This window comes from Aeromonas sp. L_1B5_3 (assembly GCF_963866575.1).
GTDB classification, from domain to species: Bacteria; Pseudomonadota; Gammaproteobacteria; order Enterobacterales; family Aeromonadaceae; genus Aeromonas; species Aeromonas jandaei.
On record NZ_CAWMDN010000123.1, the window covers coordinates 1 to 103,927 of the forward strand.

General features: G+C 58.8%; 106 protein-coding genes. 32 read left to right on the forward strand and 74 right to left on the reverse strand.

Annotated features, from left to right (window positions below):
- Positions 1 to 46: 46 nt before the first annotated feature.
- Positions 47 to 1,339 (reverse strand): phosphoribosylamine--glycine ligase, encoded by a 1,293-nt coding sequence (gene purD, locus AACR93_RS14620; RefSeq protein ID WP_043851138.1) that lies wholly within the window; start codon positions 1,337 to 1,339, stop codon positions 47 to 49.
- A gap of 109 nt (positions 1,340 to 1,448) precedes the next feature.
- A complete protein-coding gene (purH, locus tag AACR93_RS14625) occupies positions 1,449 to 3,041 on the reverse strand; it encodes a bifunctional phosphoribosylaminoimidazolecarboxamide formyltransferase/IMP cyclohydrolase (protein ID WP_043851139.1) in 1,593 nt (530 codons plus the stop codon).
- A gap of 421 nt (positions 3,042 to 3,462) precedes the next feature.
- Between purH and zntR the strand changes: the two genes are divergently transcribed.
- Entirely contained in the window at positions 3,463 to 3,915 is a 453-nt protein-coding gene (gene zntR, locus AACR93_RS14630) for a Zn(2+)-responsive transcriptional regulator (protein ID WP_041209144.1), read from the forward strand.
- 170 nt (positions 3,916 to 4,085) lie between these two features.
- Positions 4,086 to 4,325 (forward strand): alternative ribosome-rescue factor A, encoded by a 240-nt coding sequence (locus AACR93_RS14635; RefSeq protein ID WP_041209143.1) that lies wholly within the window; start codon positions 4,086 to 4,088, stop codon positions 4,323 to 4,325.
- A gap of 117 nt (positions 4,326 to 4,442) precedes the next feature.
- On the opposite strand, the gene hemW is transcribed toward AACR93_RS14635, so the two are convergent.
- The gene (hemW, locus tag AACR93_RS14640; RefSeq protein ID WP_043851140.1) at positions 4,443 to 5,588 is read right to left on the reverse strand and encodes a radical SAM family heme chaperone HemW; all 1,146 of its coding nucleotides are present in this window, start codon (positions 5,586 to 5,588) and stop codon (positions 4,443 to 4,445) included.
- A gap of 74 nt (positions 5,589 to 5,662) precedes the next feature.
- Complete coding sequence (gene rdgB / locus AACR93_RS14645) at positions 5,663 to 6,256, reverse strand: RdgB/HAM1 family non-canonical purine NTP pyrophosphatase (RefSeq protein WP_043851141.1); 594 nt, start codon at positions 6,254 to 6,256, stop codon at positions 5,663 to 5,665.
- A 235-nt stretch (positions 6,257 to 6,491) separates the two neighbouring features.
- Here rdgB and AACR93_RS14650 point away from each other — a divergent pair, with 235 nt between their 5' ends.
- From AACR93_RS14650 to AACR93_RS14660, 3 genes are all read left to right on the forward strand, one after another.
- Entirely contained in the window at positions 6,492 to 7,655 is a 1,164-nt protein-coding gene (locus AACR93_RS14650; protein ID WP_043851142.1) for a multidrug effflux MFS transporter, read from the forward strand.
- Positions 7,656 to 7,734: 79 nt separating this feature from the next.
- Positions 7,735 to 8,796 (forward strand): oxidoreductase, encoded by a 1,062-nt coding sequence (locus tag AACR93_RS14655; protein WP_043851143.1) that lies wholly within the window; start codon positions 7,735 to 7,737, stop codon positions 8,794 to 8,796.
- A 308-nt stretch (positions 8,797 to 9,104) separates the two neighbouring features.
- On the forward strand, positions 9,105 to 9,353 hold the full coding sequence (locus AACR93_RS14660) for a hypothetical protein (protein ID WP_043851144.1): 249 nt from the start codon (positions 9,105 to 9,107) through the stop codon (positions 9,351 to 9,353).
- A 62-nt stretch (positions 9,354 to 9,415) separates the two neighbouring features.
- Here the strand turns inward: AACR93_RS14660 and rimJ are convergent, their stop codons facing one another.
- Positions 9,416 to 9,967, reverse strand: coding sequence for a ribosomal protein S5-alanine N-acetyltransferase (gene rimJ / locus AACR93_RS14665; RefSeq protein WP_043851145.1), 552 nt, complete (start codon positions 9,965 to 9,967; stop codon positions 9,416 to 9,418).
- Positions 9,967 to 10,521, reverse strand: coding sequence for a GNAT family N-acetyltransferase (locus tag AACR93_RS14670; protein ID WP_043851146.1), 555 nt, complete (start codon positions 10,519 to 10,521; stop codon positions 9,967 to 9,969). The genes rimJ and AACR93_RS14670 overlap by 1 nt, the downstream gene beginning before the upstream one ends.
- Before the next feature lie 351 nt (positions 10,522 to 10,872).
- On the opposite strand from AACR93_RS14670, the gene AACR93_RS14675 reads away from it, so the two are divergent.
- Complete coding sequence (locus AACR93_RS14675) at positions 10,873 to 12,645, forward strand: M4 family metallopeptidase (RefSeq protein ID WP_042030666.1); 1,773 nt, start codon at positions 10,873 to 10,875, stop codon at positions 12,643 to 12,645.
- Positions 12,646 to 12,675: 30 nt separating this feature from the next.
- Here the strand turns inward: AACR93_RS14675 and AACR93_RS14680 are convergent, their stop codons facing one another.
- Positions 12,676 to 13,569, reverse strand: coding sequence for a LysR family transcriptional regulator (locus tag AACR93_RS14680; protein ID WP_041209135.1), 894 nt, complete (start codon positions 13,567 to 13,569; stop codon positions 12,676 to 12,678).
- A gap of 92 nt (positions 13,570 to 13,661) precedes the next feature.
- On the opposite strand from AACR93_RS14680, the gene mdtH reads away from it, so the two are divergent.
- From mdtH to AACR93_RS14695, 3 genes are all read left to right on the forward strand, one after another.
- A complete protein-coding gene (mdtH, locus tag AACR93_RS14685) occupies positions 13,662 to 14,858 on the forward strand; it encodes a multidrug efflux MFS transporter MdtH (RefSeq protein ID WP_043851147.1) in 1,197 nt (398 codons plus the stop codon).
- Between the two features lie 128 nt (positions 14,859 to 14,986).
- Entirely contained in the window at positions 14,987 to 15,913 is a 927-nt protein-coding gene (locus AACR93_RS14690) for a bifunctional helix-turn-helix transcriptional regulator/GNAT family N-acetyltransferase (protein ID WP_082044124.1), read from the forward strand.
- Positions 15,910 to 16,371 carry an acyltransferase gene (locus tag AACR93_RS14695; RefSeq protein ID WP_043851148.1) on the forward strand — a complete coding sequence of 154 codons (462 nt, stop codon included), beginning with the start codon at positions 15,910 to 15,912 and terminating at the stop codon, positions 16,369 to 16,371. The genes AACR93_RS14690 and AACR93_RS14695 overlap by 4 nt, the downstream gene beginning before the upstream one ends.
- Before the next feature lie 95 nt (positions 16,372 to 16,466).
- Here the strand turns inward: AACR93_RS14695 and prfC are convergent, their stop codons facing one another.
- The 4 genes from prfC to AACR93_RS14715 all read right to left on the reverse strand — a co-directional run bounded on the left by prfC (position 16,467) and on the right by AACR93_RS14715 (position 23,449).
- Positions 16,467 to 18,056: a peptide chain release factor 3 gene (gene prfC / locus AACR93_RS14700; protein WP_156152975.1), complete on the reverse strand. Its 1,590-nt coding sequence runs from the start codon at positions 18,054 to 18,056 to the stop codon at positions 16,467 to 16,469.
- Positions 18,057 to 18,336: 280 nt separating this feature from the next.
- On the reverse strand, positions 18,337 to 20,211 hold the full coding sequence (locus AACR93_RS14705; protein ID WP_043851150.1) for a tetratricopeptide repeat-containing diguanylate cyclase: 1,875 nt from the start codon (positions 20,209 to 20,211) through the stop codon (positions 18,337 to 18,339).
- A gap of 159 nt (positions 20,212 to 20,370) precedes the next feature.
- Positions 20,371 to 21,825: an ATPase RavA stimulator ViaA gene (gene viaA, locus AACR93_RS14710; protein ID WP_043851151.1), complete on the reverse strand. Its 1,455-nt coding sequence runs from the start codon at positions 21,823 to 21,825 to the stop codon at positions 20,371 to 20,373.
- Between the two features lie 10 nt (positions 21,826 to 21,835).
- A complete protein-coding gene (locus tag AACR93_RS14715; RefSeq protein ID WP_043851152.1) occupies positions 21,836 to 23,449 on the reverse strand; it encodes an ATPase RavA domain-containing protein in 1,614 nt (537 codons plus the stop codon).
- 235 nt (positions 23,450 to 23,684) lie between these two features.
- Here AACR93_RS14715 and AACR93_RS14720 point away from each other — a divergent pair, with 235 nt between their 5' ends.
- The 3 genes from AACR93_RS14720 (at position 23,685) to AACR93_RS14730 (ending at position 26,714) form a co-directional block, all read left to right on the forward strand.
- Positions 23,685 to 24,116 (forward strand): DNA polymerase III subunit psi, encoded by a 432-nt coding sequence (locus tag AACR93_RS14720; RefSeq protein ID WP_043851153.1) that lies wholly within the window; start codon positions 23,685 to 23,687, stop codon positions 24,114 to 24,116.
- A gap of 52 nt (positions 24,117 to 24,168) precedes the next feature.
- Positions 24,169 to 24,618, forward strand: a complete 450-nt coding sequence (gene rimI / locus AACR93_RS14725; protein ID WP_043851154.1) for a ribosomal protein S18-alanine N-acetyltransferase — start codon at positions 24,169 to 24,171, stop codon at positions 24,616 to 24,618.
- 305 nt (positions 24,619 to 24,923) lie between these two features.
- On the forward strand, positions 24,924 to 26,714 hold the full coding sequence (locus tag AACR93_RS14730; RefSeq protein ID WP_043851155.1) for an AMP-dependent synthetase/ligase: 1,791 nt from the start codon (positions 24,924 to 24,926) through the stop codon (positions 26,712 to 26,714).
- Between the two features lie 63 nt (positions 26,715 to 26,777).
- Here the strand turns inward: AACR93_RS14730 and gshA are convergent, their stop codons facing one another.
- The 4 genes from gshA to AACR93_RS14750 form a co-directional block, all read right to left on the reverse strand.
- The gene (gene gshA, locus AACR93_RS14735) at positions 26,778 to 28,376 is read right to left on the reverse strand and encodes a glutamate--cysteine ligase (protein ID WP_043851156.1); all 1,599 of its coding nucleotides are present in this window, start codon (positions 28,374 to 28,376) and stop codon (positions 26,778 to 26,780) included.
- A 61-nt stretch (positions 28,377 to 28,437) separates the two neighbouring features.
- Positions 28,438 to 31,251, reverse strand: coding sequence for a M16 family metallopeptidase (locus tag AACR93_RS14740; RefSeq protein WP_043851157.1), 2,814 nt, complete (start codon positions 31,249 to 31,251; stop codon positions 28,438 to 28,440).
- Positions 31,252 to 31,277: 26 nt separating this feature from the next.
- Positions 31,278 to 31,715 carry a YqaA family protein gene (locus tag AACR93_RS14745; protein ID WP_033112967.1) on the reverse strand — a complete coding sequence of 146 codons (438 nt, stop codon included), beginning with the start codon at positions 31,713 to 31,715 and terminating at the stop codon, positions 31,278 to 31,280.
- Complete coding sequence (locus tag AACR93_RS14750; RefSeq protein ID WP_052497079.1) at positions 31,712 to 32,686, reverse strand: NADP-dependent oxidoreductase; 975 nt, start codon at positions 32,684 to 32,686, stop codon at positions 31,712 to 31,714. Before AACR93_RS14750 ends, AACR93_RS14745 begins: the two co-directional genes overlap by 4 nt.
- Positions 32,687 to 32,742: 56 nt before the next feature.
- On the opposite strand from AACR93_RS14750, the gene AACR93_RS14755 reads away from it, so the two are divergent.
- Complete coding sequence (locus tag AACR93_RS14755; RefSeq protein ID WP_162516863.1) at positions 32,743 to 32,910, forward strand: hypothetical protein; 168 nt, start codon at positions 32,743 to 32,745, stop codon at positions 32,908 to 32,910.
- Between the two features lie 49 nt (positions 32,911 to 32,959).
- Here the strand turns inward: AACR93_RS14755 and AACR93_RS14760 are convergent, their stop codons facing one another.
- Positions 32,960 to 33,961, reverse strand: a complete 1,002-nt coding sequence (locus tag AACR93_RS14760; RefSeq protein WP_043851159.1) for a hypothetical protein — start codon at positions 33,959 to 33,961, stop codon at positions 32,960 to 32,962.
- 257 nt (positions 33,962 to 34,218) lie between these two features.
- Here AACR93_RS14760 and AACR93_RS14765 point away from each other — a divergent pair, with 257 nt between their 5' ends.
- Positions 34,219 to 34,515, forward strand: a complete 297-nt coding sequence (locus AACR93_RS14765; RefSeq protein ID WP_043851195.1) for a hypothetical protein — start codon at positions 34,219 to 34,221, stop codon at positions 34,513 to 34,515.
- A gap of 41 nt (positions 34,516 to 34,556) precedes the next feature.
- Here AACR93_RS14765 and AACR93_RS14770 read toward each other — a convergent pair whose 3' ends face one another.
- The 4 genes from AACR93_RS14770 to rpsF all read right to left on the reverse strand — a co-directional run bounded on the left by AACR93_RS14770 (position 34,557) and on the right by rpsF (position 36,545).
- The gene (locus AACR93_RS14770) at positions 34,557 to 35,297 is read right to left on the reverse strand and encodes a ferredoxin--NADP reductase (RefSeq protein WP_043851160.1); all 741 of its coding nucleotides are present in this window, start codon (positions 35,295 to 35,297) and stop codon (positions 34,557 to 34,559) included.
- A 101-nt stretch (positions 35,298 to 35,398) separates the two neighbouring features.
- A complete protein-coding gene (gene rplI / locus AACR93_RS14775; protein WP_005340490.1) occupies positions 35,399 to 35,845 on the reverse strand; it encodes a 50S ribosomal protein L9 in 447 nt (148 codons plus the stop codon).
- 52 nt (positions 35,846 to 35,897) lie between these two features.
- A complete protein-coding gene (rpsR, locus tag AACR93_RS14780) occupies positions 35,898 to 36,128 on the reverse strand; it encodes a 30S ribosomal protein S18 (protein WP_005308890.1) in 231 nt (76 codons plus the stop codon).
- Positions 36,129 to 36,158: 30 nt separating this feature from the next.
- Positions 36,159 to 36,545 (reverse strand): 30S ribosomal protein S6, encoded by a 387-nt coding sequence (gene rpsF, locus AACR93_RS14785; RefSeq protein WP_005308887.1) that lies wholly within the window; start codon positions 36,543 to 36,545, stop codon positions 36,159 to 36,161.
- Positions 36,546 to 36,782: 237 nt separating this feature from the next.
- Between rpsF and AACR93_RS14790 the strand changes: the two genes are divergently transcribed.
- From AACR93_RS14790 to AACR93_RS14800, 3 genes are all read left to right on the forward strand, one after another.
- Positions 36,783 to 38,006 carry an Nramp family divalent metal transporter gene (locus AACR93_RS14790; RefSeq protein WP_043851161.1) on the forward strand — a complete coding sequence of 408 codons (1,224 nt, stop codon included), beginning with the start codon at positions 36,783 to 36,785 and terminating at the stop codon, positions 38,004 to 38,006.
- A 108-nt stretch (positions 38,007 to 38,114) separates the two neighbouring features.
- Positions 38,115 to 38,972 carry a hypothetical protein gene (locus AACR93_RS14795; RefSeq protein ID WP_043851162.1) on the forward strand — a complete coding sequence of 286 codons (858 nt, stop codon included), beginning with the start codon at positions 38,115 to 38,117 and terminating at the stop codon, positions 38,970 to 38,972.
- 100 nt (positions 38,973 to 39,072) lie between these two features.
- Complete coding sequence (locus AACR93_RS14800; protein WP_052497081.1) at positions 39,073 to 39,519, forward strand: PACE efflux transporter; 447 nt, start codon at positions 39,073 to 39,075, stop codon at positions 39,517 to 39,519.
- A 121-nt stretch (positions 39,520 to 39,640) separates the two neighbouring features.
- Here the strand turns inward: AACR93_RS14800 and hupA are convergent, their stop codons facing one another.
- The gene (gene hupA, locus AACR93_RS14805) at positions 39,641 to 39,913 is read right to left on the reverse strand and encodes a nucleoid-associated protein HU-alpha (RefSeq protein WP_005340484.1); all 273 of its coding nucleotides are present in this window, start codon (positions 39,911 to 39,913) and stop codon (positions 39,641 to 39,643) included.
- Between the two features lie 330 nt (positions 39,914 to 40,243).
- Between hupA and AACR93_RS14810 the strand changes: the two genes are divergently transcribed.
- Both AACR93_RS14810 and AACR93_RS14815 read left to right on the forward strand, forming a co-directional pair.
- A complete protein-coding gene (locus AACR93_RS14810; protein WP_033112959.1) occupies positions 40,244 to 40,726 on the forward strand; it encodes an Rsd/AlgQ family anti-sigma factor in 483 nt (160 codons plus the stop codon).
- Positions 40,727 to 40,827: 101 nt separating this feature from the next.
- Positions 40,828 to 41,208 (forward strand): PilZ domain-containing protein, encoded by a 381-nt coding sequence (locus AACR93_RS14815; protein ID WP_033112958.1) that lies wholly within the window; start codon positions 40,828 to 40,830, stop codon positions 41,206 to 41,208.
- Positions 41,209 to 41,306: 98 nt separating this feature from the next.
- Here the strand turns inward: AACR93_RS14815 and radA are convergent, their stop codons facing one another.
- Positions 41,307 to 42,674 carry a DNA repair protein RadA gene (radA, locus tag AACR93_RS14820; RefSeq protein WP_041209114.1) on the reverse strand — a complete coding sequence of 456 codons (1,368 nt, stop codon included), beginning with the start codon at positions 42,672 to 42,674 and terminating at the stop codon, positions 41,307 to 41,309.
- A 100-nt stretch (positions 42,675 to 42,774) separates the two neighbouring features.
- On the opposite strand from radA, the gene AACR93_RS14825 reads away from it, so the two are divergent.
- A complete protein-coding gene (locus AACR93_RS14825; protein ID WP_043851163.1) occupies positions 42,775 to 45,156 on the forward strand; it encodes a PilZ domain-containing protein in 2,382 nt (793 codons plus the stop codon).
- A 45-nt stretch (positions 45,157 to 45,201) separates the two neighbouring features.
- On the opposite strand, the gene AACR93_RS14830 is transcribed toward AACR93_RS14825, so the two are convergent.
- Positions 45,202 to 46,107 (reverse strand): alpha/beta fold hydrolase, encoded by a 906-nt coding sequence (locus AACR93_RS14830; protein ID WP_043851164.1) that lies wholly within the window; start codon positions 46,105 to 46,107, stop codon positions 45,202 to 45,204.
- A 28-nt stretch (positions 46,108 to 46,135) separates the two neighbouring features.
- Entirely contained in the window at positions 46,136 to 47,146 is a 1,011-nt protein-coding gene (serB, locus tag AACR93_RS14835) for a phosphoserine phosphatase SerB (RefSeq protein WP_043851165.1), read from the reverse strand.
- A gap of 120 nt (positions 47,147 to 47,266) precedes the next feature.
- Here serB and AACR93_RS14840 point away from each other — a divergent pair, with 120 nt between their 5' ends.
- A complete protein-coding gene (locus AACR93_RS14840) occupies positions 47,267 to 47,887 on the forward strand; it encodes a YtjB family periplasmic protein (RefSeq protein ID WP_043851166.1) in 621 nt (206 codons plus the stop codon).
- A 67-nt stretch (positions 47,888 to 47,954) separates the two neighbouring features.
- Here AACR93_RS14840 and deoD read toward each other — a convergent pair whose 3' ends face one another.
- The 7 genes from deoD to AACR93_RS14875 all read right to left on the reverse strand — a co-directional run bounded on the left by deoD (position 47,955) and on the right by AACR93_RS14875 (position 55,145).
- Positions 47,955 to 48,671: a purine-nucleoside phosphorylase gene (deoD, locus tag AACR93_RS14845; RefSeq protein ID WP_005340471.1), complete on the reverse strand. Its 717-nt coding sequence runs from the start codon at positions 48,669 to 48,671 to the stop codon at positions 47,955 to 47,957.
- Positions 48,672 to 48,751: 80 nt separating this feature from the next.
- Positions 48,752 to 49,960 (reverse strand): phosphopentomutase, encoded by a 1,209-nt coding sequence (locus AACR93_RS14850; protein ID WP_043851167.1) that lies wholly within the window; start codon positions 49,958 to 49,960, stop codon positions 48,752 to 48,754.
- 14 nt (positions 49,961 to 49,974) lie between these two features.
- Entirely contained in the window at positions 49,975 to 51,306 is a 1,332-nt protein-coding gene (deoA, locus tag AACR93_RS14855) for a thymidine phosphorylase (protein ID WP_019445563.1), read from the reverse strand.
- Positions 51,307 to 51,415: 109 nt separating this feature from the next.
- A complete protein-coding gene (deoC, locus tag AACR93_RS14860; RefSeq protein WP_033112950.1) occupies positions 51,416 to 52,189 on the reverse strand; it encodes a deoxyribose-phosphate aldolase in 774 nt (257 codons plus the stop codon).
- 389 nt (positions 52,190 to 52,578) lie between these two features.
- A complete protein-coding gene (locus AACR93_RS14865; RefSeq protein ID WP_005340467.1) occupies positions 52,579 to 52,749 on the reverse strand; it encodes a XapX domain-containing protein in 171 nt (56 codons plus the stop codon).
- A gap of 125 nt (positions 52,750 to 52,874) precedes the next feature.
- Positions 52,875 to 54,149: a NupC/NupG family nucleoside CNT transporter gene (locus AACR93_RS14870; protein WP_033112949.1), complete on the reverse strand. Its 1,275-nt coding sequence runs from the start codon at positions 54,147 to 54,149 to the stop codon at positions 52,875 to 52,877.
- 216 nt (positions 54,150 to 54,365) lie between these two features.
- Complete coding sequence (locus AACR93_RS14875; protein WP_043851168.1) at positions 54,366 to 55,145, reverse strand: TatD family hydrolase; 780 nt, start codon at positions 55,143 to 55,145, stop codon at positions 54,366 to 54,368.
- A 41-nt stretch (positions 55,146 to 55,186) separates the two neighbouring features.
- Here AACR93_RS14875 and AACR93_RS14880 point away from each other — a divergent pair, with 41 nt between their 5' ends.
- A complete protein-coding gene (locus tag AACR93_RS14880; protein WP_042030717.1) occupies positions 55,187 to 55,813 on the forward strand; it encodes a type II secretion system protein in 627 nt (208 codons plus the stop codon).
- Here the strand turns inward: AACR93_RS14880 and AACR93_RS14885 are convergent.
- The 5 genes from AACR93_RS14885 to AACR93_RS14905 all read right to left on the reverse strand — a co-directional run bounded on the left by AACR93_RS14885 (position 55,782) and on the right by AACR93_RS14905 (position 59,262).
- Entirely contained in the window at positions 55,782 to 55,961 is a 180-nt protein-coding gene (locus AACR93_RS14885) for a DUF5363 family protein (RefSeq protein WP_082044125.1), read from the reverse strand. The genes AACR93_RS14880 and AACR93_RS14885 overlap by 32 nt on opposite strands.
- Positions 55,962 to 56,110: 149 nt before the next feature.
- Positions 56,111 to 56,620: an S-ribosylhomocysteine lyase gene (gene luxS, locus AACR93_RS14890; RefSeq protein ID WP_033112946.1), complete on the reverse strand. Its 510-nt coding sequence runs from the start codon at positions 56,618 to 56,620 to the stop codon at positions 56,111 to 56,113.
- Between the two features lie 18 nt (positions 56,621 to 56,638).
- On the reverse strand, positions 56,639 to 57,292 hold the full coding sequence (locus AACR93_RS14895; protein ID WP_043851169.1) for a transglycosylase SLT domain-containing protein: 654 nt from the start codon (positions 57,290 to 57,292) through the stop codon (positions 56,639 to 56,641).
- Entirely contained in the window at positions 57,292 to 57,630 is a 339-nt protein-coding gene (gene glnB, locus AACR93_RS14900) for a nitrogen regulatory protein P-II (protein ID WP_005308848.1), read from the reverse strand. The genes AACR93_RS14895 and glnB overlap by 1 nt, the downstream gene beginning before the upstream one ends.
- A 9-nt stretch (positions 57,631 to 57,639) precedes the next feature.
- A complete protein-coding gene (locus AACR93_RS14905) occupies positions 57,640 to 59,262 on the reverse strand; it encodes an NAD+ synthase (protein WP_043851170.1) in 1,623 nt (540 codons plus the stop codon).
- 147 nt (positions 59,263 to 59,409) lie between these two features.
- On the opposite strand from AACR93_RS14905, the gene AACR93_RS14910 reads away from it, so the two are divergent.
- A complete protein-coding gene (locus AACR93_RS14910; protein WP_043851171.1) occupies positions 59,410 to 59,907 on the forward strand; it encodes a GspH/FimT family pseudopilin in 498 nt (165 codons plus the stop codon).
- A 21-nt stretch (positions 59,908 to 59,928) separates the two neighbouring features.
- Here AACR93_RS14910 and tapY2 read toward each other — a convergent pair whose 3' ends face one another.
- From tapY2 to murJ, 13 genes are all read right to left on the reverse strand, one after another.
- Positions 59,929 to 60,192, reverse strand: a complete 264-nt coding sequence (gene tapY2, locus AACR93_RS14915) for a type IVa secretion system protein TapY2 (RefSeq protein ID WP_269319552.1) — start codon at positions 60,190 to 60,192, stop codon at positions 59,929 to 59,931.
- An 8-nt stretch (positions 60,193 to 60,200) separates the two neighbouring features.
- Positions 60,201 to 62,057 (reverse strand): pilus assembly protein, encoded by a 1,857-nt coding sequence (locus AACR93_RS14920; RefSeq protein WP_231556953.1) that lies wholly within the window; start codon positions 62,055 to 62,057, stop codon positions 60,201 to 60,203.
- Between the two features lie 123 nt (positions 62,058 to 62,180).
- Positions 62,181 to 63,806, reverse strand: coding sequence for a hypothetical protein (locus tag AACR93_RS14925; RefSeq protein ID WP_231556954.1), 1,626 nt, complete (start codon positions 63,804 to 63,806; stop codon positions 62,181 to 62,183).
- Between the two features lie 11 nt (positions 63,807 to 63,817).
- Positions 63,818 to 64,240: a pilus assembly PilX family protein gene (locus AACR93_RS14930; RefSeq protein WP_043851172.1), complete on the reverse strand. Its 423-nt coding sequence runs from the start codon at positions 64,238 to 64,240 to the stop codon at positions 63,818 to 63,820.
- Positions 64,237 to 65,235, reverse strand: a complete 999-nt coding sequence (locus tag AACR93_RS14935) for a PilW family protein (RefSeq protein ID WP_082044126.1) — start codon at positions 65,233 to 65,235, stop codon at positions 64,237 to 64,239. The genes AACR93_RS14930 and AACR93_RS14935 overlap by 4 nt, the downstream gene beginning before the upstream one ends.
- Positions 65,232 to 65,801, reverse strand: coding sequence for a type IV pilus modification protein PilV (gene pilV, locus AACR93_RS14940; protein WP_042030728.1), 570 nt, complete (start codon positions 65,799 to 65,801; stop codon positions 65,232 to 65,234). Before pilV ends, AACR93_RS14935 begins: the two co-directional genes overlap by 4 nt.
- 3 nt (positions 65,802 to 65,804) lie before the next feature.
- Positions 65,805 to 66,212, reverse strand: a complete 408-nt coding sequence (tppA, locus tag AACR93_RS14945) for a type IVa pilus pseudopilin TppA (protein WP_033114080.1) — start codon at positions 66,210 to 66,212, stop codon at positions 65,805 to 65,807.
- Positions 66,213 to 66,322: 110 nt separating this feature from the next.
- Positions 66,323 to 67,258, reverse strand: a complete 936-nt coding sequence (gene ispH, locus AACR93_RS14950) for a 4-hydroxy-3-methylbut-2-enyl diphosphate reductase (protein ID WP_043851173.1) — start codon at positions 67,256 to 67,258, stop codon at positions 66,323 to 66,325.
- Entirely contained in the window at positions 67,258 to 67,710 is a 453-nt protein-coding gene (fkpB, locus tag AACR93_RS14955) for an FKBP-type peptidyl-prolyl cis-trans isomerase (RefSeq protein ID WP_042030732.1), read from the reverse strand. The genes ispH and fkpB overlap by 1 nt, the downstream gene beginning before the upstream one ends.
- A complete protein-coding gene (gene lspA / locus AACR93_RS14960; RefSeq protein ID WP_043851174.1) occupies positions 67,707 to 68,204 on the reverse strand; it encodes a signal peptidase II in 498 nt (165 codons plus the stop codon). Before lspA ends, fkpB begins: the two co-directional genes overlap by 4 nt.
- Positions 68,204 to 71,065, reverse strand: a complete 2,862-nt coding sequence (ileS, locus tag AACR93_RS14965) for an isoleucine--tRNA ligase (RefSeq protein WP_043851175.1) — start codon at positions 71,063 to 71,065, stop codon at positions 68,204 to 68,206. The genes lspA and ileS overlap by 1 nt, the downstream gene beginning before the upstream one ends.
- A complete protein-coding gene (gene ribF / locus AACR93_RS14970; protein WP_043851176.1) occupies positions 71,065 to 72,039 on the reverse strand; it encodes a bifunctional riboflavin kinase/FAD synthetase in 975 nt (324 codons plus the stop codon). Before ribF ends, ileS begins: the two co-directional genes overlap by 1 nt.
- A 141-nt stretch (positions 72,040 to 72,180) precedes the next feature.
- Positions 72,181 to 73,746, reverse strand: a complete 1,566-nt coding sequence (gene murJ, locus AACR93_RS14975) for a murein biosynthesis integral membrane protein MurJ (protein ID WP_043851177.1) — start codon at positions 73,744 to 73,746, stop codon at positions 72,181 to 72,183.
- A gap of 191 nt (positions 73,747 to 73,937) precedes the next feature.
- On the opposite strand from murJ, the gene rpsT reads away from it, so the two are divergent.
- The gene (gene rpsT, locus AACR93_RS14980; protein ID WP_005308808.1) at positions 73,938 to 74,201 is read left to right on the forward strand and encodes a 30S ribosomal protein S20; all 264 of its coding nucleotides are present in this window, start codon (positions 73,938 to 73,940) and stop codon (positions 74,199 to 74,201) included.
- Between the two features lie 48 nt (positions 74,202 to 74,249).
- Here the strand turns inward: rpsT and AACR93_RS14985 are convergent, their stop codons facing one another.
- The 8 genes from AACR93_RS14985 to rppH form a co-directional block, all read right to left on the reverse strand.
- The gene (locus AACR93_RS14985) at positions 74,250 to 74,552 is read right to left on the reverse strand and encodes an ArsR/SmtB family transcription factor (RefSeq protein ID WP_033114073.1); all 303 of its coding nucleotides are present in this window, start codon (positions 74,550 to 74,552) and stop codon (positions 74,250 to 74,252) included.
- A gap of 51 nt (positions 74,553 to 74,603) precedes the next feature.
- Positions 74,604 to 75,536 carry a transcriptional activator NhaR gene (gene nhaR, locus AACR93_RS14990; RefSeq protein ID WP_043851178.1) on the reverse strand — a complete coding sequence of 311 codons (933 nt, stop codon included), beginning with the start codon at positions 75,534 to 75,536 and terminating at the stop codon, positions 74,604 to 74,606.
- Positions 75,523 to 75,930, reverse strand: coding sequence for a hypothetical protein (locus tag AACR93_RS14995; RefSeq protein WP_043851179.1), 408 nt, complete (start codon positions 75,928 to 75,930; stop codon positions 75,523 to 75,525). Before AACR93_RS14995 ends, nhaR begins: the two co-directional genes overlap by 14 nt.
- On the reverse strand, positions 75,927 to 77,117 hold the full coding sequence (gene nhaA / locus AACR93_RS15000) for a Na+/H+ antiporter NhaA (RefSeq protein WP_033114070.1): 1,191 nt from the start codon (positions 77,115 to 77,117) through the stop codon (positions 75,927 to 75,929). Before nhaA ends, AACR93_RS14995 begins: the two co-directional genes overlap by 4 nt.
- Before the next feature lie 225 nt (positions 77,118 to 77,342).
- The gene (gene thyA / locus AACR93_RS15005) at positions 77,343 to 78,137 is read right to left on the reverse strand and encodes a thymidylate synthase (protein ID WP_041209091.1); all 795 of its coding nucleotides are present in this window, start codon (positions 78,135 to 78,137) and stop codon (positions 77,343 to 77,345) included.
- Positions 78,134 to 78,961: a prolipoprotein diacylglyceryl transferase gene (gene lgt, locus AACR93_RS15010; protein ID WP_033114068.1), complete on the reverse strand. Its 828-nt coding sequence runs from the start codon at positions 78,959 to 78,961 to the stop codon at positions 78,134 to 78,136. The genes thyA and lgt overlap by 4 nt, the downstream gene beginning before the upstream one ends.
- Before the next feature lie 71 nt (positions 78,962 to 79,032).
- Positions 79,033 to 81,309, reverse strand: a complete 2,277-nt coding sequence (ptsP, locus tag AACR93_RS15015; protein ID WP_043851180.1) for a phosphoenolpyruvate--protein phosphotransferase — start codon at positions 81,307 to 81,309, stop codon at positions 79,033 to 79,035.
- Between the two features lie 14 nt (positions 81,310 to 81,323).
- The gene (rppH, locus tag AACR93_RS15020; RefSeq protein ID WP_033114066.1) at positions 81,324 to 81,854 is read right to left on the reverse strand and encodes an RNA pyrophosphohydrolase; all 531 of its coding nucleotides are present in this window, start codon (positions 81,852 to 81,854) and stop codon (positions 81,324 to 81,326) included.
- Positions 81,855 to 82,586: 732 nt separating this feature from the next.
- Between rppH and mutH the strand changes: the two genes are divergently transcribed.
- Together mutH and AACR93_RS15030 are read left to right on the forward strand one after the other, a co-directional pair.
- On the forward strand, positions 82,587 to 83,261 hold the full coding sequence (gene mutH, locus AACR93_RS15025; protein WP_043851181.1) for a DNA mismatch repair endonuclease MutH: 675 nt from the start codon (positions 82,587 to 82,589) through the stop codon (positions 83,259 to 83,261).
- Positions 83,262 to 83,341: 80 nt separating this feature from the next.
- Complete coding sequence (locus AACR93_RS15030) at positions 83,342 to 83,665, forward strand: isoamylase early set domain-containing protein (RefSeq protein WP_043851182.1); 324 nt, start codon at positions 83,342 to 83,344, stop codon at positions 83,663 to 83,665.
- Positions 83,666 to 83,773: 108 nt separating this feature from the next.
- Here AACR93_RS15030 and rplS read toward each other — a convergent pair whose 3' ends face one another.
- The 5 genes from rplS to ffh form a co-directional block, all read right to left on the reverse strand.
- Positions 83,774 to 84,121 (reverse strand): 50S ribosomal protein L19, encoded by a 348-nt coding sequence (rplS, locus tag AACR93_RS15035; protein ID WP_005308701.1) that lies wholly within the window; start codon positions 84,119 to 84,121, stop codon positions 83,774 to 83,776.
- 32 nt (positions 84,122 to 84,153) lie between these two features.
- Positions 84,154 to 84,903, reverse strand: coding sequence for a tRNA (guanosine(37)-N1)-methyltransferase TrmD (trmD, locus tag AACR93_RS15040; protein WP_005308699.1), 750 nt, complete (start codon positions 84,901 to 84,903; stop codon positions 84,154 to 84,156).
- Positions 84,904 to 84,937: 34 nt separating this feature from the next.
- Positions 84,938 to 85,459 (reverse strand): ribosome maturation factor RimM, encoded by a 522-nt coding sequence (rimM, locus tag AACR93_RS15045; protein ID WP_033114063.1) that lies wholly within the window; start codon positions 85,457 to 85,459, stop codon positions 84,938 to 84,940.
- Between the two features lie 24 nt (positions 85,460 to 85,483).
- Positions 85,484 to 85,732, reverse strand: coding sequence for a 30S ribosomal protein S16 (gene rpsP, locus AACR93_RS15050; protein ID WP_033114062.1), 249 nt, complete (start codon positions 85,730 to 85,732; stop codon positions 85,484 to 85,486).
- 183 nt (positions 85,733 to 85,915) lie between these two features.
- Complete coding sequence (gene ffh, locus AACR93_RS15055; RefSeq protein WP_043851183.1) at positions 85,916 to 87,292, reverse strand: signal recognition particle protein; 1,377 nt, start codon at positions 87,290 to 87,292, stop codon at positions 85,916 to 85,918.
- Positions 87,293 to 87,495: 203 nt separating this feature from the next.
- Between ffh and AACR93_RS15060 the strand changes: the two genes are divergently transcribed.
- Together AACR93_RS15060 and AACR93_RS15065 are read left to right on the forward strand one after the other, a co-directional pair.
- Positions 87,496 to 88,284 carry a cytochrome C assembly family protein gene (locus tag AACR93_RS15060; RefSeq protein WP_033114091.1) on the forward strand — a complete coding sequence of 263 codons (789 nt, stop codon included), beginning with the start codon at positions 87,496 to 87,498 and terminating at the stop codon, positions 88,282 to 88,284.
- Positions 88,285 to 88,318: 34 nt separating this feature from the next.
- The gene (locus AACR93_RS15065) at positions 88,319 to 89,599 is read left to right on the forward strand and encodes an HlyC/CorC family transporter (protein ID WP_043851184.1); all 1,281 of its coding nucleotides are present in this window, start codon (positions 88,319 to 88,321) and stop codon (positions 89,597 to 89,599) included.
- Between the two features lie 40 nt (positions 89,600 to 89,639).
- On the opposite strand, the gene AACR93_RS15070 is transcribed toward AACR93_RS15065, so the two are convergent.
- On the reverse strand, positions 89,640 to 90,110 hold the full coding sequence (locus tag AACR93_RS15070; protein ID WP_033114060.1) for an Rrf2 family transcriptional regulator: 471 nt from the start codon (positions 90,108 to 90,110) through the stop codon (positions 89,640 to 89,642).
- A gap of 113 nt (positions 90,111 to 90,223) precedes the next feature.
- Here AACR93_RS15070 and hmpA point away from each other — a divergent pair, with 113 nt between their 5' ends.
- Positions 90,224 to 91,417 (forward strand): NO-inducible flavohemoprotein, encoded by a 1,194-nt coding sequence (gene hmpA / locus AACR93_RS15075; RefSeq protein WP_043851185.1) that lies wholly within the window; start codon positions 90,224 to 90,226, stop codon positions 91,415 to 91,417.
- A 98-nt stretch (positions 91,418 to 91,515) separates the two neighbouring features.
- Here the strand turns inward: hmpA and AACR93_RS15080 are convergent, their stop codons facing one another.
- From AACR93_RS15080 to AACR93_RS15105, 6 genes are all read right to left on the reverse strand, one after another.
- The gene (locus AACR93_RS15080; protein WP_043851198.1) at positions 91,516 to 92,124 is read right to left on the reverse strand and encodes a tetratricopeptide repeat protein; all 609 of its coding nucleotides are present in this window, start codon (positions 92,122 to 92,124) and stop codon (positions 91,516 to 91,518) included.
- Between the two features lie 410 nt (positions 92,125 to 92,534).
- On the reverse strand, positions 92,535 to 93,470 hold the full coding sequence (gene mdh, locus AACR93_RS15085) for a malate dehydrogenase (protein WP_042030754.1): 936 nt from the start codon (positions 93,468 to 93,470) through the stop codon (positions 92,535 to 92,537).
- 220 nt (positions 93,471 to 93,690) lie between these two features.
- Complete coding sequence (gene artM, locus AACR93_RS15090) at positions 93,691 to 94,353, reverse strand: arginine ABC transporter permease ArtM (RefSeq protein ID WP_042030756.1); 663 nt, start codon at positions 94,351 to 94,353, stop codon at positions 93,691 to 93,693.
- 3 nt (positions 94,354 to 94,356) lie between these two features.
- Entirely contained in the window at positions 94,357 to 95,007 is a 651-nt protein-coding gene (artQ, locus tag AACR93_RS15095; RefSeq protein WP_043851186.1) for an arginine ABC transporter permease ArtQ, read from the reverse strand.
- 3 nt (positions 95,008 to 95,010) lie between these two features.
- A complete protein-coding gene (locus tag AACR93_RS15100) occupies positions 95,011 to 95,748 on the reverse strand; it encodes a transporter substrate-binding domain-containing protein (protein WP_043851187.1) in 738 nt (245 codons plus the stop codon).
- 24 nt (positions 95,749 to 95,772) lie between these two features.
- Positions 95,773 to 96,513: an ATP-binding cassette domain-containing protein gene (locus AACR93_RS15105; protein ID WP_043851188.1), complete on the reverse strand. Its 741-nt coding sequence runs from the start codon at positions 96,511 to 96,513 to the stop codon at positions 95,773 to 95,775.
- Between the two features lie 203 nt (positions 96,514 to 96,716).
- Here AACR93_RS15105 and argR point away from each other — a divergent pair, with 203 nt between their 5' ends.
- Complete coding sequence (gene argR, locus AACR93_RS15110) at positions 96,717 to 97,187, forward strand: transcriptional regulator ArgR (protein ID WP_005340378.1); 471 nt, start codon at positions 96,717 to 96,719, stop codon at positions 97,185 to 97,187.
- A gap of 318 nt (positions 97,188 to 97,505) precedes the next feature.
- Here argR and AACR93_RS15115 read toward each other — a convergent pair whose 3' ends face one another.
- The 5 genes from AACR93_RS15115 to glnK form a co-directional block, all read right to left on the reverse strand.
- Positions 97,506 to 98,411, reverse strand: coding sequence for a Dyp-type peroxidase (locus tag AACR93_RS15115; protein WP_043851189.1), 906 nt, complete (start codon positions 98,409 to 98,411; stop codon positions 97,506 to 97,508).
- 103 nt (positions 98,412 to 98,514) lie between these two features.
- Complete coding sequence (locus AACR93_RS15120; protein WP_043851190.1) at positions 98,515 to 99,549, reverse strand: ABC transporter ATP-binding protein; 1,035 nt, start codon at positions 99,547 to 99,549, stop codon at positions 98,515 to 98,517.
- Positions 99,550 to 99,631: 82 nt separating this feature from the next.
- Entirely contained in the window at positions 99,632 to 101,257 is a 1,626-nt protein-coding gene (locus tag AACR93_RS15125) for an ABC transporter permease (protein WP_043851191.1), read from the reverse strand.
- 40 nt (positions 101,258 to 101,297) lie between these two features.
- The gene (locus AACR93_RS15130; RefSeq protein ID WP_143241803.1) at positions 101,298 to 102,305 is read right to left on the reverse strand and encodes a Fe(3+) ABC transporter substrate-binding protein; all 1,008 of its coding nucleotides are present in this window, start codon (positions 102,303 to 102,305) and stop codon (positions 101,298 to 101,300) included.
- Positions 102,306 to 102,498: 193 nt separating this feature from the next.
- Complete coding sequence (glnK, locus tag AACR93_RS15135; protein WP_033114048.1) at positions 102,499 to 102,837, reverse strand: P-II family nitrogen regulator; 339 nt, start codon at positions 102,835 to 102,837, stop codon at positions 102,499 to 102,501.
- A 201-nt stretch (positions 102,838 to 103,038) separates the two neighbouring features.
- Between glnK and arfB the strand changes: the two genes are divergently transcribed.
- Together arfB and AACR93_RS15145 are read left to right on the forward strand one after the other, a co-directional pair.
- Positions 103,039 to 103,455, forward strand: coding sequence for an alternative ribosome rescue aminoacyl-tRNA hydrolase ArfB (gene arfB / locus AACR93_RS15140; RefSeq protein WP_033114047.1), 417 nt, complete (start codon positions 103,039 to 103,041; stop codon positions 103,453 to 103,455).
- Between the two features lie 21 nt (positions 103,456 to 103,476).
- Positions 103,477 to 103,927: methylated-DNA--[protein]-cysteine S-methyltransferase (locus tag AACR93_RS15145; protein WP_043851193.1), on the forward strand; the 451-nt coding region annotated here is incomplete at its 3' end.

Here is a 103,927-nt window from a genome sequence, read left to right on the forward strand (position 1 = left end):
AAAAACCCCCGCCATTGGCGGGGCTTGTCACTGTGGGTATCGGCCATCAACCAGCCTGCTGTTCACGCTCGATGGCGCGCCAGCCGATGTCATTGCGATAGAAGACACCATCCCACTGGATCCGGGCAGCCAGCTGATAGGCGCGCTGCTGTGCTTCAGCCACAGTGTGGCCCAGCGCGGTGGCGCACAACACCCGGCCACCGGCGGTCACTACGGTATCGCCCTCAAGGCGGGTACCCGCGTGGAATACCTTCTCGCCGCTCGCCTCTTCCACCGGCAGGCCGCTGATGGCCTTGCCCTGCTGGTAGTCGCCGGGATAACCGCCAGCAGCCAGCACCACACCAATGGCTACGCGGGGGTCATAATTCGCTTCTACCTGATCCAGCTTGCCGGCACAGGCGGCCAGACAGAGTTCCACCAGATCGGAGCGCATCCGCAGCATGATGGGCTGGGTCTCGGGATCGCCGAAACGGCAGTTGAATTCGATCACCTTGGGATTGCCCTGACCGTCGATCATCAGGCCAGCGTAGAGGAAACCGGTGTAGACGTTGCCCTCGGCCGCCATGCCTCGCACGGTCGGCATAATCACCTGCTCCATCACCTTGCGGTGTACTTCATCAGTCACCACTGGCGCCGGCGAATAGGCGCCCATACCGCCGGTATTGAGACCGGTATCGCCATCCCCTACCCGCTTGTGATCCTGACTGGTCGCCATCGGCAGCACATGCTCGCCATCGACCATGACGATGAAGCTCGCCTCTTCTCCTTCCAAAAACTCCTCGATCACCACCCGAGCACCGGCGTCGCCAAAAGCATTGCCGGAGAGCATGTCGCGCACGGCCTCTTCGGCCTCGGTCAGGGTCATCGCTACGATCACCCCCTTGCCTGCGGCCAGACCATCGGCCTTGATGACGATGGGCGCCCCCTTCTCGCGTAGATAAGCCAGCGCTGGCTCAACCTCGGTGAAGTTCTGGTACTCGGCAGTCGGGATGGCGTGACGGGCTAGGAAATCCTTGGCAAAGGCCTTGGAGCCCTCCAGCTGGGCAGAAGCCGCGGTCGGACCGAAAATGGCCAGCCCCTCGGCACGGAAGGCATCGACCACCCCTTTCACCAGCGGCGCTTCCGGGCCAACGATGGTCAGACCGATGCGCTGCTCCTTGGCAAACGCCAGCAGAGCCGGGATATCGGTAGCAGCGATGGCCACGTTCTCGATGCTCCCTTCGTGCGCGGTGCCGGCATTGCCGGGGGCGACGAAGACCCGGGTCACCAGAGGGGATTGCTTGGCTTTCCAGGCCAGGGCGTGTTCGCGGCCACCATTGCCAATGATCAGTACTTTCATCGTATCGCTCGCTTCTATGTGGGTCACAGGCTTCCGCCAGAGGGAAGCCGGTCGCAATAGTCAGTGGAAAAGAGACAACAAAAGGGCCGCCCGTGGCGGCCCTGATCCATCAGTGACGGAAGTGACGCATGTTGGTGAATACCATGCACATGCCGTGCTCGTCGGCGGCGTCGATCACCTCCTGATCGCGCATCGAGCCACCCGGCTGGATCACGCAGGAGATACCGGCGGCGGCGGCGGCATCGATGCCGTCGCGGAACGGGAAGAAGGCATCGGATGCCATGACGGAGCCCGCCACGGTCAGCCCTTCATCTGCCGCCTTGATACCGGCAATCTTGGCCGAATAGACGCGGCTCATCTGGCCGGCGCCAACGCCGATGGTTTGGCCATCTTTGGCGTAGACGATGGCGTTGGATTTAACGAACTTGGCCACTTTCCAGCAAAACAGCAGATCTTGCAGCTCGGCCTCGGTCGGCTGGCGCTTGCTGACCACGGTCAGGTCACCAAGCGTCACCATGCCGAGATCCCGCTCCTGCACCAGCAGGCCGCCGTTGACGCGCTTGAGGTCAAACCCTTGCGCCGGAGCAGTCCACTGACCGCATTCAAGCAGACGCACGTTCTGCTTGGCGGCGACCGCAGCGCGGGCCTCCTGGCTGACAGTCGGGGCGATGATCACCTCAACAAACTGGCGGGCAACGATGGCAGCGGCAGTGGCGCCATCCAGCTCACGGTTGAAGGCGATGATGCCGCCAAAAGCAGAGGTGGGATCGGTTTGGTAAGCGCGATCGTAGGCACTCAGCAGGTCGTTACCGACGGCCACGCCGCAGGGATTGGCATGCTTGACGATGACGCAGGCCGGCTCATCGAACTCTTTGACGCACTCCAGCGCCGCATCGGTGTCGGCGATGTTGTTGTAGGAGAGCGCCTTGCCTTGCAGCTGAACCGCGCTGGAGACGGAACCCGGCGCGGCATGCTCTTCGGCGTAGAAAGCAGCAGCCTGATGACTGTTCTCGCCGTAGCGCATGTCCTGCTTCTTGATGAACTGGCTGTTGAAGGTGCGCGGGAAGCGGGACTCCTCGTCAGCTTCCTTGTTGTCACCGTAGGAAGGAACCATGGTGCCGAAGTAGTTGGCGATCATGCCGTCGTAGGCGGCGGTGTGCTCGAAGGCGGCGATGGCCAGATCGAAACGGGTTGCCAGTTTCAGGCTGTTACCGTTGGCATCCATTTCGCGAATAACGCGATCGTAGTCGGCGGCTTTGACGACGATGGCGACATCTTTGTGGTTTTTAGCCGCAGAGCGCACCATGGTCGGGCCGCCGATGTCGATGTTCTCGACCGCATCGGCCAAAGTGCAGCCCGCTTTGGCAACGGTAGCAGCAAAGGGGTAGAGGTTGACGACAACCATGTCGATGGGGGAGATAGCGTGCTGGGCCATGATGGCGTCATCCTGATCCCGACGGCCGAGAATGCCGCCATGAACCTTGGGATGCAGGGTCTTGACCCGGCCATCCATCATTTCAGGGAAACCCGTGTAGTCGGAGACCTCGGTCACCGGCAGACCCGCCTCGCCGAGCAACTTGGCAGTACCGCCAGTAGAGAGCAGGGCGACGCCGCGTTCGTTGAGTGCCTTGGCAAATTCCAGAATGCCGGTTTTGTCAGACACACTCAGCAGTGCACGGCGAATGGGTCGAGCTTGTTCCATCACACTATCGTCCTCAACATAACGGGGACCGTTCCATGGGAGGCGAGGCTCAACACAGAGAGTCCCCAAATAAATGGAAGTGGGGGGATTTCGCAAACCACTCTCGCCACAGGCCTGACAACGGCAAAAGTGCTTTAAGAAATGCCCGCTTGGTGCGGCGCTCTCTTATGGGCGCGTATTCTACACAAAAAATGTGACGGGTGGTGGATTTTTTAAATAGCAAAACCCTTGTGTGGCGCGGCGTTAAACGTTTGCCACTTGATTTTTGCCAAACGTTTGCCATTTAAGGGTTTTATGGCAAAAGAGCGGCCAAACCAACTTTTGTCTGCCCCTTTTATGCCCTTGGCTGGCAATCGTCCGGCAAAGGGGTGATAGTGGGTTCCGGTTTTGTTGAGTCGCATATCCAAGGGGAGAAAAGGGCATGTACCGGATCGGTGAACTGGCCAAGGCGTGCGGGGTCAAGGCAGATACCCTGCGTTTTTACGAGAAGAACGGGCTCATCTCGCCGGGGATCCGTAACGAATCCGGCTACCGTCTCTACAGTGAGCAGGACAAGCGACGGCTGGAGTTCATCATTCGCGCCAAGTCGGTGGGCTTCTCCCTTGCAGATATCGGCGAGCTGCTCGATCTCGATACCAACAAGGCCAAAGTCACCTGTCAGGAGGTAAAAGCGGTAGCTGACACCAAGCTGGCCCAAGTGGAGCAGAAGATCATCGAACTGACCCGCTTTCGCGACAACCTGCGCGAGCTCTCCAATATCTGCTGCGGCGGGCCGCGCTCGGCGGAGCACTGCGCCATTCTGGAGACTCTGGAGTCGGGAGCTCCCGCTCATCACGAGCATCATAACCACGATGAGCATGACCACGTTGGCTGACGGCACCAGCCCGCTCATTGCACCAGCGGCGATTTGGTGACAAACTCGCCGCGTTTTTAACCGGTGCCAGTGCATCCGGTTACCGGGCACTCATCTGAAGAGGCGCCAGCTGCGAAAACCGCCATCCAGACACAAGAGTCAACACAGCAAGAGCAAGAAGAGGAGCCATTATGGCCAAGATTCGGGTCGACCAACCCGCCCTCCCCCGTGAGGAAGATGCGCAAGGGGGCAACTATGCCCATCAGCGCGGCGAGATAAAGGATAACCATCTGCACGCCCTGCTCTCCGATCCGCTGTTTCGCAGCCGGGTCGAGCGCAACAAGAAGGGCAAGGGGAGTTACCAGCGCAAGGCCAAATTTGGCAAGCGGTGGGAGCCCGGCCAACAGCAGATGATCCGCGTCTGCTGCTGAGCGGGTTTCTACCGACCATAAACAATCAGGGCGCCAATGGCGCCCTGATTGTTTTGACAGAAGAAGCGATTTGGCAACGCCAACTCACCGCCTCAAAAGCGCGACTCAACAGGACGCTTACTCATCCATAAACAGTTCGAGCAGCACGTTGAGATAGCGATGACCGAGGGTGGTAAGCTGCCAGCTGTCGCCCAGATCGTCGATCAGCTCCTTGCTCTGGGCAATGGTCAGCACCGTCTCCACCCGCTCCAGTGGCAAGCCGGTATAGGCCTCGAACTCCGCCTTGGGGGCCGGTTCAAACAGGCGGAAGCGGTTCATAAAGTATTCGAGCGGTAGATCGTCTGCCGTCACCTGCCACTGCTCGTCCAGATAGGGGCGGCTCTTGTCCAGATACCCTTTCGGATGCTTCACCTTGGCAGTGCGCAGGATCTGCTGATCCGCGAGATCGGTCACTTTGCCGTGGGCACCGCAACCAATCCCCAGGTAGTCGCCAAAGCGCCAGTAGTTGAGGTTGTGACTGCACTGATAGCCCTCTTTGGCGTAAGCCGAGATCTCGTACTGGCGATAACCACTGGCGGTGAGCATGGCGTGGCCCTGTTCGTAGATGTCCCACAGGGTGTCATCTTCCGGCAGTGTGGGAGGTTTGGAGGCAAACGCCGTGTTCGGCTCTATGGTGAGCTGATACCAGGAGAGGTGCGGCGGCGCGCAGTCGATAGCCTGCTGCAGGTCATAAAGGGCGTCATCCAGACTCTGATCCGGCAGACCGTGCATCAGATCCAGATTGAAGGTGGGCAACTTGATGGCATGGGCCAGTGCAGCGGCTTTGCGCGCCTCTTCCGGGCCGTGAATGCGGCCGAGCCGGGTCAGCTTCTCCTGCTGGAAGCTCTGCACGCCGATGGAGATACGGTTGATGCCAGCGCGCTGGAAACCGGCGAACTTGTCCGCCTCCACCGTGCCTGGGTTGGCCTCCATGGTGATCTCGCAATCTGTAGTGAGCGGAATGCGGGCCCGTACCCCGTCCAGCAGGGTTTGCATCGCCTCGACCGTCAGCAGGCTGGGGGTGCCGCCGCCGATAAAGATCGAGGAGAGCGGTCGCCCCTGGGCCCACTTCAGATCCTGATCCAGATCCTCCAGCAGGGCGGCGACATATTCGAGGTGAGGCAACTCCCCTTTCTGGGCATGGGAGTTGAAGTCACAGTAAGGGCACTTCTGGACGCACCAGGGCACATGAATATAGAGAGAGAGCGGCGGCAGTTGCAGCATGGACGTTCCAATAAAACGGGGGCTCAAGGCCCCCATTGTAGATGACAATATGCGATGGGCGGTGGGGGCTTAACTCAGTGAGCCGCCAGCGCCGCTTTCAGTTTGGCCAGCGCCTGGGCACGGTGGCTCAGCTGGTTCTTCAGCTCGGCCTGCATCTGGGCCGCGGTGCAGTCGTGGTCCGGCACGAAGAAGACGGGGTCATAGCCAAAACCATGCTGACCGCGCTGCTCGTCGATGATCATCCCTTCCCAGCTTGCCTGACAGATGATGGGGGTGGGATCGTCGGCGTGGCGCATATAGACCAGCACACACCAGAAGCGGGCGCTCTTGAGATAATCGGGCGCACCTTTGAGCTCAGCCAGCAGCTTCTCGATATTGGCCTTGTCACCGGCACCCTGACCGGCAAAGCGGGCGGAGTAGACCCCGGGACGACCCTGCAGCAGATCCACTTCCAGACCGGAGTCATCGGCAACCGCGGGCAGGCCGGTGATGCGGGCGGCGTGGCGCGCCTTGATGATGGCGTTTTCAACGAAGGTGGTGCCGGTCTCGTCGGCATCGGAGACAGCAAACTCGCTCTGCGGGATCACCTGGATCTTCATGTCGGCCAGCATGGCGGCCAACTCCTTCACCTTTTTCTGGTTACCTGTTGCCAGGACAAGCTTGTTCATCGAGCACCTCCGCAAAAATAATCAGCGCATTCTATGCGGCGCAAGCGTTTAGTAAAAGCGCCAATTACAGCTGCTGCCATGGCTTGAGCGGGAGTTATCCCCCTTTCAATAGAGCGCTTTTTGATACATGTTTCCGCAGAGGAATAACCGAAGTGATTAAATACCATTTCTATTCATTACTTTGAGCCAGTAGACTCGCGCACCAATTCAATTCCGGCTGATAGAGAGGTGACAGATGCCATTGATTCTTTTACTCGTACTGCTGGTGCTGTTCAGCCCGTTGGCCATCGACATCTACCTGCCCGCCATTCCGCAGATGGCCGAACAGCTCGAGGCGGAAGTGACCCTGATGCAGGGCACCATCACCTGGTTCCTGTTCAGCATGGGGCTGGGACAACTGCTGGTCGGTCCGCTGGCCGACCGCTATGGCCGCAAACCGGTTGCTCTGGGCGGCGTGCTGCTCTACGGTCTGAGCGCGCTGGGGGCCGGTTTCGCCGCCAGCCTCGGCGAATTGATGCTGGCGCGAGTACTGCAGGGCTTTGGCGCCTGCGCCACCTCGGTCGCCGCCTTCTCGGTGGTACGTGACAGCTATGGCCCGAAAAAGAGCGGCCAGATGATCTCCTATCTCAATGGCGCCATCTGCTTTATCCCGGCCCTGGCCCCCCTGCTCGGTGGCTGGCTCACAGCCAAGGCGGGCTGGTCGGCCAACTTCTGGTTTATGGCCGGTTATGCGGTCATCGTCGGCAGCTGGCTGCTGTGGCGGATGCCGGAGACCCGCCCGGAGGAGACCCGCAGCGAAGGGGCCCTCATCAGCTGGTCGCGCTACAGCCCGGTACTACGCTCCCCCAGCTTCCTGTTCAACGCGGCGCTGTGCATGCTGGCGATGGCGGTGATCCTCGCCTACGTCACCGCTGCGCCGGTACAACTGATGGTGAAGCTGGGGCTGGATATGAGCGGCTTTAGCTACTGGTTTACCGCCAACGCTGCGCTCAACATTCTGGCCTGTTTCATGGCCCCGCGCTTTATTGCCAAAGTGGGGCCAAGACGCACCCTGCGTATCGGCCTGCTGGTACTGATGCTCTCGGCCATCGCCCTGACCCTCGCGATGCACATCGAACATCCGCTGGCAATGATGGGACCGGTATTCCTCTCCAGCATCGGCTTTGCCATGATCCTGGGTTCGGCCGCCGGGATGGCGCTGGCACCATTCGGCCACTGCGCCGGTACCGCCGCCGCCCTGCTCGGCCTGTTCCAGATGAGCGGCTCCGGTGCACTGGTTGGCCTGACCGGCGCCCTGATGCACGACCCGCTCAGCCAGCTGGCACTGCATATGTGGCTGCTGCTGCCACCGCTGGTGATGCTGATGACACGCCGCGGACGCCGCTTGTGTTTGCAATAAATCCTGTGCTCTGATGGGCACACTCAGGGGGCCATGGGCCCCCTTCTCATTTGTCACTCGACGTCAGCGGAGAACACTGATGAGCCACTCTCTCAACGCCGCCCTAGTGGGCTATGGCTTTGCAGGCAAGACCTTCCACGCCCCTTTCCTCTCCACCACCCCGGGCTTGTCCCTGAGTTGGGTGGTGAGCCGCGATGCCGCCAAGGTGCAGGCCGATCTGCCCGGCTGCCGGGTCGGTTCACTGGAAGAAGTGCTGAGCGATGAGACAGTCGATCTGGTGGTGATCGCAACCCCCAACGATACCCACGCTCCTCTGGCCCGTCAGGCGCTGCTGGCAGGCAAACATGTGGTGATCGACAAGCCGTTTGCACTGGATCTGGCCGAAGCGGCAGAACTGGTCGAGTTGGCCGAAAAGCAGCAGCGACTGCTCAGCATCTTCCACAACCGCCGTTGGGACGGGGATTTCCTTACCGTGCGCCGTTTGATTGCCGAGGGGATACTGGGGCAGATCGCCCAGTTCGAGTCGCACTTCGATCGCTATCGCCCCGAAGTGCGCCAGCGCTGGCGCGAAGCGGGTGGCCCGGGTTCCGGACTCTGGTTCGATCTCGGCCCCCATGTGCTGGATCAGGCGCTACAGCTGTTCGGCCAACCGGACTGGCTGCAGGCAGACCTTGCCGGACAGCGCCCCGGCGCCCTGGCTGATGACTACTTCCATGTGGTGCTGGGCTATGGTGAACGGTCTGGCGAGATGCGAGTGATCCTGCATGGCAGCTGTCTGGTATCGGCCACCATGCCCCGCTTTGTCATTCACGGCAGTCAGGGCTCGTTCGTCAAATTCGGTATGGATGTACAGGAAGATCAGCTCAAGCTGGGCAAGCGGCCACCTGCAGCGGATTGGGGGCTGGATAGCGAACCCGGTCAGCTCAGTCGTATCGTGGATGGCCAATTGCAGCAACAGAGCCTGACCGGCGAAGGGGGGGATTACGGCGCCTACTACCGCGGTGTCTGTGCCGCCATCAGAGGTGAGGGAGATAACCCGGTACCCGCCACGGAAGCGTTGGCGGTGATGGCACTGCTGGACCTTGCCCGCGAGAGCAACCGCTTGGGGCAACGGCTGAGCTGTCAGAAGCTGTCTGACTAACGCGGTATAGGTTGCCGCTCTGACAGATATGGATACCGTTTAAACTGCCAATCAACATCAATAACTTGGTGGTTTATTGTGCATCAACCGCAAATAAGCGGCATCTTGTATTGATATCAGTCGTTGCAGTGGCGCTTTTTATCCACTGCACGAAAAAATGTCATTGTGATATCCGTTTTCATCGGTAACCAATGGGGCTATATTGCGCCCGCCTGCCTGAGTCCCGGCCTCTTGTTTTATTCCGGGTCAAGGTGGGCGCAGTGATGGTTGTTTCGACCATCTCTCCATCTTTTTTTGAGGGAATGCACATGAACAAAGTACTGGTAGCCGGTATCCTGGGTCTGATGTTGACTGCTTGCGGTCAGAAAGAAGAGAAAGCTGCCGCTCCTGCTGCTGCTCCGGCCGCCGAAGTTGCTGCAACTGTAGAAAAAGCTGCTAGCGAAGCCACCTCTACCGTAGAGAAAGCTGCTTCCGAAGCGACTGCAACCGTAGAAAAAGCGGCTGACAAGGCTGCTACCAAGGTTGAAGCTGCAGTGAGCGATGCCAAGGCCAACTAAGCCTGCACCTCATTCGAAGGCGGGTCCGAAGGCAACTTCGGGCCCGTTTTTTTATCTGCCGCTCAAGGCGCCGGATTAATCAGCGAGGTGAGGATGTGATCCTCCCAGCGGCCATTGATCATCAGATACTCCCGCGCATACCCCTCCCGCTCGAATCCGAGTCGCTCCAGCAAGGCGCCGCTACGCAGGTTGGCGGGCATATAGCAGGCCATGATGCGATGCAGTCCCTGCTCGCGAAACAGATAGTCGATGGCGGCAGTCAGGATCTCCTGCATCAGCCCCTGCCCCTCATGCTGCCGGTCGATGGCATAGCCGAGGTGACACGCCTTGAAGATCCCCATCATTATGTTGCTGAAGTTGCAGGTGGCGATCACCCGCTCACCCGCCGGATCGAGTGCCACCAGATTGACGCCGGTACCGTTGAAAAACTGGCTGTAGCTATCCTGCAGCCGGTTATGCCAGTAAGAAAGGGTGTAGAAATGCTCGTCGCGCAGCGGCTCCCACGGGGTAAGGTGGTCGCGATTGCGCCGGTAAAAATCGAGGAGCATCGGGGCCTGATCGGGGGTCAGCAGCGTCAGGTGGGCCCGCGGGGTTTTGATATGGGGCAACGCCATCAGGAGTCTCTCTGCCCGAGCCATTCGTCGCGCAGCAGGCTGTAGTGAACATGATCCACGACCCGGGAACCCAGCCGCTCCGCGCGCCGGGTAATCCCCTCCTGCTGCATCCCGAGCCGCTCGCAGACGGCTCTGCTGGGCTCATTGTCGGTCGCGGCAGTGATCTCCACCTTCTCCATCCCCATCTCCTCAAAGGCGTGATGGATCAGCGCATGACAAGCCCGGGTAATGATGCCGTTGCCCTGCCAGCGCTCCGCCAGCCAGTAGCCGATGACCACCTTGCCCAGATCGTGATCGATGCTGTTGTAGCCAATGACCCCAACCACCTCCCCCTGATACTCGATGGCGGTGGTCAGCCCCTCGCCACGGGCAAACTTCTCGATGGCATGACGGATAAAAGTTGCGCTGTCGGCTGAACGCAAAATGAAAGGGGGCCAAGGCAGCCATTGGGAGAGGTACTCCCGGTTGTCATTGCAGAGGGCAAACAGCTCGCTCGCCATGTCTGGCTGCAAGAAGAGCAGCGCCAGCTCGTCATCCAACTGCCATGAAAACATGGGATTCTCCTTTTAAATCAGTCGCCAAAACATGGGGCAGCCCCAATGTAGCCAATCGCAACTTGGCACGCCAGCCACTTTTGCCGCCTCCTCATTTCCCCTCTTGGTACGAAGAGGCGGCAGCCCAGAACTATTTATCTCCCTCCAAAGAGGAGGGTGGCTCTCTGAAACCGGATAACTCTCTTTGAACGGCTCCTTTTGATGCCAAAAATGGGCCATTCAGCAGATCCTGCTACCCCTCTGTGCTGCGCTGTCACATCTGACAGGAGGCACTTTTTTCCCCCCGAACTAGCTTGAAAACGCCCGACCAAGGGTCGGTTCAACAACATCATCGATTTAAGGAAAGAAGAGATGAATAAAGTATTTCTGGCCGTGGCACTGGCCTGTTGGGGAGGTGCCGCCATGGCGGCACAAGAAGTCGAGATCAACGTTAACGCAAGCAGCGCCAGAGCAATGTCTGGGCTCAATGCCGGCTCCGGCACACTGCAGCTGGAAGATGGCGAGTTTCGTCAGGTACGGGTAGTCAAACTGCCCAACGGACAACAGCGGATCCGTTACGAGCAGACCTGGAACGGCATTCCGGTAATGGGCCAGGTCGTGGTGGCCGACAAGAGCCTGAGCGGCCAGCTGCAGCAGGCCACCGGGCGCATGCTGCGCCAGATTGATCAGGATGTGGCGAGCCCGGTCGCAACCCTCTCGCCACAGGATGCCGCCAGCAAGGCCAAGGCGGGCAGCAAGGGGAGCAACGAGCAGATCAAGCTTTACGTGATGCAGGACGAGAACGGTCTGGCCAGACTGGTCTATCAGGTCTCCTTCGTTGCGGAAGGTGACAAACCGAGCCGCCCCTTCGTCATCCTCGATGCCCAGAGCGGCGAGGAGCTCAAACGCTGGGAGGGGATCAACCACAAGGATGCCACCGGCCCGGGGGGCAACATCAAGACCGGCAAATACTTCTATGGCACCGACTTTGGCCCGCTCATCGTCGATGACAACTGCCGGATGACCAGCCCCAACGTCGATACCATCAACCTCAACCACGCCACCTCTGGCGGCACCATCCACCAGTTCACCTGCCCGGAGAACCGGGTCAAGGAGATCAACGGCGCCTACTCGCCGCTCAACGACGCCCACTACTTCGGCAACGTGGTATTCGACATGTACCGCAACTGGTACAACACGGCGCCATTGACCTTCAAGCTGAAGATGCGGGTTCACTACAGCAAGAATTACGAGAACGCCTTCTGGGATGGCAGCCAGATGACCTTCGGGGATGGGGCCACCACCTTCTACCCGCTGGTAAGCCTTGACGTGGCGGCCCACGAGGTGAGCCACGGCTTTACCGAACAGAACTCGGGGCTGGTCTACTCGGGTCAGTCCGGGGGGATCAACGAGGCCTTCTCCGACATGGCGGGGGAAGCGGCCGAGTTCTACATGAAGGGGAGCAACGACTGGCTGGTCGGGGCGCAGATCTTCAAGGGCAACGGCTCCCTGCGCTACTTCGAGGATCCGACCCGGGATGGCAAATCAATCGGACATGCCAGCGACTACTACGACGGCATCGACGTGCACCACAGCTCTGGGGTCTATAACCGCGCCTTCTACCTGCTGGCCAACAGCAGCGGCTGGAACACCCGCAAGGCGTTCGAGGTGTTCGTGCTGGCCAACCGCCTCTACTGGGGCGCCAATACCGACTACCAACAAGGGGCCTGCGGCGTCAGCCGGGCCACTGCCGATCTGGGCTACAACAAGGCCGATGTGGCACGGGCCTTCCAGACCGTCGGGGTCGATGCCAGCTGCGGTACGACGCCACCAAGCGACAACGAGCTGAAAAACGGCGTGCCGCTGAGCAATCTCTCCGCCAGCAAGGGGGGCAAGCTCAACTACACCCTGACCGTACCGGCGGGCACCAAGTCACTGCAGATCAACAGCAGCGGCGGCACCGGTGATGCCGACCTCTACGTCCGCTTTGGCTCTGCCCCCACCAGCAGCAGCTACGACTGCCGTCCCTACAAGGGCGGTAACAACGAAAGCTGCTCGTTCACCAATCCCAAGGCAGGTACCTGGTACGTCCAGCTCTCCGGCTTTGCTGCATTCAGTGGCGTGACCCTCAAGGCCAGCTACTGATCCTCTGGCGCGGGGAGTGCCCCGCGCCCTTTACTCCTTGCGCCACCGTTTGGCCAGTGACCGGGCCATGGCCAGTACCGTCTCTCTGGCGGGATTGGGCCGCTTGCCACCGCGCCAGGCCATCATGACGTCCCAGTGATCCTGAGGCAAATTGACCACATCGAGCTTGATCAGTCGTCCCATCTCCAGATCCCGCGCAATCGCCAGCTCCGGCATCAAGGTGATAAAGCCGTGCTCCAGCGCCAGTTCCCGCGCCGCACTGGCCGGTTGTATGCCGTGAATGGGGCTGGCAACTCGGCGGATCCGCCGCAACTGCTGAATGAAGGCATCACACCCCGGCCCCCACACCTGGGGGGCCAGCCGCTGATCGGCGATATCTTCCAACGTGAGGCCGTGGCAGCCTGCCAGGGGATGGAGCGGTGAGGCGATGGCGATGATGGGAGAGCAGCAGAGCAGCTCCATCTGCAGGCCGGAGACCGGCGGGCGTTTGAGCACAAAGCCGATATCCGCCTCCCCGGTCAGCAGCGCCTGCATGATGTCGCCCGAGTGATCCGTGGTGCAGCGGATCTCGAACGGCTCGTCCACCAGCTCCATCAACAGCGAGCCAAACACCACCGAGGTGAGCGAAGGAAGGCTGGAGAGACGGATACAGGGCAGTGCCGGTGCTCCCTGTAGTGCCAACCGTCCTTCACTCAGGGTGGCCAGCGCCGAGCGAGCGGCAGGGAGAAACTCCTCGCAGGCACGGGTCGGCGTCACACCGCGCCGATGACGCTGAAACAGCGGGGCACCGAGGCTCACCTCCAGCTGGGCAATCCGCTGGCTCACCAGTGGTTGTGACCAGCCGCGGATGGCTGCGGCCTGACTAAAACTGCCCAGCTCGGCCACATCCAGCAGCAGTTGCAGATCGTCCAGATCCATAGACATAAATAATCCTGATATGAAATATAGGTAGTTGTCGTCTACCACTATATCTAAACCCTCTCCAGAATGAAGTTATCTGTAAATGAGAGGGCGTTATGGTCGATAGGGCGAGGTTTTGGGGACGCTGGTTTCTGGCGCTGGATACCACACTGGTGATCCTGGGTTTCTTTGTGGTGATGCCAATGATCAGCCTGCGTTTCGTCGACCAGCTCGGCTGGGCCGCCGGTCTGGTAGGGCTGGCGCTCGGGCTGCGCCAGCTGACCCAGCAGGGGCTGGGAATTTTCGGCGGTTCGCTGGCCGACCGTTTCGGCGCCCGCCCGCTCATCGTCACCGGCATGCTGCTGCGGGCCATCGGCTTCGCTACGCTGGCCTGGGCCGACAGCGGCGCTATGCTGATCTTCTCCTGCTTCCTCTCCGGACTGGGCGGCTGCCTGTTTGACCCGCCCCGGGCCGCGCTGGTAATCAAGTTCACCCGTCCCCATGAACGGGGCCGTTTTATCTCCCTGCTGATGATGCTGGAGAGCGCAGGGGCCGTCACCGGCGCCCTGCTCGGCAGCTGGCTGCTGCGCTTTGACTTCACCTACGTCTGCCTGCTGGGTGCCGGGCTTTTCACGCTGGCGGCACTCTGCAACTGGACCCTGCTACCTGCCTATCGCCTCTCCATCAAGCCGACGCCGATGCGCCAGGGATTGGGCAAGGTGCTGGCGGATCGCGCCTTCTGCCGGCTGGTGCTGATCTTAAGCGGCTACTACATGCTCTGGGTACAGGTAATGCTGATCTTCCCCATTCTGGTCAAACAGCTATCCGGCAGCACCACCGCCGTGGGCTGGATGTACAGCCTGGAAACGGCGCTGTCACTGGCGCTGCTCTACCCCATCGCCCGTTTCAGCGAACGGCGCTATCGCCTCGAGAATCGCCTGCTGGCAGGCATTCTGATGATGACGGTGGGGATAGGTCTGGTCGCTTTCGTCAGCACCCTCTCCGGCCTCTTCGTGCTGCTGGCCTGCTTCTACCTCGGGATCATCATCTGCGAACCGGCCCGGGAGACCCTGATGACACGGCTGGCCAATCCGGCAGCCCGGGGCAGCTACATGGGTTTTAGCCGGCTCGGCCTCGCCGTCGGTGGCATGACCGGTTACGTGGGGGGTGGCTCGCTCTACGATTACGCGATGCAACAGGGCCAACCCGCCCTCCCCTGGCTGGTGCTGGGTACGGTGGGCGTGGCCACCATGCTGCTGCTTGCCCACTGCTTCTCCCGCCGTCCGGAACTGGCCGCCAGAGCCGCAGCCTGACGATCGTTACCCTGCGGCAGCCCCGGGGGCTGCCGCTATTGCTAGTCCGCCGGAACGATAAAAAAGTTGCGCATTACAACTTTTTGACTATTTTAGTTGTCAGGCACAACTAAACAGGAAATCCCGACATGGATCCCCGTCCCCTGCGCGCCCTGTCGCGCGATCTGGTTCGTGAACTTGGCATGCTCTCCCAGCACTGTGGCCAGCTGGCACTCACTCCCATCGAAGCACACCTGCTGATCGAGCTGGAGAGCGCACCGGCCACCAACCAGCAACTGGCCGAGAAACTGCGTATCGACAAATCCAATGCCAGCCGCCCGCTGGCCCGCCTGGCCGAACGCGACCTTATCAGCTGGCATCCCCACCCCTCCGATGGCCGCAGCAAGGAGGCCCGCCTCACAGCCGAAGGTCAGGCGATGCTGCTGACGCTGCATCGGGAGATGGATCACGCCATGGAGGAGATGCTGGCGCAGCTGAGCCAATCCGAGCGCGAACAGCTGTGGAGCGGCATGCTGCTCTACCGCAGCGCCCTCTCCCGCGCTCGCCGCCAGCAGGGCTACCATATTCGCCCTATCACAGAAGCAGACAATCCCCACATCGCGACCGTTATCCGCACCGTCTCGGCGGAGTACGGGCTCACCGCCGACAAGGGATATGGCGTCTCGGATCCCAATCTGGACAGGCTCTATCAAACCTATCAGGAGGAGGCGAGCCGCTACTGGGTCATCGAGGGGCCGGATGGTTCCATCCTCGGTGGCGGTGGCATAGCGCCGCTGGCTGGAGAAGAGGGAGTCTGCGAATTGCAGAAGATGTACTTCCTGCCCGCCCTGCGTGGTCTGGGTCTGGGCAAGCGGCTGGTGTTGCAGGCGCTGGACGAGGCGCGCGCCCTTGGCTATCGGCGCTGCTATCTGGAGACCACCGAAGTACTGCGCGAGGCGACCAGCCTCTACGAATCCCTCGGGTTTGAGCATCTGCCCGGCCCCCTTGGCTGCACCGGCCACGGGGATTGCGAAATCTGCATGCAGCTCGATCTGGAACAGAGAGGCGCATTATGAATGAGCCGACACGACACACCGTTGGCATTTGCGATGTCAGTTTCGGCGAGCGGGTGAAACTGGTTGAGCCCGTCAATCTCTACGGCTGTACTCTGGCGGACGATGTCTTTATCGGCCCCTTCGTGGAAGTGCAGGCCAACGTCACCATCGGCCGCGCAACCAGAGTCCAGTCGCACACCTTTATCTGCGAGCACGTCACCATAGGTGAAGGGTGCTTTATCGGTCACGGGGTGATGTTTGCCAACGATCTCTTCAAGCAGGGATCTCCCGATCCGGACTCGGCCCACTGGGGCCGAACCGTCATTGAGGATGAGGTCTGCATCGGTTCCAATGCCACCATTTTGCCGGTCCGCATCTGCCGGGGCGCCGTCATCGGTGCCGGAGCCGTGGTCACCCGGGATATAGAGATCCCCGGCACCTATGCCGGCAATCCGGCCCGTTTGCTGCGCACCTTTTGAGAGGCCACGCCAGACGACACCTTGGTACACCAATAAAAAGACCCCGCCGAAGCGGGGTCTTTTTTTATCGTGTCTGCCGGTCGGGCAAGCGCTTATCAGTGCTCGCGAGTCTGGCGGAACTCGACGTCCGGGTGACGCTCCTGGGCCAGGCGCAGGTTGACCATGGTCGGCGCGATGTAGGTGAGGTTGTCACCACCATCGAGGGCCAGGTTGACCTCGTTCTTGCGCTTGAACTCTTCGAACTTCTTGACGTCAGTCCCTTCCACCCAGCGGGCGGTGGAGACGTTGACCGCCTCGTAGATGGCCTCGACGTTGTACTCGCTCTTCAGACGAGAAACCACCACGTCGAACTGCAGCACACCGACCGCACCGACGATGAGATCGTTGCTGATCAGCGGACGGAACACCTGTACCGCGCCCTCTTCGGAGAGCTGGACCAGCCCCTTGAGCAGCTGCTTCTGCTTGAGCGGATCGCGCAGGCGGATGCGGCGGAACAGTTCCGGTGCAAAGTTCGGGATACCGGTGAACTTGAGATCTTCACCCTGAGTGAAGGTGTCGCCGATCTGGATGGTACCGTGGTTATGCAGACCTATGATGTCGCCGGCGAAAGCGTCTTCCGCCTGCTCACGGTCACCAGCCATAAAGGTCACGGCGTCGGAGATATTCACATCCTTGCCGATACGCACATGGCGCATCTTCATGCCCTTGCTGTAAGTGCCTGACACGATACGCATAAAGGCGATACGGTCGCGGTGTTTCGGATCCATGTTTGCCTGGATCTTGAACACGAAGCCGGAGAACTTCTCCTCGGTCGCCACCACTTCACGGCTCTCGGCCTTGCGCGGCATGGGCGCCGGCGCCCAGTCGGTCAGGCCATCCAGCATGTGGTCGACACCGAAGTTGCCAAGCGCAGTACCGAAGAAGACCGGGGTCATCTCGCCAGCGATAAAGGCATCGTGATCGAACTCGGGAGAGGCGCCCTGCACCAGCTCCAGCTCGTCACGCAGCTGCTGGGCCAGATCTTCGCCGACGGCGGCATCCAGATCCGGGTTGTTCAGCCCCTTGACCACCCGCTTCTCCTGGATGGTGTGGCCCTGACCGGTCTGATACAGATAGGTCTCATCCTTGTAGAGGTGGTAAACACCCTTGAAGGATTTGCCACAGCCGATGGGCCAGGTGATGGGGGCGCACATGATCTTCAGCTCGCGCTCCACCTCGTCCATCACTTCCATCGGATCGCGCACTTCGCGGTCCAGCTTGTTCATGAAGGTAAGGATGGGGGTATCACGCAGACGGGTCACTTCCATCAGCTTGCGAGTCCGGTCTTCAACACCCTTGGCGGCGTCGATGACCATCAGGCAGCAGTCGACCGCCGTCAGGGTACGGTAGGTATCTTCGGAGAAGTCCTCGTGACCCGGGGTGTCAAGCAGGTTGACCAGACAGTCGGCATAGGGGAACTGCATCACCGAGGTAGTAATGGAGATACCACGCTGCTTCTCCATCTCCATCCAGTCGGATTTGGCATGCTGGCCCGAGCCACGGCCCTTCACGGTACCGGCGCGCTGAATGGCCTGTCCGAACAGCAGGACTTTTTCAGTGATGGTGGTTTTACCCGCATCCGGGTGCGAAATGATCGCAAAAGTGCGTCTCTTGGAGACTTCACTCAGAAATTCAGCTGACATAATTCAACGTTCTTCTATTGGGCGGCGGCCTTGGCCACCGTGGGAGTAATTCCGGGATGCCGCATTGACTCACGGTCCGGCATGAATACGCAACGGGCCACTCGGGCAGACATAGGGTCTGTCGGTGGTGAGAGGAAGAGGGTTGCGTTACATGGGTCTTCTCGCCTGAGTCAAAGCAAAATTGCGCGACATTATACCCGCACGGGTGAAAAATACCCAGTCCGGCTTGGGGAATTCAGCAGCCGGATAATCCGCTCAGAGGATGGATGAGAATGCGGGCTAACTACTCTGCCCGCATCACCAGATTGCGTCCTGCCTGCTTGGCCCGATACATGGCGCCATCAGCACGCTTGATCAGGTCGCTCAATGTCTCGTCGAGGGAGCTCAACTCGGCACAACCGATACTGACATGGATGGCATGCCCTTCCGGTACGCCATCAACCTTCAGCAAAGAGATGTGATAACGGATCCGCTCCGCCACCTCGACAGCCTCATCAAGACCCGTGTCAGGCAGCAGCACCAGAAACTCCTCGCCACCGTTGCGTCCTATCCGATCGAGCGAGCGCAGCTGCCCTTCGGCACTGCTGGCGACCGCCACCAGCACGCTGTCGCCAACATGATGGCCCAGCTGGTCATTGACCTGTTTGAAGTGATCGATATCGAGCAGCAGCACGCTAAATGGCTTGCCACTGCTTCGCGACTGCTGAAAGGACTCCTCCCCCAGCTTCTGGATCTGGCGGCGGTTATGGATGCCGGTCAGTTCGTCGGTCATCGCCAGATGGTGCATCTTGCGGGAGCGGCGATACTGATAGAAGACAGCGATCCCCATCAGCACCAGCAGCAGCGAGACCACCAGATACTGCCAGTAGCGACGCTCGCGCAGTTGCTGGAGTTCGGCCTCCTGCAACAGCTGTTTGGTCTTGAGGGTCTGGTGGGCCAGCTCCTTGCGTGCCATGTCGAACTCGAAGCGCATCTGCAGGGTACGCTGTTCCATCAGCACCTTCTCGACCGCCGTGCGGGTTTTGACATAGAGCTTCAGATTGGCCAGCGCCTCTTTAATCTGCCCCTTCGACTCGAAGATCCGCGAACGCACCTCGTAGAGCCGGGTCAAAAAGCGCTGATTGTTCTCTTTGACGAAGATGGGCTCGGCTCTGGCAAGGCTGGCAAGCGCCTCGGATAGCTTGCCCTGCGTCTCCAGCACCATCCCCATCACCAGTCGCCAGTGCCCCTGGGTGACGCTGTCTATATCGCTACTACGGAGCAGAATCGCCTCGGCCTGCTGCAGCTTGGCCATGGCCTGATCGCCCTTGCCCTGATAGTGGAGGATGGTGGCCAGCTCAATCTGGCTCCAGGCTAGAAAGCCATCCTGCTGCTGTTTCCGGTAGAACTGCTCCGCCTGTTCCAGCAGCGGACGCGCCCGCGCATACTCCCCCATCTCGCTGTAGAGCACCCCCTGCTGGGAGATGATACTGATCTGGCGCTCCTCCTCCCCCTCTTTTTCGTACTCCTTCTCCAGCTCCTTGAAGTAGCCCTCTGCCCGCTCATAGAGCCCCATCCGGCGATAGGCATTGGCAATGTGACCCAACGTCTCCCGCGCCTTGCCATCCAGTCCCAGAGCTTCATAACCGCGGTGCGCCTCCATCAGCTCTTGCAGCCCTTCCGCCAGCTTGCCCTGATAGGCATACATGTCACCGCGCTGGCTGAGGATGTCCGCCTCCTGCAACCGATCCCCCAGATTGCGCGCCAGTTGCAGCGCCTGTTCGTAATCGGCCTTGGCCTGCTTCATATTGCCCAGCAGCTGCTGATGAAAGCCGCGGCAGGTGAGCAGGCCTGCCTCGGTGAGGCCATCCTTGCGCTCACGGGCTCGCAGCAGTGCCTTGTCGGCAAACTCCACCACCCGGCGATATTCGCCATCCCGCTCGGCTGGCATGGCCCAGCACTGGAGGCGCATGATGCGCCCCTGTATCTCGGGCGGGTAGACATCATAGTTGGCGGCAAGAGCGGCCACCCGCAGCCGGTAGATGCGCTCTGGGTGGCTCCCCTCCTCCAGCTGTTGCAGCTCTCGGGAGAGTTTTGGCTCGGCAAGCGGCTCTCTGGCAGCCCATACAGAGCTACTGCAAAGCGCGGTCAGCAAGAGCAGGGCGAGGAAACGTATCATGCGGGGTCACTTCTCCAGTCAGAGAACACAGCCATTGTGCAGCACATCATAACTGCTCATCCCACAACGTACAGCAACCACAGACAGGAACCAAACAACGCGCCATATCAATCAGCTAAAGGCAGCCTCAAGTGGATTATGACTTGGCAAGGCGACGGCTCAGTGCTGTTGCCAGCGGCGCAGCAAGCGGCCGCGCAGGCCGCAATCGAGCAGCCAGCTGTTGTCGAACACCCGCAGCAGCGCCTGCTTGGCGTGACGGGACATGGCCACCGCATGAAAACGGGTCTGGCGCTGACGATAGCGGTTCATCTGATCGAGCAGGGCGTGGGGCAAGCTCTGGGCGATAAAATCGGAGATGACCAGCACGTCCGCCTTGGCAAAGGCGGGATCATCGAGCTTGGCCAGTGCCTTCTCGAGGCAAGGCACCAGATCGGTACCGCCGTGAAAACTCATGGAGAGGAAGCGCTCCGCCTTCTCCAGTCCGGTATCGGCGGTGATCTCGAGGGTCGCCACCTCGGTGGAGAAGAGCATCAGATAGCAACCGCGCTTCTCGTCCATCGCCACCCGCAGCAGGGCCAGAAACAGCGCCTTGGCGCACTCTTCCGGATATCCGCCCATGGAACCGGAGGTATCGACGCAGACGATAAAGGGGCCGCGCTGTTGCAGCTGCTTGCCCCCCTGCTCCGGGGTGCGCAGCATAATACGCTGGCGCGGCAGGGTACCCCGCGATTGATAGCTAAGCAGGCGTCGCTCCAGATAGCGGCGGTAGAACTCCAGCTCCAGTTCGGGCAAGCCCAGCATCACCGCCTCGCTTGGCAGCAGCCGCATCAGGTCGCTCGCCTGATGAATGCCCACCAGATCGTCGGGCACATCGTCGCTGGGTGCCGGTTCCAGCTCCAGCACCTCGACCGGCGGCACCGGCTGCTCTTGCGCCCGCCGATCCCGCTCGCTGCGCCCGAGCAGACCGGCAATCTCCGCCAGCAGCGGCTCGCGCTGCAACATCCGGGCGTACTGCTTGACCAGCACCAGACTGCGCTTGTGCCAGCTCCCCTGCGCCAGATCCCACAGACCACCGGCGGAGATCTTGTTGGGGTCGAGGGCATCGGCCAGGGTACGGCTCGCCAGCAGCTGATCTTCAATCTCCTGACGCTGCTTCTCCCGCTCCGCCTCGGCTATCTGCTGCTGTAGCTGCAGCAGGCTACCCACCAGACTGGCGCGCCACTTGTCAATAAAGAGCTGGCACAACCCCTCGGTGGGGTGAGCCATCAGCTGGCGCACCAAGGATCGCGCCTCGCCGGCAAAGGGGCTGTACTGCTCCAGCGACTCCAGCAGGCTTGGCAGACGGCCAACCAGCTCGGTCATCGGCAGTTGTCGATGGGCCTGATAGAGCAGATACTCCTGCTCCAGCGCCACCGGCACCGGTTTGTGGCGGATCTCTTCGCCCAGCTGCTCGCCCCAGCTCTGCAGGCGCTTTTTCAGCAACTTGCCCTGCAGCGGGGAGCGCCTGATGAACTCGGAGATCTTGGGGGAAGCGGCCAGCAACAGCGCCACCTCGCCCGCCAGCTCCCCCTCGCCCATCAGCAGTCCCAGATCCAGCATGCCGATCTCAAGCATGATCTGCCCCTTAGCCGTCCAGTCGCGGTAACCGCTCGCGCCACTGCGCCAATTCACTGCGCAGCAGCTCGAGATCCCGTCCCAGCACGAAGAAGCTGTCTTCCACCTGCTGCAGCCAGCGCGAGGCGATAAAGAGGTGCTGCTGATGACGTTCAAACAGGCTGCGCTGCTGCTTGAGATCCTGCTGCACCTTGCCGGTCTGGCTCTGCAATTCGTCGAGCGCCTGCAACCAGGGCTCCAGCACCACCTCGGGAATGGCGCTGCGCTCCACCAGCACCAGCGGGATCTGCTGACGCTGGATATCGAGCACCTGCAGCCGCAGTTCGTCGTCGAGCACCAGTTCGTAGTGCCCCTCTTTCGGGTTGCCGAGCGGATGGCCGACCAGCGCCTCGCCGGTAGGGCGCCAGTGAGAGAGCAGAGTGCGATCAAACATCAGGGTATCAGTCAGCCGCTCGGGATCGCTGCCATCCAGCGGTGCTGGCGTGAGCAGATGGAAGTGCACCAGCTTGCCAAAGGGTCTGGCATTGGCGAGCGGGATCTCGATACCCCGGGCGCGGCGGCCAAACCACTGCTTGCGCTGCCGCGCCTTGCAGCTGAGGCGCTGGGCCACGCTCTGTTTGAGCTGCTTGAACTGGTCGCGCAGGGCCAGCAGCTGGCGGGTCATCACCAGTTGCTGATAGCCATAGAGGCGGGAGAACTCGGTCATCATCTCCAGCAGGGCGGTGCGGGACTCCTCGTCATGCCAGAGGCAATCCTTGAACAGCAGCAAATCGAGAGGGGCCACCTCGTCGCGACCATTGAAGAACGCGCTCGCCTTGATGAGCCGTACCGCCTTCTTCCAGCGCCGATCCGACACATAGCAGCGGTGCGCCAGCTGGCTGTCGAGCTGCTGACGCAGTTGATAGATAAGCTCGAAGCAGGCATCCGGCAGCCGTACCTGTTCAATCTCGCCCTGCCACTGTTCGTACTCGTCGCCGCGGATCTGCAACGAAGCTGGCAGGTTGTGGTGCGAGTGACCATCGCTGGCCAGCATCGCCTGAAAGTTGGACTTCTCCTGCACCCGATCCATCCAGATCCGCACCAGCATCCGGTCATAGAGCGCTTCCAGCCCGCTGTCCGGCGCTGGCAGCTCGTTGGAGGCGGTTACCAGCAGCCGCATCGGAATGGGGTGCTGGCTGTCGCCGTTGCGAAACTGCCGCTCGTTGATGGCGGTGAGCAGGGTGTTGAGGATGGCGGGGCCCGCCTTCCAGATCTCGTCGAGGAACACCACCTCGGCCTCGGGCAGGTAGCCGGCGGTGAGGCGCAGATATTTGCCATCCTCCTTCAGAGCCTGAATGGAGAGGGGGCCGAACACCTCCTCCGGCGTACTGAAGCGGGTCATCAGGTATTCGAAGTGGCGGGCCTCAAAGAACGCCAGCTTGAGGCGGCGGGCAATCAGGCTCTTGGCGATGCCGGGCGGGCCCAGCAGAAACACGCTCTCGCCACTGAGCGCTGCCAGCAAACCGAGGCGCAGGGCATCCTGCCGTTCATAGAGCCCCTCCCCCAGAGCGGCCAGCAGGCGAGGCAGGCGCTCCTGAATGGGAATGGCACGCGCAGAGTTCGTGGCTTGAGCTAAAGGCGACATAGAGACAATTCCAGGCTGGGATGATGATAAGCCCAAGGGGTGAGGGTCACCTGTTCGTCCTTGGGGTTTCTCTTGTTATGATATTTATCTGGTCTTATTTCGCCAGAATACCCGACTCTGGCAGGAAAAAAACCGGATAACCCCCGCAGAGGGCAGCAAAGGGTGCAGAGCAACCCGTTCGCGTGTACCCTGCCGGCACGATTTTCCCCAATGCAGCCAAGAGAGTGACTCACCCATGATAGACCCCGTACGTCAAAGCATGCTGGCCCGCATGGGCATTCAGAGCTGGCAGCTGCGTCGTCCGGCCATGCTGGGTGTCGCCCCTGCCGAAGAGGCTGAAGTAGCCAGTACGGAATCGCCGCAAGAGGCTATCCCACAGGCCCCTCGCCCTGCCGGCAAGCTCTGGCTGCTGGCTCAGGCACTGCCTGCCGCGACACTGATGGAGGATATCTGCCAGCTGCTCGCCATCAGAACCGATGAGGTCACGCTGCTGAGCACGCCCCCGGAGGCGCACTGGCTGCAACAAGAGCCGTCACCGCTGCTCTGGCTGACCGAGGCCGATTCCCGCTGGCCCGATGCCCTCGTCTGCCCGCTCGTCCCCGGCAGTGCCGAAAAGCGGGCACTGTGGCAACAGTTGCAGCCACATCTCGCCGCCCGGACAGCCTGACCCAATCCCATGCCCGTCGCTGCGGGCTTTGACGTTATCCCACGGAGCCACCATGCCTGAGTTTCGCCCCCTGCTCGAAGCCGACTTCGACCTCGTCTATCCCGTTGAACAGGCCGCCCACAAGGAGCCATGGAGTCAGGCCAACCTGCTCTCCTGCTTTGGCCCCCGCTACCTCAACACCCTGATGCTGGTCGATGGCAAGCCGGCGGGCTTCTATATCTCGGATCTGGTGGCGGGTGACAGCTCGCTGATGAACATCTGCGTCCACCCCGCTTTTCAGGGCAAGGGGCTGGGCCGGGCGCTGCTGCAACATTATCTCGCGCACAGCAAGCAGAGCGGGGCACAGGCCTGGTTCCTCGAGGTGCGCGCCGGTAACCAGACCGCCATCAATCTCTACGAGAGCGCCGGTTTTGCCGAGTATTGCCGCCGCGCCGACTACTACGGCACCGGCCAGGATCGGGAAGACGCTGTGTTGATGTCGCGCCTGTTCGACTTCAGCTGATCCCGGCAATCGCGCCCCACCGACATAGTGACTGAACGAGGAGGGAACCCAGCCCTCCTCTCACCTCCCCCCATTTCCCGCTCCCCTTCGCTTGCCCACTCCCCTTGCCTACCGAGCTTCTACCCCTAACGTCGGATCCGGTCTCAACCAAGCCGCTCGCACTGTGCAGAAGATGGGCTATTTGCCCTCTTTGTGATCCAGAACAAACGGCGAACACTTGTAAGCTGTAATATTGGAGTTTAAACTCTAGCCCGCTTTTTAGTGCCCTCGTGGGCGTACAACTGTAACGAAAGGATGTTTGATTGATGCCGAAGCTTCATCTGGTTCAATTGATGCGCGAGCGTATTGCCCGGCTTGGCAACAAGGCTGCCCTGCGCGTTCAGCAGGATGGTCAATGGCGTGCCATCGGCTGGCGCACTCTGGGTCAGGCCATGGACTACTGTGCCCAGGCCCTGATCCGCGCCGGACACCAGCCCACCGAAATGGTCGGCATCTATTCGCGCAACATGCCGGAGTGGACCCAGGCCGATCTCGGCATCCTCGCCGCGCGCGGCGTCAGCGTCCCCATCTACCCTACCAGCACCCTCGAGCAGCTGCGCTATATCGTGCGCGATGCCAACATCGGCCTGCTGTTTGTCGGCGAGCAGCCCCAGTTCGATCAGGCACTGCAACTGATTGAAAGCGGCGAGATCCGCCAGCTCGTCGCCCTCGACGGCAGCGTCAACCTGCGCGGCTGCCCGCAAGCGAGCCACTTTCAGGAGTTTCTGGTCTCCGGCAACCATCAGCCCAGCGAGCAGGAGCTGCGTGTACGGGAGAGCCAGTACCGGATGGACGATCTGCTGACCCTGATCTACACCTCCGGCACCACCGGCGAGCCCAAAGGGGTGATGCTCGATTTCGCCAACATCGCCGCCTGTTTCGAGATGCACAACAGCCGCCTCGATCTGAACGAGCAGGATGTGTCGCTCTGCATGCTGCCGCTCAGCCACGTGTTCGAGCGCGCCTGGAGCTACTACGTGCTCTATTGCGGCGCCGAGAACGTCTACATCCGCGATCCGCAGAAGGTGATGGATGTGATTGGCGACGTGCAGCCGACCGTGATGTGCGCCGTGCCGCGCCTCTACGAGAAGGCCTACGCCATGATCCAGGCCCGGGTTGCCCAAGCTCCGCGCCTGCGTCAGGCCCTGTTTGGCTGGGCCACCCGCGTTGGCAAGCAGATGGTCGCCACCCGTCAGGCTGGCAAGTCCGCCTCTCCCCTGCTCTACGGCCAGCTCTGGCTCGCCGAGCGGCTGGTGTTTCGCAAGCTGCGCGCCCGCTTTGGCGGTCGTACCCGCTTCCTGCCGGTAGCCGGTGCCCGTCTCGCCGACGATGTGAACCTCTTCTTCCAGGCGATGGGGCTCAACCTCAAGTACGGCTACGGCATGACCGAAACCACAGCCACCGTCTGCTGCTACGAAGATCAGCATTTCAAGCTGGGTTCCATCGGCACTGTGTTGAACGGTATCGAAGTGAAGCTGGGTGAGAACAACGAACTGCTGGTGCGCTCCCCCACCGTGATGCGCGGCTACTACAACAAGCCGGAAGCGACCGCCGAGGTGATGACCGAAGATGGCTTCCTGCGCACCGGTGATGCCGCCGAGCTCGACAGCGAAGGCAACATCTACTTCACCGAGCGCCTCAAGGAGCTGATGAAGACCTCCAACGGCAAGTACGTGGCGCCACAACTGGTCGAGGGAACCATCGGCAAAGATCGCTTCATCGAGCAGATCGCCATCGTCGCCGATGCTCGCCACTTCGTCTCGGCGCTGATCGTGCCCTGCTTCGAGTCGCTGGAGGAGTACGCTCGCTCCATCAACCTGCAGTACCAGTGCAAGACCGAACTGCTGCGCCACTCCCGGGTAGTGGAGTTCTTCGAATCACGCATCGCCGATCTGCAAAAAGAGCTGGCCAAGTTCGAGCAGGTGAAGAAGTTCACCCTGCTGCCGAGCGCCTTCTCCATGGAGCTGGGTGAACTCACCCCCACCATGAAGCTGCGCCGCAAGATCATCGAAGCCAAGTACCAGAGCGAAATCGAGGCGATGTATAACCACGTCTGATACCGCTCGGGTTTCCGGAAACAAAAAAGCCGCTCATCGAGCGGCTTTTTTATTGGTCTGCCGTCAGGCAGTGGTCTTGCTGGTCCCGAAGTAGTCGGCCAGGAAGTCGTCGAACGACACGCTGTCGCTGCGCTCGCGCTCCCGCTGCTTGGCCAGCGAATCCTTCGCCTCACCGGTAAAGTAGGACTCATCCCAGTACTGCAGCTCCCCAGCCAGCAGCTCCTCGCGATAACGGGTCGCCAGCTTGTCGCCGTAGCAGCCGTTGTCCTTGCCGCTCTCCAGCAGCTCCTTGAGCATGCGGGCGGAGTAGGTCAGCTCGGGGTTGAGCAGCTTCTCGCGATGCATCGCCAGCGTCTCGCGATAGCGGTTGCGGCCGCAACAGCGATCCAGCAGTTCGGCCACCTGAGCCAGCTCGTCGAACAGCTTGAGGCCGTACTCTTTGAGGCCAATAGCATTGCCCTGCTCATCTTCAAGCATCAGGCCGGGGCGACGCCCCTCCAGCACCACCTTGCTCTGGTTGCGGCGATTGCGGGCAATCTCCTCCTCGTTCAGCACCGGAGAGGGGCGCAGCAGACACCAGACCAGGAACAGGTCGAAGAAGCGGATTTGATCGGCGTCGATCCCCAGCGGCGTGAAGGGGTTGACGTCAACGGTACGCAGCTCGATGTACTCGATGCCGCGCTGCTCCAGCGCATCCGACGGCTTCTCGCCGCTACGCGGGGTGCGCTTGGGCCGGATCGGGGCATACAGCTCGTTCTCCAGCTGCAGCACGTTGTCGTTGAGCTGGCGATACTCCCCATTCACCTTGACCCCGATCTTGGCGAACTCGGGATCATGAGTATTGATGGCGCGGCGCAGACTGCTGACATAGGCCGGCAGATTGTCGTGGCTGATCTTGAGCCCCGCCTGGGAGCTGTTGGTATAGCCCAGATCGGAGAGACGCAGCGCGGTGGCGTAAGGCAGATAGAGGGTGCCCTTGCCAGTCTTCTCGAACGGCAGGTTGCTCTTGCGCCCTTTGAGGAAAGATTCGCAGATGGCCGGCGAGGCGCCGAACAGGTAGGGCACCAGCCAGCCGAAGCGGTAGACGTTGCGAATAAGCCCCATGTACTTGTCGGAGATAAAGCGCTGGCTGCAGCACCCTTCGCACACCAGATCCTGCCACTCGCTCCAGAAGCTGTCGGGCATGGAGAAGTTGAAGTGCACCCCGGCGATCACCTGCATCAGGCTGCCGTAGCGATTCTTCAACCCCTGCCGGTAGAGAGTCTTCATTTTGCCGATGTTGGAGCTGCCGTATTGGGCCAGCCGGATGCTCTCCTCACCGCCGACGAAGCAGGGCATGGAGAGCGGCCAGATCCGCTCGTCACCCAGATGACGCATCACATGGTGATGGATGTCACCCAGTTGCTCCATCAGGCTGTCGAGGGAGTCGGTAGCCGGGGTGATGAACTCCAGCAGGCTCTCCGAGTAGTCGGTGGTAATGTTGGGATGGGTCAGGGCCGAGCCCAGCGACCGGGGATGGTCACTCTGGGCGAGTCGGCCATCCGGCGTGATGCGCAGACATTCACGCTCGATCCCGCGCCGGATCCCCTTGAGAGCAGTCAATCGCTCGGGAGATCCCAGCGCAGTCAGCAACTCGGTGAGTGACAAGCTTGTTGTAGTCATATTCACGGCTCATGTGAGGCCGCCCCATCCGGGGCGGCTCTTGATTTTTATAAAGCGTCAGTTACGGCAACTGCAGCGGATAGATGGGAAGATGAAGCTCCTTCAGGGGTTTTTCAAGCTTTTGCTTGTCTCCCACCACCACGATCACCATGTCAGCCGGATTGAGCCAGCGGGCAGCACTCGCCTTGAGCGTCTCGGCCGACACCGTCTTGATCAGGTTGTTCTGGGCCTGCACATAGTCCGGTTTCAGGCCATACATCACCATCTGCAGCAGGAAGCCCGCCTTCTGGCCCAAGGTCTCGTAAGAGAGGGCATCCTGCTGGGAAACGGCGCTACGCATATAGGCCAGCTCGACCGGGGTCGGGCCGCTCTTGCGGTAGTTGTCCATCTCCTTGAGGAACTGGCGAATGGCATCTACGGTCGCATCGGTACGCACATTGGCGCCGGTGGCAAAGGTACCCACCTCGCGGTTGGCGGAGAAGCCGGAGCTGGCACCGTAGGTGTAGCCCTTGTCTTCGCGCAGGTTGAGGTTGATGCGGCTGTTGAAGTTGCCACCCAGATTGAAGTTCATCAGCCCGGCGGTGAAGTAGTCACCCGTGGTATCAAACGGCATGGCACGGCGGCCGATGCGGATCACCGACTGGGGCGCCCCCGGTTTGTCCACCAGATAGATGCCCGGCTTGGCCTGCTTGCCTTTGAGTTTGAGATCCCCCAGAGCCGGCGTCGCCCCTTTCCAGTCGCTCAGGAAGCCGAGCTGCTCTTCGATCAGCTTCTGGCTCACATCGCCCGCCACCACAACCTTGCCATTGGAGGGGTTGTAGTAGGCCTGATAGTAGTGCTTCACATCCGCCAGCGTCAGCTTGGCCACATCGGCAGGTACCCCGTCGGAGGGTTGGCCGAGGCGGTTGTTCTTGCCATAGACCAGCTCGCGGAATGCCTGTCCCGCCAGCCATTCAGGCTGCTGCTGGGCCTGTTGCATCCCCTGCAGCATTTGCGCCTTGACCCGCTCGAAGTCCGCCTCCCGCATACCGGGGCGCTCGAACACTTCGCGCACCAGCGCCAGCGTCTGTGGCAACTTGTCGGCCAGCGAGCTGATGGTGATCAGCGTGTTGTACTGGGCACTGGAGACATCGATGCTTGAGCCCAGCTTTTGCAGCTCGTCGCTGAGCTGCCCCTCGGTCAGGCGTACCGACCCCTGCCCCATCATGGCTGCGGTCAGATTGGCCAGCCCCAGCTGCCCCTTCTCCTCGGCCCGGATTCCGCCCGGCAGGGCGATCATGATGGAAACCGCCGGGATTTCGTCACTTCGGGTGCCGATGATCTCGATGTTCTTGTCGAGTTTGCCGTGCCAGATGGCGGGCACCTTGACGCTCACCGCATCGGCCGCCTTGGGCTGTACGCTGCGATCGAAACTGTCTTTTACCGGTCGCTCGGCCAGCGCCTGATCATGCTTGCTGTAGTCCGGCAGCTCGCGTTTGGCCGGAGTGAAATTCGGGGTAGCGACCTGCCACTCGGCCTTGCCTTTGGGCACCACGCTCAGCACCACCGCCGGCTTGTTGGCAATGAACTGGTCGTAAGCAGTTTTGACCTGCTCCGGCGTCACCTTGCCGATGGCGTCGAGGGTCTTGAAGACGTAGTTGGGATCCTGGGCAAACACCTGACCCATGGCGAGCTGGCTCACCTTGCCGGAGACGCTGTCGAGCCCCCAGATGGCCGAGGCGCGATAGCTGTTGATCGCCTTCTCCAGATCCTCCGGCTTGAGGCCGCGCTGGGCGAACTCGCCGATCACCTTGTCCACCTCCGCCTTGAGGGTCTTGAGGCTGCCATCCACCGCCGGGTTGGGGTAGGCGTAGACGGTCAGAGTGCAGGCCAGCTCTTCGCAGTAGTGCGAGGCACCCGCATCGATCGCCTTGCCGGTCTTGACCAGCGACTGGTAGAGCATGGAGCTGGCGGAGCCGCCGAGCACGTCGGCGAACATGTCGAGTGCCGGCTCCTGCGGATCACCCAGTGACACGGTCGGATAGCTTATATAGAGCAGCGGCAGGTGCACCTTGTCCTGCAGCGTCACGTAGCGGGTCTCGGGCAGGGTAACCGGTTTTGGCGTCGGCTCGGCCACTTCCGGGCCACGCGGGATGGAGCCAAAGTACTTCTCGATCCAGTCGAGGGCCTGCTTGGTATCAAAATCGCCGCCCAGGGTCAGAGTCGCGTTGTTGGGGCCATACCAGCGCAGGAAGAACTGCTTGAGGTCGTTGACGTCAACCCGGTCGAGATCCTCCACATAGCCGATGGGCTGCCAGGAGTAGGGGTGAGTGCGCGGATAGAGCGCCTCGCCCACCTTCTCGCTCACCAGACCGTAGGGCTGGTTGTCGATACGCTGGGCCCGCTCGTTCTTGACGGTGGCGCGCTGGATCTCGAACTTCTTCTGGCTCACCGCATCGAGCAGGAAGCCCATCCGGTCGGCCTCCAGCCAGAGCACCTTCTCCAGCTGGTTGGCCGGCACGGTTTCGTAGTAGTTGGTACGATCCTTGTTGGTGGTGCCGTTCATGTCACCACCGGCTTCGTTGATGATCCGCATATGCTCCTGATCACCGACGTGCTTGGAGCCCTGGAACATCATGTGCTCGAAGAAGTGGGCAAAACCGGACTTGCCGACCGTCTCGCGTGACGACCCGACGTGATAGGTGACGTCGAGATGCACCAGCGGATCGGATTTGTCGGGCGCCAGAATGACGGTCAGGCCGTTGTCCAGCTTGTACATCTGATAAGGGATGGCGAGCTTGCCCTCCTCCTTGACCTGCTCGGAGACCAGAGTCGGAGCCGCCAGCACGGGCAGGGTGAAGCCCAGCAGAATGGTTAAAGGTATGACTTTGTTCACGGTAACCTCGTGAGTGACAAAAAGGGCTAGAAGATCTGACTGGCCAGTAGAAATACCAGAGCGTAACGCAACAATTTGCCGAGCCCTATCAGGACAAGAGAGCGCCAGAAGGAGAGGCGCAGCCAGCCGGCCAGCAGACAGAGTCCATCACCGACCACAGGCGTCCAGGCAAGCAGCAGACACCAGTGGCCATGTTGTTTGAGCCAGCCGAGGGCTTTTTGTTCCCCACGGCCTTGAAAATCTTCCGGTTTTTTCTTGAAGGTGGCGAGCCAGCCAAGCCACCAGGTGGTCATGGAGCCAAGGGTGTTGCCCAGCGTCGCCCACAGCAGCAGGCTCGCCATGCTCCACTCCCCTTTGGCCGCCATGGCCCCCAGCAGCACTTCCGAGCTGCCGGGCAACAGAGTGGCTGAGGTAAAGGCGCTCAAAAAGAGCCACCCCAGCCCCATCTCCATCATCCCGCTCATGCAGGATAACCGTCGGCGGCGGGCATGCGCAGCAGCAGCTTGCCACGTACATGGCCCCCTTCGATGCGCTGATGGGCCAGCGCCCCCTCGCTCAGGGCAAATTCACCGGCGATGGCAATCTTTACTTCGCCCTGACGCAGCAGCATCAACATCTGGCTCAACTGCTTCTGGTCGGGGTGCACCAGCATACCAACCACCTCGATACCGGCAGCCGCGCCAGCATCCTTGATAAGCTGGGCAGTGATGGTGGGCACAGTCACCAGCCGGCCACCCGGCTTGACGCATGCCAGCGCCACCTTGCCGCTCTCGCCACCCACCAGATCCAGCACCAGATCGAACTGGCCATCGGCGATCGCCTCGGCGAACCATTCGGCCTGATGGTAATCCACCATCCGATTCGCCCCGAGACTATGGAGGAAGCTGTGGTTGTCGCCGCTCGCCGTGGCTACCACGTGAGCACCATAAGCAGCGGCAAACTGCACCGCCAGATGACCGACACCGCCAGCACCGGCCAGAACCAGCACTCGCTGCCCCGCCTTAAGGGCGCCATGTTCGAACAATCCCTGCCAGGCGGTGAGTCCCGCCAGCGGCAGCGCCGCCCCCTGCTGGAGGCTCACCCCGTCAAGCTTGACCAGCTCGTGCTCGTTCGCCACCACGGATTCAGCGTAACCACCGGCAGCAAGGGGAAAACCGACCATGCCGCACACCAGATCGCCCTCGGCCAGCGAGGCTACACCGGGACCCACTCGCTCCACCACGCCAGCCACGTCATAACCGGGCGTCCAGGGCAGCTTGTCCTTGTTCTGAGCAGCAGCCCAGCCAAGACCGGCCCGGGTCTTGGCATCGATGGGGTTGACCCCCGCAAAGCAGATGCGCACCCGTACTTCGCCATCGGCAGGCACCTTGTCGAGAGAGGAGTTGAGCTTGAGTACCGAGGGGTCGCCGAATGCGGTAATCTGTAGTTGCGTCATTGCACAAGCCATCCTGTTGATGCATCGAGGGTCAACAGAATAACAGCGAGGAGACCATGGCTCGAATGTTTCTTATTCCTCTGTTGCTGGCGCTGGGGTGGTGGGCATTCCTGCTCTACTTCCGCATCCCGCTCAAACAGGGGGCCAAGGGGTTTTACTGGATCATCGGCATCGGTGGCGGACTGGCCGCCTTCCTCAGCCTGATGATGGTGCTGACCAACTGAATCAGATACGAAAAAGGCCACCTCATCGGTGGCCTTTTTGTCGCTGTCGTTACTGCACCGGCTGCGAATTGAGGTAGTAGTGACGATTGCTCCCCTGCCCCAGTACCCCCTGCGACAGCAGATGGTGGAACACCCGATCCACCTCCTCCAGCGAGAGTGACAGCGCCTGTGCCACCGAGCGCTTGCTGCACTTGAGCTCACCGCTCTCCAGCGCGCCGCGCACCTGTGCCAGCACCTCGGGTGCAGGCTCCGGCGGCAGCATGGGCTCGAGCTGGGCTGCCTGAGCCAGCGCCTCCTGCTCCTCGGCACGGGCGCGAGCCTGCTGCCAGCGCCACATCCGGCGAAAACGGCTCTCCTCACCGATCAGGCTGACGAAGAAGGCACCGAACACGTCTAGCAGCACCGAGAGGAAACAGACCAGCAGAAACTGCACCTGGCTGATGCTCATCCCGACCCCGTCCGCCAGACTGCTCATCAGCCCCAGCATGGAGGATTGCTCGTTGACCGGCTTGGCATCGCGCTGCTGACGCAGCTCATCCTGCTGCAAGCGCAGCTTGGTGTTGGCGTGCTGCAACGAGGATACACCGCTGGAGATGCGCTCCAACTCGATATATTTGCGGGCCGCCTCTTCGTTTAGCTGGATCTGCCGCTCGATGCTGGCGATCTGTTCGTCAAAACGGGAGATCTCCCGTTCATGGCGCGCCTGCTGGCTCAGCACCGTATTGGTAGCGCTATTGATACCGCCGATACTGCCACCGATGGAGATAGCCGCCAGCACGCTGTAGAACAGCAACGACCAGAAGGCACCACTCAGATCCCGGCGCGCCTTGCGCTCGCCGTACTCGTACCAGACGTAGAACTTGCCCAGCTCGAAAATGATCGCCAGACCGCCAAACAGCCACTTCATCAGCGGGTTGTCATCGATGGAGAGAAACAGCAGCAGGGAGAAGATGATGGAGGCCAGAATGGCCAGTCCGGTAAAACTGTATACCGTGGTGAGCGCGAACCATCCCTTGGGATAGCGCAGCGCGGAAGCGTCCTGTGTGGTCATGGTGAAACTGTGGTGCAGTGCAGGAAAAGTTGGCTGCCGATTATAGTCGGCAGAGCCGTTCAGAGAAGGGCAAACACCTGAATTCCTTCATATTGCAAACCAGCTGCCCAGAGTGCGACCAAAACGGACAAATTGGCAGCAGAAAAGCGCTACAATCCCCCTCCTGACTTCATCGTGTGGCGAGATGGGATGCGATTCCGCCCGGGTTCAGCCCGCAGACGTATACTCATCCGCCGTTGCAATTATCCGAGGCCATCATGAACAGAACGACCCCTTTGCTCCTCTCACTCTTGCTGCTCGCCGGCACAGCCCATGCCGACCAACCATCCCAGGAGAGCAGCGGCTCAACCTTCTCTGTCGATGCGATGACCTTCAATCTGGACTGGGATGACAAGCAGTTTGGCTGGAGCCAGAAAGAGTGCCTCGATCTGGGGGTAAACGACTATATTCCCTCTGACTGCAAGGGGATGAGAGTCAATGTCGAGAGCGAAGAGAATCGCAATCAGCCCCCCAGCACCAACCAGATGCCCGCTCCGCAGGGCAACAACCAGTAATCAAATGAGCAGGGGCCGAGTGGCCCCACCATCATGTTGCGTTACCAGTAGTTCTCCGCACTGATATTACCAGGTGCCCGGCGCAGATTTTTGGCCAACCCCAGTGCCAGCAAGGTCTGCTGAGTCTCTTTCACCATCTCCGGATTGCCACAGATAAGCACCTGACTCAGTTCGGGTGAGAACTCCAACCCTACCCGCTGCTGCAACTGGCCGTTGGCAATCGCCGCCGGGATCCGTCCCGCCATTGCATCGGGCCACGGCTCGCGGCTGACAAAGGGGACATAACGAAAGCGCTCGCCATGCTGCTCGGCAAAGCTGGCGATCAAAGCCTGATAGCTCAGCTCTTCGCCTTTGCGCACCCCGTGTACCAGCACCAGATTCTCGAAACGGTTGAAGGCCTCGCCCTCGGCCAGCATGGAGAGGAAGGGGCCGATGGCGGTGCCGGTCGAGAGCAGCCAGAGATCGCGTCCAGCCGGTACCTCATCCAGTGTCAGAAAACCGGTGGCCAGAGACTGCACCAGCAGAGTATCGCCCGCTTGCAGCGAGCCGAGGGAGGGGGTCAGCTCACCGCTCGGGATCTCGACCAGATAGAACTCGTGGTATGGCGCAGAGGGAGGATTGACGAAGGAGTAGGCGCGCTGAATGCGCCGCTCGCCCTGCTCAAGGGCCAGTTTGGTGAATTGACCTGCCTTGTAGGGGGCCAGATCGGCCGCTACCCGCAGGGAGAACAGAGTGGGTGTCCATTCGATGCGTTCGATGACGCTACCTTCGACCCAGGCCATAGAGATCTCCTCCTGAGGAACAGAGCTTCACTCTACCCCCGGGCCTGAAAATAAAAAACCCGCGCAAGTGCGCGGGTTTTTTCTGCAAAAGCGAATCGCTATTACAGGGCAACAACCTGGATCTGTACGGTTGCTTTAACGTCAGCGTGCAGCTGAACAGCAACTTCGTAGTCACCGGTGTTACGCAGAACGTTGCCCATGCGGACTTCGCTCTTGGCAACGGCTACGCCGGCAGCAGTGATGGCTTCAGCCACGTCACGGGTACCGATGGAACCGAACAGCTTGCCTTCGTCGCCAGACTTGGAAGCGATAACCACGGTAGCCAGTTCGGCCAGCTTGGCAGCACGCTCTTCAGCAGCAGCTTTGTTGGCAGCCAGTTTGGCTTCCAGCTCAGCGCGACGAGCACCGAAAGCTTCGATGTTGGCCTTGGTGGCCATAACAGCTTTGCCTTGCGGGATCAGGTAGTTACGGGCATAACCAGATTTCACGGAAACTTGGTCACCCAGACCGCCCAGTTTGGCGATTTTGTCGAGCAGGATAACTTGCATTACCTTTCCTCTATAAATTTCGTTGAGTTAGGCTTAAGTGCCGGACCGATTCTTACTTGTTGTGCAGATCGGTGTACGGCAGCAGAGCCAGGTAACGAGCACGCTTGATGGCGCGTGCCAGCTGACGCTGATACTTGGCGCGGGTACCGGTGATACGGCTCGGTACGATCTTGCCAGATTCAGTGATGTAGTTTTTCAGAGTAACGATATCTTTGTAGTCGATCTCGGTAACGTTCTCGGCGGTGAAGCGGCAGAACTTACGACGACGGAAATAACGTGCCATGGCCTTTATCCTCTAGTCAGTGATCCAGAATTACTCTTCGGAAGCAGCTTCAGTAGCTTCTTCGCGGCGCTCGTCGTCACGACGGGTGAAGCGCTCTTCTTTGGCCTTGGCCATCGGAGAAACTTCAGTCACGGCGTGCTTGGTGCGCATGATCATGTTGCGGATAACGGCATCGTTGAAGCGGAAGTTGGTTTCCAGCTCATCGATAACGGCTTGCTCTGCTTCTACGTTCATCAGAACGTAGTGGGCTTTGTGCAGTTTGTCGATCGGGTAAGCCAGCTGACGACGGCCCCAATCTTCCAGGCGATGAATGGTACCACCGGAAGTGGTGATGGCGCCGGTGTAACGCTCGATCATGCCGGGAACTTGCTCGCTCTGGTCCGGATGAACCATGAAGACGATTTCGTAATGACGCATTTTAGCTCCTTACGGATTAATTCAGCCTCCGCCCAGGTGCAGCCAGACCTCGGAGGCAAGGAACATAATGGTGTTTAGTCGCTGCTTTTCTAGGGCGGCGTATTGTACGAAATCGCATCCCTCACTGCAACTGACGACCTCAAAAGTTTTTCCCGATGGATATGATACAAAAGACCAATTGATAACAATTATCATTTAGATCTATTCTCTCTCCATATCCTGATGGAGGGTGATGCGATGCAACCCGCACTGACTACAACGATTCCAAGCCGCAAATTCAAACTGACCCTGCTCGGGCCCGCCTTTATCGCTGCCATTGGCTACATAGATCCGGGCAACTTCGCTACCAATATTCAAGCCGGCTCTACTTTCGGCTACCAGCTGCTCTGGGTGGTGGTATGGGCCAACCTGATGGCCATGCTGGTGCAGACCCTCTCGGCCAAACTCGGCATCGTCACCGGCAAGAATCTGGCTGAGCATATCCGCGACCGACTGCCGAAACCGGCGGTCTGGGCATATTGGGTACAGGCGGAGATTATCGCCATGGCCACCGATCTCGCCGAATTTATCGGCGCCGCCGTCGGCTTCAAGCTGCTGCTTGGCGTGACCCTTCTGGAGGGAGCCTGTATCACCGCCGTGGTCACCTGGGGGATCCTGATGTTGCAATCCCGCGGCCAGAAACCGCTGGAGTTCGTGGTGGGCGGTCTGCTGCTGTTTGTTGCGGCGGCCTACATCGTCGAGCTGATCTTCTCCCGCCCCCATCTGCCGAGTCTGCTGGAGGGTGCCCTCTTCCCAGGTCTACCCAACAGTGATGCCGTCTATCTGGCCGCCGGTGTGCTCGGTGCCACCGTGATGCCCCACGTCATCTATCTGCACTCGGCGCTGACCCAGCACACGCAGGATCAGGGCTCGGTCAGCCAACGGCTGCATACCACCCGGGTCGATGTGGCCATCGCCATGACCATCGCCGGCTTCGTCAATCTGGCAATGATGGCAATGGCGGCGGCCGCCTTTCATAGCTCGGGCCACCAGCAGGTAGCGGAGCTGGAGTCAGCCTACCAGACCCTCACCCCGCTGCTGGGTCAGGCGGCGGCCACCCTGTTTGGCCTCTCGCTGGTCGCCTCCGGCATCAGCTCTACCGTGGTGGGGACACTGGCCGGGCAAGTAGTGATGCAGGGCTTCGTCCGCTTCACCATCCCGCTCTGGCTGCGCCGCGCCATCACCATGACCCCCGCCTTCGTGGTGATCGCCATGGGCTTCAACACGACAGAGATATTGGTATTGAGTCAGGTAATCCTGAGTTTTGGCATCGCGCTGGCGCTGATCCCGCTGCTGATGCTGACCGGTGATCGGGCGCTGATGGGAAAACATCGCAACCATCCGGTCACCCAGGCAATCGGCCGTCTTATCGTTGCACTGGTGATCGGGCTCAATGCCTACCTGCTGGTTGCCATGATCTAGCAACCAGTCACCAAACAGGAGGCTCATTAACACTGGTTAATGAGCCCCTTCGCACTTTGGCGTATGCTGCCGCTTTCTCTTCTCATTTATCGTTGCGGGAGCCTTGCCATGGAACATACCCGAGTCAGCTTCGTGCTGGGCCATCATCAGGAGCAGGCCAGCGTGGTCTGCTGCCAGCGCGGTGAAACCACGCTGCTGGTCACCGACCTCACCCCCTTTCATCCCCAAAGCCACCTCTGGCCCGATCAGCCGGGAGATGTGGGTCATGCTCGCTGGGAAGGGGGCGAAGCCGCTATTGGCTCTTGCCGGATGGGGGCCATCAGCCCGGAAGGCGAGCTGTTCGTCGACGCCGATATTCCGGTCAAACGGGGTGCAGAGGGATGGCGGTTCGTCGTGGTACACCCCTTGGCGGGCGAGCACAGCTTGCCTGTCGGCAGTCGGGTCGAGTTGCAGGTCGATAGAGCGGCACGCCACGCCCTGAGCTTGGGTCATAGCGGTTGCCATCTGGCGGCACTCGCCCTCAACCGGATTCTCACCCCTTACTGGCGTAAAGAGGTGAGTGAGCTCGATGCATTGGGTCAACCGGACTTCGACCGCCTCGCCATTCAGAGCTCGCGAGTCGAGCCTTGCGGTTCGCGGGAGCAGTACCGCATCGGCAAGAGCCTGCGCAAGAAGGGGGTCAACAGCGAGGCGCTGCTGGCAGATTTGGCGGTGATTGAAGAGAAGGTCAACCGGCAGCTGGCCGACTGGATTGCAGCCGGGGGCGAGATCCGCCGTAGCCGCGCTGGCGAGGCGATCATCGATTCGCGCTACTGGCACTGCATGCTGGAAGGTCAGGAGGTGACCATCCCCTGTGGCGGTACCCATGTTGCCTCGCTCGCAGAGTTGGGAGAGGTCAAGGTGACGCTCAATCCTGCCGAGGAGGGATTCACGCTCGCTACCCAAGTGACAGCGCCGGCAGCATAAGGGCGGGAAACACGCCACACTGCAGCTGGCCTGCGACAAATTGCTTCATTTTTGGCCAACTGCTCATTAAAATGCGCCTCCCACAGGAGGCACATCACCCATGAGTAGTACCCATCTGCGCACCACTTCGGATCGGCTCCGCTATCTGGTTCTCTATGAAGGCATTGGTCTGGCCATGGTTGCCCCGCTTATCAGCCAGCTATTTGGCCAGAGCGTGGCAGAGGTCGGTTCACTGGCGATCTTCTTCTCCATCGTCGCCACTGCATGGACCTATGGCTGGAACCTGCTGTTTGACAAGGCGCTGCTGGCTCTGTGTGGACGCACCAACAAGCGACCACTGGACCGCTTCCTGCACGCGTTTGGCTACGAAGCGAGCTTTATGATGCTCTCCCTCCCCTGCGTCATGTTCTGGCTCGATCTGGGGTTATGGGAAGCGCTACTGCTGGATCTCGGCTTCGTCGCCTTCTACCTCGTCTACATCATTCTCTTTACCTGGGCCTATGAGCGGATCTGGCCATTGCCAGCGACCGCGCAGCAGACGGCCTGACGCGCAGAGTGCTCCTTGCGCAAACCAAGGTAGGTGAGATGGAAGGGTAAAACTGAAAGCCCCAATAAAAACAATGCCAGTCAGCAAGCTGACTGGCATTGGACAAAACAGACTTTAAGACTTACTTGACGGCGTCTTTCAGAGCCTTGCCAGCCACGAATGAAGGCACGTTGGCTGCAGCAATCTGGATCTCTTTACCAGTTTGCGGGTTACGGCCGGTGCGGCCTGCGCGGTGGGTGACCTTGAAGGTGCCAAAACCGACCAGCTGCACAGCATCACCTTCTTTCAAGCTCTGGGTAATACCATTGATGATCTCTTCCAGAGCCACTTTGGCCTGAGCTTTGCTCAGATCTGCTTTGGCGGCAATCGCATCGACAAGTTGAGCTTTGTTCATAACATTTCCTTTATGATCGGGCATTTAGCGCTGGGTCACTCTATGCAAAAAAAAACGCTCAAGCAAAGGCTTTATCGAGCAGGGGGCGTCAAACGCTGGGGTTTTCATCAAGATCTGCGGAAAAAGTCACATTACAGCCCTGAAAAACCCTGAACCAACCGGCCTCTCGCCCTTCAACAAGCTCAATTTGACACCCACCTCAATACCACTTAACAATATCCCGGCAAGCCTATTGACGCTTGGTCAGATTTTCCCTAGTTATAGGGTGTGTCACTGTTCAAACGGCTAGGAAGCCCCATCAATCGCCCGGCCTTGCCCCATGGAGGGATTATGTTGACGAAACTGGAACAGACCAAACAGGCGCTGGCAGGAAAACACAAGGCTATCGACGACTGGCTGGATGCACGGCAAGCCCTGCTGGTCGAATACATGCGGCTGGCGGGCCTCACCCCGGCTCGAACCAAACAGCGATGCCTGCCCAAACCCGAAGAGCTGCAGCACTTCTGTGACAGACTGGTCGACTACGTCAGCGCAGGCCACTTCGAAATCTACAATCACGTGGTCACCGCCTTCGAGCAGGCCAGCGGCGAAACGCTGGAGCTCGCCAAGCGTATCTACCCCCATATCCGTACCAGCACCGAACTGGCTCTCGAGTTCAACGACAAGTACAGCGAGGCCGATGAAGCCCAGCTGCTGCTGCTCGATGATGACCTCAATGAACTGGGTCCTGTGCTGGAGGAGCGTTTCAAACAGGAAGATCGTCTGGTCAAGGCACTCCATGTGGTGGAATCCCTTAGTGCACAACAGGCTTGAACGCCATTTTCGGAGCAAGTTCAAGATACGGGCAGTCAAGGTGGATTACACTCAAAACAATGACCATCGGGTCCACACTGATTGCATACAAGGAGATGAGCATGTCTGAGCGCCGCCGTTTTGCACGGATCCTCTACTTGACCATGGCTGAACTCACGCAGGGGGAACGCAAGTGGCGCACTCAGCTTGTCGATATTTCCCTGCAGGGTGCGCTGCTAATCCGGCCTGACGACTGGGTGAGCAATGACAACAAAGAGTACCAGCTGAGCTTTGTCCTGAGCGGCAGTGACATCGAGATCAAGATGCAGGTAGAGCTGAACCATGAGGCCAGCAAGAAGCTGGGTTTCTACTGCCATCACATCGACATCGACAGCGCCACTCACCTGAGGCGGATGATCGAACTCAATGTGGGCGATGAGGAGCTGCTGCACCGGGAGCTGGAACAGCTGCTGAGCGAGCATCTGGAACACAGCCAGCCCTGACGTTCCATATTTCCCCGTAATCCCGTAAATAAGAAGAGCGCCTTGGCGCTCTTCTTATTTTCGTTCATCCCAAGACATAGTCTTTTAGTTGCACCGGATTACAGCGCCTCGAGCGCATCAGACAACTTCTTGACCGGTACTACTTCCATCCCTTCGATTGGATGCTTGGGGGCATTGGCGTGCGGCACGATGGCGCGGCGGAAACCATGCTTGGCCGCCTCTTGCAGTCGCTCCTGACCGGACGGCACCGGACGAATTTCGCCGGAGAGCCCGACCTCGCCAAACACCACCAGATCCTTGGGCAGCGACTGATCGCGGAAGCTGGAGACCATGGCCAGCAGCAGGGCCAGGTCAGCACTGGTCTCTTCCACCTTGACCCCGCCAACCACGTTGATGAAGACATCCTGATCCGCCATCTGCAAGCCGCCGTGGCGGTGCAGCACCGCCAGCAACATGGCAAGCCGGTTGTGATCCATCCCCACCGCCACCCGGCGCGGGTTGGAGAGCTGGGAGTAATCCACCAGCGCCTGCAACTCCACCAGCAGCGGTCGGGTGCCCTCCCAGATCACCATCACGATGGAGCCGGGAGCCTGCTCCTCTCCCCTGCTAAGGAAAATGGCAGAGGGATTGCTTACCTCCCGCATTCCCTGCCCGGTCATGGCAAAGACGCCGAGCTCGTTGACCGCTCCGAAACGGTTCTTGTGGGAGCGCAAGGTACGAAAACGGGAGTCATGGCCGCCATCGAGCAACACGGAGCAGTCGATACAGTGCTCCAGCACCTTGGGGCCAGCCAGCGTGCCATCCTTGGTCACATGACCCACCATGAAGATGGCCACGTGATTCTGCTTGGCATAGCGAGTGAGCAGCGCTGCGGCCTCGCGCACCTGCGAGACGGAACCGGGCGCCGACTGTACATCCGCCACATGCATCACCTGAATGGAGTCGATCACCATGATCTGCGGCTGCTCTTGCTGGGCAATCAGGCAGATCTGCTCGACGCTGGTCTCCGACAACATCCGCAATTTGTCGGTAGGCAAGCCGAGGCGATTGGCGCGCATCGCCACCTGCTGGAGCGACTCCTCACCGGTGACATAGAGGGTTTTCATCCGCTCCGCCAGACCGCACATGGTCTGCAACAACAGGGTCGACTTGCCTGCCCCCGGGTTGCCGCCGATAAGGATGGCAGAGCCCGGCACCACCCCGCCGCCAAGAACCCGATCCAGCTCCTTGAAACCGGAGGAGAAACGGGGGATCTCGGTAGTGGCTATCTCTGCCAGTGTCTGAACCTGACTGCCAATTGCTCCGGCATAACCGGTATAGCGGGCACTCTTGCCGGCAGGAGTCACCGACCCGAGGCGCACCTCGGTAATGGTGTTCCACTCCTTGCACTCACTGCACTGGCCCTGCCAGCGTGTGAAGTCGGCACCACATTCGGAACAAACATAAGCAGTTTTATTTTTGGCCATTGATAACTCGGGGACAGGATGAATTCCTGCTTGATATACTTGTTTGCGACCGACAGATCAAACCCAGAATCGGAAAAGTGACTTTCCGTGGCAGGAACACATGGATTCAGAACACCAACAATATCTGATTGAACAACTTGTCCCCTTGTTGCGGGAGAAAGATTTTGAGGAGATCTTCAACCGCATGACCCAGGAAGAGAACAGCAACAGCCGTTTTCTGCTCAAAATGGAGCTAAAACGCAAATGCTCTCCGTGCCGCAGGGTCATCGACATGCGCGATGAGCTGGCAGATGAGTGTCTGATCCATGAGTTCGACGGCATTACCCACTTCATGCCGGCCGAGGCAATCAACCTGTTCCAGTCCCAGTGCTATCTCTACCGTGACGCCTATACCATAGGAGTCAACGAGGCACTGCAACAATGGCAAAAACAGCAGCACCACGCTCGCGTCGATGGCCACCTCACCCCGCCGGCCAGCCCTTTCAGGCAATACGATGTCAATACCATCGCCTTCGCCAGCTACTACGGCCGCCGTCAGGAGCGGATGCACTTCAGCTCGCCGGTACTGCTCAAGCTGCCGGATGGTGAAAAGCTGTTTGCCAAGAGTTCCGATCTCTCCCTCGGCGGGATGCGCATCTCGGTGCCCTATCTGCCCAGTTACCATACCGGTGCTCAGGTCGAGGTCTTCTTCACCGGGCTGGAGCGCGACAACCCCAACCCGGTACTGCACCAACCGGTCAACTACCAGATCCTCGGGGAAGAGAGCAAAGAGGGGAAATTCTGGCTGCGACTGGTACGCACTGGCGAGCAACCCGCATTTGACGCTTTTTTGAAAGAGTTCATCGAAGTCAACAAGGTGCGCTACCGGGTCAGCGTCGACTACCTGCTCTCGGCCGCCATTATCAAGGGGTACGAGCAGTTCTACCTGCCGCGCATGACCGGCATGCCGCTCTTCTTCGGTACCGGCGACAGCCCCTGCCTCGAGATCGCCCTGCGCACCGAGAACAACCAGCATCTGCTGGAGTACTGGCGTGACGAGAAGAACCGCGATGCGCTGGCGGGGCTCTTCTCCGCCGAGCGGATGAAGCGACTCTGCCCCGCTCCCGGTGCCACCAGCGAAACCCTCATCTACTGCTTCACCCACACGGTGCGCAGCCACATCTACTTCTTCTCGGCAACGGCCGAGGAGCTGCGCCAGAGCGGCCTGACCGCCCTCTTCTTTCAGGTTGGCTCACGCCGCCCCAGCTGGCGCGTCTACAAGTTCACGCTGGAGGCGTGCGAACTGCTCGAAGCGGATGTCGGCCAGCTGCAGGGGCTCGAAAACCCGCAGTTGCAGGACATACTGCTGCTCGAGCGCCTCAAGCAGATCGGCTATTGCGGCCTGCTGCAGGAGATCAGTCAGGAGTCCCAGCGCGAAGAGTTCTATCAGGAGGGGGAGCCTGGCAGCAACGCCAACGAGTTGCAGCGTTTTGGCCACGAGCAGGGGGTTGCCCCCTTCGAGATCGAGACCCTGCACTATGTCCAACTGCGCAAGGAGCTGCGCTACATCCACAAGACGGCGGTCGCCATCCACCACAACGGCAAGTCCTGGCTGGGCTGGACCCGCGACATCTCGGCCCATGGCCTGCAGATCGAGCTGGAAGAGGCGTTTGTCGGCGAAAAGAACGATGTGGTGACCATTGCCCTGCCCCGCTTGCAGGAGCTCTCCAAGAGCATGGATTTGCAGCATCTCTCCTATCGGCTGGTCAGCCTCAACATGACCCGTACCGTGCTGCATCTCTGCATCGAGGGGGATTCCGATCGCCACACCGGTCGCCAGTTCTTCAGCCTGCTCATCGAGAGCAACCAGAACAAGCTCAAGGCAGCGCAGGAGCAGCGTCGCTATCGCGGGCTGGCCCGCGCCCTGCGCAACATCTACACCCACCACCTGTTCAACTCGCCGGTCTACATCAACAAGCTGAAGGGGGCGCCCAAACCCGCCTCCATCGGCAAGTCGCTCAAGCCGCGCAGCCTGCAACGCCTGCTCACCGCCTGCGCCGAGCTGCCGGAACAGGAGAACCTCTATCCGCTGTTTCAGGGGGAGCTGCTCAAGGAGCTGCTGATGACGCCGCTGCGCAGCATAGAGCGGGAGGATAAACCCAAGGAGGAGGAGGTCTACATCGCCAGTATCCAGACCAGAGCTGGCCTGCCCATCTTCCGCAGCCGTCTCGCCAGCGAGTTCACTGGTGTGAAGGAGAAGCGCCAGTTTATTGAGCTGGCACTACAGGAAGGGGAGTTCTACTCGGTGCTGGTAGGCGTCTCCCGCACCGGGCGCCCCGACACCAACTTCATTGCCAACGAGCTGGATTACATCGCCAAATTTGCCATTCACAAAGCGAAAAAGCTGGAGGAGGAGCTCTGGAGCGTCGTCGGGGTCGGCGAGCTGACCGACACCACCCAGGCGACCCTGTTCCGCCTCGGCATCACGCCGCCACTCAACTGATCCCGGCCACAACAAACAGGGCGCATCATGCGCCCCGTTTTTTTATCAGGCGGCCTGCGGATCCAGCAGCCAGTCGAGGATCCGGGGGAAGTGATCCTCCTGCGCCTGCGGCGCGGTCAGCATATTGATATGGTCGTAATCGAGCCGGTTGCCGTTGTCCCGGCCAAGCCGGGTATGGCGGGTCTTTGAGCCCATCTCGTCGCTGAAACGGCGCACGTCGGTGGGGTGGCCCAGCACCTTGTCCGCCTTGGCCGAGATCATCCAGAGCGGCGGCCAGTTGACCCGGGCTGCTGCCTCATCATAGGCAAAACCGTCGTGCGGATCCTGCCAGGGGCCGCACTTGACCCAGGGGATGGTTTCCTGCAGATAGCGCAGCGGCTCGTCATCGGCACCAATCTTGAGATCCCGGGCAGCCAGAAAACCGCGGCGACTAGCCAGCCAGGGGGCCAGCCGGTTCCAGATCAGATCCACCTTCAACCAGCGCTCGGGATTTTGCACCGACACCCCGCGTTTGGTGCCGAAGAAGAGCAGGCTGGCCACCTGCTCCGCCAGTTCGGGAAAGCGCACCAGCGTGGAGGCCATGATGACGCCGCCCCAGGAGTGAGCCACCCAGTGCGCCTTGAAGCCGTGGTGGCGCGCGGCAATCCAGCGGTGCAAGGCGGGCAGATCCTCGGTGATGAGTTCATGCTGACCGTGCTCCGCCTGCTCGGCGATGGCGGGGGTGCTGAGTCCGCGCCCGCGCAGATCGGCGACATAGACCTGAAAACCGTGGCGAGCCAGAAAGCAGGCCAACCCCTTGCCCGACTCGGTATAGAAGATGCGACCATTCTCGATGGCGCCGTGCACCATCAGGATGGGTTCACCATGAACGGCCGCCCCCGGTTTGATATGACGGACGTGCAGTTGATGCTCGCCACAGGGGACAAAGAGTGATTGCTGCAACAATTCCATTTCGATTGGTTTCCTCCATGAAACAATATCAGGGGCGATCCCAGCACCTTTCGCTACAGGCGCGTGCCGAGAGCAGGCAGAGCACCCCCTCCAGATCGTGGTGATTGAGGGTCGCAGCCGCCTGCGCCCGCACCAGCGGTTTGGCATGGATGGCGATGCCAAGACCCGCTACCGCCATCATTTTGAGATCGTTGGCACCATCGCCGATGGCCACGGTCTGGGCGGGCGCAATTGCATACTCGGCCGCCAGATGCTGCAACACCTCGGCTTTGACGCTGGCATCTACGATGCGCCCGCTCACCTTGCCGGTCAACTGCCCCCCCTCCACCGCCAGTTCGTTGGCGAAGATGGCATCCAGCCCCAGCTCCCGCTGCAGCTGGCCGGCAAAGCGGGTAAAACCGCCGGAAGCGATTGCCACACGCCACCCCGCCTGTTTGAGGGTATCGACCATCAGCTGCAAGCCCGGCATCCAGGGCATCCATGCCGCCACCTCGTCGAGGATGGCGACGGGCGCCCCCTCAAGCAGCGCCACCCGATTACGCAGACTGTCGGCAAACTCCAGCTTGCCCTGCATGGCAGCCGCTGTCACCGCCGCAACCTGATCGCCAACCCCCGCCAGCCGCGCTATCTCGTCGATGCACTCGATGCGGATCGCGGTGGAGTCCATATCCATCACCAGCAGGCCGGGCTCACTCAGGGTCGGCAGCGCGGGCAAATGACAGAGATCGATCTCCCACACCCTCTCCTTGAGCACGGGCACCAGCTCGGGCGAGAAGCGGTCGGTACCGAGCAGCAGCAACGGGCAACCCGCTACCTCGGTCGCCGGATAGAGGGTCGCCGCCACCCCGTGCTCAGCCAACAAGGGCGCCAGCTCTTCCAGAGAGGCCGGCCCCAGCGCCTTGCCAAACAGCACCAGCCAGCCAGCCGCAAGGGGCGTCCTGGTCGGTTGCAGGGCATCCGGGGTCAGCTGCCACCAGGGGGAAGATGACAGCTGGGCGGGCCATTCAGATAAGGAGGTGGGGAGCCGGGACAACAACATAAGCGATACGCCTTCCATGGTGATCAAGGGGTTAACAATAGTGGCCCAGAGTAGCGTATTGCTTTTTGCGCAGGCAAGCGCCAAGATCCCGCAACTTCCGGTCAGCATGAGGTCTCGCGCTTGCAGCGTCATCTTCCCATCAAACGAGTGCTCAGTCTGGTAGCCGGCCTGCTGCTCGGCTGCTGGGTACTGGTTGTCCTCCTCCATATGCAGGGAGAGAGTCAGGCCGCCCTGCACAGCGAAGCGCGCAACCGCGCCCAGGCGCTGGTCGCCTATGCCGCCCGCGACATGAAGCGCTGGATCAAGGAGGACAACAGCAGCGAGCTGGAGCGACTGGCACGGGATCTGGCGACCGAGCCGGAGATCCTCGATGTCACCCTCTATGATGGACGCGGCATCCCGCTCGCCCAGTCGGAGCAGGCCGTTCCGCTGGAGAGCCTGCTCCCCATCGGCAGCGACAACAAGTCGATGCCGGAGCAGGGCAAGGGACGCATCCAGCTCGTGCAGGAGATCCAGGACGGAGCCCAAACCCTCGGCTATCTGCGTATCACCCTGGAAGAGCAGCAGATGCTGGCGGACAAGGATACCCGGCTGAAAGTGACACAGGAGAAACAGCGGCTGATGCTACTGGTCGCCCTGCTGGCCGGGGTGCTTATCTCCTACGGCATTCGCCGCAACTACATGCGGGTGCGCAAGCACAAGAAAAAGAGTACGTCCCCCTCCCCGCCACCGGAAAACTGATGGCCCGGACAGAGAGCAGATAAAAAAACGGCGGCCCGCAGGCCGCCGTTTTTTATTCGCAAGGAGATTACTTGTCGCCCAGCAGGACGGAATCCAGTGCGATTTCGATCATGTCGTTGAAGGTCAGCTGACGCTCTTCGGAGGTGGTCTGCTCACCGGTACGGATATGGTCAGAGACGGTGCAGATGGTCAGTGCCTTGGCACCGTACTCTGCGGCCACGCCGTAGATACCGGCGGCTTCCATCTCGACACCCAGGATGCCGTATTTTTCCATGACGTCGAACATGGAGGGATCCGGGGTGTAGAACAGGTCGGCGGAGAAGATGTTACCGACGCGCACGGCAACGCCCTTGTTCTTGGCGGCCTGAACAGCATTGGCAACCAGGTCGAAGTCAGCGATGGCAGCGAAGTCGTGATCCTTGAAGCGCAGACGGTTTACTTTGGAGTCGGTGCAGGCACCCATACCGATTACCACGTCACGCAGTTTCACATCTTCACGCACGGCACCGCAGGAGCCGACGCGGATCAGGGTCTTCACACCGTAATCGGTGATCAGCTCTTTTGCGTAGATGGAGCAGGAGGGGATACCCATGCCGTGGCCCATTACGGAGATACGACGGCCCTTGTAGGTACCGGTAAAGCCGAACATATTGCGCACGTCGCAGATCTGCTCGACGTTCTCCAGGAAAGTCTCGGCGATGTACTTGGCGCGCAGGGGGTCGCCCGGCATCAGCACGGTATCAGCAAAGGCGCCATCTTTCGCATTGATATGAGGAGTTGCCATTCTCTTGATTCCTTCACACTTGGGTTGAGTTTTATTGTCTTTATTAAAATTGCCCGCCACCGGAGTGGCGGGCGGGTAAATTACAGGAAGCTGGTACCGTATGCCAGTTTGGGCAGACCGTGGTACGCCGCAATGCTCTGGCCGATGTCGGCGAAGGTCTCGCGACGGCCGACGGAACCAGCCTTGACCGGCTTGCCGTAGAACAGTACCGGGATGTACTCGCGGGTATGGTCGGTACCGCTCCAGGTCGGGTCACAACCGTGGTCTGCGGTCAGCACCACCACATCGCCATCCTGCAGCAGGTCGAACAGCTCCGGCAGGCGGGAGTCGAAATACTCCAGCGCATCGGCGTAGCCCTTCACGTCGCGACGGTGACCGTAGGAGGAGTCGAAGTCGACGAAGTTGGTGAAGACGATGGTGTTGTCACCAGCCGCTTTCACCTCTTCCAGGGTGCGATCCCACAGCTCGGTCAGACCGGTACCCTTCACCTTCTTGGTGATGCCCTGCTCGGCATAGATGTCGGCGATCTTGCCGATGGAAACCACCTGACCACCCGCGTCCTTCATGTAGTCCAGCACGGTCGGTGCCGGCGGCAGCACGGAGTAGTCGTGACGGTTGCCGGTACGCTTGAAGTTGCCCTTGCCACTGCCCACGAACGGACGCGCGATGACGCGGCCGATGTTGTAGGGCTCCAGCAGCTCGCGCACGATGTGGCACAGCTCATAGAGCTTCTCGAGGCCATAGGTCTCTTCGTGGCAGGCGATCTGGAACACCGAGTCGGCAGAGGTATAGAGGATCGGCTTGCCGGTGCGCATATGCTCTTCGCCCAGATCGTCCAGCACCTGGGTACCGGAAGCGTGGCAGTTGCCGAGGTAACCCGGCAGACCGGCCTTCTCGACGATGGCGTCCAGCAGCTCCTGCGGGAAGCTGTTGGTGTGATCCTTGAAATAGCCCCACTCGAACAGCACGGGCACACCGGCGATCTCCCAGTGACCGGACGGAGTGTCCTTGCCGGAGGAGAGCTCCTGAGCGTAGCCGTAGGCACCGACCACCTCGATATCTTTCTTAAGACCTGCCGGGAAGGTGCCGGAAGCCTGTTCGCAGGCGTGGCCGAGGCCCAGCTTGCTCAGGTTCGGCAGGTTGAGGGCTCCGCGGCCCTGCGCTTCACCAGCCGCACACGCCTTGGCGATATGGCCAAGGGTATTGGCGCCCGTGTCTCCGAACTTGTCAGCATCGGCGGCAGCGCCGATACCGAAAGAGTCCATCATCAGGATAAAGGTACGTTTCATGGGACTTCCCCTTGTTACAAATCAGCCAGGGTGATACGGCGGTACACTTCAGGCAGTGCCTCAGGCCGCTCGCCACCAATCCGGACAGCCGCCTGCACCATGCTGGCAGCCTGAGCATATTGCTCTTCAGTCTGAGCGTGGATCATCGCGATCGGCTTGTCAGCATCGACGCTCTGACCCAAGCGGATAAAGTCGGTCAGACCAACCGCATAATCAAGTTTGTCACCGGCAGCGCGGCGACCACCGCCCATGGCGACCACAGCCAGACCCAGTTCGCGGGTATCCATGGCGGTCACGAAGCCGCTGTTGGCTGCATAGACCGGGCGCACGATGGCGGCTTTGGGCAGGTAAGCGTCGTAACGCTCCATGAAATCGGCCGGGCCACCCAGGCCAGTCACCATGCGACCGAAGATCTCGGCAGCCTTGCCGTTATCCAGCACCGCCTGCAACTTGGTACGGGCATCGCGCTCGTCGCTGGCAAGACCCGCGGAGATCAGCATCTCGGCACACAGCGCCATGGTCACTTCGTGGATCCGCGGGTTGCGGTATTCACCGGTCAGGTAGCGCACCGCTTCACGCACTTCCACCGCGTTACCGGCGCTGGAGGCCAGCACCTGGTTCATATCGGTCAAGAGCGCAGAGGTGCGGCAACCGGCACCGTTGGCCACGGCCACAATGCTCTTGGCCAGCTCTTCGGAGGCTTCGAAGGTCGGCATAAAGGCGCCGGAGCCCACTTTCACATCCATCACCAGCGCTTCGAGCCCGGAGGCGAGCTTCTTGGAGAGGATGGAGCCGGTGATCATGGCGACAGATTCGACGGTGGCAGTAATGTCACGTACTGCATAGATACGCTTGTCGGCCGGGGCGAGATCGCCAGTCTGGCCGATGATGGCGACACCCGCCTCTTTCACCACTTTCAGGAAACGATCGTTGTCGACCGAGGTCTGGTAGCCGGGAATGGCATCCAGTTTGTCGAGGGTACCACCGGTGTGGCCCAGGCCACGGCCGGAGATCATCGGCACGAAACCGCCGCACGCAGCGACCATCGGGCCAAGCATCAGGGAGACAACGTCACCCACACCGCCGGTGGAGTGCTTGTCGACAATCGGGCCACCCAGATTGAGGTGATCCCAGGTCAATACCATGCCGGAGTCGCGCATGGCGCAGGTCAGGGCAACCCGCTCATCCATGGTCATATCTTTGAAGTAAACCGCCATCGCCAGCGCCGCAATCTGGCCCTCGCCGATGGTGTTATTGGTAATGCCCTGAACGAAGAATTGAATCTCTTGGGTACTGAGCGCTTCACCGTTGCGCTTCTTGCGAATAATTTCTTGAGGCAAAAACATCTTTCATTCCCTCCGCCATTGCTGGCGTTACACAAGCCTGAATCCTTGCCCGCGCACCACAGGTGGGGGCTTAACAGGGCGGACAGCAGTCCGCCCTCTCATCAACCTATTAGTAACCGCTGGTGTTGGCCGGCTTGTCGCCATGCCCCAGAGTGGCCAGCAGACTGGCCAGCAGGCTGGATGCACCAAAGCGGAAGGTACGGGCGGATACCCAGTCCTTGCCGAGGATCTCTTCGGCCATGGCCAGGTACTGACCCGCCACGGCGGCATCTTTCACGCCACCGGCCGGCTTGAAGCCGACTTTCGGATTCTTGGCCTTGATCACTTCCATCATGATGCGCGCCGCTTCCGGGGTCGCATTGACCGGCACCTTGCCGGTGGAGGTCTTGATGAAGTCGGCACCGGCATCGATACAGATTTCGGAAGCGCGACGGATCAACGCCTCTTCTTTCAGTTCGCCGGTTTCGATGATCACTTTCAGCAGCACGTTGGCACCACAGGCCTCTTTACAGGCTTTGACCAGATCAAAACCGATCTGTTCGTTGCCAGCCATGAAAGCGCGGTACGGGAACACCACGTCCACTTCGTCTGCACCGTAGGCGACAGCGGCACGGGTCTCGGCCACGGCGATCTCGATGTCGTCGTTGCCGTGCGGGAAGTTGGTCACGGTCGCAATGCGCACGTCGGCAGCGCCGATCTCACGCAGGGTCTTGCGAGCGATAGGAATGAAACGGGGGTAGATGCAGACGGCGGCGGTCAGACCGGCCGGTGACTTGGCCTTGTGGCACAGATCGATCACCTTCTGATCGGTATCGTCGTCGTTCAGGGTGGTCAGGTCCATCAGGTTCAGGGCGCGCTGGGCGGCCAGTTTCAGATCACTCATTCTGTTCTCCAAAGTCTCGATTTGATCCAGATAACCGGGCACCACCACAAGCTCCGAAAAGGAGATTGCAGTAGCAATTCCCAGCTATACGGGAATGGAATTACAGTGCGAAGGCTGAGGCACAACGACTGTAAATAAGGCAAGAGCCCTGTCACTTTCTTACAAAAGTGCGGACTTGGTTCCATGAAGACTTGAGAAAGGCAGAGCAACTCCGACCCGACTTCCCAATCAATTCCATTTGACCGCCAACACCCGATTTCATCGAGCATTAGTCATTGCCAGCACCCTGCTGGCAACGCCTATTTCAGCCGAGATACCCCCTGTTTGCAAGCCGGATTTGCCAATTTCAGAGGTACCTCACATCTGGCAAATCCGCATTCAAAAATGCCTTACGAAAAGAAGCGCGTCAGGATCCAGGAGTAGGCCAGCCCCCCCAGATAGACCCCGACAATCCCCATCACCCCGGACAAAACGGGAGGAGCCGGGATCGGCAATTTGAGGAAAGAAAACAACAAACCGACTATAAAGCCGGCCACCATCGCCAGTAGCACTTCATTCATATAACCTCCGATTTGACTCATTTTATTATTAGTTTAGATAGGAAAACGGTTGTCACCGCTCCATACACGAACGCCACGGCAGATGCCGTGGCGTTCGTGTTTATACCCTGTCAGTCAGGCTGATATTACATGCCGGACAGTGCCAGGAAGAAGCCTGCGATGGTCGCAGACATCAGGTTGGACAGAGAGCCAGCCAGTACGGCTTTCAGACCAAATTTCGCAATGGTGCCGCGGCGGTTCGGTGCCATCGACCCCAGACCACCCAGCAGGATGGCAACAGAGGAGAGGTTGGCAAAACCACACAGGGCAAAGGAGATGATCGCCTTGGTGTGATCGGACATGGCCACACCGTTGATCAGCACCTCGTTTTTCAGGTACGGAGCGAAGTTCAGATAAGCCACAAACTCGTTCACTACCAGTTTCTGACCGATGAAGGAACCGGCAACAATCGCTTCACTCCAGGGCACACCGATCAGGAAGGCCAGCGGGGAGAAGATCCAGCCCAGCAGCAGTTCCAGAGAGAGCTGCGGATAACCGAACCAGCCACCCACACCGGAGAAGATACCGTTGATCATGGCGATCAGGCCGATGAAGGCCAGCAGCATGGCGCCGACGTTCAAAGCCAGTTGCATACCGGCAGAAGCGCCCGCAGCAGCAGCGTCAATCACGTTGGCCGGCTTGTCGTCCAGCTCGGCATCTGCGGAGCTTTCGTCATAGTTCGGGGTCTCGGTTTCCGGTACCAGCAGCTTGGCGAACAGCAGACCCCCCGGTGCAGCCATGAAGGAGGCAGCGATCAGGTACTCCATCTTGACGCCCATGGAGGCGTAGCCAGCCAGAACGGAACCGGCAACAGATGCCAGACCACCACACATGACCGCGAACAGCTCGGAGTCAGTCATCTTGGAGATGTAGGGACGAACCACCAGCGGCGCTTCAGTCTGACCTACGAAGATGTTGGCAGTCGCAGAGAGGGATTCGGTACGGGAAGTGCCCAGCACTTTCTGCAGACCACCGCCCAGCAACTTGATGACCATCTGCATGATGCCCAGGTAGTAGAGCACAGCGATCAGGGAAGAGAAGAAGATGATGACCGGCAGAACACGGAAGGCAAAGATAAAGCCGCCGCCACCGAACACTTCAAACATCTTGTTGCTGACCAGACCACCGAACAGGAATTCGATACCATTCTGGCCATAGCTGATGACGCTGGAGACTGCATCGGATACACCGACCAGAATATCGCGCCCTACTGGTACATAAAGTACAAACGCACCCAGACCAGCTTGAATTGCAAACGCACCGGCTACGGTACGGACGTTGATTGCCTTGCGGTTGCTGGAGAACAGCACCGCGATAAGGACGAGCGTCGCCATCCCTACCAGACCCATGAACAAATTCATTATTATCTTCCTCTAGTAGCACCTGGCTTGTTAGTGAGTTGTAAACAAACCCAACTAATCAAGGGGAGCGCATTATACTAATTAAAGTCCGATAAAATAGAATGCTGGTCACATTTTATCGGTATCAAATTATTCAAGTGTCACAAAATTAGACAGCAAACGATTTTTACGCTTATTTTTTTCCCTGATAGCTCAACGACTTGTTACACCAATGTTTCATTGTCTTTTGCGATGCCGGAAAAGTCGCTCGGCATTATCAATTAACATAGTTGAAACATACTCTGCAGATTCTTTTCGTATCCCCATTAATATCGCCGCAATTTCCGGCAGCGCTTCCGGTGTATTTCGCTCTCCTTGCCGCCCCTGTAGCGGCATATCCGGTGCATCGGTTTCCAACACCAGCGATTCAAGCGGCATGGCCCGAAATACCTCACGGGTTTTGTTCGCCCGCTCATAGCTGATGACCCCGCCGACACCAAGATAAAAACCCAACTGCCAGAACGCCTCTGCTTGTTGCAGCGAACCGCTGAAGGCGTGGATTACGCCACCTCGCACCGGTTTGAAGCGACGCAGCAGCTTGGCCACAGTGTCATTGGCCCGTACCGAATGAACTATCAATGGCAGCTCGACATCGACTGCCAGCTTGATCTGCGCCTCGAACAGTTCGAACTGCCTACCCTGAGGTACATGGGAGCGCAGATCCAGTCCGCACTCACCGATGGCTACCAGCCCCTCGGGACGGCTCGATACCAGCTCCCGCAGCCGATCTATTGCCCCCTCCTCTTGTTCACCGGCATACCAGGGATGAACACCCAGGCCATAACACACGCCTGTGTGCTGGTTGGCCAGCGCCATCACACGGTGCCAGTTGGTCTCGGCAATAGCAGGAATGATATACTCCGTCACCCCGGATGCCTGGCAACGAGCCAGCAATGCCCCCCTGTCCTCGTCAAAGTCAGGAAAATCGAGGTGGCAATGGGTATCTGTCAGCTGCATATCACTCACACCTGTTTGTGGGATTTAATGGGTCATTGAAGATGATGAACAACAAACACCGTGGTTTTACCCTGATTGAGCTGGTGCTGGTCATCATCGTACTGGGGATTCTGGCTGTGGTGGCCCTGCCCCGTTTTATCAATATCAAGGATGATGCGCTCAAAAGCATGGTATCGGCGACTGCGGGCAATTTTGCCAGTGCGGCCCGTCTGGCCAATGCCGGCTGGGCGGTGGTAGTGAAGGGGCAATCCGTCGCGCTCTACAACCTGAGCAGTTTTGGCAACAGCACGATAGATATCAATCGCTATGGCTGGCCGGTGGGCTCCGAAGAGGATTACAACAAGCCGGTAGACACCCCCTATCAACCGGGATCTGGCAACCATATCTCGGTCAGCAACCAGTCAGACTGCCGACTGCTTTTTACCGATCTGCTGGATGGCAGTCAGAGCGTTGCGTCAACGGATCAGCCTGACGCAGTGCAGAAGCGGGCTGATTACCTTTCCACCATGATTGGCCCAGGTCATCCGGATGAAGATGAAGGCAACGAGGTGCACTATAACTGCCGCTATATTCTGCGCGATTCTGTCGGTCGCTTCCCGGATTACCCGAATGGCCTGGGTTTTGAATACAACAGCGTTACCGGTGCCGTGACCCGCAATTTTCAGTAAGTGAATCATCACTGCCGGGATTGCACTCTTTCGATGGATCCTCATCATAACGAACCGGCGTACAACAGCGCCGGTTATCCTGAGTAAGTCCCCACTCTTCACACCACTCGTCGTAACGGGCCAACCAGCGTAGCAACACCCCTTTCATCGGCACTCCCTCCCGCAGTTGAAACACAAGCAGGAGAACATCCTAGCAGAGCGGAGAAAGTGAACAAGTCATCGCGATGCGACGCAAACAGCGATAAAAAAAACCGGCCAGCATTGCTGACCGGTTTTTCTCATCTTGACTCGATAGCCTTAGAGGCTTTTGAGCTTCTCTTCCGGCAGGGCCAGCTCGTCGTTGTGGTTGACGCCGATGCCACGCTCCAAAACATGGCGAGCGATGGCATGGGCCTCTTCCAGCGAATGCATGCTGTAGGTACCGCACTGATACTCGTTCAGCTCGGGGATCTTGCCCTGCTCCTGCACGGTCAGCACATCACTCATGGCTGCTTGCCAGGCAGCACCGACACGGGCCTCGTCCGGCGCACCGATCAGGCTCATGTAGAAGCCGGTACGGCAACCCATGGGGGAGATATCGATGATCTCCACACCGTTGCCGTTCAGATGATCACGCATAAAACCGGCGAACAGGTGCTCAAGGGTATGGATACCGCGCTCGGAGAGGATCTCCTTGTTCGGTACGCAGAAACGCAGGTCGAACACGGTAATGGTGTCTTTGTTCGGGGTCTGCATGGTTTTGGCCACACGCACCGCTGGCGCTTCCATACGGGTGTGGTCAACGGTAAAACTGTCCAATAACGGCATTTCTGACTCCTGATTGGGTTACCAGAACCAGCTCCCGCGGGAGAGCTGATCCTTGCATTGTCGATACTGGGCGCCGTAGCGCTGGGCGCGAGCTTCCACCTTGCGCGAGGTTTTCATCAACCACCCCTTGCTGCGATAGCTGCCACGCCGATAGCCACCCCACCCTTCGTGATAATTGAGATACTGGCCATAGGCATCCCACTTGGAGGTGCCATTGAGCCGCTGGGCCTTGTTAGTGTACCAGCCCATAAAATCGATCGCGTCGGCAAAGTCATCGCGATCGCTCCAGCTATTGCCGGTCTCTCGCTGGTAATCGGCCCAGGTCTCGTCTTTCACCTGAGCGTAGCCATAAGCCGAGCTCGCCCGTCCGGTCGGAATAAAGAGGAAATACTCCATCGGCGGCTGGGCGTCGTGTACGAAGGAGGACTCCTGATACATCATGGCCATCACCACATGGATCGGCGTCCCCCACTTCTCGTTCATCTTGAGCGCGGCCTTGTGCCACTCCGGCTTCTCGCGAAAGATCTGGCACAGATTTTCCGGCTGGGCTGGCGGGCGGGTACTGCACGCAGTGAGTACTGCCAGCAGGCCTGCCACCGCCACGATGCGCTTTCGGGACAGCAGAGCAGAACTTGATTTGCGCTCCTGAACATAACGAGGCAAAAACGACATCAGATAGCGTCTTCGTTCTCTTCGCCGGTACGGATACGAATGACGCGCTCCACCTCGCAAACGAAGATCTTGCCGTCACCAATCTTGCCGGTGCGGGCGGTGTTCTGGATCGCTTCCAGACAGGCATCGAGATCCTCGTCCTGCACTACCAGCTCCACCTTCACTTTCGGCAGGAAGTCGACCATGTACTCGGCACCGCGATAGAGCTCGGTGTGCCCCTTCTGGCGGCCGAAGCCTTTGACTTCGGAGACGGTCATGCCGTTGATGCCGATCTCGGCCAGGGCCTCGCGCACATCGTCCAGCTTGAACGGTTTGATGATGGCTTCAATCTTCTTCATGGTGACTCCTTACCAGTTCTGTTTGCCAAACCCGGAAGTAATGGGGTAACGGCGGTCCTTACCAAAGTTGCGGGCCGTGATGCGGGGCCCAACCGCCGCCTGACGGCGCTTGTATTCGTTGAGATCCACCAGACGGATCACCTTGCGCACCACCGCCTCCTCGAAGCCCTCTGCCACCATGTCGGCTACCGAGGCATCCTCTTCCACGTAGCGCTTGAGGATGGCATCCAGGATGTCGTACGGCGGCAGGCTGTCCTGATCCACCTGATCCGGCGCCAATTCTGCCGAAGGCGGACGATCGATAACCCGCTGCGGGATAACGTAGTCGACCGAGTTGCGATATTCGCACAACTTGAAGACCAGCGTCTTGGGCACATCTTTCAACACGTCAAAACCGCCCGCCATGTCACCGTAAAGAGTCGCATAGCCCACCGCCATCTCGCTCTTGTTGCCGGTAGTCAGCACAATACGACGACGTTTGTTGGATAGCGCCATCAAGAGCACACCACGGCAGCGCGCCTGGAGGTTCTCTTCGGTAGTATCGCGAGCGGTGCCTGCAAATAGGGGCGCCAGCTGGGTCATAAACCCTTCGAACATCGGCTCGATGGAGATGATGTTGAACTCCACCCCCATCCGCTCGGCCTGCTCCTTGGCATCCTCCACGCTCATCTGGGCGGTATAGCGGAACGGCATCATCACCGCCTGCACCTTGTCGGCACCGATGGCATCGGCCGCAATGGCCAGCGTCAGCGCCGAGTCGATACCGCCGGAGAGGCCCAGCACAGCACCGTGGAAACCGTTCTTGGTGACGTAATCGCGCACCGCCAGCACCAGCGCCTGATAGGTCTCGGCCAACGGCTCCAGCGGCGCAGCCGGTTCCCGCTCTTTCACCGGCTGACCATCGGCAAAGCGTACCAGCGCCAGCTCTTCGGCAAACGGTGCCAATTTGTGGGTCAACTCGCCCTGGCTGTTGAACACCTTGGAGCAGCCGTCAAAAATCAGCTCGTCCTGACCGCATACCTGATTGAGGTAGACCAGCGACAGACCGGTCTGATCGCAGCGTTCAGTCATCAGTTCGCGGCGGATCCAGGGTTTCTCCTGATCGTAGGGAGACGCATTGATGGTGAGCAGCAGATCGGCCCCTGCCGCCTTGGCGGCCAGCGCCGGGCCCGGCTGCCAGAGGTCTTCGCAGATGAGTAGACCCAGATTGTGACCACGGAACGGCACCACGCAGGTCTCGGTCGCCGCGGTGAAGTAGCGCTTCTCGTCGAATACCCCGTAGTTGGGCAAGTCCTGCTTGAAGTAACGGGCAATCAGCTTGCCGTGCTCATAGAGGGAGGCCGCGTTATAGAGCGCCTCCCCTTCACGCCAGGGATGCCCGACCAAAATGGCGCAGTTACCCTGCCATTCGGCAATGCGAGCCAGCGCAGCATCAACCCGGATCATCAGATCGGCGCGCAGCAGCAGATCTTCCGGTGGATAGCCGGTCAGGGCCAGCTCGGAACAAACCAGCAGATCGGCACCTTGCTGTTCGGCTTGAGCGGCCGCAGCGAGCACTTTGTCAGTGTTATCTTCGATGGCGCCTACCGTCAGATTCAACTGGGCAAGCATCAGAGAGAGGGCTTTTGCCATGGCGATGCATCTTGAATTCGAAAATGATGGGGAATGATAAAGAAAAGGGGGGCGATCTGCCAGTTCAAGACTGGTGTAACCATGTGACAGCCATCGGCAGTAAGGATAAGCTGTAGATAGTCACGGAACGACACACCTCAGGCCACCATGAAACAACGCGGATTTACCTTGCTGGAGCTGATGATCGCCATTGCATTGGGGGTCATACTACTTGCCATTGGTATTCCTGCCCTAAGCGACCTGCTCAAAGAGAACACCGCCAACTATGAAAGTGAGCGGTTGATGAAACACCTGCGCTTCGCGCGTAACGAAGCAATCAGTGAACAGCAAACCGTAAGCGCATGTCTAATCAACAACACAAGCCAGTGTGTTTCCAGCAATTCAACACAGTTCTTGGTATTTGCCGATACCAATAACAACTCCCAACTTGATAACGGTGAAACAGAGTTGGCACGTACCCCAACCTTTTCATCCAACGCAGCCATCACTTCCACCAGAACCCGGGTTCTGTTTGCTCCAGACGGCACCAGCCTGGGCACCAATATGACCATTAAAGTCTGTGTGAGCCAAGAACCGGAGATTGACCTCGTTATTGCCGTTTCTGGCCGCAGTAGCAGGACAGACACCACAACAATCTGCCCTTGAGCCAATCATCTTGCACTACTGCTATCTTGGCTGCTCTTTCTCTTGTTTTCGGGCGGACTCGAGAGTGAAAGGCCGATCAACAGGCTGACATTCCAGCACTGTCCTCACCATCAGCAGCTGCCCGTTTATCTCAAATCCCTTCTCCTTGAAGGCAATCTCAGGCTTTTTGTTATCCGCAATAGCGCCCTGCAATACAACATTCGCCCCATTTTCCAGTTCGACATAGCACTTACGATCTACAGCTGCATGGGCGCAGCTAACGCCCAGCAGAGTCAACAACAGCATATTCACTCTCATTGGGGTTCATCCTCGTAGAGGTATATCTTCTTGGGTGTCATATCCATTTCGGCCTCATCGGCTCCCTCTGAACATTGCCCGGCCCCGGTACAACGGGTAGGTTGATTATTCCCGTCATCTTTCAGAATAACCTCCTCGCCCGGAGCACCACCGATAATACGGATCTTGGCATCATCACCAGCATGCACCACAAGGTCATCAGCCACTTTATTATTGACCTCGACATAACGTTCCGGAGACTGATTACCATCCTGATCGACCGTGTAGCGGAATGATGTGCCATAGTGCATATCCACCATGTATTGCCGCATGGCACCTATCGACTGAATGGTACACTCTTCGAAAGATTGAACCTGCGGCAGGAAGGAGGTGAAGTAAAGTTTGCCCTGAAGGACAACCCCAGCCCCCATCGACTTCTCTCCCGTTTCATCCAGCCAATATTTCCACCCCATCTTGCTGGTCAGACTTTTCTTTATCGTCAATATCTGTGCATCGGTTTTGCCAAGGAAGGGGTCTGTCGTTACATCGTAGAGTTGATCAATAGTGATCGCCGATGGAGGAGTGACGGTGCGGTAGGATTTGGGTACAACCTGATAGTCCCGCAGCATGAAATAGGCATTGTTGACGGTCGATTCTGATGATGGGCGATTACGGTCACCAGAACCAATCAAGACCGCATCGAAGGGGCGTTCGCTATAAACATACTGGCTATTTTTTACTTCCCACCCCTTATTGATTGTTCTTACCAATACAGGCTGAGTGAAGAAACGCCGATCTTCACTTTGCTGTGTATCGGAACCCAGACTGGCAAATTTGAATACACTCCAATCTGTTTTATTGGTTCCTGGCAAATCCATTCGCCAGATATTTCCGCCAGTATCGCTGGCATAAATACGGTCGACTTTACCATCCCCATCACTATCAAGTGTCGCCACACCACCAGGCATACTGTCCAGCATGGTGCTGACTTGCAGGTTTGTCGTACTGTTGGCAGCTGGCGTTGCGCTGTATATCAGAGCACCGGTATTGGCATTCACTATATAAATACCTGCACCACTACTATCAGAACTACCCAGCCCGAGAGTACTTTTATTCAGATCATAACCACCGGCAAAGATCACTACCGGATCGGTAACGCCGGGAACAAATGCCACTTCAGGGACAGACCAGGTCTGCCCCAACTGGGAAAAACCACTTGAATCTGGTGTAATGGACCACTTCAGTGTTGGTTCATTTGGACTTGTGACATCAAAGGCATAATAGTTTTTACCGCCACTACGCAACCCGACAAACATCCAGACATAATCGCCCTCTGATGCTTTTATCACCCCATTCTGGTTAGCATCTTTGATGAGTGCTACGGGAGAGGAGTCGACACCAAATACGTGAGCAGATGACTCACTATTTTGCCGTAACGCTTTTTGAGTGGCTAGCAGCGGATAAGGCATCATGGCCCAGGTTTCATCAACAGATGAACCAAGATCCTTGAACATATGCAAAAAACCGGCATTGGTCCCCATGATAATACGCAAGTCCGGCGTACAACTAGTCTGCCCTTGTGCAACCGTACAACCGTAGTTGATGACCAAAGGTCTGGAGTGCAGGGGATCACCCAATATATATTTCCTGATTGTCGTACTGCTGTCGTTATCTTCATTGTCGACATCACTACCAGTAATCCAGCTGAACATATTATCCAGTTCAGAGACGTCAGATAACTGCATAAGTGAACGTAGTGCCTCAGCACTGCCAGCCATTATCTGGGCATTGCTGCGCGTAAAACTATCAAGGCGTTTTGGCGATGCCTTGTCATTGATAAGATAAAGGTTGCGATTGCTTTTATCGGCAAGCATCTCCTGCACACCACCTTTTGCAACCAGATTACCGTCATCCTCTGATGACCAAAAAGTTCTGGCCCCCTCCAGAATTGTGCCATCACTCTTTATCGCCGGTAATGTAGTGGTATCAACTACATATCACTTGTCAGACAAGACCAGCTTTTTCAGATTACCTTTCCATCGTGGACCCGTATCAGGTTCAAACATGGCATAGTAAATATTATTTAGACTTCTGGTTCGGTCAAAGTTATTTGTTGCAATAGCAGGAGATACCAGAGAGGTATTGATGCGCAGTATGGCAAGCAAAGATGACTTCAGTGCCTGACTGAGTGCTTCAGCACTGGTCGCAGGATAATATAGTCCGCCACCACGACGAGCAGTTTCCGCTAACAGGTTACCTGCACCAGTAACAGCATCATCACCAAATCCGACTGTAAATGTCGTAACAGTCTGAACTCCGGGAGAACCCGGGTTTATATCCTTGTTTTTCATATAGCCAGCCAGTGCAGCAATATAGCTGGTGCTGCCACTACTGCCATATCCAACTGTTGTACCATATGCAGCTTTTTCAGTCGCATTGAGATTATCCAGCAACCCCTGCACTAACGAGTTGGCATTGGTATCCTGGGTTGGCTCACCATCAGTTATATAAATAACATAGCCATTATTAGAGCATTTGTCATAAGGAGATTTATAGGTTCCAACAGGGTTTTCCGCCAACGTATCCCGAGCAGGATTTCGTGAGCTATCGTCATCACCATAATAAACTGAGCGGCCACCAAATAGACGATAGGCTTCATATAGCGTTTCACATAGCGGCGTATTAGTTTCCGCTCCAAGGCTATCTATGGTCGACAATAAATTCTGTTCTGCCGTAACACCATTACCGATATCGGTATCGTTACTCAGAATACGACGAACGATACGCCCACCATTTCGGCCACCATTGCTGTCATTGTAGTTATATACAGCCAGTCCAAAATCAACACCAGGAGTTGAAGATATCAATCCCTTCACGGCATCCTTGGCAACCTGAAGTCGTGACTGAACACTATGTCCTGTCGGCCCATAATACCACCTGATGTAATTTGCACTATATAAGGTAACTGCAGTATTACTCCCCGCAGCAGCATTGCTGATATTCGTTGTGTAATACCATAAGCCACTACTATTTGAAGTCTTATTTACTGGATAACCATTCGAGATGCTTCCAACAACCAAACTTGGACCTGAGTAGGGGTTACTGTTGTTGCTGGACATTATATCTTGCTTGCAATCAACCAATACAATGTTCGATTCGGTTCGACCAGACACGGAACCCCATGTTCCCTGCCTCGGTGTACTGCCTGAATAACTGGAATAGTTGTAACTCCATACTTGAGACTGGAAATAGCCAACTGTAGACAATGGAGATTTTGAGGATGCGCAGGCATTTATACTATCTTTAAATCGCTGGGTATTAGTGATTGTCGGGACTGAACCATCGGTAGAAAAGTAGACATACTTTTTACTATTTCCGGTATCTGGATCATTACTGAGTGCTGGATATGTCGTATTTGGATCGTAAGCTTCTCTAACCACATCCATGGTTGAGCTCATACTCCCTGAATTATCAAAGATAACCAGGATTTTGGGTCTGAAGTCACCTGCTTTTGAAAAATCATAAATAAACAGCTCGGTGTCATCAGAATAACTGCTGCTTGCCAAGACCGGCATGGCGGCCATTACGGTGCAAAGCAGCAAGGCTCGTCCATGTTCGCGCATATCCTATGCTCCTATTCCGCCTTTAACAGGGGTTGCTCTACCCCAGCAGTCCAATTCATTGCACGACTGTTCTTGCCATATGTTGCTGCAGCCTGCAGCTCAACATAACGACAAGAAGGAATAACATTCTGGCTACTGGCATCCACTTTTCGCTTGCAGACACTTTCACCACGCCGTTCCATATTGACCGTATTTCCATTGACCGAGATTGCAGAACTGGCCCCCATTGTCGCAATCTTGCTCGACAGACCAGCTTGCAATAACGCACTCTCTATCATCCCTTCAATCCGATGCTCAGCCTGCTGTAAACTGGCTGCAGCCCCCGCCATTTTGAGATCCACACCACTGGACTGCATCATCACGACAGCAATCAGGGTCAGCGGTACCAGGATGACCAAAGCCACGATCAATGCAACGCCTCTGGTTCGTCTCATTTGCCACCTCCAGCAATGGCAGCAGGGTTACGCAACGCAATGGATGTCTCCAGAAGCAATCGCCGAAAACCATCACCGCTACCGGCGACCTGAATATTACCAACCTGATATGTGTTGTTATTTACATATTTTGATGAAGCTTGCAGAGAGCGAACAAGAATAAACAGACGGGCAGCAATGACCCGTCCTTCATTCCATTCATTACTTGCAACAGAACTGATTGATACATATTTATCTATTCGCCCATCCTGAACCGGACTGGTATCTACACCGTATAGCAAAGTTATTTTTTCTATACCTTGTGCCAGTGCGCCAGATATATCCCATGATCCATCGTTGGCAGTCAGCATGCGCTTGTGTAATTCAGGGACTCCACTGTTATCCACAATATGGTAGATGTAATGCTGGTACTCCCATAACTGTCTATTTGGCATAGCAGTATTATCAGGAGGGGCTTCATTGCCGCGAAATATAACAGCAGACTGAGGCGTCGTTGCCATATAGAACCTATTTGCAGAGAGTGCACTGTCTGCCAAGGGGAAACCTATCAACCGCTTGATGCTGATGATGTCTGAATTCGCAACCCTGTTGGCCGATACAATACAGCTGAATGCATTGCCTGTGATCAGCTTGTTGGCATCAATATGTGTCGCCCATACACCACGTGCTGGTGCGGATGCTGATGGGAAACTTCCTTCACCACGCTCATCCAAGCAATCTTTGCTAGAAGTAATAACAGCACCAGAAGTTATCGTTACCCCTGAGTTCAGCTGCATCGGCATACCGGTATAATCGCCCCAAAAACCGGCCCACTTGAGATCTTGGGCTATCAGACGCATCGCCAATCGCCCATTTTCCTGCAACTCACTCTGGTCAAACGCATCTTCAGAAGTCGTTCTGGAAGCAACGAACACACTCAGCACACCACCTAGCAGAAAAACACCGATCACCATAGCAATCAGCCATTCCACCAAGGTAAAGCCACGGTTATTCATAAGGTGGTCGTCAATACGTATTGACGCCTCGTCAAGTCGACCCCGGATATGCCGCAAGCATTGGTTGTGGCTGATGCGATAGCGCTTGAACCATCATGGGAAGCCTTGCGACCAGCCCAGAAAATGGCCACGGTCAGCGAGTCACTCGCCCCCTTGATGATGCAACCGACAGGATTGTTGAGCGTGGAGCCCGCCCCCGATGCGGCACTACCTATCAGGGACTGACGCCAGTAGTAGAGATCGAGCGCCAGCATATTGGCATCACTGCAGTTGCTCATGGTGCCATCAGCATTGGCACAGGATGGTAGCGATGATGTACTCGAACTGACGATCCAGGTATTACTGGCTTGCGCCTCCCAGATAGCTCGATTGACCTTGATCCGCTCCACCATGTCGTTTGCCAGCCAGCTGGCTATGGTGCGTTGCCTCGCCTCATATCCTGCGAATTTGGATTGCGCCTGCATGGCGACCAGCCCCAGCAGGCCAAAAGAGAGCACAACAGCAGCAATCATCACTTCAAGCAGGCTGAAACCGGAGGGCACACTATCAAAACCTGTGCGTTTCATGACCTAGTTCCAGCAATTATTGTTGGTTGCATTGCTGATATTTTTTGCGCTCTTGGTGCCATTTTGGTCGATAGAGAAAATAATGCAGTCTCGGTCAGATCCCTGTGCACCTGAGGCTGTCGCAGTCAGGGTATAGGTATTAGCGGCAGCAGAAATAACCAGATGGTAAAAACCGGAATCTGAATTGTCAGAGATATTGAGTGCCGACGCCGAAGAGGCGTACTGATTGAAGTCCATAAAATAGCTCTCTTGCCGGTTGGCGGCATCGAGCAGCATCTTTTTCGCATCGACACGATGACTGGTCAGCAAATATTGCTGATAAGCGGGATAAGCGATGGTGCCAAGGATCGCCACAATGGCGACAACAACCATCAACTCAATAAGAGAAAAGCCACGAAAGTATCCAATCATATCCCATCCTTGGTGACAGACTGCTTCATAAGTTTAACGCCGAGCCTGTCACTAGAACAAACCCGGCGTCAATATCATTGCACTTTATTCTTAAGCCTTGCTGGCGTCACTCAAATGATTCTAAGTTCCGGCGGTACTTCAAACACCACGTTCTCTTCGCGACCGGGATGCTCGGCGACCACCTTGCCGCCCAGCTCGCGCAGGCGAGTAATGACGGATTGCACCAGCACCTCGGGGGCGGAGGCTCCGGCAGTGACGCCAATCGCCTTGACCCCTGCCAGCCAGTCGGCCTCGATCATGGAGGCGTCATCGATGAGGTAAGCCTTGGCGCCCACCTTCTCGGCCAGCTCCCGCAGACGGTTGGAGTTGGAGGAGTTACGTGACCCCACCACCAGCATGGCTTCCACCAGCCCCGCCATCTCCCGCACCGCATCCTGACGGTTCTGGGTGGCGTAGCAGATGTCATCCTTGCGCGGCCCCTGAATGTTGGGGAAGTGCTTGCGCAGCGCATCGATGACATCCGAGGTCTCATCCACGCTCAGGGTGGTCTGGGTGACGAAACAGAGGTCATCCGGGTTCTTCACCTTGAGTTTGGCCACATCTTCCGGCGTCTCCACCAGATACATGCCCCCCTCGCGATTCTCGTACTGACCCATGGTGCCGATCACCTCGGGGTGGCCGGCATGACCGATAAGCACGGCTTCGGAGCCCTTGCGGCTGGCGCGATGGACTTCCATGTGAACCTTGGTCACCAGCGGACAGGTGGCATCGAATACCTTGAGGGCGCGGGACTTGGCCATCTCGCGCACCGCCTTGGAGACACCGTGGGCGGAGAAGATAACGATGCTGTCATCCGGTACCTCGTCCAGCTCTTCAACGAAGACGGCACCCGCATCTTTCAGCTTGTTCACCACATAGCGGTTATGTACCACTTCGTGACGAACATAGATGGGAGCACCGAACTTCTCCAGCGCACTCTCGACGATGCTGATGGCACGGTCGACACCGGCGCAGAAGCCACGGGGGTTAGCCAGCAGAATATCCATCAGTGAACCTTCTCCTCGTCATCAACCCCCAGGATCTCCACCTCGAAGGTGACGGTGTGACCGGCCAGGGGGTGGTTGAAATCGACCGTGACCGACATCCCTTCCACCGCACGGATGATCCCCGGCAGCTCGCTGCCGTTGGGCTGGTCGAACAGGATGATGGTGCCAACCTTGGGCTCCACATCGGCGCCAAACTTGGCGCGATCCAGATGGTAGATGTTGTCGGGGTTGGAGAGGCCAAAGGCCTCCTCCGGCGCCAGCGTAAAGCTCTTGCTCTCCCCTTCGCGCAGCCCCAGCAGGCACTGCTCGAAGCTTGGCGTCAGACTGCCATCGCCCATCCGCAGACGGGCCGGTTTACCATGCAGCGCCGTGCTGTCGGCCACCGAGTCATCTTCCAGCTTGATGGTGAAGTGAAACAGCACGCTGCTGTCAGCGGTGATCTGCTGGCTCATGCCTGCTCCTTTTTCTCGCCACGAAAGCCATCCAGCACGATCATTGCGGCACCGATAAAGATGAAGCTGTCGGCCAGGTTGAACGCAGGCCAGTGAGCGGAACCCCAGTAAAAATCGAGGAAGTCGACCACATGGCCCAGCACCAGTCGATCAAAGACGTTGCCGAGGGCGCCGCCAATGATCAGCGAATAGGCGATGCCGCTCCAGCGCTGAGCAACCGACTGCTTGCGCAACCAGTGGATCAGCAATCCACAGATGGCAAAAGCGAGCAGGGCAAAGAACCAGCGCTGCCAGCCCCCCTGATCAGCCAGGAAGCTGAAAGCTGCGCCCTTGTTGTAGACATGAACCAGGTTGAAGAAGGGGGTGATCTCCACCCCCGGGTAACCAAATGGCAGCAACTTGACCACGGCGAGCTTGCTCGCCTGGTCCAGAACAAAGGCCAGCACCGCCAGCCACAGCCAACGCAGGCCGCTTTTATGTTGAGTCATGTTCATCAAGCAAATTGACGCGTTTCGCCGTCACCCTCGACGTTGGTGACGCAGCGGCCACAGATCTCTTCGTGACCCGCGATGGTGCCCACGTCCTCTACATGGTGCCAGCAGCGGTCGCACTTGGCGGCGGCAGACTGGGCCACGCTCAGCCACAGGTCATCGCGCTCGGTCGCCACAGCATCTGTCGGTGCAGCATCGACGCTGACCACCTTGGCCTTGGAGGTGAGCAGCACGAAGCGCAGCTCATCGGCCAGCGCGTTCAAACGCGCTGCCAGCTCCGGCTTGGCGAACAGGGTCAGCTCGGCCTGCAGGGAACCGCCGATGCGCTTCTCGCCACGAGCCACTTCCAGCGCCTTGTTCACTTCACCGCGCACGGTGAGGATCTCGGCCCAGAACTCGTCGTTCAGCACTTCGCCCGCTTCCAGCCCGAACAGGCCATCGTACCACTCCTCGGTGAAGACGAACTCACCGCGCTCGCCCGGCAGCAGGGCCCAGATCTCGTCGGCGGTGAAGCTCATGATCGGCGCCATCCAGCGCACCATGGCCTCGGCGATGTGATAGAGGGCGGTCTGGCAGGAGCGACGTGCCAGGCTGTCGGCCTTGGCGGTGTACTGACGGTCCTTGATGACATCCAGATAGAAGGAGCCCATCTCGATGGAGCAGAACTGCATCAGCTTCTGGGTCACGCCGTGGAAGTTGTACTCGTCGAACGCAGCCACGATCTCGGCCTGTACCGCTTTGGCACGGCCCACAGCCCAGCGATCCACTACCACCATGTCGGCAGGCGCCACCATGTCGGTCGCCGGATTGAAGCCGTTCAGGTTGGCAAGCAGGAAGCGGGCAGTGTTGCGAATACGACGATAAGCATCGGCAGAGCGCTTGAGGATCTCGTCGGAGACGGTCATCTCGCCGGTGTAGTCAGTGCTCGCTACCCACAGACGCAGGATGTCGGCACCCAGCTTGTTCATTACGTCTTGCGGGCTCACCACGTTGCCGATGGACTTGGACATCTTGCGGCCCTGACCATCCACGGTGAAGCCGTGAGTCAGCACCTGGTTGTAGGGAGCCTTGTCTTTCATGGCCACGCCGATCATCAGGGAGGACATGAACCAGCCACGGTGCTGGTCAGAACCTTCCAGATACATGTCGGCTGGCTTGCCGTTGAACTCGGGACGGGCATCGACCACGGAGGCATGGGTAGAACCGGAGTCAAACCAGACATCAAGGGTGTCAGGCACTTTCTCGTAATTGTCGGCATCGGCGCCCAGCAGCTCGGCCTTGTCCAGATCCCACCAGGCCTGGATGCCGGACTGCTCGACCCGCTTGGCCACCTCTTCCATCAGGCGTACGGATTCTGGATGCAGTGCCTGAGTCTCCTTGTGAACGAACAGGGAGATGGGCACACCCCAGGTACGCTGACGGGAGATACACCAGTCAGGACGGTTCTCGACCATCGCCTGGATACGGTTTTTACCCCATGCCGGCACCCAGCCGCTCTGACCGTGCTGGGCAATGCCCTCTTTCTCGATACGCTCGATCTCTTCCAGCGCGCGCTTGCGCAGACCCTTCTGCTCCATGCTGATGAACCACTGCGGGGTAGCACGGAAGATGATCGGGGTCTTGTGACGCCAGCAGTGCGGATAGGAGTGGTTGAACACCTTGTGGTGCAGCAGGGCGCCACGCTCGGTCAACACTTCAACGACCGCTGCGTTGGCCTTGAATACGTGCTGGCCGGCAAACAGTTCGGTATCCGGCAGATAGACGCCGTTGCTGCCAACCGGGTTGGCCACTTCCAGACCGTACTTCTGACCGACCACGAAGTCTTCCTGACCGTGGCCAGGAGCGGTGTGAACGGCACCGGTACCGGCATCCAGAGTGACGTGATCACCCAGCACCACCGGCACATCGAAGCTGTAGAAGGGGTGGTTGAAGCGCAGCAGCTCAAGAGCCGCACCCTTGGCGTAGCCCAGGTTGTGGTAGTGCTCGATACCGGCGCGATCCATCACGTCCTTGACCAGCTCGGCGGCCAGGATCAGACGCTCGGGGTTCTCCCCTTCAACCTGTACCAGTGCGTAGTCCAGATCGGCGTGCATGGCGATGGCGCGGTTGGCCGGCAGGGTCCACGGGGTAGTGGTCCAGATCACGGCAGAGAGAGTGCCTTTGCCGGTGTGGCCTTCGGCGCAGTCAAACTTGGCGGCAACGGCAGCTTCGTCGACGGCCTTGAAGCGCACGTCGATGGAGGGGGAGTTCTTGTCGTAGTACTCAACCTCGGCTTCAGCCAGCGCGGAGCCGCAATCGGTACACCAGTGCACCGGCTTGGAGCCTTTGTGCAGGTGGCCGTTTTCAACGATCTTGGCCATGGAGCGGATGATGTTGGCTTCAGTGCCAAAATCCATGGTCAGGTAGGGGTGTTCCCAGTCACCCAGCACGCCCAGACGGATGAAGTCGGTCTTCTGCGCTTCGATCTGGGTTTTGGCGTATTTGCGGCACTCGGCGCGGAATTCGGCAGCGGAAACCTTCTCGCCCGGCTTGCCGACCATGCCTTCTACTTTCAGTTCGATAGGCAGACCGTGGCAATCCCAACCCGGCACATAGGGGGAATCGAAGCCAGAGAGGCCCTTGGACTTGATGATGATGTCTTTGAGGATCTTGTTGACCGAGTGACCGATGTGAATGTTGCCGTTCGCATAGGGGGGGCCATCGTGCAGAATGAAAGAAGGCTTGCCCGCTTTGGCGCGGCGAATAGCGCCGTAGAGATCCTGATCGTACCAACGTTTCAGCATGTTGGGTTCGCGCTTGGCCAGATCGCCACGCATCGGAAACTCGGTTTCCGGAAGATTCAGGGTATGTTTATAGTCGCTCATCAGTCCTGGGTTCCCTTCTTTTCTAAAAGAGTGCTGGGTAAATGAAATTGCGGCAGCCCGAACCAGGCTCGGGCCGCCAGGGCATCTCGTTCGATCTGCTCTTTCAAGGCAGAGAAAGAGTCAAATTTCTGCTCTTCGCGCAGCTTGTGGCGAAGCAGCACCTTGACCTGTTGACCGTAAAGGTCACCAGAAAAATCAAACAGATGTACTTCCAATCTGGCTTGTGTACCGCTCAAGGTCGGCCGTACACCCACATTGGCTACACCGGGGAAGGTCTTGCCGGAACATATCACTTCCACCGCAAACACGCCACCGACCGGGATTACCTGACGCTTGAGGGCCAGATTGGCGGTGGGAAAACCTATGGTGCGCCCCAGCTTGTCGCCGTGGGCCACCCGGCCGCTGATGGCATAAGGACGGCCGAGCATCAGCTCCACCTCCGCCATGCGGCCCGCCTTGAGTGCCTCGCGCACCAGCGTGCTGCTGACCCGCTGACGGGATAGCTGGAAGCTCTGGGTGCTGATCACCTCGAAACCGAAGCGCTGGCCCGCCGCCTCCAGCAGGTGGAAGTCCCCTTCCCGCCCCTTGCCGAAGCGAAAATCGTCGCCGACCACCAGATAGCGCACGCCAAGCTTCTCGACCAGCAGCTGCTCGATGAAGGTGGCTGCAGCCTGACCGGCAAAGCGGTGACTGAAGCGCACGCAGAGCATGCGGTCGATCTGCAGCCCCTTGAGCGCCTCATACTTTTCGCGCAAGCGGCTCAGGCGCGCCGGCGCTTCGCTACCGGCAAACAGCTCCAGCGGCTGCGGCTCGAACAACATGACGCAGGCGGGCAATCCCAGCTGGGCCGCTTTCTCCCTGAGACGTGCCAGCACCGCATGGTGACCCTGATGAACCCCATCAAAGTTGCCAATGGTCAATACACATCCCCGGTGACGGGGCTTGAGATTGTGAATACCGCGAATAAGCTCCATCGCTGCCTTGTGCGTTGCTGCTGTCGAAATCGCCGGATTATATATCAGGCGGCCATCAGGGTCAGCCCTGTTGCGGCCCCGATTTCAGCTCTCGGGGCCGAAATACCAACTCACTTGGCGCCTTCAAGCCTCGGACACGGGTCAATCATCACGACCCGCTCTCAGATCTTTTGGCCGGATCCCCAGTGCCAACAGGACACCTGCATAGATGGCCCCCCCCAGCACCAGCAACATGGTCAGCTGCAGGCTCGCCTTGCCCATGCTCCATTCCCCCCATTGGGTCAGGTCTGGCGACAGGTAGAGGAGTACTCCCCCCATCAGCAGGCTCGCCGTCAGCAACTTGAGGCAAAAGACCCCGGTATGGCGGGAAGGCCGGTAGACGCTCTGCTGATGGAGTCCCTTGAACAGCAGGGCTGCGTTCAGCGTGCCCGAACAGGCGGTCGAGAGCGCCAGCCCCACGTAACCGAGCGGATAGATGAAGAGGAGGTTGCAGACCATGTTGGCGGCCATAGAGATCATCCCGATCCGCACCGGCGTCCTGGTGTCCTGACGGGCGTAATAACCGGGCGCCAGCACCTTGATCAGCATCAACGACAGCAAACCGGAGGTGGATGCCAGCAGGCTGGCGCTCGACATGGTCACCTCATGCAAGCCGAACTCGCCGCGCATGAACAGCACCCGCAGGATCGGCTCACGCAGCACGGCAATCCCCACCATGGCGGGCAAACCGAGCAGCATCACCATCCGAACCCCCCAGTCCATGGTGCGGGAGAAGTCGGCCGGATCGGCATCCACGTGCTTCTTGGCCAATGCCGGCAGAATGACGGTGCTGATGGCGACACCGAACATGCCGAGCGGGAACTCCAGCAAGCGATCCGAGTAGTAGAGGTAGCTGATGGCGCCGGTCGCCAGAAACGAGGCAAGCATGGTGTTGACCAACAGGTTGATCTGGCTGACCGATACCCCGAACAACGCCGGGATCATCAGGGTGCGGATCTTCACGACCCCCGGATGGTGCCAACCCCACTTGGGCCACACCAGCATGTTGATCTGGCGCAGGAACGGGAACTGGAACAGGAACTGCACCAGACCACCGAGGAAGACACCGATGGCCAGCGCCAGTTCGGGATCGTCCAGCCAGGGCGAGATCCACCAGGCAGCGGCGATCATGGTGATGTTGAGAAAGATCGGCGTAAAGGAGGAGACCCCGAAGCGACCGAAAGTATTGAGAATGGCCCCCGCCATGGCGGTAAAAGTGATGAACCAGAGGTAGGGGAAGGTGATTTTGAGCATCAGGCTCGCCATCTCGAATTTCTCGGCGGCCGGCCCGCCATGGAGCCAGTCCCAGAACCAGCCCCAGCCAAACAGGGCGGTCAGTACGCCGGAGCCCAGCACCCCGAGCAGGGTGACCACAGTCACTATCCCGCCGAGAGTCCCCGCCACCGCAGCCAGCAGCTCGCGTACTTCACTCTCATCGCCCTTTTTCCGGTACTCGGTCATCACGGGGACAAAGGCCTGGTTGAAGGCACCTTCTGCGAACAGACGACGCAGGAAGTTGGGAATGCGATTGGCAAAGAAGAAGACGTCTGCGGCAACCCCGGCACCGAGCAGATTGGCGATGACCACATCGCGCACCAAGCCCATCACACGGGATGCCAACGTCATTCCGGACACAATAATTCCGGATTTGATCAATTTCTTACTCAAGACGAGGCCTCTGGAACTGTCAGAATGAAAAGAATGCTGCTAGAATCGGCCGACAGTTTAACCGTCTCCCATCTGACACACCACCGGGGGGCGGTGTTTATTTGCACAAATCATTTGACAATATGTGGTTGGGAAGGCATATTTCCGGGCCTTTTCAATACACTCGCTAAGACAGTTTTAGGAGTTTTACCTTGGCTAACATCAAATCTGCTAAGAAGCGCGCTCTTCAGTCAGAGAAACGCCGTCAGCACAACGCCAGCCGTCGTTCCATGACCCGTACCTACCTGAAGAAAGTCATCGCTGCTATCGCCTCTGGCGACAAAGCTGCCGCGACTGCCGCTTTCGCTGTTGCTCAGCCGATCATGGATCGTATGGCGACCAAAGGCCTGATCCACAAGAACAAAGCTGCTCGTCACAAGAGCCGCCTGTCTGCCCAGATCAAAGCTATGGCTTAATCAGCTTCTGCTGATAAAAGCTGAAAAAACCGGCCTAGTGCCGGTTTTTTATTTATCTGCGCTGCAGTAAAGCCGATGCAGCAAGGTGATCATCTCGCGCACCTCGTGGCTGCGCAGCGAATAGTAGACCGTCTGGGCCTCTTTTCGTGTGTTGACCAGCTCATCGCGCCGCAGCAATGCCAGATGCTGTGACAAGGCCGACTGGCTCAATCCCAACCGCTCGTTGAGCTCCCCCACCGACAGCTCCCGCTCCAGCAGATGGCACAGGATAAAGAGCCGCCGCTCGTTGGCCAGCGCCTTGAGCAGGGCGACCGCCTGACCCGCACTGGCTTCCATCTCTTCAAGTTGCATCACATCTCTCCTCTGCCACTCATCGCCGATGATACGTGGTGGCGCGCCGTTTTAAAACGACAGGGACGCTGGCTGGATGGCGGAGAAGTTCTCCTCCCCGGCAAAGAGGAAGGTGAAATCACTCTCGCACACCCGTTTTACCGCCGGATGCTGGATCATCCGCTCGGCGAAGATGACGTAGTACTCCTCCATCAGATCCTGGGTCTCTCCGATCAGCATCACCCCCTCCCCCTCGAGGATCTCCTCCCGATAGATGGTGGGGGCCATAAAGATACCCTGATTGAAGAAGCCAAACGCCTTCATCAGTGCCGCATCGTCAAACTCGCCGAGAATACTGGGAGAGACCCCCTGCTGTTCAAACCACTGGGTAAGCTGGCGCCCCATGGCGGTGCGGCGTCCCGGGATTAGCAACTTGCGCTCTTCAAGACAGGCCGGAAAAGGGAGCGATGGCAGCGGCGCCTTGCAGAAAAAGCTGACACCGCAGCCACCAAGCCGCTTGGAGAGCAAGCCCGCATGCTGGCTGGAATCCACCGGACAGTCGGAGAGGATCATGTCGAGCTTGTGCTCGCTCAGCTGCTCCAGCAGCAGTTCGTGGGTCGATTCGAAGCAGCGCAGGTGAATAGAGCCGTCATTGGGAATGACTGAGAGCAGCACGCGACTGGCAAGGCGCTTGGAGAGGGCATCGGCGATGCCGACGTCGAACAGGATCTGGCTCTCCTTGCGGTAGTTGACGATATCGAGCATCTCGTAGGAGAGGCTGAACATCTTGTCGGCGTAGCGAAACACCAGCTGGCCCAGCTCGGTGGCCTCAAGGGTGCGACCCTTGCGCTTGAGCAACTTGCCGCCCAAACGCTGCTCCAGCAGCTTGATCTGGCCGGTCACCGTCTGCGGGGTCAAAAAAAGGGCTTCTGCCGCCTGAGTGACAGAGCCCTTCTTCTGCGTCATCCAGAAATAGTAGAGATGGTTGTAGTTAAGGTGTGACATCCGATGGGGTTCCCGCCTGGCGCGGGCTCCGGTAGCAGCTGAGTTCAACCGCCAGAATGTCATACATGTCGCTGACCGAGTCAACCTTGTTCGCGCCGAACTGCGCCATCAGGTCAGCCTTGAGCCGCGCCTTGTCGGGTTGTCGCTCACCGCAGTAGCGTTTGTTGGAACGCTTGACCATCTCCCCTGCCCGGCTGCTCAGCGCCCGCTCGGAGAAGGTCTCGCCAAAGCGGGCCTTGGCCTGCTTGTCCCCCAGCAGCACGGCGCTATCCACCACACCGTTGAGATAGGCAGAGCAGCTTGCCGAAGCGGCATCCTGCCTGCAATCTTCAAACCCGCCCGCCCATGCCAGCGGGCTTAGCAACATTACTGCCAGCCATACCTGTTTTTTCATAGTCCCTCCGCACTCTGATCCCCGTCACACTTGGGAAGAGCCAATCGCAAGGCCAGATAACCAACTACCGCCGCCAGGGTGGATCCCACCAGAATACCGAGGCGAGAGTAGCTGCCGTAATCCAGCCCACCATGCTCGAATGCCAGCGATGCGATAAACATCGACATGGTAAAACCAATGCCACAGAGGATGCTGACCGCAAAGATCTGCTTGAAGTTGACTCCCGGTGGCAACTGCGCCACACCCAACTTGACCGACAGCCAGCTGATGGTGAATACCCCGAGCGGCTTGCCGATAAACAGCCCCAGCATGATGCCCATGGGCACCGGGCTCAGCAGGGATGAGAGACCGATCCCCTCCAGCGATACCCCCGCGTTGGCAAAGGCAAACAGCGGCAGGATCAGGTAGGCACTCCAGGGGTGCAGGGCATGCTCCAGATGCTTGAGCGGCGAGGCATAGCGCTTGCCGTTAAGCGGGATCATGAAACCAACCACCACGCCAGCCAGGGTCGCATGGACACCGGATTTCAGCACCGCCACCCAGAGCACCAGACCGACCAGCATGTAGAGACTGATCCGATCCTCACCGCGGCGGTTCATCCAGAACAGCGTCAGGGTCGCCAGAATACCGACCGTCAATGCTGCCAGCGACAGCTGCTGGGTGTAGAACAGCGCGATGATGATGATGACGCCGAGATCATCCATGATGGCCAGCGCCAGCAGGAATACCTTGAGGCTCACCGGCACCCGCTTGCCGAGCAGCGCCATCACCCCGAGGGCAAAGGCAATATCAGTCGCGGCAGGAATCGCCCAGCCAGCGCGCGCCACTTCATCCGAGTAGTTGAAGAAGGCGTAGATCAGGGCTGGAGCCAGCATACCGCCCACCGCAGCGATGGCCGGGAAGGTCGCCTGCACCCGTGATGAGAGCGCCCCTTCCAGCATCTCGCGCTTCACTTCGAGCCCGACCAGCAGGAAGAAGATCGCCATGAAGCCATCGTTGATCCAGAGCAGCAATGGCTTGTCGATATCCAGTGCCGCAATGCGTACCTGCACCGGCGTATCGAGGAAGGCCTGGTAGCTGCCAGAGAGGCCGGAATTGGCCAATATCATTGCCAGCATGGCCGCCATGATCAGAATAATTCCGGAGGCGGCCTCCAGCTTCAGGAACTTTTTGATTACGTCGCTCATGGTTAAAATATCCACAGAATTACTTTACGTTGAGTCTATAACCGATAACAACTCTTGGAAAATCGTTTCTTACTGCCCAATACAACGAAAAAACCGAAGTAAAAGCAAAACAGCTCCGCCAAAGGCATCTTTCATAGTGGTGTGGCCAGTTCTCGATTTTCAATCACAAAAATGAATATCTAACTGTTTTTAAGCATAAAAAAGGCGCCCTGGGGCGCCTTGCAATCAGATGGCGACGGGCGCCTTGATGCCGGGATGGGGGTCGTAACCCTCTATCTCGAAATCCTCGAACTTGTAATCGAAGATGGAATCCGGCTTACGCTTGATCACCAGAGTTGGCAGCGGACGCGGCTCACGAGTTAGCTGCAACGCAGTCTGCTCCATGTGGTTGGAGTAGAGGTGCACATCGCCGCCGGTCCAGACAAAGTCGCCCACTTCCAGACCACACTGCTGGGCCATCATATGGGTCAGCAAAGCATAGCTGGCAATGTTGAACGGCAAGCCGAGGAACACGTCACAGCTGCGCTGGTAGAGCTGGCAGGAGAGCTTGCCGTCCGCCACATAGAACTGGAAGAAGGCATGGCAGGGCGCCAGCGCCATCTTGTCCAGCTCGCCCACGTTCCAGGCGGAGACGATGATGCGGCGCGAATCCGGGTTGTGCTTGATGTCATCCACCGCTTTCTGGATCTGATCCACCACGCCACCATCGGCGGTCGGCCAGGAACGCCACTGGGCGCCATAAACCGGCCCCAGATCGCCGTTCTCGTCGGCCCACTCATCCCAGATGCTGACGCCGTTCTCTTTCAGATAGGCGGTGTTGGTGTCGCCATTGAGGAACCAGAGCAGCTCATGAATGATGGAGCGCAGGTGGCACTTCTTGGTGGTCACCAGCGGAAAACCCTCCGCCAGATTGAAGCGCATCTGATGACCGAACAGAGAGACGGTGCCAGTGCCGGTGCGATCGGACTTGACGGCCCCCTCGTCCAGGATCTTCTGCATCAGGTCGAGATAGGCTCTCATTGCTTTGCCTCCTTCACGGCGTTACCGAACAGCTGCGGGCGCTTGTAGGCAACCCAAATCATCAGGGCACCGATGAAGATCATCGGAGTGGAGAGGATCTGGCCCATGCTGATCTCGTTGAAATAGAGGCCCAGCTGGCTGTCTGGCTGGCGGACAAACTCCACCAGGAAGCGGAACAGGCCGTAGAACAGCAGGAACATGCCGGAGATGGCACCGCGCGGCGGGTTCTTGCGCCAGAACAGGTTGAGGATGATGAACAGCACCACTCCTTCCAGCGCGAACTGGTAGAGCTGAGAGGGATGACGCGGCTCGGGGCCGGCCTCCGGGAAGATGATGGCCCAGGGCACATCGGTGATCCGGCCCCACAGCTCGCCGTTAAGGAAGTTGCCGATACGGCCTACGCCGAGGCCAAACGGAATAAGCGGTGCCACAAAGTCGGCCACGGTGAAGAAGTGGCGCTTGGTCTTGTGGGCAAACCAGATCATGGCAGTGATGACCCCGATCAGACCGCCGTGGAACGACATGCCGCCGGTCCAGATCTTGAACAGGTAGGTCGGATCCGCGAGGAAGAGATCGAAGTTGTAGAAAAGTACGTAACCGACACGACCACCCAGGATCACCCCGAGGAAGCCGTAGAAGAGCAGGTCAGAGACCTCGTTGCGTGTCCAGCCGCTGTTCGGCGCATCGGCGCGACGGCCAGCCAGCCACATGGCAAATGCAAAACCGAACAGGTACATGAGACCATACCAGCGTACCGATAGTGGTCCCAAACTGAATGCTACGGGATCAATCTGCGAGAAAACCCAATATCCATCGTGCTGCATAAGCGGCCCCAGTCATAAGAAAAGCCGCATTTTCCGATCATTCGCCAGCAGGGACAAGGCATGTTTATCAATCAACCGATTTTCGGTTTGTGGCCGGCCCGCAGCAAACCGCCCAAACCGTGCTCTTCCAGATAGCGGGCAAACAGACCGCGCAGCACGTGGGGATTGTCGTGCTTGAGGCCATCGGCCAGCAGCTCGGTCAGCTCGCTCAAGGTCGATTGGCGCAGGACGTACTTGATCCGGGCGATGTTGTGGGTGTTCATACTGAAGCGGCGATAGCCCATGGCCAGCAGCAACAGCACACCGACCGGATCACCAGCCAGCTCGCCGCAGACCGAGACCGGCTTCTGATAGCGGTTGGAGGCATCGACCAGCAGTTGCAACGCGCGGATCACCGCCGGATGGAACGCATCGTAGATGTTGGCGACGCGGGAGTTGTTGCGATCCACCGCCAGCAGGTACTGGGTCAGATCGTTGCTGCCCACCGACCAGAAGTCGATGAGCGGTGCCATCTCCGGCAAGATAAAGAGGGCTGAGGGCACCTCGATCATCACCCCGAGACTGGGGTAACGGATCTCGGCATTGCGGCTGGCAGCCTCTTCCGATACTTCGCGCCACGCCTGATCCAGCAGACGGCGGGACGCCTTGATTTCACTGACACTGCTGATCATCGGCAGCATGATGGCCAGATTGTCGAGCCCTTCGCTGGCCCGCAACATCGCCTTGAGCTGCACCAGAAACAGTTCGGGGTGATCCAGTGTGAGCCGGATCCCCCGCCAGCCAAGGAAGGGATTTTCCTCGACGATGGGGAAATAGGGCAGCTGCTTGTCACCACCCACATCCAGCGTCCGCATGCAGACCGGCCGGTTGCGATAGGTCTCGAGAATGCCGCGATAGCGGGCAGTCTGCTCCCACTCGGAGGGGAAGCTGTCCTGCAGCATGAAGGGAATTTCGGTGCGATAGAGACCGACCCCGTCCGCCAGATGATTGAGAGAGATCTCGGTATCGGCGCTGAGCCCGGCGTTGAGCAGCAGGGAGACCTTGGTACCGTCCGCCGTCTCCGAAGGCTGGTTGTCGACGCTGCGCACCAGACTGTCGAGTGCCCGCTCTTCGCTCAGCAACTGGCGATACTCGGTCAGGATCACCTGATTGGGTTCGATGAAGAGATCGCCGCTATAGCCATCGACGACCAGCATGCGGCCACCGATATCACCGAGTGGCAGATCCACCCCCATGATGGCGGCCACCCCCATGGCGCGGGCCAGAATGGCTGCGTGGGAGTTGGTGCCCCCCTTGAGCGAGACCACCCCGGTCAGGTATTCGCGGGGGACTTCCGCCAGAATGGTGGCCGTCACCTCGTCGGCGACCAGCACCACAGGCTCACCGATGGAAATATGCTCCGGCTCGTTCTGCACCAGGCGGCTGATGAGGCGCTGGGCGATATCCTTCACATCGGTGGATCGCTCCTGCAGGTAGGGATCCTTCATCCCCTTGAACTGCTCGATGAGGCGATCGCTGACCAGCTTGACGGCGGAGACCGCGGTCCAGTGCTCCTTGCTCACCTTGCTGCGGATCGGCTTGATATAGCCGGGATCGGCGAGTAAATGGAGATAGATGTCGAAGATGGCGACAGAATCTTCGCTGTAACTCTCGCGAAAGCGCAGCGCCAGGCTCTCCAGATCGTGGCGAACCTCTTCTACCGCCAACTCCAGCCGTTCCAGCTGGCCGGCATGATCTTCATCCTTGCGCGGAGTGATTGAAGAGAGCGCCTTGCGCGGCCGCCACACCCAGGCCTTGGCCATGGCAATACCGCTAGCACCGGCAATACCGCGCAGCGGCTTGCTCCAGTCAGTCTTCTGCAGCCACCCCTTGGCCTGTGCCTGAGCGATATGCGCTGCCAGCTGGGCCGCCAGCGTGACCATGAAGGACTCTTCCCCCTCATCGAAACGGCGGCTCTCTTTTTGCTGCACCACCAGAATGCCGACCACCTGACGCTGGTGCATGATGGGGGCGCCCAGAAATGAGCGAAACGCCTCTTCGGCGACATCTGGCAGGAATTTAAAGCTGGGGTGTGCAGGGGCATCGGCCAAGTTGATCAGCTCTTCCCGCTGACCGACCAGACCGACGATACCCTGCTCGAAGGGCAGAGTGACCTTGCCGACCGCCGAAGGGGCAAGACCATCGGTCGCCGCCAGCCGGTAGCGGCGCATCTCGGGTTCCGAAACGTAGACAGAGCAGCAGTCCACCACCATGGCGTGCCGGGTCTGGCTCACCAGTGCCTGCAAGGCCTGTTCCAGGGTGTTGGCCCCGGCCATGCTCTCGACGATACGTCTCAGTTCCGTTAACAACTAATCTGTGCTCCTTAGCGAGCGCGGTTGCGCCGCCCATCCTTCTTGTTGACCTGCTGCACTGCCGGCGCCGGCATCGCCAGCGGAGCAAACTCCTTCATGACCCGGCGGTAAACCTCCCGCTTGAACGAGACGACCTGGCGTACCGGGTACCAGAAGCTGACCCAGCGCCAGTCGTCAAATTCGGGATGACCATGACAACCGAACTGGATCCGCGACTCTCGGCCCGAATTGAGCTGCAACAGGAACCATTTTTGTTTTTGGCCAATACAGACCGGTGAACTGTCCCAGCGGACAAGACGTTTGGGTAAACGGTATTTAAGCCAGTTACGACTGGTGGCCATAATGGTCACATCTTCGGGCTTGAGGCCTATCTCCTCATACAGCTCGCGATACATGGCCTGTTCCGGCGTTTCACCATCATCAACTCCCCCCTGCGGAAACTGCCAGGAGTGCTGCCCATAGCGTTTAGCCCACAACACCTGTCCTTCACGGTTACAGATCACGATACCGACATTGGGACGAAATCCGTCGCCATCAATCACGTGATCACCTTATAAAGGCTGAATCTATAAAGAGATTGTTCCACATTCACTTCGTGGCAGCAAACAAGGAGTGACACCCGGCGTTCATGAATAACTTTCAATTTCACACATACTTATAAACAAACGGGAAGATCTGCTCTACCAAGTTGCCCACCCAGACTGTGCATAAGCCTGTGAGCAAGCTGGTATATACAGTACTTTTTAACTGTAAGTGAAAAACAGACTATCACCTCGCAGATCAGAGTTAAAACTAATTTTTATTTATTATACATATAGTTAAACACAAACAACTGGATCTGGATCCATGGTTTTTCTCACGCAGGATCCGCGACGACGATTGTGAACAAGTTCTACTGCTCAAAGATCCGCCAAGGCCAAATTATCCACAGGAGTGGCACAATATCTGCCCTGTTTCCTCGATGAAAATGGGGTAGAATTCACAATTTTTTGTAACATATCAGATACTCCTCCCACTTTATGCCACTTATCCAAGATTTCTGTGGATAACTGTGTGTAACATCATCCGCAAACCCTTGGACAACTATTTCTGACCCGGATCGGCTGAATATCCTTGCTCGATAAAAAAGACAAATTTATTTAAAATCATAATCATAAGACCTACATAGCCGAATTATCCCCATTTACCCTTATCCACTCAGGATCGGTTATAAAAACAGCGATCCTCCCTGGATCCTGCCCTGTTAGAATAGGTCGAGCAATATGGAGCCAAACATGCCAAACAATCCCCAATCCGAACAGGAGTTGCTGAGCCGTGCCTACGCCATGGCAGGCTTCACGCTGGCGCAGCTGGCCGCCGAAGCTGGTGTGGCGGTCCCCAGAGATCTGCGCCGGGACAAGGGGTGGGTGGGCCAGTTGATCGAGCTGCAGCTGGGGGCCAGTGCCGGCAGCAAGCCGGAGCAGGACTTTCCGGATCTCGGGATCGAGCTCAAGACGATCCCGGTCGATCCTCAGGGGCGACCGCTGGAAACCACCTTTGTCTGCGTCGCACCGCTGATCGGCGTCAGCGGTCAGCGCTGGGAGGAGTCCAACGTGCGCAACAAGCTGTCACGAGTGCTCTGGATCCCGGTGGAAGGCAGCCGCGAGATCCCGGTTGGCGGGCGGCGAGTAGGGATGCCGCTGATGTGGAGCCCCAGCGAGGAGGAAGATCGGCTGCTGCGCCAGGACTGGGAGGAGCTGATGGACATGATAGTGCTGGGAGAGGTGGAGCAGATCAGCGCACGCCACGGCCAGGTGATGCAGCTGCGCCCCAAGGCCGCCAACAACAAGGCGCTGACTCGCGCCATCGGTCGCGATGGTCAACCGATTATGACCCTGCCCCGCGGCTTTTATCTCAAGATCGATTTCACCCATAGCCTGCTGCAACGCTATTTTGCCCTGCCAGTTTGATCTGCTTTATCAACATCTTTGTCATAAGGTGGTATAAAAATAGGCAGGATCCATTTTTAACTCACAGACAAGGAGGCGTCATGCCACTTACCAAGCAGTTTCTCAAGTCCAAACCAGAGGTCAAGGTGACCTTCGCCGTCGAGAAAGAGGCCGCAGCAGGCGCGCAGCAGGTGATGCTGATCGGCGAGTTCACCCAGTGGCAACCGGTCGAATTGAAGCGCATGAAGAGCGGTGAGTTCAAGGCCACCCTCAACCTGCCGACCGACGGGCCGGAGAGTTTCGAGTATTGCTACCAGTTCATCACTCCGGAGGGAGAGACCCTTTACGAGAATGACTGGCAAGCCGATGCCTACGTACCCAGCCCCTACGGCCGCGACAATTCGGTGGTGCGAGTGAACCAGTAACGGCAACCAGATAGCCCATAGACGGATACAAAAAAGGCTCGCCATTGGCGAGCCTTTTCACTACCTGTCGAGCTTTTCGCCGACATATCGACACCAATTCGAATCGAATTAGTTGAGCTTCTCTTTGATACGAGCAGCTTTACCGGACAGGTTGCGCAGGTAGTACAGTTTGGCGCGGCGAACATCACCACGACGCTTCAGTTCTACACTGTGGATCAGCGGAGAGTGAGTCTGGAATACACGCTCAACACCTTCGCCGTTGGAGATCTTGCGAACGGTGAAAGCAGAGTGCAGACCGCGGTTACGCTTGGCAATTACGATGCCTTCGAAAGCCTGCAGACGCTCTTTACCACCTTCTTTAACACGAACTTGAACACGTACGGTGTCGCCCTGGGCAAAAGCCGGGATGTCGGTACGCATTTGCTCTTGTTCAAGCTGCTGAATAATCTTGCTCATTGTCTTTCCTTACCTAGGATAAACTGAAAACTCTACTTAACGCTGTCACGCACTTCGCGGACATACTCGGCAAGAAGTGATTCTTGCTCGTCAGTCAGAGCTAGGTTGTTAATAAGTTCCGGCCTTCTTTGCCAGGTTCGTCCGAGCGATTGCTTGAGACGCCAGCGTCGAATCACTTCGTGATTGCCGCTTGTCAGCGCCTCGGGCACCGCCAGCCCATCCAACACCTCCGGCCGAGTATAGTGGGGATGATCCAGCAAGCCATCCGTAAAGGAGTCCTGCTCGGCACTGGCCTGATCACCCAAGACTCCTGGAACCAGACGCGAAACCGCATCGATCAGGGTCATGGCAGGCAACTCGCCACCACTTAACACGTAATCCCCGATAGACCACTCTTCGTCGACTTCGGTTTGTATCACGCGTTCATCGATACCTTCGTATCGACCGGCTACCAGAATCAGTTTCTGATTCGTCGCCAACTCGGTTACGCCCGCTTGAGTCAGCTTGCGTCCCTGAGGGGAGAGATAGATGACTTTCGCCCCGTCTCCCGCCGCTTGCTTGGCTGCATGAATCGCGTCACGCAGCGGCTGAACCATCATTAACATGCCGGGCCCACCACCATAAGGACGATCATCGACCGTACGGTGTTTGTCGTGGGTAAAGTCCCGGGGGTTCCAGCACTCAATCTGCAGCAGGCCACTCTTGACGGCCCGACCCGTTACCCCGTGCTCGGTAATGGCTCGGAACATTTCAGGGAAGAGGCTAATAACCCCAATCCACATAAGAAACCTCCGGCACTCGTGTTACCGCGGGAAACTAGAAACCAGGATCCCAATCAACTTCGATTGTTCGAGCAGTCAGATCAATATTCTTGATCACCTGCTCTTCCAGGAACGGAATCAACCGCTCCTTTGCACCAAAGGCATCTTTTACATTGGCCTCAACCACCAACACATCGTTGGAGCCGGTTTCCATCAATTCGGTCACCTTGCCCAGGTCGTATCCCTTGGTGGTTACTACCGAGCAACCAATCAGGTCACGCCAGTAGAACTCGCCCTCGGGCAACGCAGGCAACAGATCGGCGGCTACGCCAATCTCGACATTGGTCAATGCCAGGGCATCCTCGCGCACATCGATACCATCGAGTTTGCAGATCAGACCCTTGTTGTGACGTTTCCAGGATGAAACCCGAATTTCACGCCACGCCCCGTTCTGATTAATCAGCCAGGGGTTGTAATCGAAAATCGCTTCGGCAACATCGGTGAAGGAGTTCACTTTAAGCCACCCCTTGATGCCGTATACGGTACCCAGGGTGCCCAGAACTACAGGTTTTTCCACCTTAACTCCTTACCGTTTGACTGATTAAGCAGCTTTGGCAGCGTCTTTGATCAGCTTGGCAACGCGCTCAGAAACAGCGGCACCAGTAGCAACCCAATGCTCGATACGAGCCAGGTCCAGGTTCAGCTTTTCAGCTTGACCAGCAGCAACCGGGTTGAAGAAACCAACGCGCTCGATGAAACGACCGTCGCGGGCGTTACGGCTGTCAGCAACTACTACCTGGTAGAACGGACGCTTTTTCGCGCCACCACGTTGTAAACGAATGGTTACCATATCGTCCTCATTAACATCTAATGAACAAGGCCCGCAAACACGCGGACCCTAGCTTAAAATAAGCCGCATAATTCTACTTGGATTCGTAATAAATGCAACCAAGCCAGCCATTTTTTGCTCAGAGCAGCAATGAAAAAGGGTCTGCCACCGGCAGACCCTCATGCAATACGTCAGCGCGGATAATCAGAACGGGCCGCGACCGCCACCAAATCCAGGTGGCAGCATGTTCTTCATCTGGCTCATCATTTTACGCATGCCGCCCTTGCCGGACATCTTCTTCATCATGCGCTGCATCTCGGTGAACTGCTTGAGCAGCTTGTTCACGTCCTGCACCTGCATGCCGGAGCCTGCGGCGATACGGCGCTTGCGAGAGCCTTTGATCAGGTCGGGATGGGCTCGCTCCTTCGGCGTCATGGAGCTGATGATGGCCTCCATCCGCACGGTGAGTTTGTCATCCATCTGATCCTTGATGTTGTCAGGCAGACCGGACATGCCGGGCAGCTTGTCCAGCATCCCCATCATGCCACCCATGTTGCGCATCTGGGCCAGCTGCTCGCGGAAATCCTCAAGGTCAAAGCCCTTGCCGCTCTTGACCTTGCTAGCCAGCTTAGCAGCCTTCTCTTTATCGACGTTGCGCTCCACCTCTTCGATCAGAGAGAGCACATCGCCCATGCCGAGGATACGGGAGGCGAGACGATCCGGATGGAACGGCTCCAGCGCATCGGTCTTTTCACCCATACCGATGAACTTGACCGGCTTGCCGGTGATATGGCGTACCGACAGGGCGGCACCGCCGCGGGCGTCGCCGTCCGCCTTGGTGAGGATCACGCCGGTGAGCGGCAGCGCCTCGTTGAACGCCTTGGCGGTGTTGGCGGCATCCTGACCGGTCATGGCATCGACCACGAACAGGGTCTCGACCGGCTTGATGGTGGCGTGCAGATCCTGGATCTCGGCCATCATCTCGCTATCGACGTGCAGACGACCGGCGGTATCGACGATCACCACGTCATAGAATTTCTTGCGCGCCTGATCGATGGCGGCAGTCGCGATGTCGACCGGCTTCTGGCTGGCATCGCTCGGGAAGAAGTCGACGCCGATATCGCCCGCCAAGGTTTCCAGCTGCTTGATCGCCGCAGGGCGGTAAACGTCGGCACTGACGACCAGTACTTTCTTCTTGCTGCGCTCTTTGAGCAGCTTGGCCAGCTTGCCGACCGTGGTGGTTTTACCGGCCCCCTGCAGACCGGCCATCAGGATGATGGCGGGCGGCTGGGCCGCCAGATTGAGCTGCTCGTTGGCCTCACCCATTACGGTGACCAGTTCGCCGTGCACAATCTTGATGAACGCCTGACCCGGGCTCAGGGATTTGGCCACTTCCTGGCCGACGGCACGCTCTTTGACGCGCGCCACGAAATCACGCACGACCGGCAGGGCGACGTCCGCCTCGAGCAGCGCCATGCGGACTTCGCGCAGGGTTTCCTTGATGTTCTCTTCGGTCAGGCGGCCGCGGCCACTGACATTGCGCAAGGTGCGCGAGAGTCGTTCTGTCAAATTCTCAAACATGACGCATTCCGGTTCTTGGCGTTGTAAATGGGGGGCATTATAACCCAGAGCAGCCGCGAGGACGATTATTCGCCGCACTGCCGCTCATCGATGCTTCATACCTATATATGGGCGGATCGGCCATTGCACAACTGGCGAGCATTTCGCGTGCAAGGTATACTGCCCCTCTTACCCTCAAAAGCTTGTGCATCAACGACCTGGTTATGATCGTAATCTCTGTTCTGGCCCTGGCGTTTTATCTGCTGGCCATCATCGCCTCCCTGCATCTGTTACTGAGCGCCAAGCCGGTAGGACAGCGCTCCCTCTTTGCCTGCATCGGACTGGCCCTGATCGCCCACGCTACCGCCCTCGGAACCGAGGTGTTGCAAGGCTCCGGCCAGAACCTGAGCATGCTCAACGTGGCCTCGCTGGTGAGCCTTATCATCAGTACCTTCATGACCTGCATCACCCGCCGCTTCAACGGCTGGATCCTGCTGCCGGTGGTCTACAGCTTCTCGGCGCTGCTGCTGGCGGCCAGTGCCCTCATACCCGGGCGCTATATCACCCATCTTGAGGCCCATCCCCAGCTGTTGCTGCATATCGGTCTGGCACTGATGGCCTACTCGGTATTGATGATCGCCTGCCTTTTTGCCCTTCAGCTCGCCTGTCTGGACAAGCAGCTCAAGTCGAGAAAGATCAGCCAGTTGCCAGCCATGCCCCCCTTGATGACCGTCGAGAAGCGGCTGTTCCAGCTCATCTCCGCCGGCGTGCTGCTGCTGACCCTCTCCATCGCCTCGGGCCTGTTCTTCCTCGAAGACATGTTCGCCCAAGGCAAATCCCACAAGGCCGTGCTCTCCATCATCGCATGGTGTATCTACGTACTGCTCTTGTGGGGCCATCACACCTATGGCTGGCGTGGCCGCAAGGTGGTCACCCTGAGCCTGATCGGCAGCGTCATCCTGACCCTGGCCTATTTCGGCAGCCGCTTCGTCAAAGAAGTGCTGCTGAGCTGATAACCGTTAGTTACACCATCCACAGGAGCCCTTTTTGGACAGCATCTCAACGAGCACACTACTGATTGTTCTCGTTATCTTGATCCTTCTATCCGCCTTCTTCTCCAGTTCCGAAACCGGTCTGATGTCCATCAACCGCTACAAGCTGCGGCATCTGGCACAGACCAAACACAAGGCGGCCCGTCGGGTAGAGAAGCTGCTGTCACGCCCGGATCGGCTGCTCGGCCTGATCCTTATCGGCAACAACCTGGTCAATATCCTCGCCTCCGCCATTGCCACCATCGTCTGTATCAGGCTGTTCGGCGATCTCGGTGTCGCGGTGGCCACTTTTGGCCTGACGCTGGTAGTGCTGGTATTTGGTGAAGTGACTCCCAAGACGCTGGCGGCCATGTTCCCCGAGAAGATTGCCTACCCCGCCTCCTGGATCCTCAAGGGGCTGATGGTGCCGCTCTCCCCGCTGGTCTGGCTGATCAACGGCATCACCAGCGGTCTGCTCAAGATGCTGAAGATCACGCCAAACAAGGATGACTCCCTCAACACCGAGGAGCTGCGCACCATAGTCAACGAGGCGGGCAGCCTGATCCCCCAGCGTCATCAGGAGATGCTGCTCAGCATTCTGGATCTGGACAAGATGCTGGTCGAGGACATCATGGTGCCCCGCAGCGATATCTACGCCATCGATATCAATGACGACTGGAAGAGCATCCAGCGCCAGCTGGCCCACTGCGCCCACACCAAGATCCTGCTCTATCGCGACAGCATCGACGACGTGGTGGGCTTTCTCCACGCCCGCGACGCTCTGCGGTTGATGGCTCGGGATCAGTTCAACAAGTCGAGCCTGCTGCGGGAAGTGGACGAGATCTACTTCATTCCGGAAGGTACGCCGCTCAACGTGCAGCTGGCCAAATTCCAGCGCAACAAGGAGCGAATTGGCCTGATCGTCGACGAATATGGCGACATTCAGGGGCTGATCACCCTGGACGACATTCTGGAAGAGATAGTGGGCGACTTCACCACCTCCATGACGCCGACCCCGAGCGATGAGATCCATCCCCAGCCTGACGGTTCGTTTCTGGTGGAGGGGTCAGCCAGCATTCGCGAGCTGAACAAGGAGATGAACTGGCATCTGCCCATCGACGGACCGCGCACCCTCAACGGCCTGATCCTCGAATATCTGGAGGAGATCCCCCAGCCCAATATCGGGATCCGGCTGGCGGGCTACCCCATCGAGATCCTCGAAGTCGAGAACAACATGGTCAAAATGGCGCGGATCATGCCGGCTTCCTACCGGGCTGCTACGGCAGCGCAGAATTGAAAAAGGGCTGCCACTGGCAGCCCTTTTTCATTGCAGCTCTTCACTGTTCATCTTCGTCATCCGGCTCCAGCACCAGCGTCGGGATCAACTCGCCAAACACCCTCTGCAACTCGTCGCGATTGGCCAGCAAATCCTGCAGGGTATAGCTGTCCATTACCGCCAGAAACGCATCCATCGCCTCTTTCAGCGCATTCTTGAGCAGACAGACCGAGACGATGTGACAAGCGGGCGAGCCACAATCAATCCCGTCCAGATTCCCTTCCAGCGCCCGGATCACCTGCCCGATGTTGATGGTGGCGGGATCGCATGCCATGCGGATCCCCCCATTCTTGCCACGCTGGGATTGCAGATAGCCCAGCTTCACCAGCTGATTGACCACCTTCACCATGTGGTTGCGAGAAACGTCGTACAAGGCAGAGACCTTGGCTACGCTCGAGAGCTCCCCTTCCGGCAGGGTGGCAAGGTAGAGCAGGGCTCTCAATCCGAAATCTGTATAACTGGTTAGTCTCATAAAGCCTGATTAGCGCGATGCGAAAAGTGGAGTATTGATTCAAATCAAATAAACATCTAGGATGCCACTTATTAAATGGCATTTTAGATGTTCAATTAACGACGAGGCTCCCTATGCTAGACCAAACCACCATTGCCGTCATCAAAAGCACTATTCCTCTGCTCGAATCAGCCGGTCCGGCGCTGACGCAGCACTTCTACCAGCGGATGTTCAGCCATAACCCGGAGCTGAAAGATATCTTCAATCTGGCCCATCAGCGCAGCGGTGGTCAGCCACTGGCGCTGTTCAACGCCGTCGCTGCCTACGCCAAAAATATCGATAATCTGGGGGCGCTGGCCGGCGCAGTCGAGCGGATTGCCCACAAGCATACCGGATTCCTGATCCAGCCAGAACAATATCACATTGTAGGTAGTCATCTCTTGGCCACGCTCAAAGAATTGGGCGGAAGTGCGGTCACCGATGAGGTGCTGGAGGCATGGGGCAAGGCATATGGCGTGCTGGCCGACATCTTCATCGGCCGCGAGCGGGAGATCTATCAGGAGAAGGCGAACCAGAGCGGTGGCTGGCAAGGGACCCGCACCTTCATCATCAAGGAGAAGCGAGCCGAGAGCGAGCTTATCACCTCCTTCCTGCTGACACCGGAAGATGGCAAGCCAGTGCTGACCTTCCAGCCGGGCCAATACCTCAGCATCAAGCTGGTTCACCCCGAGCTCGAGCATCACGAAATCCGCCAGTATTCGCTCTCGGATGCACCGAACGGCCGCGACTATCGCATCAGCGTCAAGCGCGAGCCGCAGGGTCAGGTCTCCAACCTGCTGCACGACCGCCTGCAAGCGGGCGACAAGATTGAAGTGATGCCACCTACCGGCGATTTCTACCTGAAAGCGGATGGCAAGACGCCGGTTGTGCTGCTCTCGGCCGGGGTCGGCCTTACCCCCATGATGAGCATGCTCAACCAGCTGCTGGCGAGTGACCATCAAGCCGAGATCACCTGGCTGCACGCCTGTGAGCATGGTCGTGTCCACGCCTTCCGGGAAGATATCCGCAGCAAGATCAGCCAGCACACCAATCTGGTCAGTCGGGTCTGGTATCGGGAGCCCGCAGAGAGCGACAAGCAGGGAGAGGATTACGACTTCAGCGGCACCATGGATCTGAACGCAGTGAAGGAGCGCATCACACCAGAGGCCCACTACTACTTCTGTGGCCCGCTCGGTTTCATGCAGGAGGTGAAGCGCCAGCTGACTGAGGCCGGGATCCCCGCAAGCCAGCTCCATTACGAAGTTTTTGGCCCCCACCAAGATCTATAACCGCCGGGTAGCCATATAACGAAAGGAGGTTCCAGCCTGTCATGGCACGGCGGCAGGAACCGGACCCACAGGTGCAGACCTGTGGGTCATTTTTTGGATCAGTGCATCGCCTTGGCGCGGGCCACCACGTTGGCCGGCATCCGGTTGCCAAGCCGACTCAGCAGACTGGCCGCCTTCTGGTGCAGGGCTTTATCACCGATAACGGAGCCGTGCAGCCAACGGTAGGCATCCTCGTAATCGAGCGGGCTCCCCATCCCCTGCAGCAACATCTCGACCCACTCCATGCGAGCCCGCAGAAAACCGAGGCTGGCCGCTTCACGCATCAGCGTCTCGGCGCGAACCAGATCCTTCTGCACCAGCGTCCCTTTCCAGTAGTAGCGGCCCAGCTGCTCCAGCGCGGGAGCCAGCCCCTGATTGGCCGCCTCCCACATATATTGCACCCCCAGCTCGGCGTTGGACTTGGTACAGACCCCCCAGGCCAGCATATCCCCCCAGAGGAACTGGTAGGCAGGGATCTTCATCACCGACGCTCGCGCCTCGATATCCTGAGTCAACTGGCAGCGATCCTGTTTCACCTGAGTGAGGTGGCGTCCCTGCTCGATCCAGTTGAGCAGCTCGTCCTGACGATAGATGGCCACCGCCTGCAGGTCGCCGGCATTCAGCGGTGCCACCGAAGGCGCAGGTTCGGCAGGTGGCGCGGCTGGCACGGGGGCTGAAGCGGGCTCTGCGGCCGGAGCAGGAGCTACCGGATCAGCCGGCAACAACACAGGCGCAGGGGCCGCAGTCACCGCCGCCGACGGAGCCGCCTCACCGGTAGCCGCGGGAGCAGGAGCCGCCGCTTCGGCTGGCAACAACACGGGAGCCGGAGTAGCAGTCGCCGCTGATGCGGGCGCCGTTTCGCCAGCGGTGGCGGGAGCAGCCGAGGCAGCCGGCACCGGCTCGGCGGCATAAAGGGGCGCACCAGCCAGACAGATAAGGGAGAGAAGGGTAAGGGGTTTCATCATAAGGGATCTCCTGCTGCTCTCTGTTATCGGCCACAACCCCCATCTTCTTAAGCTGGCGGGAGCCCAACAACGCAAAAGGGAGCCGAAGCTCCCTTTTGATGCGGTCATGCCGCTTATTTGACGAAGTCGACACCCAGCTGGATATCGGCTTTCAGGGTGGCCAGCATCCCTTCCATCGCTTCCTGCTCGAAGGCGCTCAGCTTGCCGTAGTCCAGCACAGTTTCGACACCATTCTTGCCCAGCAGGATCGGCTGTGCAAAGAAGGTAGCGTGTTCGCCGTTGCCTTCCACGTAGGCACACTCGATGACGTTGGCTTCGCCCTGCAGGCCCTTGATGAGCGACAGACCGAAACGGCAGGCAGCCTGACCCATGGAGAGAGTGGCGGAACCGCCACCGGCCTTGGCTTCAACCACTTCGGTACCGGCGTTCTGAATACGCTTGGTCATGGCAGCCACTTCTTCGGCAGTGAAGGAGGCACCTTCAATCTGGGAGAGCAGCGGCAGAATGGTCACGCCACTGTGGCCACCGATCACGTTGACGCGAACCTTGTCCACGTTCAGCCCTTTGGCGGCGGCGACGAAGGTCTCGGCGCGGATCACGTCCAGAGTGGTGACACCGAACAGGCGACGCTTGTCATAGACACCGGCTTTCTTCAGCACTTCGGCGGCGATGGCGACGGTGGTGTTGACCGGGTTGGTGATGATGCCGATCAGCGCTTTCGGGCAGGCTGCCGCGCACTTCTCCACCAGATTCTTGACGATCCCGGCGTTGATGTTGAACAGGTCGGAGCGATCCATACCCGGCTTGCGCGCCACACCGGCGGAGATCAGCACCACGTCGGCACCAACCAGTGCAGGAGTCGGATCTTCACCGCAGAAACCCTTGATGGCGACGTCGGTAGGAATATGGCTGAGGTCTACGGCTACGCCCGGAGTGACCGGGGCAATGTCATACAGGCTCAGCTCGGAGCCGGCCGGCAGACGGTTTTTCAACAGCAGAGCAAGGGCTTGACCGATGCCACCAGCGGCACCCAGAACGGCAACTTTCATGATCAACTCCATGTTTAAGCGTAGGTTTAAGGTTATTTGTTCTTGTGCGCCCAACCTTAATGGATCCCCCCATAAAAAACAATCTGATAACAGTTGCAGTCACGGGTTCTGTGAGCCAAGAAACAGGCAGCGAATAAAAATGGGGAAAAATCCAAAAAATTGGAGGGGAAGCACAGTTTTTCTGCACTTCACCCTCCCATAAAGAGGTAGTTATGCCGACTCAAGCCTGGAATGCCAACGCCCGCTTTTCACACCAACGAAAACCAATTGTTAACAATCCGTTCATGGTGAGGTAAAGGGCCCCCGCAACGCCGAAGACGGCAAGGGTGTCATAGGTCTGGGCATTGAGTCCCTGTGCCAGCCCCATGATGTCCATGATAGTGATGGTACTGGCGAGGGAGCTTCCCTTTAGCACCAGGATCACCTCGTTGGAGTAGGCTGGCACCAGATGACGGGCGGCGTGGCGCACCTTCATCCAGAGGGTCTGACGACCGTTAAAACCGAGCGCACGGCACGCCTCCACCTCACCGGCAGGAATGGCGTCGAGCGCCCCCTTGAACAACCGGGTGGAGTAAGCCGCAGTGTTGAGGCCCAGCGCCAGCACGGCACAGAACCAGGGTTGCTTGAGCAGCGGCCAGAGCGGGCTGGCTTTCAGCCACTCGAACTGACCCGGCCCGTAGTAGATGAGGAAGATCTGGATCAGCAGCGGCGTACCGGTAAAGAGCAACACCCACAGCTGTACCAGCTGGGTCGCCACCGGCAGCCGCAACTCCAGCACCCAGGTCATCAGGGCCGCCAGCACGAAGCCGAGCAGCAGGCTGAACAGGGTCAGCTCCAGCGTGGTGAGCAAGCCCCCCAGCAGGGTCACAAGATACTCTTGCATCGATTAGCCTCCGTAGCGACGGGTGTAGCGGGCCGCGAGGCCGAGGCCATACTCGCTCACCAGGCTGATGGCCAGATAGATGATGGCGGCGGCGGCATACCAGGTGAAGGGCTGATAGGTACTGGCCGAGGCCATCTGGGCCTGACGCATCATCTCGTTCACCCCGATAAGCGACACCAGCGCGGTATCTTTCAGCAGTACCAGCCACTGGTTGCCGAGGCCCGGCAGGGCGTGGCGCCACGCCTGCGGCAACACGATGCGAAAGAAGATGTGACTCTTGCCAAGGCCGAGCGCCAGCGCCGCCAGCCGCTGCCCTGAGGGCACCGCATTGAGCGCCGCCCGCAGGGTCTGGGTCGCATAGCTGGCGAATAGCAGAGAGAGCGCCAGCACGCCGCAGGCGAACGGGCTGAACTCCACATACTCGCCGGTGATGAGAAACAGCACCTGGGTCGAGCCAAAGTAGATGAACAGCACCACCAACAGCTCGGGCAACCCGCGGATCAGGGTCGTGAGGGTGGCCACCGGCCACACCAGAGCGCGCTGCTTGCTCAGCTCGGCCGCACTGAACGCCAGTGCCAGCACCATGCCCCCGACCAGGGATGCCAGGGCCAGCCCGAGGGTCATCCAGGCTGCATCCAACAACAGGCTCAACATGGCTTAGTGCGCGAAGTATTTGTCGAAGATCTTCTGATAGGTGCCGTTGGCCTTGATATCGGCCAGCCCCTTGTTCAGCTGGGTCAGCAACTCCTGATTGCCCTTGGCCACCGCGATGCCAAAGCCGGTACCGAAGTACTTGGCATCGGTCACCGGCGCACCCACCACGGCGTACTCCTTGTGCTGCTTCAGCCAGTCGGCGGCGACGGCGGTATCGGCAAAGACGCCGTCGGTGCGGCCGTTCATCATGTCGAGGAAGGCGCTCTGGTAGCTGGCGTAGGGCACAGTCAGCAGCCCCTTGCTCACCCAGTTATCCACCAGATAGGACTGGTGGGAGGTGCCGTTCTGCACGCCGACCGTCTTGTCTACCAACCCTTCTGGCCCCTTGAAGGCGCCTTTTTTGGCCACGAACACGGCAGAGTTCTGGTAGTAGATATCGGAGAAATCGACCTGCGCAGCCCGCTCCGGGGTCACGTCCATGGCGGCGATGGCGGCGTCATAGCGACGGAATTTGAGGCTGGGGATCAGGCTGTCAAAAGCCTGGTTGTGGAAGCTGCACTCCAGCTTGGCCTGCTCGCAGATGGCGCGCGCCAGATCGATGTCAAAACCCTGAAACTCGTTCTTGTCGTCCAGATATTCGAACGGTGCGTAGGTGGCCTCGGTGGCGAACTTGATCTCTTTGGCCAGTATGGAGGTGCTCAGCAGCCCCATGGCTGCGACCAGCAACAGACTCTTTTTCATGACAGCTTCCTTATCGATTCAGTATCAATGCATCAAGAATTCGGCAAACCGGCTGGTTTGCGGGGATTGGAAAATGGCGGCGGAGCCGGACTCGATGATCCGCCCTTTCTCCAGATAGATCACCTGACTGGCGACCTTGCGGGCGAAGTCGACCTCGTGGGTCACCACCACCTGGGTGATGCCGGTCTGGCTCAGGGTGCGGATGATCTCGGCCACCTCCTTGGTGATCTCGGGATCGAGGGCGGCGGTCGGCTCGTCAAACAGCAGCACTTCCGGATCCATCATCAGGGTGCGGGCAATGGCCACCCGCTGCTGCTGACCGCCGGAGAGGCGTGCCGGCCAGGCATCGCGCTTGTCGGCCAGTTGCAGCTGGGCCAGCAGATAGGCGCCCTTCTCGATGGCCGCCTCCTTGCTCATGCCCAGCACCTTGACCGGCGCTTCAATCAGATTCTCCATCACGGTGAGGTGTGGCCAGAGATTGTACTGCTGGAACACCATGCCCACCTTGCGACGCAGCAGTTGGGACTGGCGATTGAATTCGGCAGCGGAGAGGGGGCTCGGGAAAGAAAATTCATTTTTCCCTATACGCAGAACACCGGCATCCGGGGTGTCCAGCAGGTTCATCATGCGTAGCAGCGAGCTCTTGCCTGCACCGCTCGGGCCCAGCAGTACCAAGGTCTCACCGGGGGATGTCCGAAAGCTCACCTGTTGCAGTACCGGCACCTTGTGCCAGGACTTCTCGATACCTATTAATTCAATACCCATACAGCCCAATTGAATAAGTTTTCAAAATTTCGTCCCGATTCTATCCCTTATAAAGGTTGATGCAAGCCATTTTTGAATCAATATGCAGAACAAGCGCCGCTTCCTTGCAAAAAACGGCATATGAATGCAAAATAGCCACGCTGTTCGTATCTGCCGCCTGGCTCTGAAACAGGCCGCCACACCTCCTCATTCGTGAGACCAAGATGAAACATAACGACAAGCAAGAAAAACTGGCCAAGGCCTTTAAAGCCTTGCTGAAAGAAGAGCGCTTTGGCTCCCAGGCAGAGATCGTCACTGCCCTGCAAGAACTGGGCTTCGAGAACATCAACCAGTCCAAGGTATCGCGCATGCTGAGCCGCTTCGGCGCCGTTCGCACCCGCAACGCCAAGATGGAGATGGTCTACTGCCTGCCGGTGGAACTGGGTGTGCCCACCACCTCCAGCCCGCTCAAGAATCTGGTGCTGGATGTCGACCACAACGGCGCACTGGTGGTGATCCACACCAGCCCGGGCGCAGCCCAGCTGATCGCCCGCCTGCTCGACTCCCTCGGCAAGGCAGAGGGGATCCTCGGTACCATCGCCGGTGACGACACCATCTTCATCACCCCGACCAGCGATACCGATATCGAAGAGCTCTACCTCTCCGCCCTCGAGCTGTTCGAACAGACTCCGTGATGGTTGCCGCCGCGTCATAGCGGTCACGCCAGAACGAAAAATCCCGGCCAAGGCCGGGATTTTTGTTTGGTGAGCCAGCAGATCGGGAGCCTGCTCTGCCCCCTATCTCTACACTCCCACTCGCGATGCTGATCGAGATTGTTGCAATTATCACTGGCGGAAATTGATTTTCGTTGCACCAGCGAAACAATCTAGTCGGCAGCGTCAGCAGCTCTCGGAGCATGACAAGCCACCCCAACCGCCCGATCTATATGGCAAGCGGTCGCCCTTTTGCGTATCTGCTGCACGAGGGGGAAGGTGGCGCTGTCACATCCGCTATTACTTGCCCTGCGCCATCAGAAAACCTTCCGATGGGGCGAAGAAGGCGGCGCCAGTCACTGCTTTGGTGAAGCGCAGTAGGTGATCGAAGTGGCTGCCCTCCCCCTTGTACATGCTGGCCAGCATGGCGTTGAAGTGCTGCGGTGTGCGGCAGCAGGAGATGAAATAGAGCCCCTGCTCGGTCATGGTGCCCCAGGGCATGCTCTGGCGCAGGATCTCCATGGACTCCCCTTTCGGGGTCTTGAGGTTGACCCGCTTGATGTGGGCGGTCAGCGGCTTGGCGGCAGATTCATACTCGATATTGTCGGGCTTGGTGCGACCGATGATGTCTTCCTGCTCTTTTTGCGCCAGCTTCTCCCAGTCGCTCATGGCGTGGACCCAGCGCTGAACGTGGATGTAGGAGCCACCGGCAAACTCGCCCTCGGCCAGCAGCGCCACTTCGGCGCGGTGCTCATCCTGCGGGTTCTCGGTGCCATCGACGAAACCGGTCAGGTCACGGCAATCCAGATTGCGGAAACCGCGCACCTCTTCGGCCAGCTCTACCAGTCCGGCCAGCAACGCCATCACGCGATGACCGGCGTGGTGCAGCACGTCCACCCGATCGGCACGCAGCTGAATGAAGAGATCAAACGGAGTGTTGGGGGCTTCCTGACCGTTGGCGGATTGCGCCATAAAGCTGCGGAACTGGGGCGGACGTGCGGCAGGGTAGAGACCATCCCAGGCATCGGCGCCGACGGCGACCAGACCGCTGAAACCGGCCTCGGGGAAATCGGCGGCGACCGCCTGCCACAAGGCGGGCAGTTTGGCCAGACGGCCGACCAGTTCGGCGGCATCGCCGGTGCGATTGAACATCAGATAGAGGGCGTGCAGATTCGGCTCTGCGCAGATCCCGGCTTGGGCTTTCATATATCTCTCCCCTGAGTAGGCGTTAGCGTTATGGGCTATTAGCGTTGCGCGATTATAAACCAGAGCAGCTCCAGTTCTTTGATTTCACGACGATATCACGCGTTCAGGGTAAAGGGTCAAACAACACCAGCGTATGAGGCGCCACCCGGATGCGGGCCCGCATCCCCTCAAGAGGCTCGCCAATGCTCGCTTCCAGCTGCAGATCGCCACACTCGAACAGCACACGACAGTGATGGCCGAGGAACTGCTGCTCCACCACCTTGAGCTCCCCATCTGCGGCGCTCTCCAGCAGCAGTTGCTGGGGTCTGAGCATCAGCTGCAACTGCTCACCCACCGCCCAGCCATGGGGCTCGCTGCCACAAATGACCCCGAGTGCCGTCTGTACGCAGTGGCTGTCCACCACCTCGGCAGCCAGATAGTTGACCCCGCCGAGAAACTCCGCCACGAAGCGGTTTTGCGGGCGGCGATAGAGCTGCTCCGGCTGGCCCACCTGTTCGATATGACCGGCGCGAAACAGCGCCAGCCGATCGGCGAAGGCGAACGCCTCCTCCTTGCTGTGGCTGACGAAGATAGCGCCGATCCCCTGTTGCTTGAGCAGGGCGCGGATCTCGAGGATCAACTTCATCCGCACCTGGGTGTCGATGTTGGAGAAGGGCTCATCCAGCAGCATCAGCCGCGGCTTGCACACCAGCGCCCGGGCGATGGCCACCCGCTGCTGCTGGCCGCCGGAGAGCTGGTGCGGATAACGATCCCCCAGCCCCTGCAGATTGACCAGCGCTAGCGCCTCATCCACCTGCTGCTGGCGGGCGCGGCGATCGAGCCGGGTCAGACCGAAACCGACGTTGTCGGCCACCGTCAGATGGGGGAAGAGGGCATAATCCTGAAAGATCATCCCGATATTGCGCGCCTCGGGCGGCACACTGGCACCCGGCCCGTCGAGCAGGGTATCACCGAGGCGGATCGTCCCCTCGGCCAGCGGCAGCAGGCCGGCGATGGCCTTGAGCAACGTGGTTTTGCCACAGCCGCTCGCTCCCAGCAGGCAGACGATCTCGTTGTCCGCCACCGTCAGGGAGAGCTGCTCCAGCACATTGCGGCCGTTGTAACGGCAGCTGACATTTTCAACCTGCAAACAGGACAAGGCTGACTTCCTCTCGTTTCTGGCGGCGCACTGCCTTTCGGTTCAGCACACCGCATGCAATTTCATTGGCCGACGTGGCGACTCAGTGGCCGGGACTATCCAGAGTGCGGTTGACCCAGATCAGCGGCAACAGCCCCACCAGCACGATGACGATGGCGCCGAGCGCGCCGCGCTCCAGCATCTCGTCCGAGACGAACTGGTAGACGTGGGTCGCCAAAGTCTCGAAGTTGAACGGCCGCAGCAGCAGGGCGGCGGGCAGCTCCTTCATGGATTCGATAAACACCAGCATGGCACCGGCAAACAGACCGCGGCGCACCAGCGGCAGATGGACCTGGCGCAGCATGGCGCCATCCCCCTGCCCCAAAGATCGGGCCGCCATGTCGAGGCTGGGGGAGATCTTGCCCATGCTGCTCTCCACCGAGCCGATGGCGATGGCCACGAAGCGCACCAGATAGCCGAACACGATGGCGGTGATGGTGCCGGTCAGCAGTAGCCCCGGCCCCTGACGCCCTAACCACTCGGCGAGATCATTGATGGCAAAATCGAGGGCAGTGAGCGGCACCAGCACCCCGATGGCGAGCACGGTACCCGGCATGGCGTAACCCATGGCGGCGATGCGCAGCGGCAGCAGGCTCTTGACCCCGCCATCGAGGCGGCGACAGAAGCCGAGCAGCAGGGCAATCCCCATCGCCAGCAGGGCAGTCAGCGCCGAGATAAGCAAACTGTTACCGGCAAAACGAACGAACTCCGGTGTCCACGACAACTCGAAGTAGCGCACCCCGTAATCGAGCAGGATGACAAACGGCAGGCCGAAACCGGCCAGCACCAGCCCCCAGCACCAGAGAGCGGCCAGAGCGCGACTCATCCCCTTGAGCGGATAGCGCAGCGGCTGCTCATGGCCCATCGACTTCTGGAACACCTGCTGCCGACTGCGCGAGCGGCGCTCCAGCGCGATCAGCAGCACCACCGCCAGCAGCATCAGGCAGGAGAGTTTGGCCGCGGTGGCCAGACTGCCATAGCCGAGCCAGGTGTCGTAGACCGCCGTGGTCAGGGTGTTGATGGCAAAGAAGTGGACGGTGGCAAAATCGGCCAGCGTCTCCATCGCCACCAGCGATACCGCCACCATGATGGCGGGGCGCGCCAGCGGCAGACTGAGGCGACGAAAGCTCTGCCACGGGGTACAGCCGAGCAGGCGGCTGGAGTGAATGAGGCTGACTGACTGCTCCAGAAAGGAGGCGCGGGTCAGCAGATAGACATAGGGGAACAGCACCAGTGCCAGCACCCAGGCAGCGCCGCCAAGGGAGCGAATGGCCGGAAACCAGTAATCGGCTGGACTGTTCCAGCCAAAGAGGGCGCGCAACCCGGCCTGTAGCGGGCCCGAGTAGTCGAGCAGGTCGGTATAGACGTAGGCGACGATATAGGAGGGCATCGCCATCGGCAGCATCAAGGCCCACTGCAGGGCACGACGCCCCGGCACCTGACACATGGCTACCAGCCAGGCGGTTGGCACACCAAACAGCAGGCTGAGCAGCACCACGCCAACCACCAGCCCCAGGGTATTGGCCAGATAGTCGAGCAGCACGGTATCGGCGAGGTGGCGAAACAGCTCTCCCTCAGCCGAGAAGGCAGAGAAGACGAGAGCGAGCACCGGCAAAGCCAGCAGCAGGGCGGTGGCCCAGCTGCCGGTAATCCATCCAGAATTTTTCATGAGACCACAGAGGTTGATGGGGCCATTGGCCCCATCTGAATTACAAGTCGAACTTCACTTCATCCAGCAACTGCAAGGCGTCCTTGCGGTGCTTGGCGTAATCGCTGACCGGTAGTGCGTCAGACTTGAAACTGCCCCAGGACTTGACCATGGCGGAAGGCTCGACCCCGGCCTTGACCGGATACTCGGCATTCACGTCCGCATACATGTGCTGGGCGGTGTCGCCAGCCAGAAACTCCATCAGCTTCTGAGCGGCCTCTTTGTTCTTGGCATACTTGGTCATGGCCACGCCGCTCACGTTGACGTGGGCACCGCGGTCGGCCTGATTCGGGAAGTTGATGTAGACGGCATCAGCCCAGGCTTTCTGCGCCGGATCCTTCAACATGGCGCCCAGATAGTAGCTGTTGCCGAGCGACAGGTCACAGATGCCATCCTTGATAGCCTTGACCTGATCCCGGTCGTTGCCCTGCGGCTTGCGCGCCAGGTTGGCTTTGACCCCTTCCAGCCAGGTTTTGGTCTCGGCCATACCGTGATGGACAATCATCGAGGAGACCAGCGCCACATTGTACTCATGCTTGCCACTGCGGGTGCAGATTTTCCCTTTGAATTCCGGCTTGGCCAGATCTTCGTAGCTGATGGTATCGAGCTTGCCGAGGCGATCCTTGCTGGAGTAGATGGCACGCACCCGGGTGGTCAGGGCGAACCAGCGGTTCTCCGGATCGCGATAGCTGGCAGGGATGTTCTCCTGCAGGATCTTGCTCTCTACCGGCTGCACCAGCCCCTTGTCTACCAGATCGGTCAGACGGCTGATATCGGTTGTCAGCATCAGGTCGGCCGGAGAGAGCTTGCCTTCCCGCTCCAGACGCTCGTTCAGCCCCTCTTTGGCGAACACCACGTTCACCTTGATGCCCGATTCCTTCTCGAACTGCTGGATGATGGGCTTGATCAGCTCATCCTGCCGGTTGGAGTAGACATTCACCTCTCCTGCCGCCAACGCAGACTGGGCTGCCAATGCAGAAAAAGCCAGTGCCAGCATCTTCATTTTCATCATCCATTCCTTGAGTTGCTAAATCGAGTGAGAACAATTTCCGTTTGCATTCTGCATATTCCCATTGCGAGATCAAGGAGGAGTGGCGGGGGAAGTTCACATATTTAAACGCGGCATAAATAAAAGGGCCGGATAGAATCCCATCCAGCCCCAATCGGGTTTTGCCATGGCAAGCGAGGTGACAAACCGGCGATCAGAGCGCCTCTTCGTCGTTCTCGCCGGTACGAATACGCACCGCCTGCAACAGGTCATAAACGAAGATCTTGCCGTCACCGATCTTGCCGGTATAGGCCGCCTTGCAGATCGCCTCGATCACCCCTTCCACGTTGTCATCCGTGGTGGCGATCTCCAGCTTCACCTTGGGTAAAAAGTCGACCTGATACTCGGCCCCCCGGTATAATTCGGTGTGTCCCTTCTGGCGGCCAAATCCCTTGACCTCGGACACGGTCAACCCCTCCACCCCCAGGTTGGCAATGGCCTCGCGGACATCGTCCAGCTTGAACGGTTTGATAATCGCACTAATCAGCTTCATCTGGTTGCTCCCAATCCATGGTGTGTCATAAACCGGGAATCAATTCTTGTGCCAAGTATTTTTATTATTAAATTTCATGAAGATAGCGTCTAATTACGGAGCAACACCCAAAGCGAGCCAGGATCGGCCTGCCACGCGCCCCATAATGAGGCACCACGCTGTGGCGGTCAGCGCCTCTGCACCAAACAAGAGCACAGCAGTATGTTAGTCATCTCCAACAGCGTTACCCTCCCCTGGCATGAGCTGCAATTCCAGACCATGCGGGCCCAGGGCAACGGTGGCCAGCACGTCAACAAGACCGACTCCGCCGTCTGGTTGCGCTTCGATTACCGCAACTCTCCCAGCCTCACCCCACTCTACAAGGAGGGGCTCGACAAGCTGAGCGACAGCCGGGTGCATGACGGTTTTATCCTGATCCGGGTCGAGAGCCACCGCAGTCAGGACATGAACCGCAAGGAGGCGATGAGCCGTCTGGTCGAACTGCTGAAAAAGGCGGCATGGCGCCCCAAGGCCCGCCATGCCACCAAGCCGACCCGCAGCTCCCAGCGCAAACGGGTTGATGCCAAGAAGCGCAAGGGGGAGATCAAATCGACCCGCGGCAAGCTGGTGCTGGACTAACACTGGCCCGAGGATGACAACATGAAATACAGCTTTTGCGACAGCGCCCACGGCCCTCTGCTCATCGCCATCGATCGGGATGGTCTGCGCTATGTGGAGTTCGTGCGGGGGGAGCAGCCGGTAACTCCGACCGCTGAGTGGCAACGGGATGATCTGGCTCTTGCTCCCTTCGTCGAGCAGTTCGCTGCCTACTTCGCCGGTCGTCTGCAGCAATTCGACCTGCCGCTGGCCGCCCGTGGCACGCCATTCCAGCAGGCGGTATGGCGCGCCCTCTGTGACATCCCCTACGGCGAAACCGTCAGCTATCTCGAGATTGCCCAAACCATCAGCAATCCCAAATCGGTCAGAGCCGTGGGAGCCGCCAACGGGCGCAATCCGCTCAGCATCATAGTGCCCTGCCACCGGGTGATTGGCCGCAGCGGCGAGCTAACCGGTTATGCCGGCGGCATTCCCATCAAACGCTGGCTACTGG

Bases quoted from the DNA above. Each gene is read 5' to 3' on its own strand.
- AACR93_RS15030 (WP_043851182.1), top strand. From the start codon at position 83,342: ATGCCACTTACCAAGCAGTTTCTCAAGTCCAAACCAGAGGTCAAGGTG.
- rpsP (WP_033114062.1), bottom strand. From the start codon at position 85,732: ATGGTAACCATTCGTTTACAACGTGGTGGCGCGAAAAAGCGTCCGTTC.
- AACR93_RS15115 (WP_043851189.1), bottom strand. From the start codon at position 98,411: ATGAAAGCCCAAGCCGGGATCTGCGCAGAGCCGAATCTGCACGCCCTC.
- AACR93_RS14660 (WP_043851144.1), top strand. From the start codon at position 9,105: ATGAACAAAGTACTGGTAGCCGGTATCCTGGGTCTGATGTTGACTGCT.
- hemW (WP_043851140.1), bottom strand. From the start codon at position 5,588: ATGCTGCAACTGCCGCCGCTCTCTCTCTATATTCATGTGCCCTGGTGC.
- viaA (WP_043851151.1), bottom strand. From the start codon at position 21,825: ATGCTTGAGATCGGCATGCTGGATCTGGGACTGCTGATGGGCGAGGGG.
- rimI (WP_043851154.1), top strand. From the start codon at position 24,169: ATGCCTGAGTTTCGCCCCCTGCTCGAAGCCGACTTCGACCTCGTCTAT.
- AACR93_RS14985 (WP_033114073.1), bottom strand. From the start codon at position 74,552: ATGCAACTTGAAGAGATGGAAGCCAGTGCGGGTCAGGCGGTCGCCCTG.
- rplI (WP_005340490.1), bottom strand. From the start codon at position 35,845: ATGCAAGTTATCCTGCTCGACAAAATCGCCAAACTGGGCGGTCTGGGT.
- AACR93_RS14795 (WP_043851162.1), top strand. From the start codon at position 38,115: ATGGAACATACCCGAGTCAGCTTCGTGCTGGGCCATCATCAGGAGCAG.
- AACR93_RS15060 (WP_033114091.1), top strand. From the start codon at position 87,496: ATGATCGTAATCTCTGTTCTGGCCCTGGCGTTTTATCTGCTGGCCATC.
- tapY2 (WP_269319552.1), bottom strand. From the start codon at position 60,192: ATGCTGTTGTTGACTCTGCTGGGCGTTAGCTGCGCCCATGCAGCTGTA.
- thyA (WP_041209091.1), bottom strand. From the start codon at position 78,137: ATGAGAGCCTATCTCGACCTGATGCAGAAGATCCTGGACGAGGGGGCC.
- AACR93_RS14755 (WP_162516863.1), top strand. From the start codon at position 32,743: ATGGCTCGAATGTTTCTTATTCCTCTGTTGCTGGCGCTGGGGTGGTGG.
- ffh (WP_043851183.1), bottom strand. From the start codon at position 87,292: ATGTTTGAGAATTTGACAGAACGACTCTCGCGCACCTTGCGCAATGTC.
- AACR93_RS14850 (WP_043851167.1), bottom strand. From the start codon at position 49,960: ATGAAACGTACCTTTATCCTGATGATGGACTCTTTCGGTATCGGCGCT.
- deoA (WP_019445563.1), bottom strand. From the start codon at position 51,306: ATGTTTTTGCCTCAAGAAATTATTCGCAAGAAGCGCAACGGTGAAGCG.
- AACR93_RS14925 (WP_231556954.1), bottom strand. From the start codon at position 63,806: ATGCGCGAACATGGACGAGCCTTGCTGCTTTGCACCGTAATGGCCGCC.
- AACR93_RS14830 (WP_043851164.1), bottom strand. From the start codon at position 46,107: ATGGAATTGTTGCAGCAATCACTCTTTGTCCCCTGTGGCGAGCATCAA.
- AACR93_RS14885 (WP_082044125.1), bottom strand. From the start codon at position 55,961: ATGAAAGGGGTGTTGCTACGCTGGTTGGCCCGTTACGACGAGTGGTGT.
- AACR93_RS14815 (WP_033112958.1), top strand. From the start codon at position 40,828: ATGTCTGAGCGCCGCCGTTTTGCACGGATCCTCTACTTGACCATGGCT.
- deoD (WP_005340471.1), bottom strand. From the start codon at position 48,671: ATGGCAACTCCTCATATCAATGCGAAAGATGGCGCCTTTGCTGATACC.
- luxS (WP_033112946.1), bottom strand. From the start codon at position 56,620: ATGCCGTTATTGGACAGTTTTACCGTTGACCACACCCGTATGGAAGCG.
- AACR93_RS14790 (WP_043851161.1), top strand. From the start codon at position 36,783: ATGCAACCCGCACTGACTACAACGATTCCAAGCCGCAAATTCAAACTG.
- mutH (WP_043851181.1), top strand. From the start codon at position 82,587: ATGCCAAACAATCCCCAATCCGAACAGGAGTTGCTGAGCCGTGCCTAC.
- AACR93_RS14810 (WP_033112959.1), top strand. From the start codon at position 40,244: ATGTTGACGAAACTGGAACAGACCAAACAGGCGCTGGCAGGAAAACAC.
- AACR93_RS14715 (WP_043851152.1), bottom strand. From the start codon at position 23,449: ATGTCGCCTTTAGCTCAAGCCACGAACTCTGCGCGTGCCATTCCCATT.
- AACR93_RS14880 (WP_042030717.1), top strand. From the start codon at position 55,187: ATGATGAACAACAAACACCGTGGTTTTACCCTGATTGAGCTGGTGCTG.
- rimJ (WP_043851145.1), bottom strand. From the start codon at position 9,967: ATGGCGTTGCCCCATATCAAAACCCCGCGGGCCCACCTGACGCTGCTG.
- AACR93_RS14865 (WP_005340467.1), bottom strand. From the start codon at position 52,749: ATGAATGAAGTGCTACTGGCGATGGTGGCCGGCTTTATAGTCGGTTTG.
- AACR93_RS14705 (WP_043851150.1), bottom strand. From the start codon at position 20,211: ATGATACGTTTCCTCGCCCTGCTCTTGCTGACCGCGCTTTGCAGTAGC.
- rpsF (WP_005308887.1), bottom strand. From the start codon at position 36,545: ATGCGTCATTACGAAATCGTCTTCATGGTTCATCCGGACCAGAGCGAG.
- rpsR (WP_005308890.1), bottom strand. From the start codon at position 36,128: ATGGCACGTTATTTCCGTCGTCGTAAGTTCTGCCGCTTCACCGCCGAG.
- AACR93_RS14750 (WP_052497079.1), bottom strand. From the start codon at position 32,686: ATGACGCAACTACAGATTACCGCATTCGGCGACCCCTCGGTACTCAAG.
- AACR93_RS14680 (WP_041209135.1), bottom strand. From the start codon at position 13,569: ATGTCTATGGATCTGGACGATCTGCAACTGCTGCTGGATGTGGCCGAG.
- nhaR (WP_043851178.1), bottom strand. From the start codon at position 75,536: ATGTCACACCTTAACTACAACCATCTCTACTATTTCTGGATGACGCAG.
- AACR93_RS14695 (WP_043851148.1), top strand. From the start codon at position 15,910: ATGAATGAGCCGACACGACACACCGTTGGCATTTGCGATGTCAGTTTC.
- serB (WP_043851165.1), bottom strand. From the start codon at position 47,146: ATGTTGTTGTCCCGGCTCCCCACCTCCTTATCTGAATGGCCCGCCCAG.
- arfB (WP_033114047.1), top strand. From the start codon at position 103,039: ATGTTAGTCATCTCCAACAGCGTTACCCTCCCCTGGCATGAGCTGCAA.
- AACR93_RS14800 (WP_052497081.1), top strand. From the start codon at position 39,073: ATGAGTAGTACCCATCTGCGCACCACTTCGGATCGGCTCCGCTATCTG.
- gshA (WP_043851156.1), bottom strand. From the start codon at position 28,376: ATGACTACAACAAGCTTGTCACTCACCGAGTTGCTGACTGCGCTGGGA.
- hmpA (WP_043851185.1), top strand. From the start codon at position 90,224: ATGCTAGACCAAACCACCATTGCCGTCATCAAAAGCACTATTCCTCTG.
- AACR93_RS14935 (WP_082044126.1), bottom strand. From the start codon at position 65,235: ATGAATAACCGTGGCTTTACCTTGGTGGAATGGCTGATTGCTATGGTG.
- AACR93_RS14760 (WP_043851159.1), bottom strand. From the start codon at position 33,961: ATGACCACACAGGACGCTTCCGCGCTGCGCTATCCCAAGGGATGGTTC.
- pilV (WP_042030728.1), bottom strand. From the start codon at position 65,801: ATGAAACGCACAGGTTTTGATAGTGTGCCCTCCGGTTTCAGCCTGCTT.
- glnK (WP_033114048.1), bottom strand. From the start codon at position 102,837: ATGAAGCTGATTAGTGCGATTATCAAACCGTTCAAGCTGGACGATGTC.
- AACR93_RS14920 (WP_231556953.1), bottom strand. From the start codon at position 62,057: ATGCTTGCCGATAAAAGCAATCGCAACCTTTATCTTATCAATGACAAG.
- fkpB (WP_042030732.1), bottom strand. From the start codon at position 67,710: ATGAGCCAGCAGATCACCGCTGACAGCAGCGTGCTGTTTCACTTCACC.
- AACR93_RS15100 (WP_043851187.1), bottom strand. From the start codon at position 95,748: ATGAAAAAGAGTCTGTTGCTGGTCGCAGCCATGGGGCTGCTGAGCACC.
- AACR93_RS15125 (WP_043851191.1), bottom strand. From the start codon at position 101,257: ATGAAAAATTCTGGATGGATTACCGGCAGCTGGGCCACCGCCCTGCTG.
- purH (WP_043851139.1), bottom strand. From the start codon at position 3,041: ATGGAACAAGCTCGACCCATTCGCCGTGCACTGCTGAGTGTGTCTGAC.
- AACR93_RS14650 (WP_043851142.1), top strand. From the start codon at position 6,492: ATGCCATTGATTCTTTTACTCGTACTGCTGGTGCTGTTCAGCCCGTTG.
- AACR93_RS14875 (WP_043851168.1), bottom strand. From the start codon at position 55,145: ATGCAGCTGACAGATACCCATTGCCACCTCGATTTTCCTGACTTTGAC.
- rdgB (WP_043851141.1), bottom strand. From the start codon at position 6,256: ATGAACAAGCTTGTCCTGGCAACAGGTAACCAGAAAAAGGTGAAGGAG.
- AACR93_RS14720 (WP_043851153.1), top strand. From the start codon at position 23,685: ATGATAGACCCCGTACGTCAAAGCATGCTGGCCCGCATGGGCATTCAG.
- purD (WP_043851138.1), bottom strand. From the start codon at position 1,339: ATGAAAGTACTGATCATTGGCAATGGTGGCCGCGAACACGCCCTGGCC.
- deoC (WP_033112950.1), bottom strand. From the start codon at position 52,189: ATGAGTGATCTGAAACTGGCCGCCCAGCGCGCCCTGAACCTGATGGAC.
- AACR93_RS14745 (WP_033112967.1), bottom strand. From the start codon at position 31,715: ATGAGCGGGATGATGGAGATGGGGCTGGGGTGGCTCTTTTTGAGCGCC.
- AACR93_RS14635 (WP_041209143.1), top strand. From the start codon at position 4,086: ATGGCCAAGATTCGGGTCGACCAACCCGCCCTCCCCCGTGAGGAAGAT.
- nhaA (WP_033114070.1), bottom strand. From the start codon at position 77,117: ATGAGCGACGTAATCAAAAAGTTCCTGAAGCTGGAGGCCGCCTCCGGA.
- AACR93_RS14895 (WP_043851169.1), bottom strand. From the start codon at position 57,292: ATGTCGTTTTTGCCTCGTTATGTTCAGGAGCGCAAATCAAGTTCTGCT.
- ileS (WP_043851175.1), bottom strand. From the start codon at position 71,065: ATGAGCGACTATAAACATACCCTGAATCTTCCGGAAACCGAGTTTCCG.
- AACR93_RS14690 (WP_082044124.1), top strand. From the start codon at position 14,987: ATGGATCCCCGTCCCCTGCGCGCCCTGTCGCGCGATCTGGTTCGTGAA.
- AACR93_RS14825 (WP_043851163.1), top strand. From the start codon at position 42,775: ATGGATTCAGAACACCAACAATATCTGATTGAACAACTTGTCCCCTTG.
- ribF (WP_043851176.1), bottom strand. From the start codon at position 72,039: ATGGAGCTTATTCGCGGTATTCACAATCTCAAGCCCCGTCACCGGGGA.
- zntR (WP_041209144.1), top strand. From the start codon at position 3,463: ATGTACCGGATCGGTGAACTGGCCAAGGCGTGCGGGGTCAAGGCAGAT.
- ispH (WP_043851173.1), bottom strand. From the start codon at position 67,258: ATGGATATTCTGCTGGCTAACCCCCGTGGCTTCTGCGCCGGTGTCGAC.
- AACR93_RS14655 (WP_043851143.1), top strand. From the start codon at position 7,735: ATGAGCCACTCTCTCAACGCCGCCCTAGTGGGCTATGGCTTTGCAGGC.
- mdh (WP_042030754.1), bottom strand. From the start codon at position 93,470: ATGAAAGTTGCCGTTCTGGGTGCCGCTGGTGGCATCGGTCAAGCCCTT.
- trmD (WP_005308699.1), bottom strand. From the start codon at position 84,903: ATGTGGATTGGGGTTATTAGCCTCTTCCCTGAAATGTTCCGAGCCATT.
- AACR93_RS14765 (WP_043851195.1), top strand. From the start codon at position 34,219: ATGAACAGAACGACCCCTTTGCTCCTCTCACTCTTGCTGCTCGCCGGC.
- AACR93_RS14995 (WP_043851179.1), bottom strand. From the start codon at position 75,930: ATGAAAAAACAGGTATGGCTGGCAGTAATGTTGCTAAGCCCGCTGGCA.
- lspA (WP_043851174.1), bottom strand. From the start codon at position 68,204: ATGAACATGACTCAACATAAAAGCGGCCTGCGTTGGCTGTGGCTGGCG.
- AACR93_RS14730 (WP_043851155.1), top strand. From the start codon at position 24,924: ATGCCGAAGCTTCATCTGGTTCAATTGATGCGCGAGCGTATTGCCCGG.
- AACR93_RS15105 (WP_043851188.1), bottom strand. From the start codon at position 96,513: ATGGGTATTGAATTAATAGGTATCGAGAAGTCCTGGCACAAGGTGCCG.
- AACR93_RS14675 (WP_042030666.1), top strand. From the start codon at position 10,873: ATGAATAAAGTATTTCTGGCCGTGGCACTGGCCTGTTGGGGAGGTGCC.
- mdtH (WP_043851147.1), top strand. From the start codon at position 13,662: ATGGTCGATAGGGCGAGGTTTTGGGGACGCTGGTTTCTGGCGCTGGAT.
- artQ (WP_043851186.1), bottom strand. From the start codon at position 95,007: ATGTTGAGCCTGTTGTTGGATGCAGCCTGGATGACCCTCGGGCTGGCC.
- rplS (WP_005308701.1), bottom strand. From the start codon at position 84,121: ATGAGCAAGATTATTCAGCAGCTTGAACAAGAGCAAATGCGTACCGAC.
- AACR93_RS15070 (WP_033114060.1), bottom strand. From the start codon at position 90,110: ATGAGACTAACCAGTTATACAGATTTCGGATTGAGAGCCCTGCTCTAC.
- argR (WP_005340378.1), top strand. From the start codon at position 96,717: ATGAAACATAACGACAAGCAAGAAAAACTGGCCAAGGCCTTTAAAGCC.
- AACR93_RS14905 (WP_043851170.1), bottom strand. From the start codon at position 59,262: ATGGCAAAAGCCCTCTCTCTGATGCTTGCCCAGTTGAATCTGACGGTA.
- AACR93_RS14770 (WP_043851160.1), bottom strand. From the start codon at position 35,297: ATGGCCTGGGTCGAAGGTAGCGTCATCGAACGCATCGAATGGACACCC.
- glnB (WP_005308848.1), bottom strand. From the start codon at position 57,630: ATGAAGAAGATTGAAGCCATCATCAAACCGTTCAAGCTGGACGATGTG.
- AACR93_RS14670 (WP_043851146.1), bottom strand. From the start codon at position 10,521: ATGTTTTCATGGCAGTTGGATGACGAGCTGGCGCTGCTCTTCTTGCAG.
- hupA (WP_005340484.1), bottom strand. From the start codon at position 39,913: ATGAACAAAGCTCAACTTGTCGATGCGATTGCCGCCAAAGCAGATCTG.
- lgt (WP_033114068.1), bottom strand. From the start codon at position 78,961: ATGCAGCACGATGGATATTGGGTTTTCTCGCAGATTGATCCCGTAGCA.
- AACR93_RS14870 (WP_033112949.1), bottom strand. From the start codon at position 54,149: ATGAATTTGTTCATGGGTCTGGTAGGGATGGCGACGCTCGTCCTTATC.
- AACR93_RS15130 (WP_143241803.1), bottom strand. From the start codon at position 102,305: ATGAAAATGAAGATGCTGGCACTGGCTTTTTCTGCATTGGCAGCCCAG.
- AACR93_RS14910 (WP_043851171.1), top strand. From the start codon at position 59,410: ATGAAACAACGCGGATTTACCTTGCTGGAGCTGATGATCGCCATTGCA.
- AACR93_RS14930 (WP_043851172.1), bottom strand. From the start codon at position 64,240: ATGAGACGAACCAGAGGCGTTGCATTGATCGTGGCTTTGGTCATCCTG.
- tppA (WP_033114080.1), bottom strand. From the start codon at position 66,212: ATGATTGGATACTTTCGTGGCTTTTCTCTTATTGAGTTGATGGTTGTT.
- artM (WP_042030756.1), bottom strand. From the start codon at position 94,353: ATGCAAGAGTATCTTGTGACCCTGCTGGGGGGCTTGCTCACCACGCTG.
- radA (WP_041209114.1), bottom strand. From the start codon at position 42,674: ATGGCCAAAAATAAAACTGCTTATGTTTGTTCCGAATGTGGTGCCGAC.